Origin of the sequence: Nannocystis pusilla, from assembly GCF_026626665.1 — a bacterium.
GTDB lineage: Bacteria > Myxococcota_A > Polyangia > Nannocystales > Nannocystaceae > Nannocystis > Nannocystis pusilla.
The window spans coordinates 2,050,132-2,165,474 of record NZ_JAPNKE010000002.1 but is presented as its reverse complement, the minus strand read 5'-3'; the positions used below and the strand labels follow the sequence as shown (position 1 = coordinate 2,165,474).

The window sequence follows — 115,343 nt, the reverse complement described above, 5'->3', positions numbered from 1 at the left end:
CGCCTCCGCCCTCGCCTGCGGCCCCGGCGACGACGGCAGCACCGCCTCGGCGACGGAGAACGCGACCACGGCCGGCACCGACACCGGAGCCACCGGCACCTCCGCTCCGACCTCGACCTCCACCTCCGGACCTGCCCCCTCGGGGCCCGAGTGCCAGGAGGACGCCGACTGCGGGCTCGTCAACAATTGTTGCGAGTGCGATCCCAAGCCGGTCACCGCCGAGGTCGCCGCGTGCGAGGGCAACTGCCTGCAGCCGACCTGCGACGCGCTGAGCCTGTGGGGCGCCCAGGCGGCCTGCCGCTCGGGCATCTGCGAGTTCGCCGACATGACCTGCAGCGACGGCCCCGTCACCTGCGACCAGGCGATGCCCCAGTGCCCCGCGGGCACCGTCAACACCATCCAGGACGACTGCTGGGCCGGGTGCATGCACCCGCGCTACTGCGAGGGCCTCGGCTGCACCCCCGGCTCGTGCGGCGACGGCTGGACCTGCGTCAGCCATCAGTCCGGCGCCAGCACCTGCGCCCTGCTCCCGGCCGCCTGCGCCGGCGAGCCCACCTGCGCCTGCCTGCAGCCCTATTTCGCCGAGTTCTGCCCCGGCTCCTGCGGCGACGTCGAGGGCGGCGTCCAGTGCCAGGACGGCGGTTGATGCATGGCCTTCAGGACATGCTTGAAAAACATGTCCTCAAGAACATTCATAATTGCATCACCCCGGAGGCCGCCCGCTCGGCGGGCCTCGAACACGAAGGACGCATGTGTTCCGAAGCCCGCCCCGCGTCAAGGCGACGACCCGCGGAATGGCATCACAGGCCGTCTCGGCCGCGAAGCGCCCGGCCGCGGCCCCCTGTCATGAATCCGTCATGCGTCGCTCGGCCGACGCGGCGAACCCCCTGTGATTCGGCGGGCTCGACCGGTTCCGTCGCGTCCGCTCGCGCAGCGCCTCAGCGCTGCTTCCACGCCTCGCCGGCAGGTTGCGGCGCCGTCGCCGTCGCCTGCCACGGCGTCGTCTCCTCGTGGCGTGACGCGAACACCCCGATCGCCGCCTGCAGCGCCTGCGCCGCCGCCTCGAACCGCCGCACCGAGCCCGCCAGCGTCACCTCGAGCCAGGCCGTCCGCGCCGCCGGGGGCAGCCGCTCGAACGTGTCGCGCGTCATCGCGTGGACCCATCCTGCGGTGGTCGCCACGATCGACGCCGTGCGGGCGGCGCCGGCGAACGCATCGACCCCGACCAGCGCGCCGGGCTCGAGGCGGCCCAGCAGCATCGATCCGCCGCGGGCGTCGATCGTCCGCAGCACGTCGGCCTGGCCGGCCGCCAGCACCAGCACGCGCGCGTCGGCGTCGCCCTGGCGCAGCAGCACCTGACCGGCGCGGAACGCCTGCGGCGTGAACGCCTCGGCGATCGCCGCGCGCACTGGCGGGCTCGCGCGGCCCAGCAGCGGATGGTGCGCCAGGAACCCCGTCAGCGGCGGGCATTCCGCCGGATTCGGCGTGGTGCGGGCCACCCGGCGCCACAATCGGCGGAAGATCCCCGACGACGCCGACGCTGGCGCCGCGAACTTGCCCACCTGCAATTGCGCGAGCACGCGGTCGAACACCTGGCTGCGATGCGTCGTCCCGGCGATCGCGCGCCGCAGCAGCGCGTCGTGGACCGGGCTGCCCAGCGCGCGCATGGGCGATGCTCGCCACGGACAGCACCAGCGCGTGCGTCCGTACGCTCGCGCGCACGCTGGCGAATCGCCGGGCCTCCCCGGTGTACAGCGCCGACTCGCCGATCGTGTCGCCGGCCTCGACCCGCCCGATCACCGTCCCGTCGACCAGGACGTCGAGCGCGCCCGCGAGGACCAGCGCGAACGCGTCCGCGGGCCGTCCCTGCCGCCACAGCATCGACTGTTCGCGCACCTGCACCACGCTCCACAGCGGCAGCGTCGCCCGCAGCGCGGCCTCGGGCACCTCCGCCAGCACCCCCGACAATGCGAACAGCAGCGGCTCCATCTCCCGTTCGTGGCCCGACCTCCCGCGCTGCGCCACGCGACGTGATCACGCCGCGACGGCGACCGCTCCCGCACCTCCGCGTGTCATGAATCGCGCTACCCGGCGACGACTCGGTCGGCGCGGGCGCCTGGCGACAACGCGGCGCCCGGCAGCGCCGCGAGCGCCGAATCCACCGGGTCGATCGGACATGTCCCCCGGACCATCCAGGGCCGGGTCCGCCGCCTCGCCCGCGACGGCCTCTCGCCGACGAACGGGAGTTAAAGGCGAACGGCGGAGGCATTGCTGCGAACCTGTCGCAGCGCCCCGCCGACACCATTTCGATTACCATGTCGCATCATTCGCGTCAAATCGCGTTTCCGATCGCGCGCGCCGGCGCTCGCCAGGGCCGGCAGCCCCCGCATCGCCGCCCGCGCGTGCCTCGTCGAATCGGGTTCAATGGCCCGATATCGCCGCTCGTCGCCTCAATCGCGCCTCCTCGCGCCGCGGGCCGGGGACATCGCCGGCGCCCGAACAATGTCCACTCCGCGCCACGTTCACGGCATCCTTGCCCGGCCGCGCACGCCGATCGCCGCCGCCGACGTCCTCTCCGCCGCGCTGCGCCGCCCGCCGCGGTCGGCGAGCTGACGCCGTCTGCCCCCGGCTGTGCGACGCGGCGCCGGGCGACGCCCTCGCCCCGGGCGTCGCTCTCCTGGACGTCTCGATGCGGATCGTCCCCCACCCGCGCGAGCCGATCCCGGCGGTCGGGCCATTCGCAGTTCGCCGAGCTCGTCGCGCCTCGACGGCCGACTGCCGTGACGGCGCCTGCGTCGCCGCCCCGATGTCTCACCGAGGCATACGCGGCACGACCTCGCTTCACCGCCTCGACGATCGCGATGAAGCAGGCGATCGCCTCCGCCTCCCAAGCGCTCGCCAATCCATAAAACCCCCTGGCGCCGACGGGCCACCCATTCGCGTCGCCGAAGCCGGTCACCCGATCAGGTCCGAACCAACCACCTCGCCGACCTCGCGTGGACCCATCGAAGTCGAGGCCGCTGCACGCTCGAGCCTCTCCGTTCGGCCTGCCCCGGGACCGGCCTCAGGGGTCCCGCCTCGCTTGCAGGTACAATTCCGAGTCGGCGCCTCGCGGTGGAACCGACTCGTGCGCGCTTGCGGCCCGTGCTACTCGTCTCTCCCGCCATGCGGATCGGCATCACCTACGACCTCAAACCGGCGGACGCACCGGCCGCGTCGGAGCCCAGCGACCTCTACGAGGAGCTCGAGGCGATCGACACCATCGTCGCCATCGAGCAGGTCTTGCGGCGCCGCGGGCACGACGTCGTCCGCCTCGGCGGCGGCCGGGCGCTCCTCGACGGCCTGATCCGCGGCGGTCTGGCCGAGCGCCTCGACGGCGTCTTCAACCTCGCCGAGGGCTTCGGCGGGCGCGGCCGCGAATCGCAGGTCCCCGCGATCCTCGAGCTCCTCGCAATCCCCTTCACCGGCAGCGACGCCCCCGCGCTCACCCTCACCCTCGACAAGCGGGTCGCCAAGCTCGTCGCCCTCGATCACGGCCTGCCGACCCCGCCGTTCCGCCTCGTCCCCGTCGGCGAGACCTGCGACGACCGCGGCCTGCGCTATCCGCTGTTCCTCAAGCCCGTGGGCGAGGGCTCCTCGATCGGGATCCGCAGCCGTTCGCGCTGCACCGGGCCCGCCCAGCTGCACGACCTCGTCCGCTCGCTGCACGCCGCCTACCACCAGCCCGTCCTGGTCGAGGAGTTCCTGCCGGGCGAGGAGTACACCGTCGGCGTCCTCGGCAACGGCGACGACGCCCGCGCCCTCGGCGTCATGCAGATCGTCCCCAGCGGCCCGCTCGACGAGTTCGTCTATTCGCTCGAGTACAAGCGCGATTACTGCGTCGAGGTCCGCTATCACATGACCGACGAGCTGCTGCGCCGCGGCGCCGTCTCGCCCGCGCGCCTGCGCCAGATCCACGAGCTCGCGCTGGCCGCCCACCGCGTGTTCGAGTGCCGCGACATCTCGCGCGTCGACCTGCGCTGCGATCGCTACGGCCAGGTCCAGTTCATCGAGATCAACCCCCTGCCCGGCCTGCGCCCCGGCTTCAGCGACCTCGCCAACCTCGCCGCCGGTCACGGCTGGAGCTACGACGCCCTCGTCGGCGGGATCCTCGACGCCGCCCGCGGGCGCTGGCAGGCCGCCGCTCCCGTCGCGCGGCCGAGCGCCCTCGCCGCGCTCACGGCCGCCGCCATGCCGGCGCTGACCGGCGATTCGTCCGACGTCCTCGGTTGATTCGCCGTCGCGTCGCGCGGCGACTGCCCTCATTGCGCCTGAGCCTCCGGGGCCGCGCGATGAAGCCGATTGCGCGCGGGCGGACGCGCGCCTGCGGGCCGGCTCGCCCGTGCTCGGTCGATCCCGCGAATTCGCTCGTTCGTCGCCGCTGTGCGGCCTTCTCGTGACCTCGCAATCGCCGCACCACGCTTCGCCGGTTCGATCCGCAAGCGACGACTTGTCATCTTCGGGGTCCACGTGGTCCCATCCTCGCGATGCGTCGCGCGATTTTGGCCCCCAACCTCCTCGTAGCCCTGGTCGCCGCGTGCGGCGACAGCGGTCGCCCGGCCGACAGCGCGACCCCGACGACCCCCGGGACCACCCTCCCCGGCACCGACGGCCTCACCGGCACCACCACCGACGGCACCACCGACGTCGTCCCGACCGAGGGCAGCGGCGGCCTCACCGACGCCTCCAGCGGCACCACCGGCGCCGCCTGCAGCCTCGAGAGCTGTCCCGACGGCGCCTGCGTCGGCGACGTCTGCTGCGCCGCCGACCTCGCGTGCGGCGAGGTCTGCTGCCAGTCCGACCAGGTGTGCTCCTTCCAGCAGTGCGTCGTCCCCGGCGCCGAATGCGTCGACGCCGCCGAATGTCCCGAGGGCAACTATTGTGAATACACCCTCGGCGAGCCGGGCAGCATGGGCGGCGATCAGTGCGGCGGCGGCTTCATGCCGGCGACCGGCAAGTGCCTGCCGGAGCCGCCCGAGTGCGACCCCGGCGTCGTGCCCGAGGGCGACGACATCGACTGCCTGCCCCGCTGTGAATACAAGCCGCAGACCAGCTTCGATCCGGTGCTGAAGTACGCGTGGACCGACGCCAGCGTGATGATGCCGCCGATCGTCATCCAGCTCGACGACGACGACTGCAACGGCGAGGTCGACGAGCGCGACATCCCCGAGATCGTGTTCATGTCGTTCGACGAGGGCAACTACAGCTCCAACGGCACCCTGCACGCGATCTCGATCGTGAACGGCGCGCTCGTCACCAAGTGGACGCAGAAGCCGGCCGTCGACACCCTGTTCGGCGGCCGCTCGCTGGCCGGCGGCAACATCGACGGCGTGCCCGGCAACGAGGTCGTCGCCTGCACCGCCGAGGGCAAGGTGCGGGCCTACACCGCCGCCGGCGCCGAGCTGTGGATCAGCGCCGAGGTCGTCGGCTGCGACCACATCTCGCTGGCCGACTTCGACGGCGACGGCAACGTCGAGGTCCTCACCGAGTCGAGCGTCCTCGACGGCAAGACCGGCGCGGTCGAGCTGACGATCGACGGCCTCACCAGCAGCTGGTGGAACAAGAAGGCCATCGCCGCCGACGCCGACGGCGACGGCCAGCTCGAGATCGTCACCCCGACCCGGATCCTCGAGGCCGACGGCACCGTCCTCGTCGACACCGGCCTCGGCGGCACCTTCCCCGCCGTCGCCGACTTCGACCTCGACGGCGTGCCCGAGGTCGTCGGCATCGACAACGTCCACGGCACCGGCACCCACGACCTCAACATCTGGCGCTACGACCCCAACGCCCCCGGCAAGTTCGTCATCGTCCGCCAGGACATCGACATCAACGGCCCGCTGTCGCCCGACCTGTGCCCGGCCGACAGCGCCGGCAACATCGGCGGCGGCGGCCCGCCGACCATCGCCGACTTCAACGGCGACGGCACCCCCGACATCGGCGTCGCCGGCGGCATCGGCTACGCGGTGTTCGACGGCAAGAAGCTGATCGACCCGAACGTCGCCGCGGCCGACACCTTCCTGTGGATCAAGCAGACGCAGGACTGCTCGTCGGCGTTCACCGGCAGCTCGGTGTTCGACTTCGACGGCTCCGGCTCGGCCGAGGTCGTCTACGCCGACGAGCAGTACATGCGGATCTACGACGGCGCCACCGGCGACGTCCTGCTCGAGGTCTGCAACACCTCCGGCACCCTTCACGAGTACCCGCTGGTCGCCGACGTCGACAACGACGGCCAGGCCGACATCGTCGTCTCCTCCAACGACTACTCCAGCCTCACCTGCCCCAAAGAGCAGATGAAGACCCGCGGCGTGCGGGTCTTCGGCGACGCCAACAACCAGTGGGTGCGCACGCGCCGGATCTGGAACCAGCACGCCTACCACGTCACCAACGTCGCCGAGGACGGCACCATCCCGACCGCCGAGGTCTCCAACTGGACCACCCCGGGCCTCAACAACTTCCGCCAGAACGTCCAGCCCGAGGGCGAGTTCGCCGCGCCCGACCTCGTCGTCGCCGGCCACACCCAGTGCTTCGACGGCTTCAAGGCGTTCGCCCGCGTGCGCAACCTCGGCCAGGCCGCCGTGCCCGCCGGCGTGCCCGTCGGCTTCTACGAGGGCGACCCCAATCAGGGCGGCACCTTGCTCGGCACCCTCAGCACCACCAAGGTCCTGTACCCCGCCGAGGCCCAGGAGCTGGTGCTCGAGCTGCAAGACCTGCCGCCGAGCTTCATCGACGGCAGCAAGCCGCTGGTGCTGATCGTCGACGACGGCATGCCCGAGCACCCGTGGCACGAGTGCCGCACCGACAACAACACCGCGACCCTCGACCCCGCCTGCAAGGTCATCGGCTGAGGCGCGCCGGCCCAGCACCGCGAGCGCCGGCGCGGCCGCCACCGCCACCGCACGGGCCGGGCCCGTCGTGCTTCACTCTTCGCCGGGCACGACCCGCAGCACGAACCAGTCCTCCATCGTCGCCACCGCCACGTGCAAGCCGTCCGGGGCGAACGCGAGCGCCTCGACCGCGCGCCGGCGCGTCGGCAGGCGCTCGACCCGAGTGTCCGTCGCCATATCCCACAGCTCGAGCCCGCGGCCCTCTCGCGTCACGCGGTCGGCCACCAGCCAGCGGCCGTCGGGCGATCGCGCCGCGCGGGGCCAGTCGTGCGCCGGGCCCAGCGGACGGCCCACCCCGCGCCTCGGGTCCCACACCACCAGCCGATACGCGTCGCGGCCGGACCCCTGCTCTCCCGTCGCCGGATCGATCACCCGCATGTACAGGATCGGCCCCGCGGCGTGCCACGCGACCACCGTCACGGCCCCGAGCTCGTAGGCCGGCGCCCGCCAGCACGCCATGAGCTCGCCGTCCCAGCGCCACTGCGACCACGTGTCGACCGTGGTCACCACCAGCGAGTCGCCGAGGTCCCACAGCCCGGTGACGTGCATGCGTACCTCGCCGAGGGCCTGCCGCACCAGCTTCAGCGACCACGGTCGCGGCGGGCCGAGCGACTCCGCCGCGAACCACGACAGCCTCCCGCGCCCGTGCCGCATCACGATCCGCCGGCCGTCGGTGATCAGGTCGACATCCGTAGGGTCTTCCGGCCATGTCCATTCCGACATGTCCTTCTCGCCACGCTTCATCACCAGCCGTGCCCCCGCGCCGCACTCGTGGACGATCACCAGCGCGTCGCCGGAGCGCGGCGCTCCCATGCCCATCAGCCGCGGTCCCCCGCTCGATGCGCGCAACCTCGAGGTCCCGCCCGCCGCCTCGCGCACCAGCTCGGCCGAGTCGTAGCTCGCGCGCACCAGGCAGGACGGCGCGTCGGCCCACCACGACCGCCGCGCCTGCCCCCACAGCGTGCCGATCGACCGCACGAACACCAGCCGCCGGCCGGCTCGAAACGGCTTCGTCCGCTGCGACGTCACCGGCCCAGCGTACCCGTCCGCCGCCGCGCGGTCGACCGCGGGCCGCGCGGCCCCGGACCCGCCGCCGCGCAGCCGACGAACACGGTTCGGTTCGCCGCGCGATGCCCATCGAGCCAGCGGTCGCCTCGCGGGGCTTTTCTTCGCCGCGCCCGCGTGGTCTGCTCGGGGTCTATGGTCTCACCCGAACGCCTCCGCGCCTATGCGGAATCTCTGTTGCCGCGGACCGAGCTCGAGTCCAGCGGCGCAATCGACGGTATCATCGAAGGCGCCGCCCGATGGTTCGGCCTCGACGCGCGGCAGACCGAGCAGGTGCGCACCACCGCGATCCGGTGGGTCCAGCGCGCCCCCTCGATCCCGCCGACCTGGATTGCCTCGAGGCGATCATATTGCCCAAGGAGCGGCCGGTCGCCGACCTCGCCGACGGCCGAATCGTCGCACTGCCGCCCGGCGAGTTCTTCGACCTCCATGACGACAGCGTCCTGCGCGCGCGGATCGAGGCCTGCCTGCCCGCGATCGGCCGCATCGAGCTGCCCGCCAACCTCTCCGTCCCGTACGGCGGCACCGGCTTCGTGGTCGGCGACGGCCTCGTCATGACCAATCGCCACGTCGCCCAGCTGTTCGCCAGCGGCGTCGGGCGCCGGCGCCTGCGCTTCCTCCCCGGCCAGACGGCCGGCTTCGCCCGCGGCGCGAGCAGCCCGACGAGCCGGACGGCCCGACCTACACCGTGTCCGGGATCGTCCTGATCCACCCGTACTGGGACGTGGCCCTGCTGCGCGTCGACGGCCTGCGGGTCGCCCCGCTGCGGCTCGCGGTCGACGAGCCCGGGGCCCAGCGGCGCGTCGCGGTCGTCGGCTATCCCGGCTTCGACGCGCGCAACGACTTCGAGGTCCAGCACCGCGTCTTCCGCGGCCGCTACAACCTCAAGCGCCTCGCCCCCGGCTACTTCGGCGGGCGCCGCTCCGTCGTCAGCTTCGGCCGCACCGTCTCGGCCGCGCTGCACGACTCCTCGACCCTCGGCGGCTGCTCGGGCGCCGCCATCCTCGACGTCGCCACCGGCCACGTCCTCGGCCTCCACTTCGGCGGCGTCTACCTCGACCGCAACTTCGCGGTCCCGGCCGCCGAGCTCGCGTGGGATCCGCGGGTCGTCGACGCCGGGGTCGCGCTCGCCGGCGCGGCGCCGCGACGCGACCTGCCGTCCGAGTGGAACGCCGCGTGGAACGACGTCGAGGAGCTCCTGCCGCCTGCGCCCGCCCCCGACCCCCAGATCGCCGCAGTCGACCTCCCGGCCCAGACCTTGCGCCTCACCGTGCCGATCGAGATCACCGTGCGGCTCGGCCAACCACTCGCCCCGGGTGCCACCATTTCGGCGACCCCGGCGACCGAGTCGACGCCTGTCATTCCTCCCGAGCTGCGCCAGCTCGTCGCCGCCGCTCGAGGTCGCCGCTATTACGACGCCGGCCAGGACGCCGTCGACCGCGACAAGTATTACGCCGACGTCGTCCACGACGTCTGCTACGAGACGCTGTCCGCCCTGGTCGCGGCCACCCACCTCGAGACTCCGTCCTACGATCCCAGCCATCACGTCTATCCGTGGGTCGACCTGCGGCCCGACCTCCGCCTGGCCTCGATCTACTCCGACGCCACCTTCGCGCCCGAGCAGCTGATCGCCGCCGACGCCCACATCGACGCGAAGCGCCGGGCCCGCCGGGCCGAGGCGCTGGCAAGTCGGAAGTTCGCTTCTTTCACCGACATCGAGGCCGCGATCGAGGCCGAGCTGCCGTACAACTGCGAGCACGTCGTCCCGCAGAGCTGGTTCCGCAAGCGCGAGCCGATGCGCGGCGACCTGCACCACCTGTTCGCCTGCGACGTGGATTGCAACACCATGCGCGCCGACCGCTCCTACTACGATTTCGCCGACGACGGGCCTCTGCCTCCCTGCGGGATCGGCGACGGCCCGCACTTCGAGCCGAACCGCGGCCACGGCCCGGTCGCGCGCGCCACCCTCTATTTCCTGGTCCGCTACCCCGGCGAGATCGACGCCCCGCACGAGCTCAGCCCCCAGCAGATCGAGCTGCTCAAGCAATGGTCCAAGGCGGATCCGCCCGGGCAGTACGAGCGCCACCGCAATCAGGCCATCTTCGCCGTGCAGGGCAACCGCAACCCGTTCATCGATCACCCGCAGTGGGTCGACCTCGTCGACTTCGCGCTCGGACTGGGGGCCCCGTGAACGCGCCCAGGAGCCCCGGCGTCGTCGTCGAGCTCACCGCCGTCAGCGCGGCCGAGGCCACCGCCGCGGTCGAGCGCGCAGTCGCTGCGATCGGCCTCGACGCCCGCGGCTGGCGCGTCACCGGCCCCGTCGACGCCGGCGAGCCGCGGCGCCTCGTCGAGGTCCTCGCGCCCGCCGACACCGACATGCGACGCGGCTGGAACGCCGCCCACGCCCTCACCGCCGAGCTGGCCGCGCGGCCCGAGTTCGCCGCGGTCGCCGAGGCCGAGCTCGACCACGAGCTGACCGAGATCGACGCCCGCAACGCCGGCGAATGGCACGAGGGCGCCGGCACCGATCTGTTCGTCGACCTCCCGCCGCGCTGGCACCTCGACGAGCTCCACGCCGACCTCGCCTGGCAGCACAGCAGCGGCGCGGGCGTGCGGATCGGCCACCCCGACAGCGGCACCACCGCGCACCCCAGCCTCGCCGGCGCCGCGGTCCTGCAGGCGCAGGGCCTCAACCTGATGGAGCCCGGCAGCCCGCCGATCGATCCCCTGAATCCGTTCGGTCAGCCCGGCCACGGCACCGCGACCAGCAGCCTCATGGTCGGGCGCGAGCGTGCGCCGCACCGCGTCGTCGGCCTCGCCCCCGCGGTCGAGGTCGTGCCCATTCGCGTCACCGACTCGGTGGTCGTCTCGACCTGGCACGCGCGTCTGGCCCGGGCGATCGATCACGCGGTCCTGCGCGGCTGTCACGTCATTTCGCTCAGCCTCGGCGGCCTGCCCGGCGCCCGCCTGCGCCGCGCGATCGAGCGGGCCCACGCGCGCGGCGTCATCGTCGTCGCGGCGGCCGGCAACTTCGTGCAATTCGTGGTGTGGCCGGCCGCCTATCCCGAGGCGCTGGCGATTGCTGCCACCGGTCCCGAAGGACAGGCGTGGTCCGGCTCGTCGAAGGGCAAGAGCGTCGCGCTGTCGGCCCCGGGACACCGGGTCGTCGTCGCCGACTGGCAGGACGGCGATCCGGTGACCGGCCCGAGCAGCGGCACCTCCTACGCCACCGCCCTGGTCGCCTCCGCCGCCGCGCTGTGGCTGGCCCTGCACGGACCGGCCGCGCTGCGCCAGCGCTACCCCGGCGCCGCCCTGCCGCGAGCGTTCCGCCGCGTGCTCACCGGCGTGGCCCGCCCCGCCGTCGATCCCGGCCCGTTCCCCGGCGCGTGGTTCGGCGCCGGCCTGCTCGACTGCGCGGCCCTGCTGCAGGCCCCGCTGCCCGTCGGCGACGAAGCCACCCTCCTCGATGCGCCGCCCGCCAGCCCCGAATCGATGCTCGTCGACGCGGTCCTGCCCCTCGCCTACGCGCGCGAGCTTCGGTCCGGACCTCTGGAGACCGCCGCGCCCGCGGAGCGGGCCCGCGGCGTCGAACAGCGGGTCCGCGCCGGCGTGTCCGCGCTGTTCGGCGCCCGCGAAGATCGGGCCTCGCCGCGCCCGGCCTCGGCGTCGAGGTGTTGCAGCAGTTCGTGGTCGACCACGCCTATCGGGCCGCCCTGGTCGACGCGCTGCTCGGGCGCTCGCAGCTCCCGGCGGTCCCGCGCAGCGCCTCGATGGCCCTGCGCCGGCAGATCGCCGACGCGACCCCGGCCCCTCCGCGCCCGCGCCGACGCGTGCGAGTCGTCGCCGCCCCCGAACCTGCGCCGGCCGTCGACGGCGAGGCCCTGCGAATCGTCGTACCGATCACCATCGAGGTCCGGCTCGGCGCGCCCGCCCGCTCGCCCGATTCGGAGTGATCCACCGGCCGTCGAGCCCGGGCCGGCGGCGGCCGATCCGGGCGCCGTCCGAGATCGCCCCGAAACGGCGTAGCCGCCCCCACGCCCGCGCCGCGCGTTGCTATACTCGCCGGACTTTCTTCGCGGAGTATCCATGCGACGCCAACGGTTGGAGCGACTATTGCTCAGTATGTTCAGCGCCGACGAGCTGCGGCGATTCTTTCGCTATCGATATGACGACGCCGTCACGGAGTCCTTGCCGGGCCCGACCAGCTCGCTCGCGCACGTGGTGGAAATCGCCTGCGCCGTGCTCGAGAAGCACGACCTCGTCGATGGCACCTTCTTCGCCGCGCTGCGCGAGGAGCGGCCGCGCCGCGGCGGCGAGATCGACGCGGTCGAGGCGCTGTGGGCCGCGCCGCAGGAGACCGTCAAGCCGTTCGCGTGGAGCTCGCCCGAGCAGCTGGCGAAGATCCAGCTCGAGGCCCTGCCGACCTACCGCGATCACACCGTCTCCGCCCGCTTCCTCGTCCGCGGCGCGGAGGCGGCCAAATCGGTGGCCAAGGTGCTCGTCCACCGCCACTTCGGCGCCAAGCCGCGTTACCGCAGCGACGAGAGCCCCGAGCACTCGACGGGCACCGGCTGGCTCATCGCGCCGAACCTGTGCATCACCAACCACCACGTGATCGCCGCCCGCCACGGCGAGCCCGACGTCACGCCCGAAGACTTCGACCGCCAGGCCCGCAGCACCACCCTGCAGTTCGACTACCTCGCGCCCGACGCCAAGTTCGAGTCGGTGCCGGTGATCGAGTCGGTCGCCGCCGACGCCGAACTCGACTTCGCGCTGCTGCGCCTGCCCGCCGTGGCCCGCCCGCCGCTGCGCCTCCGCAAGCAGCTGCTCGAGCGCACCCGCGAGACCCCGCTGCAGGAGTGCGTCAACGTGCTGCAGCACCCCGGCGGCGCGCCGATGCGGATCGGCCTGCGCAACAACTTCGTCGTCCACGGCGACGGCAACTGGCTCAGCTATCTCACCGACACCCGCGAGGGCGCCTCCGGCTCGCCGGTGTGCGACGACGACTGGGGCGTCGTCGCCCTGCACCGCGGCTGCCGCGAGCTCAAGGGTCAGGCGATCAAGCTCGACAGCGTCCTCGTGCGCACCGAGAACTACGGCGTGCAGCTGCTCGCGGTGCTCGAGTGGCTGCGCCGGCACGCGCCGGCGCTCCACCAGGAGATCGAGGCGGCCCAGGCGGCGCTGCCGCGCTGAGCCGCCGGTTCGGTCGCAGCGCCGCTCAGCCCGCGGAGAACAGCCCCGCGAGCGCGCGGGGCATCGCCGCCATCACCCCGCGCACCAGCGCGGCCGGTCCGAGCGCCTTGGCCCGGTGGCGCTGCAGCTCGGGCTCCGGGTAGCGGCGCGAGATGTGGTGCCAGTCGAGGATCCCTGCCATCCAGTCCTTCAGGCCCTCGATGTAGGCGTCGAGCGCCTTGCGGGCCTCGGCGTCGAGGTCGAGGTCGGCGATCATCGGCGGCACGTCGTGCGCGAGCACGTGCTCGAACTGCTGCATGCGCGACGTCATCAGCTTGTTCGCCGCCTCGACCGCCTCCTCGCGCGACAGGTCGAGGAACGTCTGCAGCACCAGCACGATGTTGTGCAGCTCGCCCTCGTACTCGATCTCCTTCTGGTACGAGAAGATGTCGTTGGTGAAGCAGGCGTAGTCCTGGGCCGAGACCTCGAGCCAGTGCAGCGGGCGCGAGTGCAGCGCCTCGGGCGGGATCCCTTCGCCCTTGGTGATGCGCGCCAGGTTCATCGTCATGTCGGAGCCGAAGGTCGCGCGCCGCATCTCGACGTAGTCGACGGGGTCGGGGATCCGGTGCTGCGTCTGGTTCATCAGCTCCCACAACCAGCTCTCGGTCATGTCCTCGACGCTCTTGCGGAAGCTGGCGCGCTGGGTCGGCCCCAGCGGGCCGGCGGTGCGCAGCCAGAGGTCGGCGAGGCCGGCCTCGAGCGGGTTCAGCGGCGGCGGCGTCGGCTCGCCATCGAGCGGCATGAACAGCGACAGGCGATCGTTCTGCAGCTTGGCCGCCGCGAAGTTGCGCTGGTTGCCGAACACCAGCGGGAAGTAGTCGTCGCCGTAGGTGCCCCACGTCAGCCACGCCGACGACACGTCGAGCTCGTCGCCGGTCGCGTCGGGGTGGATGCGCGCCGCGCACTCGGCGAAGTCGTAGCCCGCCAGGCGATCCTCGTCCCACACGCACGCGCCCGGCACCCCGGGCACCTCCGCGAGCATCCCGGTCGCCCGCGCGTAGTCGATGCAGTGCTGCTTGGCCCGCGCCAGGTTGCCGTTCACCCGCGCCTTGTAGGGCATGTAGAACTCGGGCAGCTTCGTCGGCCCGACCGGCTGGAACAGCAGGTGCGAGTGATTCTTGGCCCGCTTGAGCCCGAGCGCCGACGGCGACAGCGTCAGCCGCACGCCCGAGGTGCCGAGGCCAGTCGGCCCGCGGAGCACCCGCTCGATCAGCGTCGCCGCGCGGCTGGCCGCGTCGTCGCGCTCGCCGCGGGCGAGGCGGCGCTCGGTGCCGACGCGGAAGTGGGTCTGCAGCGCCGCAGGCACGGACAGCTCGACCGCCGGCGAGGACGCCCCGCCCTCGCCGCCGCCGTTCATGTAGCGGCTCGAGCGCATGTGCCACTCGTGGCCGCCCGACTGCCAGTCCTGCAGGCCCTTGACGTAGAGGAACACCGCCTGGCGCTCGAGCGGGTCGAGCCCGTACTCCTCGAACAGCGGCGGCAGCTCGACGAACGTGGTGTTCTCGAACTGCTGCAGCCGCGACGTCAGCAGGTCGTTGGTGATCTCGGCCGCGCGCTGGGTCGGCACCTCGAAGAAGCGCTCGACGACCAGCACGCAGTTGGCGTTCTCGCCCTCGCGCTCGACCTCGCGCTGGTACGAGAACAGGTCGTTGCGCAGGTGGACGGCGTCGCTGAACGTGTCCTTGAGGACCCGCAGCGGCCGCGTCTCGGCCACGCGCGCCGGGATCTCGGCCCCGACGGCGTGCTCGACCAGGCCGGCCGACCACGGCGCGCCGCCGACCTTGCGCCGCATCTCGATGTACTCGATCGGGTTCGAGACCCGCGCCTGGCGGATGTTGCCGAGCTCCCACAGCGACTCCTCGAGCAGGTGCTGGGTCGCCACGTGGAAGCGCCGCCGCCAGTCGGCCGACGTCGTCGGCGTGGTGCGGCGCCACAGGTCGAGCAGCCCCGCCTCGACCGGGTTCGTCGGCTCGGGGATCGGCGTCGTCAGGTCGACCGGCATGAACGCCGGCAGCCGCGCCAGGTACTCCTTCGCGCCGGCCATGTCGCGGGTCTTCTTGTAGACCTCGAGGAAGTGGTCGTCGAAGAAGAACACCCACACGTACCAGTCCGTGATGAGGTCGAGCTCCTGGCCCGAGCAGTCCGGATGGGTGTAGGCGCACAGCAGCGCGTAGTCGTGGTTGTCGAGGTCCTCCTCGGTCCACACGCCGGTGTCGATCATCTCCATCGCATAGGCCCACTCCTTGGTGTGCCGGCGCGCGCCCTCGAGGTGGGGATTGATCCGCGCCGGATGCGGCATGTAGAAGTCCGGCAACTGGAACGGCTGCTTCTGCGTCATGGCTACTCCTGGCGACCGATCGCCACGTCCTCGAGCATCCCGAGCGCGTCGGGCACCAGCACCGCCGCCGAGAAGTAGGCGGTGACCAGGTACTCGTGGATCGCTCGGTCGTCGACGCCGATCGAGCGCACCGACAGGCTCGGCTCGACCTCGTCGGGGATCCCCGTCTGGTGCAGCCCGATCACGCCCTGCGAGTCGGCGCCGACGCGCATCGCCAGGATCGAGCTGGTGCCCTCGGGGGTGATCGGGATCTTGTCGCTCGGCACGATCGGCACCCCGCGCCACGCGATCATCGAGTGGCCCTCGAGGCTCACCGTCTGCGGGTAGAGGCCGCGGCTCGTGCACTCGCGGCCGATCGCCGCGATCGTGCGCGGGTGGGCCAGGAAGAACCGCGTCGAGCGGCGACGGCACAGCAGCTCGTCGAGGTCCTCGGGCGTCGGCGGCCCGCTGCGGGTCGGGATCCGCTGCTTGAGGTCGACGTTGTGCAGCAGCCCGAACTCGCGGTTGTTGAGGAGCTCGTGCTCCTGCTGCTCGCGCACCGCCGCGATCGTCAGGCGCAGCTGCTCGCGCGTCTGATCCATCGGCTCATTGTAGATGTCGGCGACGCGCGTGTACGCGCAAGATCGTCTGGACCAGCGAGAGCTCGTACTCGCGCGGCCTCAGCTCGTAATCGACGAAGCTGATCGGCAGCGTCACTTCGCCCGCGTGGCCGGCGGACATGGCGATCGCCTGCTGGCCGCTCTTGTCCTGCGGCTGCTTGCGCAGGCGCGCGAACGTCTCGACGTGCGCCTGCAACGCCGGCGAGTCCTCGATCGCCTGCGTCAGCGCCTGCTCCGACAGCGTCAGCACGATGCAGCGCGTGACCGCCTTGACCGTGAACGGCCAGGCGTCGCCGCGCGCGACCAGGCCCTCGTCGCCGAAGTGGTCGCCGTCGACCAGCACGCCGAGGATCAGCGGGTCGTCGTACTTGCCGACGCCGAGCTTGTGGGCCTTGCCGTGCGCGAGCAGCACCACCTGATCGGCGGGCGCGCCGGCCGCGACGATGACCTCGCCGGCCGCGACCTCGCGCTGGACGAAGCGGTCGGCCAGCGCGGAGAGCACCGCGTCGTCCGCGAATCCGCGCAGCAGCGGCAGCTCGGTCAGCTCGCGCGGGATCACCTGCACGCGCGGGCCGACGCTGGTAAAGCCGACCCGGCCGTCGCCGACCGCGTAGGTCAGGCGACGATTGACGCGGTAGGTCCCGCCGGGCACGTCGACCCACGGGAGCAGGCGCAGCAGCCAGCGCGGGCTGATGCCCGCCATCTGCGGCGCCGACTTGGTGGTCGTCGCCAGGTTGCGAGCCGCCGCGGTGGCGAGGCTCGTCTGCGCGTGGTCTCTCGGGGTCGATGCGTCCGTCATGATCCAGGCTCCTGTGCTGCGCTAGCGCCGACTCAGCGGCCGATCTCCGCGTCCTCGAGCACCGCCAGCGCGTCGGGCACCAGCACGGCGGCCGAGTAGTAGGCGCTGACGAGGTACGAGATGATCGCCTTCTCGTTGATGCCCATGAAGCGGACCGACAGGCTCGGCTCGACCTCGTCGGGGATGCCCGGCTGGTGCAGGCCGATGACGCCCTGGTTCTTCTCGCCGGCGCGCAGCAGGATGATCGAGCTGGTGCGGGTGTCGGTCACCGGGATCTTGTTGCACGGCAGGATCGGCACGCCGCGCCAGGCCGGGATGTGGTGGCCGGCGAACTCGACGGGGTGCGGGTAGATGCCGCGCTTGCTGCACTCCTGACCGAAGGCCGCGATGGTGCGCGGGTGAGCCAGGAACGCGGTCGGCTCCTTCCACACCAGCGCCAGCAGCTCGTCGAGGTCGTCCGGGGTCGGCGGGCCCGAGCGGGTGTGGATGCGCTGCTTGAGGTCGGCGTTGTGGAGCAGGCCGAACTCGGGGCTGTTGATCATCTCGTGCTCTTGCCGCTCGCGCAGCGCCTCGATGGTCAGGCGCAGCTGCTGCTGCGTCTGGTTCATCGGCTCGTTGTACAGGTCGGCCACGCGGCTGTGGACCTGCAGCACCGTCTGGGCCACGCTGAGCTCGTACTCTCGCGGCGACAGCTCGTAGTCGACGAACGTGCCGGGCAGCACGACCTCGCCGCGGTGGCCGGACGACAGCGCGATCTCGGCCTCGCCCTGGTTGCTCTGCGGCTTGTTGCGGGCGGCCTTGAACTTCTCGACCTGGGCGCGCAGGGCCGGCGACTGCTCGACCGCGGCGGCCAGCGCCTTCTCGGGCAGGGTCAGCGCGATCACGCGGGTGACGGCCTTGACCGTGTAGCCCCACGTGTCGTTCTCCTCGACCAGGTTCTGGTCGCCGAAGTGGGCGCCGTCGGCCAGCACGCCGAGCACGGTCTCGTCGCCGTACTTGCCGGTGCCGAGCTTGTTGACCTTGCCGTGGGCGATGAGGAACACCTGGTCGGCCGGCTTGCCCGCCTCGACCAGCACCTCGCCGGCCTTGTACTCGCGCTGCACGAACTTGCCGGCCAGGGCGGACAGCGCCTCGACGTCGTCGAACCCGCGCAGCAGCGGCAGCTCGGTCAGCTCCTGCGGCACCACCGACACCTTGGCGCCGACGTTGGTGAAGCTGAGGCGGCCGTCGCCGACCGCGTAGCTGAGCCGGCGGTTGACGCGGTAGACGCCGCCCGCGGCGCGCACCCACGGCAGCAGCTTGAGCAGCCACCGCGAGCTGATTCCTTGCATCTGCGGCTCCGACTTGGTCGTCGTCGCCAATCCGCGCCGCTGCGGTCGCTAGGCTGGTCTGGTGCGCGCTATCACCGGGATTCTGTGCATTCGTCATGACGTACCTCGAGGTTGCTGGAAAACTGCGATGATTGACCCGAACCGCCGAATCGGCGCGCGCTCCCCGGAGGTCGTCCGCCAGGGCGCGCGCCATTCGACGGCTACAAGAACCGTACGGGATCGTGACATTTCCGCGGCGTCCGTATTCGCGCGCGGAGTAGCGTGATTGAACTGGTCGGTGCGAGCTACTACCGAGTCAACATTACGATGTCAACGACAAACGCCCGGCGCGGATGCGAGCCCCGCGGACGGACGAATATTCTGACGCAACGGGGACGTGTGTGGCGAAATTGGCTGCCGGGCGCCCACAGGCGCCCGTTGGGCGCCCACCGGGCGCCCAACGGCAATGCCCGGCCCACGGGCAACAATGCGCGTTGTACATGTCGGTCCTTTCATGTTCTGCATGGATTGCCCGTAAGCAATCGGTGTACATGATGGGTCTCGACGGCGTCTCGGCCGCCGATCAAGACTGACGGACCGATGTCCGCCACCATGCTGCTGAACAACGCGCTGATCTTCGGCGCGGCCCTCCTCCTCGTCATCGTCGCGTCGCTGATCGTCTCGCGACAGTCGGGGCGCCTGCTGCGGGTGGCGCTGCGCTTCGTCCGCGCGCCCGACCACGAGGCGCTGGCGGCGAACCTCGCTAGCCGGGTCTCGCGGGCCATCGTCGTCGTCGCCACCGTCGCCGCGATCGCCCTGATCTGCGCCGGCGTGTCGGTGACGATGTACGAGATCGACTGCGGGCCGCAGTTGTGGTACTGGGCCGAGGCCTCGCTCCTGCGCGATCCGATGGCGGTGGTGTGGCTGGTCCTGAAGCTGCTCGGGGTCGTCGCCGGGGCCTTCGTCGTCTACCGCTTCCTCCGCCTCGTCGCCCACTACTTGATCGCCGGCCTGCGCCGCAACGCCGCGTTCGTCCACCACGACGCCCAGCTCGCCACCCTGCTGGCGCGCCTGCTCGTCACCCTGCGCTGGGGCATCGCGCTCGCGGCCGCCAACGTGTGCTTCGCCCTCGCGCCGCCGCCGGAGCCGGTGGTGCGGGCGCTCGAGACTGTCACGATCGTCGCGCTCGGCGTGCTCATCGCGCGGACCATGATCGTCATCGCCCACCTCGCGGTCGACGTCGTGTTTCAGTTCGCCCGCGGGCGCGAGGGCCACCGCACCCTGCGCTACGTCGGCCGCCTCGAGCACCTCGCCGGCATCACCAAGCGCACGCTCGACTACTTCTTCTTCGTCGGCGCGGCCACCTGGATCTTCGACCAGATCAACCCCGGCGGGCGGCTGTCCGAGTTCGGCCTGATCGGCATCCGCATCATCGCCCTGGTGTACGCCGGCCGGGTGCTGATCGAGGTGTTCGAGCTGTTCGTGCGCGAGCTGCTGCTGGCCGACCCGGAGAAGCGCAGCGAGGCCGAGAACCAGCAGCGCCTCACCCTCGTCCCGGTCGCCAGCAGCATCCTCCGCTACGCCATCTACTTCTGCATGACCGTCATGGCCCTGCAGGAGCTCGGCGTCGACACCTCGCCGATCCTCGCCGGCGCCGGCCTGCTCGGCCTGGCCGTCGGCCTCGGCGCGCAGGCGTTCGTCGGCGACGTCGTGTCCGGCTTCTTCATCCTGTTCGAGGGCCTGTTCCTGGTCGGCGACCGCGTCACCGTCGGCGACGTCGTCGGCAACGTCGAGGAGATCGGGGTCCGCGTGCTCAAGATCCGCGACGAGGCCGGGGTGCTCCACTGCATCCCCAACGGCGAGGTGCGCAGCATCGCCAACCACGCGCGCCTCTACGTCAACGCCCTGGTCGAGTTCCGCCTGCCCTACGCCGTCGACGTGAACGGCGTGATCGCCGGCCTCAAGGCCCACCTGACCGAGTTCCGGCCGCGCTGCCCCGACATCCTCGACGACCCCGAATTCGTCGTCCAGGACCTGCAGGACACCGGCGTGCTCGTCCGCTGCGTCGCCCGCGTCAAGCCCGGCCGCGACGACGCCACCTGCGAGCTGCTGCGCGCCGAGCTGCTCACCGCCCTGGTCGCCGCCGGCGTCGCGCCGCAGGCCAGCCACGTGGTCGTCCTGCACAACGGCCCGGCCCCGCGCTGACGCCGAGCGCCGCGCGCGTCGGGACGGCGACACCGGTGAGGGCCGTCCCCCCGCGTCGCCGGTTCGGCCCGTGCGCGGCGCGAGCGAGCCGGCGCCGCTCGGTCGCGCGAGGGATGCTGAGCGAGCGCGGGTCCGCCGATTGCTCGCGCACCGGCGACACCTGCTACGAATGGTGCATGGTCGAGCGCCACCGCCGCCCGGCGCCGGGTGTCCCTCACGACAGGTACCGAGAGACACCCGGCGCATTCACGCCCCGGGCGGCCCCCGGGACACCTGTCCCGAGGGCCATCCGGCTCCTTCGCTCACTGGCACGGGCAGATCGAGCGCCGGCCGTTGGCGTTGCAGGCGATCCCGATCTGGTCCATGTTGTTGAGGTGCTCGTTCGGGCACCCGGCGTAGGTCGAGCAGTACATCGACCCGACCAGCGGCGTGTTGGTGTGATCGCCGGCGTCGTCCTCGAGGCAGGCGTAGGTCCAGCTGTTCATGGCGATGGTGGCGAGGCCGAACGCCGAGGCCAGCGCCTGGCACTCCGGCTGCGTATCCTGGGCCGCGAACCACACGTTCGGGTCGGGCACCGGCGTCAGCCCGAAGTGCGCGCACACGGCGTTGCACGGCTGGCCGCATGCGGTCGGGTTGTAGCACCAGTTGAGCCCGTTGACGCTCCGGCAGGTGGTCCCGCAGCCGGGGTTGCAGCCGTCGTTGGGGATGTTGTTGCCGTCGTCGCAGGTCTCGCCGATGCCCGGCTGGACGAACCCGTCGCCGCACTTGGCCGGCGCGCAGGCGTTGGTGCAGCCGTCGGTGTTGCTGGCGTTGCCGTCGTCGCACTGCTCGCCCGGCTGCAAGAATCCGTCGCCGCAGGCCGCGTTCTTGCACGTGTTGGTGCAGGCGTCGTCGTTGTTCTGGTTGGCGTCGTCGCACTGCTCGGTCGGGGCCACGAAGCCGTCGCCGCACACCGCGTTCTGGCACGCCAGAGTGCACAGGCCCTGGTTGCTGTTGAGCAGGCCGAGGTCGCACTGCTCGCCGGCCTGCACGAAGCCGTCGCCGCAGGAGGCGGGCTTGCAGACGTTGGTGCACATGTCGGCGTTGCTCTGGTTGCCGTCGTCGCAGCCCTCGCCGGGGCCGACGAAGCCGTCGCCGCACACGTTCAGGCTGCAGTCGGCCTTGCACGCGTTGCCGTTGGCGTTGTTCGGCCCGTCGTCGCACTGCTCGACGTTGGCCTGGACCAGGCCGTCGCCGCACTCGGCGTCCTTGCAGCCGGCGGTGCAGACCCCCGAGTCGCTGTTGCCGGCCCCGAGGTCGCACTCCTCGCCGACGCTCGGCGACTCGAAGCCGTCGCCGCAGGCCGGCAGCTTGCACACGTCGGTGCAGCCGTCGTCGTTGTCGCCGTCCTTGCCGTCGTCGCAGTCCTCGTTCGGGTCGACGATCGCGTTGCCGCAGCCCTCGAGCTTGCACGTCGGCGAGCAGCCGTCGCCGGACGTCATGTTGCCGTCGTCGCACTCCTCGTCCGGGCCCTTGTCGACGTCGCCGCACACGTTGAGCAGGCACATCGCGTTGCACACCGCGCCGGGCCCGTTGTTGGCGCCCTCGTCGCACTCCTCGATGCCGGCCTGGGCGAAGCCGTCGCCGCACACGTTCTCCTTGCACTCGAGGGTGCAGGCGCCTGTGTTGCTGTTGTCGGGCCCGGCGTCGCAGCCCTCGTCCGGCCCGACGAAGCCGTCGCCGCAGGCGGCCAGGGTGCAATTGTTGGTACACGCGTCCGTGTTGTCCTGGTTGCCGTCGTCGCACGCCTCGGTCGGCGCGACGATGCCGTCGCCGCAGTTGGCCAGCGCGCAGCTGTTGGTACAGTCGTCGTCGTCGACCTGATTGCCGTCGTCGCAGCCCTCGCCCGGCCCGACCACGCCGTCGCCGCAGCTCGCCTGCGTGCAATCCGACTTGCAGCTGTTCATGTCGCCGTTCATCGCCCCGTTGTCGCACGCCTCGTCGGGGCCCGGATCGCCGTCGCCGCAGACATTGAGGGCACACTGGGCGTTGCAGCTCTTGCCCGGGCCATTGTCGGCACCGTCGTCGCACGCCTCGCCGTCGTCGATCGTGCCGTCACCACATTCCGGCTCGACGTCCCCCGTCGTGGTCGACGTCCCCGTCGGCACCATCATCGTCGTCGTCGGCGTCCCGGTCGTCGTCGTCCCGGTCGTCGGATCGGGCGCCGTCGTGCCCGTCTCCGTCCCCGTCGACGTCGCCGATCCGTTCGACGTCTCGGTCGTCGTCGCGTCCGTTTCCCCGCACCCCACCACCATGAGGACGAACGCCCCCACTGTCCCAAGCCAGCTCCGCTTCATTCTCGAAATCCTCCGCGGGCCACTCTAGAGGTCACAGTTCAGCCGGAGACGCTCCACGGATGGAGGCTCGAGGTCCGCGCTCGAGGACGGGACACCCGCGCGCATCCGCCCCGACCGACCGGGGAGCGCACGCGCGCAAAGCGACGTTCGCGGACGCATGACCGCCGCCCCGCCCGGTCATGTCCTCACTCGAGAGTGCACGCGTTCGCAGCGGGGTCTGCGGTGCCATGATTGTCTACATCGCAAGCCCGGCGCCGGAGATCCCGCGACGGGCTCAGCCCCCGCGGCGCGACCGCCGAGCGCGATCGATTACGGCACGTCGAAGTCTCTCACGTGATTCCAGGTGAACGGCTTCTGCGTGCTGTTGTACCAATCCCACCACACCGCCGCGCCGTCGGGCGGCGCGATCGCGGCGTGCAGCGCCGTCAATTGCGCGGCGGTCTTGCCGAACGTCGGGTACGCCGGGATCACGCGCGAGAAGCCGAGCTCGCGGTAGGCGGCGATCGATCGCTGCGGATAGCCGGACCCCTGATTGTTGTCGATGTCGTAGATCTGCGGCGCCGCGAAGTCGACCCCGGTGAACGCCGCCCACGGGAACCGCGGGAAGTTCCACGGCGCGCCGTACGACGTGAGCCCCACCGCCAGCCCGGCGCCGCGCGCGGCCGGCAGCAGCGCCGCCATCAATCGCGGCGCCGCCTCCGGCGCGTCCAGATACGGCGCCTCGGCGTCGACGAGCACCCCGCTGGCCCCGCAGCTCGTCGCCGACGCCACCAGCACCTCGACGAATTCCGCCTCGCGGCCCGGCCACGGGAATCCCCACACCCAGCAGGCGTGCCCCGCCGCGCGCAGCGCCTTCGCGTGCCCGGTGAACCCGGTCCACCGGCTGCTCTTCTTGTCCGCGTATTGCCAGATGCCCTGGAACGCCAGCCAGCGCAGCCCCGTCTGCGCCACCCGGGCCAGCATCGCCTCGATCGAGCCGACGTGCTTGACCGAGCGGACGAACATCCCCTTGCCGCGCGGCAGCCCGACCGGCTCGCGCAGCAGCGCGTCCAGGGCCGCGCGCGTCCGCGGACCGACGATTCCGTCGATCGCCAGTCCATGGTCGGCCTGGACCGCCCGGACCCCGCGATCGAGCAGGAACAGCACCTCACGCAGCGACAAATCGAGGCTCTCGGCCCGCACCGTCACCATCGCCCGCTCACCCTTCTTTCGCCTATTTCGCCAGAGTACGCGCCCGGGCGCCCGCGTTCAACTCGGCCCCGCGGCCCGCGGCGAAGCCCGCCGATCGGCGCCCTTTTGCGGGGACCCGCAATGCGCGCACCACGGTCTCACGATAGACCCGCTGCTGCGCACCGGCGGAGCCCCGAGGCGCCCGCGCCCGTCGCGGTTCCGATCGCAGTCCGGACCTGTAGGCCGCGCCGCCGCCAGGCTCTCGCCCATGACGCGGACGAACTCGTCATTCCTGCGCCTCGCCCCGCTCGGCCTCGCCCTCGCGTGCGAGGCCGCCCGAGCAGATCGACCTCGGCGCCTGCGGCCTCGTCCCATGATCTTCAGGACATGTCCAAGCGGACATGACCTGAAGACCACGAGCACTCGCCCGGCTCACGCGCTGGCTTCGCGGTCGAGCAGCTTGCGCTTGCGCTCGACGCCCCAGCGGTAGCCCGACAGGCCGCCGTCGCGCTGGACCACGCGGTGGCACGGGATCGCCACCGCCAGCGCGTTCGCGGCGCAGGCCTGGGCGACGGCCCGCACCGAGCGCGGCGCCCCGATCCGCTCGGCGATGTCGGCGTAGCAGACCGTCGCCCCCGCCGGGATGGCGCGCAGCGCCTGCCACACGCGCTGCTGGAACGCGGTGCCGCGGACGTCGAGCGGCAGGTCGAGGCCGAGCCCCGGCGCCTCGACGAACGCGACCACCGACGCCACCTGGCGCTCGAACTCGGGGTCGCCGCCGATCAGCTCGGCGCGCGGGAATCGGTCCTGCAGGTCGCGCACCAGCTTGTCCGGATCGTCGCCCAGCAGGATCGCACACACCCCGCGCTCGCTGGCGGCGACGAGGATCGATCCGAGCGAGCACTCGCCGACGGCGAAGCGGATCGCGGTGGCCGCCCCGCCGGCGCGGTAGGCCGAGGGCGTCATCCCGAGCACCTGCTCCGCGCGCGTAGAAGCGCCCGCCCGAGCCGTAGCCCGCGCCGTAGATGGCCTCCGTGACCGTGCAGCCGCGCCCCTGCTCGCGCAGCCGCGCGTCGCGCCGGGCCGCCGCGTAGGCGCGCGGCGTCAGGCCGGTGATGGCCTTGAAGATCCGGTGGACGTGATACGCGCTGAGGCCCGCGTGGGCCGCCAGGGCCGTCAGCCGCGGCGCCCGCTCGGCGTCCTCGATGTAGCGGCACAGCGCGGCCACCATCTCCGCGTGCAGCTCGGCCTGCGACAGCCCGCCCGGCTTGCAGCGCTTGCACGCGCGGAACCCGGCCGCCTCGGCCTCGGCGACCGTGGCGTGGAAGGCCACGTTCTCCGGCCGCGGCGTCCGCGAGGCGCACGACGGGCGGCAGTACACGCCCGTCGTCACGACCGAGTAGAAGAACCTGTCGTCGGCGGCCGGATCGGCCGCCACCACGGCCGCCCAGCGAGGATCGCTGACGACGGCTGCCGCGCGCGTTGCGGACTTGGTGGACATGGCGCTCGTGCTCCTGTGTTCCGGCGGACCCGCCCGCCGCTTCCGTCACGCTAGCCGCTCCACCGGCCCGGGGCACTCCGGGTCTTGCTGTCGCATTCGCCTGCGCGCGGACGACGCCGCAGCCGCCACGTTCGCCGACCTCGCCGCGCGGTCACCTGTCGCAACGGACATGTCGCCCGCCTCGCGCGCGGCGCCCGCCCGCCCGTGGTTGCGCCGACCTTGGCCATCGCGCATCCTGCAGACGAGGCCCGCCGTTCGGCGGGCTTCATTTTTTTTCCGAGGCCATCCCCATGCAACCCGTCCCACCGATCACGATCTCTCGCCTCGACCTCGGCCGCCTCAAGCGCCTGCTCGCCAACCCGATGGTGCGCGGCTCCGACGCGGCCGACGCCCTCGACGACGAGCTCGAGCGCGCCGCAGTCGTCGACCCGACCGCGCTCCCGCCCACCGTGGTGTCGATGAACTCGCGCGTGCGCCTGCGAGAGCGCCGCACCGCTCGGGAGCTCGAGCTGACCCTCGTCTACCCCGACGACGTCGGCCCCGACCGCGTCTCCGTGCTCGCCCCGGTCGGCAGCGCCCTGCTCGGCCTCGCCGTCGGCCAGGACATCGAGTGGCCGCTCCCCGGCGGCCGGGTCGCCGAGCTCACCGTGCTCGAGATCCTCTACCAGCCCGAGGCGATGGGCGACCTCGAGCTGTGAGGCTCTCGGGACATGCCCATAGGAGCATGTCCTCAGCGACATGCCCGTATGAGCATGCTGCTTCGGACATGTCCCATATTCACGCCATCCCTTCGAGCGCCTCGCGCTCGCTGGCGTACACCTCGAACACCCCGATGAGCTGCGTGACCTGCAGGATCTCCAGCACCTTCGGCGGCAGGCGGCACAGCGCCAGCCGGCCGCCGCAGTCGGCCGTCGCCGAGTAGGCGCTGACCAGCGCGCCGATGCCCGACGAGTCGACCGTCGTCACGCGCGCCATGTCGAGCACCAGCTTGCGTGCCCCGGCCTCCAGCGCCGTCAGCACCCCCTCGCGCAGGCGGACCGCGCCGGCGCCGATCGTGATCTTGCCGGCCGCGTCGAACACGTGGATGTCGTCGCGTCGACGCGCCGCGAGGGTCATGCCGGCCTCCCGGGGCTCCGGCTCGTACGTCCCGCGCGGCGGGCGGGTCGGGTCCGGCAGGCGCGTCGACATCGTCACCGTCGTCCCGCCGCCGGCGCGGCGGTCGTGGACCACCTCGTCCATGAAGTGGCGCATCAGGAACACGCCGCGTCCGCGCGGCTCGAGCCGGCGCGTCGAGTCGCGCGGGTCGGCCAGGCGCTTGCCGTCCCAGCCGGGGCCCTCGTCGTGGACGCGCACGACCAGGCGGCCGCCGCCGAGCTCGACGGCCACGCCGACCTGTTTGCGCGGGTCTTCGCCGTTGCCGTGGACGATCGCGTTGGCGACCGCCTCGCGCACGGCGACTTCGGTGCGCCAGCAGGCCTCGTCGTCGACCCCGATCCGGCGCAGGAAACCCTTCACGGCCTGTGACGCGGACTCGACCTCCATGCGTCGGCTGGCGATTGCGAGGCAGAGGTGTGCTGACGCATTCACAGCGATCCGTGTAGCACCGTGTCGCAAGCGTGCAGACGCTGGCCCACCGCCGTCCTCCCCGCGCGTGGGCGAGCGACGGTCGGGCGGCCCGGCGCCATCGCACGTCTGCGGCGCCTTCGTTCGGCCGCTGCGCCGCGGCCACCGGCGCCGGAACGCCGGCCAATGACCACAGCCCCGCCCGACCTGCGCGGGCCGCGACCGCGAGGCGAGCGAATGCAACGAGTTTCTGGGCCCCGCCGGCGGCCCCCGTCGCGGGTGACATGACCGTTCGGACATGCGCGGCCGGCCGGCTGACGGGCTTGCGATGGCCGGAGCCTGCGCGATCCATCACCGTCGCCGCCGGTCTGCGCGTGATGTCCCGCCCCGGCCCCAGGTGCCGCCGCTGCCGCGACCCCGCTAGCCTGGAGAGGATGTCGGCCGCCTCCTCGTCGCTCTCGTGTCTCCGCGTCGCGCTCCTCCACGCCCTCGGCCTCACCGCCGCTTGCACTCGGCCGCCGCTCGGCGACGACCCCGGCACCGCCAGCGGCACCGGCACCACCACCAGCGCGACCACCACCGCTCCCGCGACCACCAGCGGCCCCGCCGACCCGACCACCGGCGCGGCGACGACCACCACCAGCGGTCCTGGCACCACGTTCGCCACCACCGTCGACAGCACCGGTCCGGTCGCCACCACCGCCGTCGACAGCACCGGCCCCGTGGAACCCGCGACGACCTCCACGACGACCACCTCCACCACGACGACCACGACGACCACCACGTCCGGCACCACCGACGACACCGCGAGCACCACCGGCCCCGCCTGCGTCAACCTCATGGATCTCGGCGACGAGTTGATGCCCGCCGACCTGCTCGAGATCCCCGGGTGCGAGGATTACAACCCCTCCGACTGCTATGATTACATGCGGATCTGCGTCCCCTTGCCGGACGGCCTGCAGAGCTGCGACCAGTGCGCCCCCGACTGCCTCGGCCCGCTGCCGGAGCTATGCCCCGACTTCGGCTTCCAGCTCGCCTGCGGCCCGCTGGCCGTCGAGGGCGAGTGCTGCCACGTCGTCGAGTACAGCTGGAACTGCACCGACGGCCGGCCCTTCCTGGTCGAAGGGACAGCTCGCACCGCCGCCCCGGCGCGCCGCCGCGACTGGCTGGCCGACCCCTCCGGCCCCGCGCCCGCCTTCGTCGCCGCGCTCGCGCCGGCCGCCCGCGCCGAGCTCGCGGCGCTGTGGACGGCGGACGCCCTCGCGGAGCACGCCTCGGTCGCCTCGTTCGCGCGCTTCACCCTGCAGCTGCTCGCCCACGGCGCCCCGCCCGGGCTGGTCCAGGAGGCCTGCGCCGCCCAGCTCGACGAGGTCCTGCACGCCCGCCTGACCTTCGCCCTCGCCGCCGACTACGCCGGCGCCCCGATCGGCCCCGGGCCGCTGGCCACGGACGACGCCCTCGACGGCCCCGGCGACCTGGCCGCGGTCATCGCCGCGGTCGTCCGCGAGGGCTGCGTCGGCGAGACCCTGGCCGCGGCCGAGCTCGACCTGGCCGCGAGGACATGTGAAGACCCGGCCCTCGCCGCGACCCTGCGGCGGATCGCCGACGACGAGCAGCGCCACGCCGCGCTGGCCTGGCGCACCGTCCAGTGGGCCCTCGGCCGCGGCGGCCCGGCCCTGCGCCGCGTCGTCGCCGAGGCCCTCGCGGTGCGGATCGCCGCGCCCCCGCCCGACCATCTCGACCCGGCCCTGATGCGCCGCCACGGCCGCTTGCCCGCCGGCGAGCGCGTCGCCCTGGCCGCCCAGTGCATGCGCTCGGTCGTCCTCCCGTGCGCCCGCGCCCTGCTCGACGACCTCGCCGTCGCGCGCCCGGCCGACCTCCCGGTCTGAGGCCCAGGGCCACCTCTGCCGACCACGTCGAGGCCCCATCTCGGTCGCGCGAGCGACCCAGGCGACCGGCCGCGGCCGCCGTCGCGGCGCGTCCCGGCGGCACGGCCACGATTCCCCGAGGCGACCCGACCGCGGCCGCAGTCGCGGCGCGTTCCGTCGGCGCGGCTCACCATTCTCCGGGCGACCCGACCGCGGCCCCGCTCGCCCGCCGTCGCGGCGCGTCTTTCGGCGCGGCCGCCGTCTCGCTCTTCGGCGGCGCGCCGGTGATACCATCGCCGCGTGCGCGCCGCCGTCGCCTCGTCGCATTCGCCTGACCTCGCCTGTCGCCGCCGCAGGTCCCTCGCGCGCGTCCTCGCCCTGTGCCTCCTGTCCGCAGGGACAGGCGGCTGCAACCGCCCCGCGGCCGACGAGCCTCCGCCCGCGAGCGCCCCGGTCGCGCCCCCCGCCACCGATCCGGCCTTGCCGGCCCCGGCCCCGCCCGCGCGCGTCCGCGGGCGCAAGATCCTCGCCGAGGTCACCTCCCCCTATTCGAAGATCCGCGTGCAGCAGACCGGCACCAAGCGCAGCCTCGGCTTCATCCGCAAGCGCGGCGACGAGTTCGTGCAGACGATCGTCGACCTCGCCGACCCCGACGCCCCCGCGCATTCCTACGTCGAGTCCATGTCCGCGCCGTTCATGGTCCTCGAAGACCCGCGGCGGCTGCTCGTCGTCGGCCTCGGCGGCGGCACCATGATCCGCTACCTCCATTCGCGCGTGCCGGCCGCGCAGATCGACGCCGTCGAGATCGATCCGGAGGTCGTGCGCCTGGCGGGCGAGTGGTTCGGCGTGGTCCCGGGGCCGCGCCTGCGGATCTTCACCGACGACGCCGTCCGCTTCATCGCCGGCGAGGGCGAATCGTACGACGTCATCTGGCTCGACGCCTTCCTCGACCCCGGCGCCCCCGGCACCGACAACTCCGGCGTGCCCGAGGAATTGCGCGGCCTCGGCTTCCTCCGCCGCGTCAAGGCCCGCCTCAATCCCGGCGGCGTCGCGGCCTTCAACATTCACCACTTGACCGGCTACGACGCCCACGTGAATGCCATCGCCGAGGTGTTCCCGCACGTCCTGGTGGTCCGCCGCCCCGGCAGCAGCAATTGGATCGTCCTCGCATTGACCGCCGACGCGGCGCCGACCGCCGAGGCCCTGCGCAGCCGCGCCGCCGCCCTCGACGCGCTCGGCACCTGGAAGATCTCGTTCAGCGAGCTCGCCGAGGTCACCTTGCCGTGGGAGCGGCGGCCCTCGCCGTAATCGGGGCTTGGTGGCTCCGCGCTCCGCGATCGCGGGCGCTCCGATTCGCGTCTCACCGCTCGCGCGTAAGCGCACGAGTCCGTCACGAGGTCGTCACGCCTCCGTGTCAGCGCACGCCGGCCGCGTGAGGGCGCTGCGGCGAGCTGTGATAAGACGGACCGAGGGAGACTTTAGCGTGATCCGGACAAGCCCGCTCGCCGCCACCTTCACCGTCTTGACGCTCACCGCCCTCGTCGGGGCCTGCGGCGACTCTGCCACCGAATCCGCCTCCGACGGCACCTCCACCGGGTCGGCCGCCACCACCGACGAGCCGCCGACCGGCACCGGCACCACCGCCCCGACCACCACCACGGGGGGCACCGACGACACCAGCACCACCGGCCCCGTGGTGCCCGAGCCCGATCCGAACGTCGACTGGCCGACCCTCGAGTGCGACCCGCTCGATCCCAATTACTGCCTGTTCCCGTTCCCCAACAATGTCTATACCAGCGCCGACGCGACCACCCCGACCGGTCGCCGCGTCGCCCTCCCGCGCAATTCGCTGCCGATGTCGACCGGCGGCGTCTTGCCGGAGACCGACGTGTTCGCCGAGCTCGACGGCTTCTCGGGCGGCCTGCCGGGGATGGTGCACATGCCGGGTGCCACCATTACCGGCCTGCCCGGCCCGTGGAGCCTCGAGCTCTCGGTCACCCCCGACAGCCCCACCATCGTCCTCGACGTCGACACCGGCGAGCTCGTGCCGCACTTCACCGAGCTCGACATGTCGCACGGGGACGACGCCCGGCGCACCCTGCTGATCCGCCCGGTCACCCGCCCGCGCGACGGCGCCCGCCTGATCTACGCCGTGCGCAACGTCGTCGACGCCGGCGGCGAGCCGCTCGCGGCTTCGCCGGCGTTCGCCGCCCTGCGCGACCTGACCCCGTTCCCCGACGACCCCTCGATCGACGCCCGCCGCCCGCTCTACGCCGACATCTTCCAGCGCCTCGAGGCCGCCGGGGTCGTCCGCGACGAGCTGCAGCTGGCCTGGGACTACACCGTCAGCAGCACCGAGAACACCACCGGGCGGCTGCTTCACATCCGCGACCACGCGCTGGCGCAGGTGGGCGCGGCCGGGCCCGCCTACGAGATCAAGTCGATCACCGAGGATTGCGACGAGTTCATCGCCCTGTGCGTCGAGGGCGAGATGACCGTCCCGCTCTACCTCGACAAGCCCGAGTCGGGCGGGCGCATGATCCTCGACGACGCCGGCCTGCCGACCCAAAACGGCACCGCCAGCTATCCGTTCACCGTCCTCATCCCGTACAGCGCCTTCACGGCGCCCTCGGCCCCGGTCGCCTACGGCCACGGCCTGCTCGGCAACCGCTCGCAGGTCAAGGCCAGCCACTTCCGCCAGTTCGCCGAGGACTACAACTACATCCTGTTCGCGGTCGACTGGGTCGGCATGGCCGAGGACGACATCGTCACGATCGTCGGCGCCCTGGGCGGCAACCTCCACCAATCCGCGGCGGTCCCCGACCGCGGCCAGCAGGGCATCCTCAACTTCATCCTCGCCACGCGGATGATGCTCGGCGACTTCGCCAGCGACCCCTCGCTGACCTGGCAGGGCGACCCGGCGATGTTCGACACGTCGGCCGCCTATTACTTCGGCAACAGCCAGGGCGGCATCTTCGGCGCCTCGCTGATGGCCGTGCAGGTCGACGTCACCCGCGGCATGCTCGGCGTCCCCGGCCAGCCCTACAACATCCTGCTCAACCGCAGCGTCGACTTCGACAACTTCTTCGCGGTGGTCAAGGGCGCCTACCCCGACCCGATCGACATCCAGGTGGTGCTCGGCCTGGTGCAGATGCTGTGGGACCGCTCCGAGCCCAACGGCTACAGCCACCACATCCGCGAGCCGCTGCCGAACACGCCGGCCCACGACGTGCTGCTCAACGTCGCCATCGGCGACCACCAGGTCACGACGCTCGGCGCCCACATCATGGCCCGCGCGATCGGCGGGGTCGCCAACATGGGCCCGGTCAATCGCTCGATCTGGGGCCTCGAAGAGGTGGAAGGCAGCCACTCCGGCTCGGCGATGGTCGAGTTCGACTTCGGCCTGCCCGCCGAGCCGACGGTCAACGTGCCGATGAAGGAAGGCGAGGACCCCCACGGCGGACCGCGCAAGACGGCGGCCGCGAACGCGTCGATGGACAAGTTCTTCCGCGAGGGCGTGGTCGAGACGTTCTGCGACGGGGCCTGCGATCCGGAGTGATTCGATCGAATGGTATGACATGTCCTTCGGGGCATGTCATGCCATCGAGTGAGCGCGTGGGTGCTTCGCGTATTGCCGACTGCGCCTCGCCGGGGTCCGGGGATGGGCCGGCCGCGAGACGCGAAGGGCGGGGCCTTGGTGCTTCGCGTATTGCCGACTGCGCCTCGCGGGGGTCCGGGGCTGGGCCGGCCGCGAGTTAACCGGCAGGATCGGCGCTCGTGCCTCGCACCCATCCCGCCTCTAATCCGCGGCCGGCCCAGCCCCGGACCCCAGGCACGGCTGCAGCCGTGAGAAGCCGACGCGCCGTCGCCGGCTCCGACGGGAGGTGTCCTTCGATACAGGTCATGAGCGCCTGTGCGACGGCCAGGGCTGGCCGCCGCACAGGCGCCATCTCGCATTCGTGACGGCGCGTCCCGGTCCCCCGCGCGTTTGACGGCTTGAAGCTCGCGGATAGTGCATCCACGCGCGTTGCGAGGTGCGCTCCGTCGTGGCTCGCAGGCGCCGTCTCGCTCGGGGTTGTCACCAATGGTCGGAGGCCGCCCGGCGGCGGGGTCGTGGCCGCCCGCCGCCAGGGTCGTGGCCGACGGCGCGGGCGCCCACGTACATGATCTTAAGGACATGTTACAGAAGACATCCGAGACTGCGCGAGCGAGCGCGGGTCGTGTGCACGCGCGAGCGTCCTCCGTGCTTGACCGCCGGCGGGCGACCGGGGCATATACCGCGCATGTTCTGCGACCCCAGCCGTCTCGTCCTCGTCGTGTCGTGTGTCCTGTGTGCCAGCGTGATCGCGTGCGGCGACCCGACGCCCACCGACTCCGCGACCGCAGCCTCGACCGGCAGCGACTCCGACGCCCCCGCGGCCACCGAGACCGCCGCGTCGGCGGCGACGGTGACTGATGGCGGCTCGAACAGCGAGACCGCCGCGAGCACCACCGAAGGTGAGGTCACGGTGACGGCAGGCGACCCGACCACCGAGAACCTCCCGACCACGGGCCCCGACCCGACCACCGTCGGCGACACCACCACGACCACCACCGGTGACACCACCACCACCGGTGACACCACCACCACCGGTGACACCACCGGTGACACCACCGGTGACACCACCACCGAAGGCGTCGCCACGACCGAGGGCGACACGACGACGACGACCGGCGGCGACGACCCCTGGGACTGCGAGGGCGGCGAGCCGATCACCGTCAACGAGCAGGGCAAGTATTCGACGCTGGCCGCCGCCGTGGCCGCGGCCCCGCCGCAGGCGATCATCACCGTGTGCCCCGGGACCTACCAGGAGGCGGTGGTGATCGACCGTCCGTTGACGCTGCTCGGCGCCGGGCAGGACAAGACGTTCCTCGACGGCAGCGGCACTTCGACGCCGATCTTCATCGACCGCGTGAGCGTGACGATCGAGGGCTTCACCTTCCAACACGGCGAGGCCGAGCACGACCCGCTGGGCAACTCGCTGTGCGGCGGGGCTCTGGCGATCGACGACGCGGCCCAGCCGATGATGGTCACGGTCAAGGACTGCACCTTCACCGACAACCACGGGCAGTTCGGCGGCGCGATCTGCTACGACGGCAACGGCAACAACGACATCGCGGAGCTCGTGCTCGAGGGCGTGACCATCACCGGCAATAGCGCCGACGTCAACGGGGGCGGCCTGTTCTCGTACGCGCCGACGAAGATGACCGACACCACGATCGTCGAGAACACCGCCGGCAACCAGGGCGGCGGGCTCTACTTCAGCTACTGCAACAGCGTCATCGAGGGCGGCGCCGTCAAGCAGAACACCGCCGGCGAGGGCGGCGGCATGTTCCTGCAGTCACCGGTCACCGTCGACGTGACCGCCAGCGACTGGGGCTTCGGGCAGGCGCAAGAGAACGTGCCCAACGACGTCCAGCACTACGTCAACGAGTACGGGTTCTTCGGCGACGACGTCTCGTTCCACTGCGAGTACCCCGTGTGGAACATGGGGATGTGCGCGCTGAAGTAACGAGCTCGCGCCGCGCCGGTCGCTCGCGCCATGCGTATTTCTGAGCGCTCCCTGTACCCCTCGCTGGCCCCGCTGGACGACCTCGCCATCTCCGGGGCGAAGCGGACGCGTGCCGACCCGCGCTCGCCGCGATGTACGCGTGCATCGGCGAGCTGTCGTGCTCGGACTACGCGGCGTTCGTCGCCGGCGAGCCGAGCCCCTGCTCGCTCGCCGAACAGCACCTGGCAACGTGCGAGGCGCGAGGCCCGTCGCCGGGGTTGGACCCGTCGTTTTGAAGGTCGCTCGGCGCGTGCGTCACGACGCAGCGCTCACTCGCGCAGGAAAGCGGACAGCGCCGGGTCTCCCCACGGGTCCTCGGCGCGTCGAGCAGGACGACCTGGTTGTCGTACACGTACGGCCCGTTCGGACCGGTGCTCGACGTGCTCGTGCCGTCGCCGGACGTCTCGGAGCCTGCGAGCGGGCCCGTCGTCGAACCGCTCGTCGTGGTCGTATCGGCGGCGCTCGCGGTGCTGTTCGCCTGTTGCGGCCCGCAGGCCAGCAGCGCCCCTGCGAGTGCGACGGAGTTCGTCCGCGCTCGCCGTTGCACCTGGGCGCTCCCGCGGCTGCTCCACGCGCGCTGCCTGGGCGCGCCGCGGCGTGCCGCCCTCGCCGCGCTCGCGCAGCGATTTGACCCCGCCCGCCGGGCGCGGCATCCTGGGTGGCCCGTGTCCGAACCCTCGCCTTCAGACGAGGTGCTCCTCGCCGCCTGGCTCGCGGGCGACCGCAAGGCCGGCTTTGCGCTGTTCGAGCGCCACTACGACGCCGTCGCGCGATTCTTCCAGAGCAAGGTCGGCGACCAGGGCGGCGACCTGATCCAGCGCACCTTCCTCGCCTGCGTCGAGTCGCTGCCGAGCTTTCAGGGGCGCGCCAGCTTCCGCTCGTACCTGTTCGCCATCGCCTACCGCCAGCTGTGCCGCTTCTTCCGCGACCGCGCGCGCGAGCAGCAGCGCCTCGACTTCACCAGCGTCTCGGCCGAGGACCTCCAGCCGTCGGCCACCGCCGCCATCGGCCAGCGCGAGGAGGTCCGGCTGCTGCTCGCCGCGTTGCGCCGGATCCCCGTCGAGCTGCAGGTGCTCGTCGAGCTTCATTACTGGGAGGGCCTCACCACCGGCGAGATCGCCCAGGTGCTCGAGATCCCGCCCGGCACCGTGCGCACGCGGCTGATGCGGGCGCGCGAGCAGCTCGACGCGGTGATGCAGCGGATCGCCGAGTCGCCGTCGCTCGCCCACAGCACCCAGACCGGATTCGAGCGCTGGGCGGCCGAGCTGCGCGCGCCGCTGCGGGACCGGCGCGATCCGGAGCCGGGGTGAGCGACGCGCCCGCGAAAAATTCGACCGACCCGGCGAGCAGGACGGCGGCGACGGGAACCACTCCGGTGGAGCCCATCCGATGCCCCTTCCGCCGTTCGACCGCACCGTTCATTTCACCGACGTCGACCCCACCGACCCCGACGACGGCCCCGGCCTGCCGCGGCCCGAGCTGCGCCGCACCCCCGAGCTCGAGGTCGTGCGCGCCCAGCTCGCCGACGCCCTGTTCGGCGTCTCCGTGGCCGCCCCGCGGATCGGTCGCTTCCGCGTGCTCGGGGTGCTCGGCCGCGGCGGCATGGGCGAGGTCTACGCCGCCCACGACGACGAGCTCGATCGCCAGGTCGCGGTCAAGCTGCTGCACACCTCGCGCGAGGCCGGCCCGCGGGCGCGCGCGCGGCAGATCCGCGAGGCGCTGCTGCTGGCCCGGCTGTCGCACCCCAACGTCGTCCAGATCCACGAGGTCGGCGAGCACGACGGGCAGGTCTACGTGGCCATGGAGTACGTCGAGGGCCACGACCTGGCCGACTGGCTGCGCGCCCTGCCGCCCGGCCCGCGCCGGTGGGAGGCCGTCCTCGCGGTGTTCGTCGCCGCCGGCCGCGGGCTGCAGGCCGCGCACGCCGCCGGCATCGTCCACCGCGACTTCAAGCCTGCCAACGTGCTCGTCAGCGCCGAAGGCCGCGCGCGTGTGCTCGACTTCGGCCTGGCGCGCTTCTGGGGCGACGTCGAGGATGTCCCGGAGAACATGTCCGAGCCGACAGGTGATTTCGCCGACCTCACCGCCACCGGCGCGCTGCTCGGCACCCCGGTCTACATGGCGCCGGAGCTGTTCGCCGGCGGCGCCGCCAGCCCCGCGAGCGACCAGTACGCCTTCTGCGTCGCCCTCTGGCAGGGCCTCTACGGCCGCTGGCCGCACGAGGGCGAGCGCCTCGCCGACCTCGTGGCCGCCAAGAGCTCCGGCGCCATTGTCACGCCCACCGACCGCCGCGGCGTGCCCGGGTGGTTGCACGCGGCCGTCGTGCGCGGCCTGCAGGTCGCCCCGGCCTCGCGCTGGCCGTCGATGGCCGCGCTGCTGCGGGAGCTCGCGCGCGACCGTCGGGCCGCGGCTCGCCGCACCGTCCTGCGTGCCGCCGGCGCGGCGCTGGTCGGCGTCGCGGGCTTCGCCGGCGCGCAGGCGTGGCAGGCCGCGCAGGAGGCCGAGCGGGCCGACCGCGCCGAGCTGCTGGCCGAGCTGCGGGCCGCCGACAGCGAGCGCGCGCAGTTCGAAAAGGCCACCATCGCCGCCGCCGAACAGGCCGCCGAGGTGCTGCGCCTGTCCTCCACGCCAGGTCGCGAGCGCGACGCCCTGGTGCGCGGGGTCCAGCTCGCGGCGCCGCACGGGCCCGACTTCGCCGGCGCCTCGGCGATGGTGTTCGACGGCCTCGCCGCCGCCTCGCCCGCGCTGATCCCCTACGCCACGCTCGACGGCCACCACGGGGCCGTCGGCGTCGCCTTCTCGCCCGACGGCGCCCGCGTCGCCTCGCTCCACGTCGACGGCTCGCTGCGCCTGTGGAACGCCGACACCGGCGCCGCGCTGTGGGCCACCCCGAGCCTCGAGGGCCTCGCCCACGCCCACCTGTTCAGCCCCCTCGCCTTCGACCGCAGCGGCACCCGTCTGGTGACCACCGGCGTCGCCCCGCGCGACCGCCCGAGCTGCACCGTGTGGGACGCCGCCACCGGCACCCTCGCGCGCGAGCTGCCCGACTGCAACTTTCCCCACTTCGCCGCCGACGACACCCGCATCCTCGGCCGCGTCCGCGTCGGCGACGACGACTGGCGCTACGCCGCCTGGGACCTGGCCACCGGCGCGCTCGCCTGGCAGCTGGACGGCGACGGCCTCGACAGCGCAGTGGTCGCGCCCGACGGCCAGACGCTGCTCGTCGCCCGCGACGACAACGCGGTCGACCTTTACGACACCGGCGACGGTCGCCGGATCGGCCGCCTACCGCCTGTCCCCGGGGTCAAGCCGTCGCGCTACCACACGCTCGCGCTGTCGACCCGCGGCGACCGTCTCGCAGTGCTCGAAGGCGAGGGCGAGCTGCGCCTGTGGGACCTCGAGAGCCGCCGGATCGTGCGCTCGCTCGGACCGGCCCAGGGCGAGCCGCGGTTCTTCCGCGACGACACTCGCCTCCTCGTCGGCAACCGCCTCTTCGACCTCGAGGACGGCGAGCTCCTCGCCCTGTGGCCCAAGCACGGCATCACCACCGCCGAGCTCGACGGCGGCGTCCTCGTCTCCTACGAGATCGACGATCTGATCCTGCGCAGCAACGACACCGGCTCCGTCATCACGCGCACCCGCGGCCACGACGGCGCGATCCGCCGCGCAGTCGCCTCGCCCGACCGCCGGCGCTTCGCCACCGCCGGCGACGACGGCATGGTGCGCCTGTGGCAGGGCGGCGACCCGCGCGCCCTGCGTCGCCGTCAAGCGCCGCCCGGCGAGAAGGTCCTCGTCTTCGAGGACGAATTCTTCGCCACCGTCGACACCGCCGGCGTCACCCGGATCCGCACCGACAGCGACGAACCGCTGGCGACCGTCCCGGCGTTCCCGAACATCTTCGGCGTCCCGCAGGTCGCCCGGGTCCCCGCCGGCTACCTCGTCTGGGCGTGGGCGGTCGACGCTCCGTCCGAGTGGTCGGTCCGCCTGCTCGACCCGCAGACCGGCGTCGAGCGGTTCCGCCACGTCGTCCACCGCACCAGCGACGACATGCTGGCGATCGAGCCGACCTTCTCCCGCGCCGCCGACCGCCTCGCGGTGCCGCAGCTCGACGGCTCGCTCGTGGTGCTCGACACCCGCAGCGGCGAGCGCGTCTGCACCCTCGCCGGCGACGACCAGCCGCTGTACGCCAGCGCCGTGCGCGACGACGGCCGCTTCGCCGCCACCCTCGACCGCCACGGCACGGCAGTCGGCTGGGACCTGACGACCTGCCAGAAGATCTTCAGCGTCGCGACCACCGGCTCCGAAGAACATGCCCGAGAGTTCAGGTTCGTGGGGACAGGTTCGCTCCTGGTCCAGCGCGGCGGCCGGACCGTCGTGCACGACGCCGGCAGCGGCGAGGTCAAGCTCAGCGTCGAGGAGCCCTGCGCCGCCGATTATCACGGCGACTCCGACCTCTCGCCCGACGAGACCCGCCTCGTCACCTGGTGCTACGGCCCGGGGCGCGGGTGGATCCGCGACGTCCCGAGCGGCGAGCTCGTCACCACCCTCGAGCGCATCGACGCCTACGGCGACGCCCACGATCGCTTCTCGCCCACCGGCGATCGCCTGACCGTGGCCGCCGACGACGGTGACACTCTGGTGTTCGACGCCCGCAGCGGCGCGCTGCAGGTCCGGATCCGCGACCTCGACCCCAGCGACTGGCACTCGCCCCGGCTCGCCGACGACGGCGCCGCGGTGCACCTGCACCAGCGCAGCGGCGCCGTCCTCACCCTCCCCGCCACCCGCGCCGGCGCGTTCGCGGCCGCCTGCCGGGCCCTCGCCGCCACCGACGCGTACCCCGAGGTCCGCGACCCCTGCGAGGGCGCCTCGAAGTGAATCACGGGACATGCCCACCAGGACATGTCCCAATCGACACATCGATCGCCGCGCCGCTCACCGGCGCTACGCCTTCCCGGGCGGGTCGTCCCAGGCGAACACCGCCATCGTCGGCGGCCCGAGCGGATCCTCGTCGGGGTCGTGGCCCGACAGCTCGAGCACCTGCGCCTTGAACCACACCTCGAAGGGCTCGGTCGACGCCGCGTACGCCTCGGCGGCCGCGGCCGGCGCCTCGATCTGCGTCACCACCAGCACCACCAGCCCGTCCGCGGTGTCCTGCAAGTGCCACGATTCGTGGCGCACCCCGTAGCGGCGGAAGAACGCGGTCGTCTCGGCGCGCCGCGGACCGCGGAGCGCGGCGACGAACTTCAGCAATTCGCCGATCGGTCTGCGCAATGGGGTCATGCGGACGACGAGGGGCATGGGGCGGCCTCCGGTGAATGCGCCGAGCATTCACCATAGCACCGCCCGCCTGCCCGCCCGGCGCTCCTCGCAATGCCGCGCCTCGCCGCGCCGAGGGCCCCGGCGAGCCCCGCGATCGCCCCTGCGCCGCCGCGCCCGCCGGCGGGCCCCCGGGCGGCGGCCGCGCGGCCGCTGCCGCGAGCGCGTGGTGCCATCAATACGGGCTCGCGGTCGGCCGCACGATCATCTCGCTGACGTCGACCTCGGGCGGCTGCTCGATGGCGAACTGGATCGCGCGGGCGATGGCCGCCGCCGGGATGGCGATCTTGCGGAACTCCTTCATCCCGTCGCGCGCGCCCGGGTCGGAGATGGTCTCGGCCAGCTCCGATTCGGTCACGCCCGGCGAGATCACGGTGACGCGTATGTCGCCGCCGACCTCCTGCCGCAGCCCGTCCGAGATCGCCCGCACCGCGAACTTGGTGGCGCAGTAGACCGCCGCGGTCGGCACCACGTAGTGCCCGCCGATCGACGACAGGTTGACGAAGTGCCCGCGCTTCTGCTGCTGCATCACCGGCAGCCCGGCCGCGATCCCGTGCAGCACCCCGCGGATGTTGACGTCGATCATGCGATCCCACTCCTCGACCTTGAGCGCCTCGAGGTTCGACAGCGGCATCACCCCCGCGTTGTTGACGATCACGTCGACGCGGCCGAACGTCGCCTGCGCGAACGCCACGAACGCCGCCACGTCTTCGCGCTGCGTCACGTCGAGCCGGCGGTAGCGGACCGAGCCGCCGTCCCCCGCGATCTCGTCCGCCAGCGTCGCCAGCCGCTCGGTGCGGCGGGCCCCGAGCACCACGTGGGCCCCGTGCTTGGCCAGCAGGCGGGCGGTCGCCTCGCCGATGCCGCTGCTCGCGCCAGTGATCAATACGACCTTGTTCTCGATTCCGGACATGGTGATTCTCCTGTCTGCGTCGGGCGCCTGCAGCAGCGCCCCGCCACGCAGTCACAGTAAAAGCGGCCGCACCGGCGCGTTAGCCTGTTCCTCGCCGCCTCTTGCCCGATCCTCCGCCGCGCGCGCGGGGCCTGCAGCCTTGCCGCCCCGGTGGCCCGCGCGTAAGCTCGGCCGATGGCGACCACCGCGCCAGGGACCGCCGAGCTGGCCGCTCAATTGCTGCGGCACACCCCCGGCGACGGCGTGCACGCGACCGCCATCCCGCGCCTGTCGCTGATCCGCGCCGCGCGGCCCGGCGAGCCGCTCGTCCTGCTGCATCAGCCCGCCCTGTGCGTGGTGGCCCAGGGCAAGAAGCGCGTCCACCTGGCCGACGAGGTTTACGTCTACGACGCCTCGCGCTTCCTCGTCATCACGATCGACCTGCCCGTCACCGGTCAGGTCGTCGAGGCCAGCCCCGCGGCGCCGTACCTGTGCCTGCGCCTCGACCTCGACGCCGGCGAGCTGGCGCAGATGCTGCTGGAATTCGGCCCGCCGCCGCCCGCCCCGCAGGCGCCCGCCCGCGGCCTCTACCTCAGCGCAGCGACGCCCGCCATGCTCGACGCGGTGCTCCGGCTGACGCGCCTGCTCGACGCCCCCGAGGACATCGCCGCCCTCGCCCCGCTGGCCGTGCGCGAGCTGACCTACCGCCTGCTCAAGAGCGACGAGGGCTGGCGGCTGCGCCAGATCGCCGCCGGCGACGGCCAGGCGCGCCGGATCGCCCGCGCCATCGACTGGCTCAAGCAGCACTACGCCGAGCCGCTGCGGATCGACGAGTTCGCCCGCGAGCTGCACATGAGCCCGTCCTCGCTGCACCAGCACTTCAAGGCGGTCACCGCCCTGAGCCCCCTGCAGTACCAGAAGCAGCTCCGGCTGCAGGAGGCCCGCCGGCTGATGTTCAGCGAGGCGCTCGACGCCACCAGCGCGGCCTTCCGCGTCGGCTACGAGAGCGCCTCGCAGTTCAGCCGCGAGTACAGCCGGCTGTTCGGCGAGCCGCCGGCGCGCGACCTGCGGCGCCTCCGCGAGACCGGCGGCCTGGTCCGGCCGGCGTGAAGCGCCGGGGATCGCCTGCCCCTCCGGACATGCTCGGAAAGGCATCGGCGTGGCGCAGCTCGCCTGTCCCTCCGGACATGTCGCCAGGCCCGGCGGCCTGGCCCGTCGCGCGGCCTCCGGGGATCGCCTGTCGATTCGAGCATGTCCCGAGAGTCCGGCCCCCTGCGCCGCCGCGGGAATATCCTGTCCCTTCAAACATGTCCCGAGAGCCCGGCCACCTGCGTCGCCGCTCGCGCCGCCGCGGAATCGCCTGTCCAGGGGGACGTGTCACCCGCCGGAAGAGCGACCGCTCCCCGACGGGCAGCACCCCGGGAGCGGGCCGGTGAAGCGGGCCAGCCGGCCGGCTGTGCCAGGCGTCCGGCCCGGGAATAGCCTGTCCCTCCGGACATGCTCCGGAGGCCACTCGCACATGTCCCTCGGGACACCCCCTGGAGCGCGGGCGACCCTGGCCCGGCCGGGTCCGCCGCGCTAGCCTGATCGGGTGCGCGACCTGTACGTCGTCCTCGGTATCGAACGCAACGCCGACTCCCGCGCGATCAAGCGGGCCTACCGCGAGCTGACGCGGCGCTTCCACCCCGACGTACACCGCGGCCACGCCGGCGACGAGGTCTACCGCGAGATCGTCGACGCCTACGCGATCCTCGGCGACGACCGCACCCGGGCCCTGTACGACGAGTTCGGCGAGCTCTCTTTGACCCGCGGCTTCGACCCCGCGCGGGCCCGGGCCGCGCGCGAGCGGGCGGGCGACCCGACCTGGCAAGGTTCGCCGTGGGGGGCCGCGCGCCCCGGCGCCGCCGCGGACGACGAGCCGGACGACCTGCCCGACGACGCCGGCGACCTCGACTTCGACGACCTCAAGCACGCGCGGCGCACCGTGTTCGACGACCTCCTCGGCAGCTTTTGGCGCGGCCGCGAGGTCCGGCTCGACGACGACGCCGATGACGTCGACACCGACGACGACGACGACGACGCGAGCGGCGGCATGGGTCGCGACGCCCGCGCCGAGGCGTCGGTCCCGCTGGCGCGGGCGGTGGTCGGCTGCCACGTGCAGGTCCGCGTCGGCGGCCGGATCGTCGACGTCGCCGTGCCCGCGGGCGCCCGCGACGGCGACGTGGTCCACCTGCCGGGCCACGGCGAGGCCGGCAGCCCGCCCGGCGATCTGCACGTCACGCTCCGCGTCCTCCCCGATCCGGCCCTCACCCGTCGCGGCCTCGATCTGACGCTCGCGGTGCCCGTCACCCTGCTCGAGCTCTACCGCGGCGACCCCGTCGAGGTCGCCACGCCGCGCGGCGCCGTGCGGGTCCAGATCCCGGCAGGCTGCGCGCCCGAGCACAAGCTGCGGCTGCGTCGCCAGGGCGTCCACGGCCCCGGCGGCGAGGTCGGCGACCTGTACCTCGCCTTCCGCGTCCAACTGCCGCCGGCCGGCGACGCCGAGCTGTTGCGCGCGCTCGAGCGCCTGCAAGCCGCCGCGCGACCGCGGGGCTGAGCCGCGAATGTGACAGTGAGCCCGCCGCGAACGGCGACACCGAACAGTGTTCATGACGAACGGCGCACCCCGGCCGCCCGGGGGCTCCGGGGGCTCCGGGGCCCCCTGCGCGCCCGCGCGCCCGCAGCCGGCGCGATCGAGGGATCATCGTTCGCGGCTCTCGCTGCGCGACGGAGCAGCGTTCGCCCGCGCCGTGGTACGCTGGCCGCAGTGGCGATCAAGACCGCGAGCCAGCCCCTGCAACTGACGCGCGAGGCGGACATCGTTCACCTCGTGTTCCGCGGGCCCTTCGTGCTCGAGCACGCGCGGACGGTCCACGAGTTCCTGGCGCAGGTCATGGCCGAGACCGGGCGCTGCTACTTGCTCGCCGATATGTCGCAGATGGACGGGATCCCGACCGACACGCGGCGCTACGTCGGCGAGTGGCACAAGCAGCACACGGTCTCCGGCGTCGCCGTGTACGGGGCCAGCTTCGCCACCCGCGCCCTGGCGACGCTGATGTTCCAGGCCGTCCGGATCGTCGGCAACCAGCACATCGAGATGGAGTTCTTCCGCGACGAGGCCGACGCGCGCCGCTGGATCGCCGACCACGCCGCCGAGCGCTTCGGCGCCGCCGGAGGTCCCCATGTCGTCCGGTGAGGTCGAAGGCCTGCTGACGGCCGCGCCCGAGCGCTTCCACCGGCTCATGGCCGTCGTCGGCCTCGCCTCGGTCGGCGAGTTCGCGGCGGCCCTCGCCCACTTCGCCGCCGACGCGCAGGAGGACAACTTCGGCCTGCTCGAGGAGGGCCTGCGGGTCTTCATCACCGAGCTCAAGGCCAGCCACGAGGAGCGCGAGCGGGCCCACGCGGCGCTGCTGCAGGCCAACCAGGACATCGAGCAGAAGCTGGCGCTCATCGAGAGTCAGCGCCACGAGATCCATCAATTGTCGGCCCCGATCCTCGACGTGTGGGACGGCGTGCTCGCGGTCCCGCTGGTCGGCACCCTCGATCACTTGCGCGCCCTCGCCGTCACCGACGCGCTGCTGCAGCGGGTCGTCGCCACGCGCTCGCGCGCCGCCCTCGTCGACCTCACCGGCGTCGACGGCGTCGACGCCGAGACCGCCGACCACCTCATCCAGCTCGTGCGCGCCGTCAAGCTCGTCGGCTGCCGCGCCGTCATCACCGGCGTGAGCCCCGGCGTCGCCCGGACCCTCGCGGACCTCGAGCACTCACCGCGCGACCTGCAGTGCCTGCCGAACCTGCGTGAGGGCCTGCGCCACTGCCTGCTCGCGCGCAGCGCTGCATCCTCCGCGGCCCCGCCGAACCGGCCGTGAACCCCCTACCGCTCCGCGCGACGGCGTCGTCTTTCTCCGGCACGTCGTGACCCGAGACGGCGCCGAGCCGCTCGGCGGGCGCATCGTGGTCTCGCGCTCATCGGTGATGCGAGGCCGACGACCGCGAGCGCGGCCTCCCGTGCGCGCCGCGTCGTGACGGCGACCGACCTGCGCAGCACCTGGGTGACGACGCCTCACGGCTGGCACAGCCGCAGCCGCAGCCGCGGCGGTGCGAACGACTCACGCGTCCGTACGAGCAAGCCCGGGGCCGGCACCAGTTCCTCGAACGCCTGGCCCATGAACTTCGACGCGTCCGGGGCGATGACCAGCCCGCCGGCGATCGCCGGCACCCAGTCGCTCGCCGCCCCGAGCGGCGCGAGGTCGATCGGCTGCAGCCCCGGGTCTTCGCCCTTCAAGCCCTCGACGAGCCCGAGCGGCGGCGACATCCCCGGCGGCTCCGGCCACTCGGTCGCGCACGCGGCGTCCACCTCGGCGCCGCACGCCAGGCAGGCGAACGACGCCAGATCGTCGACGCACCCCGTCGCCCCGTCACCCTGGCCTTCCAGCCAGGTCGCGTCGGCGTCGAGCCCGTGCACGGCGAATCGCAGCCCGGCGAACAGCGTCCAGTCGACCTCGGCCGACAGCTCGAGGTGCGCGGCCTGAATCACCTCGTGCGGGATCGGCTCGCCGTCGAGCAGCAGCGCCCCGTCCGCGCTCGGGAACCGCAGCACCATCACGCTCTGCCCCACCCACGGCGCCGAGACGCTCCCGTCGTCTCGGATGAGTCGCAGCTCCGGAGCCGCGCCGAAGCTGAAGTGTCGGCACTTCAGATCGGCGAAATCGGGCGGCGGAAAGTCCAGCAGCGGGCAGCCCTCCAGGCTCACCCCGTCGACCACATCGGCGAAGAAGGTGTCGGCCTCGACCTCGAGGTCGACGTCGCAGCAGCCCTCCATGTCGACCTCGCAGAGGAACGGATCGCCGGTGGTCGTCGTCGACGTGCTCGTCGGCGCCTCGGTGGTCCCCGGCCCGGTCGTCGACGTGTTCGTGCTCGTGCTCGTCGGCGCCGCCGTCGTCGCATCGGACTCCGACTCGGTCGCGCTCGAAGTCGTCGTCATGCCCGTGGACGTCGTCGTCTCCGTCGTGCCGCCCGAATCGGTCGAGCCGCTGCTGTCGCCCGGATCGCCTCCACAAGCGGACGACCCCATCAGCACCAGAGTAGCAACGACGAAGCGGCGTGAAGACATGGCGCGAGCCTATCAGCCCGAGCGGCGCGAGTCGGCGCATTCACGCCGGCAATTGCAGTCGAGGCAACCGGCCTCGGGGCCGCCGTCACGGCCCGCGGCTCGCCGAGATCGGTAAACCCGCTCGTCGTCGCCCACGCGCGTGTCCGCGGCCGCGAGCGCCGATCCGCGCCTCCGCGCCCGCTGCAGCGCCGGCGTGACTTCGTGTAGCGTGCCTCGAGATGCGCCCCGCGCCGTCCCGCTGTCCCGGCGAATTCAGGCACCACGTCCGGAGCGCGCTGGTCTGCGCCGCCGCGCTGCTCGCCGGCTGCAGCGACGATCCGGGCCGCCCCACCGACGGCCCCGTCACCACCTCCGGCGAGCCCACGAGCGGCACGACGGCCGCCACCACCGGCGCATCGCCCACGACCACCACGGACGATCCGACGACCCCGCCGACCGGCACCAGCGCGACCACCCAGCTCACCGGCGACACCGGCGAGCCCGTCGACGCCTGCGGCGGCTGCGAGGCCGGCAGCGTCTGCGATCCTGCCGACGGCTGCCTCGCCTGCGACGGCCCCGGCGGCTGCCCCGACGCCGTCCTCTACGCCGCGCCCGACGCCGCCGGCAGCGAATGCACGTACACCGATCCGTGCTCGCTGACCGACGCCCAGGCGGTGGTCCGTATCTTCAACAAGGTCATGACCGGCGAGATCCGCGTCTACCTGCGCGGCGGCACCTACTCGCTGACCACCCCGTGGGTCCACGCCGCGGCCGACTCCGGCAGCGGCGGCCACGACGTCGTCTGGCGGGCCTTCCCGGGCGAGACCCCGATCTTGAGCGGCGGCGTGGCCGTCGGCCCGTGGCGGCTCGTCGACGCGAACAACGGCATCCACCGCGCACCTGTCCCCGGGGACAGCCGCCAGTTATGGGTCGACGGCGCGCGGGCGGTCCGCGCCCGCGGCCCCGAAGCGCCCGCCGGCTTCGTCGAGACCGCCAGCGGCTACACCGCCCCCGACGCGAGCATGGCCGCGTGGGCCGACATCACGGCCGTCGAGGTCGTCGGCCACCGGTTCTGGAAGAGCTTCCGCTGCCCGCTCGCCGCGGTCGCCGGCGCCGAGGTCACCGTGCAGAGCCCGTGCTGGACCGACGCCCAGCTGCATCAGGACATGAACGGCGACTTCAGCATGGCCCTGCCGCAGTGGTTCGAGAACGCCCGCGAGCTGCTCGACGAGCCCGGCGAGTTCTACCTCGATCGCGACGCCAAGACCGTCGACCACATCCCGCGCGCCGGCGTCGACCTGCAGGCCGCGCCCGCGGTGCTGCCTGTCCTCGAGACCCTGCTCCATGGGGCAGGTACCCTCGACGCCCCGCTGCGCCACGTCCGCTTCGAGGGCCTGACCTTCGCTCACTCGACCTGGCGGGCTCCGAGCGGCGCGCAGGGCTACGTCGAGCTGCAGGCCGGCATCCGCCTGGTCGGCGGCGGCACCTGGGCCAGCGAGAAGACCCCTGCCGCGGTCCGCTTCGAGGCCGCCGACCACGTCACGATCAGCGGCTGCACCTTCACCCACCTCGGCGCCGGCGCCCTGTCCTTCGAGCTCGGGGCCCACGACAACCTCGTCGTCGGCAACCGCTTCGACGACATCTCGGCCGGCGCGATCCAGCTCGGCGACGTCACCCAGCCGTGGCACCACCACCCCGAGGACCCGGCCACGATCGTCGCCGACAACACGCTCCGCGACAACTTCATCACCCGCACCGGCGTCGAGTACCCGAGCACCGTGGCGATCTGGGCCGGCTACACCGAGGGCACGCGGATCGAGCACAACGACCTGTTCGACCTGCCGTACACCGGGATCTCGGTCGGCTGGGGCTGGGGCGCGGTCGACGTCGACTACCCCACGCCGGCGTCTTCGCTCGACAATCACATCGAGGGCAACCGCGTCGCCTACCACCTGCGGGTGCTCGAGGACGGCGGCGGCATCTACACTCTGGGCGCGCAGATGGGCTCGACCACCCAGGGCAATTACGTCCACAACCAGGGCCACCCGTACGGCGCGCTCTACCTCGACAACGGCACCCAGCATTACGCGGTGACCGGCAACGTGGTCGAGAAAGTCGACTACTGGCTCTTGTGCACCACCTACGCGACCGACGCGACGAACAACGTCATCACCGGCAATTACAGCGAGCTCGACAATCCGTTCGTCCAGCCCGACCCGCCGCACCCGTCGAACACGATCGCCGACAACGTGGTGTTCGGCGCGAGCATGCCGCCCGAGGCGCAGGCGATCGTCGCGGCCGCCGGCCTGTCGCCCGAGCACCGGCCGATGCACCCCGACGACCTCGCCCGCGGCCTGCCCGCGACCGCCTCGTCGATCTTCGACCCCGGCCACCCCGAGGCCCACGGCAACGACGGCGACGGCCGCACCGGCTGGTCGCCCAAGGGCGGCGAGGAGGACCCGTCCCCGTGGTGGCAGGTCGACCTGCAGCAGCCGCGCGCGCTGGCCGGCGCGGAGGTGGTGACGCGCTGGGAGCTCGACCAGCCCAGCACCCGCGCCGAGCTCGAGATCGTCGGCGCCAACCAACCCGACGCGAGCGACGCGGTGGTGCTCGCCCGCCTCGGCGCCACGCCGCTGCCCCACCGCGCGATCTGGCAGGCCCGCTGGGACGACCGCACGCCCTACCGCTACGTGCGCGTGCGCAAGGCCGGCTACATGTACCTCGGCGAGGTCCGCGTCCTCGCCGCCGGCGAATGACAGGGCATGCGGTCATCGCATTTATACATGTCCTTCGGGACATATCGATGATTCTGATGTTACATCCATGTCCTTCGGGACACATCGCATGATACGATGATTCGCGCATTCAGGCGATCCGCGCGTACAGCTGGACCTCGAGATCGGCCTCGATACAGCCGGCGCGGGTGCTCATGCGCTGCCACGCCGGAGCGCGCGCGTGGGCGTCGATGTTCGAGCGGGCCACGAGGAGGCCCTCGGGCCTGCCGGCGCAGCGCACCGCGAGTCCTCCGCCTCGATTGACATGCTCTTTAAGACATGTCCTTTCGAGCCTTTCGCGGTCGCGCCGACCTCGACGTTCACGCCGCCCGGGGCTTCGCCTGCGCCGCGACCCACCGGGCCAGGCGCAGCACCGCCTGCTCCTTGGCCTTGGCCTCGACGTCCACGGTGATCTTGCGGCCCAGCCACGCCCGCGGCACGTCGGCCGGGCGGATGTAGTCGTCGTGGACGTGCGGCTGCTTGCTGGCCCAGCCGCCCTTCGGGCTCGAGATGTGGGCCCACGGCTCGCGCGCCCCCCACGTCGCGGCCGCCAGCTCGATCGCCTCCTCGACGGGGATCTCGCCGGGCAGGCAGCGGTGGTGATGGACGTCGTGGACGAGCGGCAGGCCGGCGCGGGCGCACACCGGCAGGAGGTCGTCGACGGTGAACACGCGGTCGTCGTTCTCGAGGACGATCCGCTCGCGCCCCCGCGGCGACAGGCGATCGAGCCCGCGCTCGAGCCGCGCGAGCGCGGTCGCCTTGTCGGGCTGCGCGCCGCCGCCGTGCAGCGTGACCTGTTCGGCGCCGACGAGCTCGGCCATCCGCCCGTGGTGCTCGAGCTCGGCCAGCGAGCTCTCCACCACCGCCGGCGAGGCCGAGCCGGGGACCACGAACTGATCGGGGTGAAAGCTGAGCCGCACGTCTCTGGTTCGCGCCAGCTCGCGCACGGCCGCCAGCCGCCGCTCCACGCCGCTCCAGGTCGGCAATTCTTCGAGGGCGTAACCGACCTCCGGGTGGGTGGCGAGCGGGAACAACTGCGAGGAGACCCGGAACGCGCCGATCCCCCGCTCCGCGCACCACGTCACCGCCGCGGCCAGCGCGTCGGCGTTGGCGAGCGCGATCTCGCCGAGGTACAGCCGCTGAGCCGCCCGCGGCTTGGCCCCGACGACCCGCGCGGTGGCGTGGCGGAACTTGATCGGCTCCTCGAGGAAGGTGCAGCAGAGGCCCAGGCGCACGGCCTCAGCATGATCGAAACTGCCCACATTCACAAACCCATTCGTGAGCCCGTGATTCCTCGCAGCGGCCGCCGCGACGCACGCACGAATGCCCGCACCCGCCAGGCCGGCGAATGCTGGCAGTCCGGTGCGCGGGTCTTCGCTCAGGCCGTCGCGTTGGTCTCGAGGCCGAGCTCGCTCTCCTCGCGCTTCCACGCGCGGGCCAGCATCGTCCGGCTCTGGCGCTCGAGGTCGGCGACCGGCAGGTTGTCCTCGCGCAGCTCCTGGGCCACCAGGCTCGGCAAGATCCGGTCGATGTGCATCACCAGGCGGGCCGCGTCGCGGTAGCCCTGCTCGGCCAGCATCGCGGTGTCGCGGTCGCCGAGGCCGTTCGCGGTGGTGAACAGCATCAAGTAGCTGACCGCCACGAGCGACAGGAAGGTGTAGTCGTCGCGGATCGCCTTGCACGCGCTCAGCGGGCGGAAGCGGTTGGTGATGCCGGCGAGGAAGCCGGTGACCGTGGTGACCGCGTCCTTGAACGGCTGCGTGACCTTGCCGCCGAGCGCCTCGGTGCGCGCGTCGAGCAGCTTGAGGTGGCCCTCGAGCGTGCGCTGGAACTCCTGCACCGCGCCGAGCGCCTGCAGGTGGCTCGTGCCGGTCAGCATGCGCGCCTGGCGGTCGATCGCCCGCAGGCCGTGATTCACCAGCGCGTGCATGTCAGTCAGGTAGGTCGTCAAGGTCGCGGTCGTCTTCTCGGTCATGGTGGTCGTCTCTCGCGTCGTTCGGTTCGCGGCCAGGCATGCGTCATCGCGTCGCCGCGGCAACCGGGCTGTGCCGGGCACTCGCCCGATTTCACGGCGACCGGGACACGAGGAGGCCGCGAGCGGGCCGGTCCGCGCGGCCGCACAGCCTGTGCGCGCAAGCACCGCCCGGCGAGCGAGCGACGCGAGCGCCTCGATCGCGCGAGGCGCTGCTGCCCTCGTAAAAACCCGCGCAGCTCGGCGGCGCGGGCATCGATCGAGCGAGAGCCCGCGTGACGACCCCTGAACCTGCCGAGGCTCGGGCCGGCGACGCGACGGCATCAATCGAGCGAGAAGCTGCTGCCCTCGTAACAAGCCGCGAACGTGGTGAGGCTCAGGCCGGTCGCCGCCTCGGCGCCGGCGACCAGCCCCGGGGTGTTGCAGCCGCCGTCGTCCTCCGGCCATTCATAGGCGCAGGCGGCGTAGAAGTTGAACTGGCCGGACACGTCGGTCACCGTCGCCGCGCCCTGGCCCTGCACGGTGTGTGTGTTGTAGCCGTTCAGGATCACGTGCTCGAGCAGCACCCCGGGCGCCAGGTTCAGCGTGAACGCGACCGGCTCGTAGGACGACAGCACCAGGGTCAGCGGCACGTCGGTGCGGGCGACGTCGACCGTGAGGGCGTTACCGGTCGCCTGGTACACGCCGATGATGTGCAGCTCCTCGGCCTGCGCCATCGGCTCGACGAAGCTCGTCAGCACGCCCATCGTACACAGGCCCGCGGGCACCGGCGGCCCGACGACCTCGCCCGTGTCGCCGGTGGTGTCGGTCGTCTCGCCCGTGGTCGTCGTCGTCGTCGTCTCGCCCGTGGTCGTCGTCGTCGTCGTCTCCTCGGCGGTCGTGCCGGTCGTCGTCGTCGTCGAGCTCGACGAGCTCGTGTCGACGCCCTGCGTGGTCGTCTCGCTGGTGGAGGTCGTCGTCGTGCCGGTGGTCGTGGTATCGCCCGCGCTGCTGCTCGCGTCCGAATCGCTGCCCGTCGACGTCGTCGTGGTCGTCGTCGTGGTGTCGCCGGTCGTCGGCGTCGGCCCGGTCGTCGTGGTGGTCGAGCTGTTGCCGCTGCTGCCGGAGCCGTCATCGGTGGTGGCGATGGAGTCGTCGCCGCAGGCAGCGAGCAGCAATGTGAAGAGGAGGACCTCGCGGAGCATGCGGTCGATCCTAGGACGTTTCGGCGCCGCGGGAAAATTGCGCGCCGCGGCGCCGCCCGAACCGGCCGCCCTCCGGCCCCGAGGCCGGCTCGCGCGACGCCGGGTCTTCCGGCCGCCGACTCCGGGGTCACCCGCTCGCGCGAGGATGGGCGATGCGGAAAACGCCGGCGGAACAGCGATTACGCGGCCGTTTCAGCGAGACAGCGGCAGAGCCCGGCGCGGCGCCCGAGCTCTTCAGCTCTTGGGTCATGTCCGATCCGACATGCCCCATCAGTCATATCACCCCCGATCGGCCGCCGCTCCGGGCGGTTTTCGCGGCGGTCGCGCGATGGCGCGCGAGTTCGAGGCGCCGCCGCGAGCGACTTGGGACGACGCACGTCGGGCGGTCCTGGCATCTCACAGGCAGTCACCTCGTCCGACCTCGCGAGGCCCGCCAGCGCCTGCTCGACGGCGAATCCGCCGGAGATCCGGCCAGCGCGGGGCGCTCACGGGCCGGCGGCGGAGCTCGCCGTGCGGCCGGCGAGCCACTTTACCGACGGCGGCGCCGGGGCTAGCCTCGCGTCGTGAAGTTCATCGAGGAGGAGCTCGGCGAGGCGGAGCACGCCGAGGCGCACGTGACCTCGACGATGCACCCGCCGCCCAAGTCCGACACACGCGTCGGCATCCTCCTCGAGGGCCGCTACCGGATCATGGAGCGGCTGGGCAAGGGCGGCATGGCGGCGGTGTACCGCGCGGTCGACCGCGCGTCGGGCATGGAGTACGCGGTCAAGTTCCTCGACCGACGCTTCACCGCCGACCCCGACATGGGCCGACGCTGTCAACGCGAGGCGCGGACGATGGCGGAGATCGAGAGTCGCCACGTGCCGCGGGCGTTCCTGGTCGGCACCACGCCGGAGAACGAGATCTACTTCGTGATGGAGTTCCTGCGCGGCCGCGACCTCGACCAGGTGCTCACGCGCGAGGGCCCGCTGCCGTGGCGGCGCGCGGCGTCGATCGGCCTCCAGCTGTGCGAGGCGCTGGCGGCCGCGCACACCCGCAACATCATCCACCGCGACGTCAAGCCGTCGAACTGCTTCCTCGTCGAGGGCGGCGACGGCGGCGACGACTTCGTCAAGCTGATCGACTTCGGCATCGCCAAGGACCTCGACGCCAGCGGCGAGCAGACCGGCCTCGGCCTGGTGCTCGGCACGCCCGGCTACGTCGCGCCCGAGCTGCTCGCCGGCGAGTCGCGGGCCTCGCCGGCGACCGACGTGTACGGCCTCGGCGTGACGATCTACAAGCTCATGACCGGGCGCCTGCCGTGGCTGCCGGGCAGCGCCGGCGACATGACCTACGCGCAGATGCACGAGCCGCCGCGGCCGCTGCACGACCACGTGCGCGGCCAGGTGCCGGTGACCATCGAGGCCGCGGTGATGCAGGCGTTCGAGCGCGACCCGTCGCGGCGGTTCCGCTCGGTCGAGGAGGTCACCGCGGCGCTGCGGCTGGCGCTGGAGGAGCCGCGCGCGGTGCCGCCGAGCGGCTCGGCGGCGCGCGAGGCGACCGTGGTGCAGGCGTCGACGACCGGCGCGAGCTGGCGGCGCGAGGCCGCGATCGCGGCGGCCACCGCCGCGGCGCTGTTCGGCGGCGCGTGGTCGCTGGCGCCCGAGGGCAAGCCCGGGCGCGGCGGCTCGGGGCGGGTGCCGCTCGTCGACGTGCGGCCGACGCCGACGCACCAGCTGCTCGTGCGCGAGGCGACGGCCCACGCCGAGCCGGCCCGCATGGCTGCAGCTTCGGCCCCCAAGGCCTCCACCGCGCCCGTCGAGCCCGCGCCCGCGCCGGTCGAGGTGGCGCGCGTCGAGGCGCCGGTCGACGCCGCGACGCCGCCCGTCACCGCGCCCGCCTCCGCGCCCGAGGCCGCGCCCGTCGCCACGCCCCCGCCGCCCACCTCGCAGTCCGCGCGACCGTTCTCGGCCAGCAAGGTCGAGGCCGAGCTCGAGCGCCGGCTGACCGACCTGCGCGTGTGCGCCAAGCCCGGCGCCGACCGCCTGCGCTTCACCTTGCTCGTGGCCCCCGAGGGCGCCGTCGCCGACGTGCAGGCGACCCCGGCCTCGTTCCGCGAGTGCATCGCCGCGCAGCTCGACGGCGCGAAGTTCCCGGCCAGCGACGGCGGCGGCGAGCTGACGTACTCGTTCCGCGCCAAGGACGCCCCCAAGCCCGCGGGCAAGAGCACCACCAAGAAGACGCAGCCCGCCGCCGACGCGGCCGACGACCTGCTGCCCGTGGGAGGCAAGTGACCGCGCCGACGATCGCCACCCCGTCCCAGCCCCCGTCGCGGATCCGCGTCGGCGCGTGGTTGACGCTCGCGTCCGGGCTGGTCGGCCTGCTCGTCAGCGCCTGGCTGGTGCGCCTCAAGTTCGGCGCCGACCACCTGTGCGACGCCAGCGGCTGCCCCGGCGGCGACGACGGCCCGGCCTGCGCCGAGGCGCTGGCCAGCGGCTGGTCGCAGCTGCTCGGGCTCCCGCTCGGCGTATGGTCGATCGGACATGTCGTGACGACCATGTTCCTGGCGGCCGCGGTGCTGCGCCGGCGCGGGCCGCTGGCCGAGGTCGCCGCGCCCGCGCTGCTCGCCCTCGGCGCGCTCGGGGTCGCGGTGTCGCTCGCGCTCGGCCTGTACGCCTTCACCCAGTTCGCGCACATGTGCCCGTTCTGCGTCGCGCTGTACGGCACCTTGACCGTCGCGTTCATCGGCGCCCTGCTGGTCCGCGGCGCCGCGCCCACCTGCCCTGAAGGACAGGCGAGAGTCGGCGCCGCGCGGGCCGTCCTGATCTGGGCGCTCGCCACCGGCGGGACCGCCCTCGCCTACCAGCTCGCCGCGCGCTCGGTGACCTGCCCGCCGCCGCCGCCCGATCCGCCGCCCGTCACCATCGCGGCCACCGTCGACGCTCCGCGCGCCGCGGTGATGCTCTTCGTCGACCCGACCTGCCCGCTGTGCCGCCGCGAGCTCCACCTCCTGCAGCAGTCGCTGCCGCGCCTGCGCGCCCACGGGGCCGAGCTGTGGGTCTACCTGTTCCCGCGGGCCAACTGCGACGAGCGCTACTTGCCCTCGCACGAGTTCGTCGACGGCGACGGCAAGCCGCAGACCCACGGCGAGGCGCGCAGCAACAACGCCTGCCTCGGCGCGCTGGCGGCCCTGTGCGCCGAGCGGCTGGCCCCCGGCCGCGGCCTCGACGGTCTGGCCGCGCTGTTCGACCTGCAGGACACCGAGGCGCCGCGGTTCACCACCGACAAGGTCGAGAAGGCGCTCGCCGAGGTCGCCGAGGCGCTCGGCCCCGGCGGCAAGCTGCGCACCTGCATCGACGGCGAGGAGGCCTCGGCCGCGCTGGCGGCCCAGCAGCGCTACCTCTTGTCGTGGGTGAAGGCCCGCGGCGGCCGGGTCGGCGTGCCGCAGGCCTTCGTGGTGCCGATCGTCGACGGAGCGCTGCACCTCGACCAGGCCATGCCGGCCACCAGCGCCGGCAAGATCCTCAAGCTCGTCGAGGCCCCCGGCGCGAAGTGACGACGACGATGGCGATCGATCGGATCACCGTGACCTCGATCTCCCCGACGGCCGCCGTCTGGGCCAGTACCCTTGGCGCGGAGCGATGACTTCGATGGCGATCGACCGGATCACCGTGACCCTGATCGCCCTGATGGCCGGCGTCTGGGCCAGTACCCTTGGCGCGGAGCGATGACTTCGATGGCGATCGACCGGATCACCGTGACCTTGATCGCCCTGACGGCCGGCGTCTGGGCGATGGTGTTGTTCGTGGCCTGGGCCGTGGTCTCGCTGCCGACCGCCGCCGTCGACGCGAGCGACGTCCAGCAATGCGATCCGCGCCGCCCCGACGAAGAGCAGTGCCCCGACGGCCAGTGGTGCGTCCACGGCGAGTGCACGCCGCAGGAGGAGCCCCAGGTCGCGCAGCGCGGCGAGCAGTGCCGCGACTGCCCGTGCGACGTCGGCCTGCGCTGCGGCGCCGACCTCCGCTGCCGCCCGCCCGAGGAGCCCGAGGTCCCGGCGCCGACCTGCGGCGATCCGGTGGTCGAGAAGGCCGTCTCGCAGCTGACGCAGGCCTGCCTGAAGCGGCGCACCAGCGTGCAAGACCGCGTCGAGGGCGGCGAGGGCTGCAGCGCCGACGAGTGGCGGGCCCTGCTCGCCGACGACGACCAGATGAACGCGCTGCTCGGCGCCTTCCCCGACCGGCTCGTCGTCTACTTCCCCACGGGCGAGCCGCAGGCGCGCCAGCCCTGGCCCGCTCCGGCCGCGCGCCCCTACATCGTCGGCGAGCTCGCGCGCCACGCCAAGGCCCTGCGCGAGGCCAAGATGCTGTTCGTCATCGGCCGCTCGAGCCCCGACGGCAAGCCTGCCGACGATCACGCGCTGGCCCTGCGGCGGATCAACGCGGTCGAGCGGCTCATCGACCAGGCGCTCGGCCGCGACAAGCCGAGCGAGCGCGGCCAGGGCCCGATGCTGATCGGCTGGGGCGCCCCGAGCGACCGACCCGTCGAGCTCGAGTCCTTCGTGAACAATACGCCGGCACCCAGACCCCGATCGCCGTCAGCCGCACCGACAGCGAGCGCCTCGCCGCCGCGTTCGCGGCCGTCCGCGCCGGCCAGGAGCCCAAGAATAAAAGCACGCTCCAGCGCGACGTCAACCGCGTGGTCCTGGTCATCCCCGTCCCCTGCACCGGCGCCCAGGAGACGCGGTGAAGCCCACCACCGCCCGCCGCCTGCTGCTCGCCGGCACCCTCGCCGCGACCGTGGCGGTGGCCGCGGCGGCCGCCGGCATCTGGCACTTCCTACAGGTGCGAAGGGACATGTCCCAAGCGCAAGCCGCCTGCGCCTGCTGCGAGGAGCCGGCCCCGTGAGCATGGAGCCCCGTGATCACCTGGCCCTTCGCACATGTTCCAGCGGCCAGGCCTACTGAGTCAGAGCGCAGCTCCCGGCGCCCCCCTCACCCCAGCCCGGCCGCCAGCCCTTCTGCCAGCCGGGCCACGAACGCCTGCTCGTCGTGCGCCCCGATCTCCTCCGCCACCTCGTTCATCAGCGTATAGACGTTCGCCATCACGAACATCATGTCGATCGGATCCGGCATCTCGTCGATGGCCAGGCGGGTGAGCGCGCGGGCGATGAGCGAGTGGCGCTGCTGCAGCACGATGCCGTCGTCGAAGCGGGCGATGCCCCGCTCGCTACCAGTCCCGATGGCCAGGCGATCGAGGCGGAGCTGCTCGAGCGCGGACCCGTGACGCGCGCGCGCCCACTCGAGCTCCGCGCGGACCAGCGCCAGTAGTTGCTGCTCGGGCGTCGGCTTCGGCACCGGCGTCTGCCTCACCTCTCCCGCAGCCCCCGGCGCCTGCCCTGCGCCCCCGAGCGCCTGAGCCTCCTGCGCCCGCGCCTGCTCGCGCGCTTGCGCCTCCTGCTCGCGTGCCTCGTGCACTCGCCTCGCAGCTTCCAGCTGCGCATGCCCGGCCGCTTCTGCCTCTGCCTGTCGGCGCGTCTCCGCCTCTGCCGCCTTCGCCCGCGCCTTGCGCAGCGCCGGCGGCACCAGCTCTGCCAGCGCCGTCTTGAGCTCCGTCAGCGCCTTCCCCAGGTCTGTCGGCATTCCCCCCGCATCGCTCGCCAGCAGCTCGTCGACGTGCGCCAGCCAGCTCGCCGCCTTGTCACGCTCGCTCGCGTTCATGCGGCCGCCGGACGTCACCTGTTTTGCCAGCGTCTCGTACAGCCGGCACACCTGCTTGCCCAGGCTGCCGAGCTGGCGCGCGTCCAGCACCGCTGCCCCGGATCCCCCATTCAGACCCCATCCCGTCACGATCCCTGCGCACGGCAGCCCTGGGATCGCCTGGACGCGCCCCACCTCTCGCCCTGCGCGCGCCAGCGCCACCGAGTCCTCGTTCGTCGGCGAGCGTGGGATCCACAGATGCGCCTCGAGTCCGCCCGCGAGCGTCGCCTTGCGATCGACCCATGCCACTTCCCGCAAATCGGGCAGCGTGCACTCCGGCGCCGCCGCCAGCGCCCGGAGCGTCCCCAGCACCTCGTCCCACAGCGAGTCCAGCAGCTTCACCTCGCCGATCGCCTCGAGCACGCGGCGCGCCGGCGGGTCCACCACCAAAATCCTGCGCTCCCTCTGCGCCGTCACGGGCGGTTCCTCGACCGGCCGCGTCACCGCCTCGAACACCTTCTGCTCGCCCCTCATGACCTCGGTCAGCGAGCACTGCTTGCCCCACACATCGGTCAGCAGCGGCAACGCCTTCACCGCCTCGACCGCGCGGCCCGGCTCCGAGCCCTCCTTCGCCGGGCGCTCGATCCGTCGCGCCGCGTACTCGAGCAGCAGCACCCGCGCCGGCGCGCGCTCGGTCGCCGGCAGCGACGCGTAGCTCTCGCAAAGTTGCACGATCAGCTCCGTCGCCGCCCGTCGGCACCGGCGCAGCAGATTGCCGTAGCGCTTCGCGCGAGTGTCGACCTCCCCCGCGCTCGTCAATGGCAGCTCCAGATCGCTGACGATCGCCACCAGCGGCGCCGGCGCGTCCTCCTGGACGAACTCGCCGATCTTGCGCCCGTCCAAACACACCTCGATGCGCAGCGTCGCCTCTCCATCACCGCGGCGCAGCCCCACCTCCCCCTCGACCTTGCCCTTGTCGTCCGCCAGCGACGTCTTCGACCACACGCTCGCCGGCGCCAGCGTCAACGACGTGATCGTCGGCAGGTCTGCCAGGCGTCGCGCCAGTCGTTGCGCCCGCACTCGCTCGCCGCCGTCGACCAGCCGCGCCTCGCCGACCCATCGCCGCAGCGCCGCGATCGCCGGTGGGTCTTCGCGCACGATCGGCGGCGCCGGCAGCGACGTCCCCGGCGTCGTCATCGGCACCCACGCGATCCGGCCCTCCGCTGCCACCACCGCCTCGATCTCCGCGAGGCTCAGCACCCCGGCGCCGACCGTCGCGAACAGCGGCACCTGCAGCAGCGCCGGTGCCTCTGCCAGCACCTCCGAGCGCGTCGACTCGGCCACGCGGCGCAGCAATTGCTCGCGCAGCCACGTCCACGTCGCGTCCTCGATCCCCGTCCCGCGGGCCCACCGCTCGAGCACCCCCGCCACCAGTCGCCACGCCGCCCGCCGCAGCGCAGTCGTCAGCGTCGCCACGGCCGCCTCGTCCGCCACCTCGTCCCAGTTCGCGTTCGGTCGCAGCCCCTTCGCGGTCGCCGTCCCCGTGATCGGCCCGAAGCCCAGGTCGAGCGTGCGCCTCGTCAGCGGACGGCCCTCGAAGCGCAGCTCCACGATCGCCTGCGGAGCCGTCTTCGAGGGACTGCTCGCCAGCTCCGGCGGGTGCAACGTCAGCACCGCCTCCACCTCTTCATCGCGCCACGCGTGGCACCACAGCGACGGATCGAGCCCTGCCGCGCGACTCTCCTCCTGCGTCACGCGGGTCAGCGCCTCGAACGAGCGCGCCTCCTGGGCCCAGAACTTGCGCTCGCGGCGGCGCACCGCCAGCGTCGGCGCCCACGACTGCAGCGCCGCCTCGCCGCCGAGCAGCCCGCCCAGAGTCTCGCGATCACCCCGCCCCAGCCACGCGATCTCGCGGCCCAGCGCCGGCTCGGGCGCCATCGACCGATCCACCTCCTCGAGCCGGCCCACCCGCGCCTGTCGTCGCGCCAGCTCGTCGAGCGACCGCCGCGTCCCGTCGAAGTCCTCGAACAGCAGCAGGTGCATCAGCGTCGCCAGCGGCCCCTGGCCCGCGCGCAGCTGCGCCGGCGACGGCAGCCAGGCCGCCACCGCCGCCGCGTCGGGCTGCAGCGCCTCCGGCACCCCGAGCCGCTGCCACAGCCCTGAGCGCGTCTCGGCGTCGAGCGCCAGCAGCAGCCACGCCTTGACCAGCCCGCGCACCCCCGCATCGATCGCCGTCCCACCTGACCTTCCGGCCAGGTCACCCAGCGGCCCCGGCAGGCATCCCAGCGCGCGCAGCAGCACCTCGGCCACCACTCCGTCGCGGACCGCGTCGTCGAACCGCTCGCTCGGCGTGAACGGGGCCTCCACCGCCAGCTCGAGCCCTGCGATCCCGCACTCGACCTCGACCACCCGCAGCAGGCAGCCCTGCGCGATCAGCCAGATCCGCCCCGTCGCCGCCCCGCCCTCGACCGCCTCGGCCGCGATCCCCAGCTCCCCGCGGATCGTCTCCGTCGCCGGCAACGGCGCCCGCAACAGGTAGCGCTTGTTGACCCCGAGAGACGGCACCATCGCCCGCTGTTGCCACGCCAGCCGCGCCTTCTCGCGCTCCTGCGCCGCCGCCAGCGCCTCGTCGACCGCCACCATGTTGCACGCCAGCAGCCGCGCCAGCTGCCCCGCCTCCGCGCGAGGCACCCGCGGGATCGGCGGCCCCTCCGGCCGCAGCGTCGCGTAGCTCTGCGTCGCGTAGCGCAGCTCGCGGGCCCCGCTGTCGCCGTCCGTCGTCACCGCCTCGGCCAGCGCCGCCAGGCTGACCGTCGGGACATGTCCTTCCGCACATGTCCTCGCCTCCGCCCACGTGATCGCCGCCAGCAGCGGCGCCACCTCGGCCCGCTTGCGGACGTCGCGGAGCTTCAGGAACTGCAGCACCTCCTCGCGGAGCCGCGGCATCACCGACTCCGGCCGCAGCTCCCCCGCCGCCACCGCCGCCTGCGCCCGCGCCAGCAGGGCCCAGCGGGCCGAGCGGACCAGCCCCACCACCTGTTCGAAGCCCGCGTCGGCGACGATCTTCGCCATCGACACGTCCTTGCGCAGCGCCGCCGCCTCGACGATCGCCACGATCCCCGGTCCCACGCCTGCGAGCGGGTGCGAGTCGATCCACACCCCGTCCTTCACCAGGTGGACCTCGGCCGGCGCCGGGTCCGGCAGCAGCGCCAGCAACCCCTGCATCTCCGGTTCGGCCAGCGCGAGCGCCAGCATCGCGTGCTCGATCCGCGGCCCGAACGCGATCGGCTTGCCGTCGAGCGTGATCGACACCCGCGCGTGGCGGCAGCGCTCGCGCAGGTACACCTCCTCGGCCAGGCTGCCGCGCAGGTCGCGGAAGAACTCCACCACCATCTCGAGCTGCAGCCGCTTCTCGACCTCGATCGTCGTCTCCGCGGCCGGCTGCGCCAGCTCCGAGAACGCGTCCTCTCCCCGGGCACCATGCGCAATTGCGCAGTCCCGCTGCGCACCACGACCTGCCGCGGCTCGAGTCCGAGCGCCGCGTTGAGGCCGAGCGCCAGCTGCCGGAGCCCGCGCAGGTCCTCGCCCTCGCCGTCGGCGAACAGCGACCCCCACAGCTCGTCGAGCTCCGCCCGCGTGAACGGGCGGCCGTCGAAGCGCATGTGCATGTCGTCGGTGTCGATCGAGAACGCGATCTTCGACGCCCCGCGCAGCACCGCCGCCTGCACCAGCTCGAGCACGTAGCGGCGCGCGTCGGCCAGCTGAAACTTCTGCATCTTCGCCCGCGCCTGCGCGCGGTCGAGCGTGAACCGGCCCTGCGAGTCGACCTCGCCGCCCGCCCGCAGCGCCTCGACCAGGTCGCTCAACCCTCCATGCGTCGCCATCGCGCCTCCGCGGCCGCGCTCGCCAGCTCGGCATCCATCGTCGAGCTCAGCTCGCCGTGCAAGAAGAACGACTTGATCGCCAGGTACGCCGCCAGCTCCGGCTCGCGCCGCGCCACCGCGCGCAGGTGCAGCAGCGTCGGGTGCAGCGCCGACAGCACCAGCACGCGCCCGCTCGCCAGCCACCCACTCGCCATCAGGCCGATGTCCTCGACCTTCGTGACCTCGCCGAAGCGGCCCTGCGTGATCGCCACGCGCTCCGCGATCGCCGACTCCGGGTAATCGAAGCGCCCCACCGTCACCTCGCGGACCTTCCACCCGCGCGCCTTGAGCAGCGCCGCCGTCGCCGCGCACAGCGGCGCCCACGACCTCGCCTCCTCCGGCGCCAGCGGCAGCGCCGTGCACCACTGCGAGATCGCGGTCGCCCACGCCGACGTCGCCGTGTACACCAGCGTGTCGATCGCGTCCCTCGCCGCGCACGCGATCACGAAGTGCTTGTCGGCCCGCATCGCCTCGACCAGCGGCGACATCGCGGTCGCGCGCAGCACCGGGCGCGCCGTCGCCTGGTCGCGCAACGTCTTCATCGCCACCGGCGGCCCGCCGATCGTCGGCAGCACCTTCATCGTCAGCCAGCGCGGTTGTGCATATCGATAGTTGAACGGCGCCTCCGCGCAGCGGTACAGCAATTCGCGCTCCTCGGCCGGCGCCGCCTCGCCTGCCGCGATCTGCTCGAGCCTGGCGAACACCTGGTCCAGCAGCCGGCCGCGCGCCGCGGTCTGCACGATCGTCATCGCCTTGGCGTAGTTCGCGTCGCGGATCACGTTGTCGCGGGTCAGGGTGTGCTCGAGGAAGCGCGAGTCGATCTTGTAGGCGATGTACGGCAGCGACGCGTCGCGCTCCTCGTGCAGCGTCAGGCCGCCGTGGTAGTAGCCGCGCAGCGCCTCGGCCTGCGGCACGATCGCCATCACCAGCGTCGTGCCCTCCTCCTCGTGCCGCAGCTTGCACAGCCCCTCGAGGTCGAGCGGCCCGTTCACGCGCTCGCCGTCGAGGTGCAGCTCGATCGTCACGTGCTTGCACCAATACGCCAGCGTCTCGCGCGCCCGCTCGCGCGCCGTCTCGACCTCCGTCGCCGACGCCGCCTTGTACAGCCGCACCGTCGTGCCCTCCACCGGGTCGTGCAGGCGGATGCGTTCGAATGAGCGGTCGCGGCGGAACACCACCCGCCACCACTCGCCGGCCCGGCCGGTGTCGACGCAGACCACGTCCGGGTCGATCGCGAACACCGACACGAAGCCGATGCCGAACCGGCCGATCTTCGTGTAGTCGCCCTCCTTCGCCGACGAGAACAGGCGAGTGAGGCGCGTGTCGATGATCTCGCGGCTCATCCCCTCGCCCGCGTCCGCCACCTCCACCATCATCGTCCCGCGGGTCGGATCGTGGTCGATGCGCACGTCGATCTGCGGGCTGCCGGCGTCGATCGAGTTCTGCACCAGCTCGCGGAGGAACGCCCACGGATCGGCGAACTGGTGGACGAGGCCCGCGAGCGCGTCGCCGATGTTCGTGATCTCCGGGGTCGCGGCCGCCATCGACGCCGAGCACGGTACCTCCCGGCGCGACCGGCCGGCAAGCACGCGCGGCCCGGCGCGCCCGCGAGCCTCTCGCCCGGCGCGACCGGGCGGAAGCGCACCGTTTTCATCGGCGCCGCTCAGCCGCAGCCGTCGCCGTCGGGGCAGCCGTTGTCCGGGTCGCGCGGCAGCGTCTGATCGCAGCCTGCGATGTCCTCGAACGTGTTGCTGGCCGAGAAGTCAGGTCCGCCGCCGAGCCAACCGCGGGCGATCCCGTGGTTAGCGCTGTGGGCGATCGTCGTGTTCTGGATGAACGAGCCCGCCGGCACGCCCTCGATGAACAGGATGCTCGCCTCGTCGGCGTCGGTGCACGTGAAGCCGACGCAGCCGCACTCGCCGCCCGCGTACTCGACGCGCGCGTGCTCGAGCCGGTTGTGGGCCGCCGGCACGCTCCCGTACCACAGCCCCACCCAGTCGCCGGGCGCCGGGGTCTCCGCCGCCGACGTGAACACGATCGGCGCCTCTGCCGTGCCCACCGCCACCAGCGCCCCCGTCGCCGGATCCGTCTCGCTCGTCCAGTGCTCGATCTCCAGCGCCGTCCCCGGCAGGAACTCGATCTGCACCCCCGGCTCGATCGTCAGCGTCGTCAGCGGCTGCGCCGGGCCGCCGATGCTGAAGCGCGAGCCCTCGAACTCGCCGAAGTGGTACGGCACCCCGCGGTCGTGCATCGTCCCGTCCTCTTGCAGACCGCCGCTGCTGTTCGCGCCCTCTGCATCGAGGTGAATCTTGTCGATCCGGTTGCCCGTGTACTCGCCGTCGGGCAGCGAATCGAGGGTGTGCTCGCCGAGGCGCACCGGGTACGGGTTCTCCTCGTCGCCGCTGCCGGTCACCACCAGCTGCGTCGACTCCGGCAGAAAGCCCGACACCCACTGCGCCAGCACCCCCGTGCCGAGCGAGTCCTTCACGGTCACGTGATCGACGCGGGCCAGCTTCTTGGTCGGCGTCTCGCTGTTGCCGCGCAGCACCAGCGACGCGTTGTACAAGAACCTGTCGGAGCCGCCGCCCTCGAGCGTCGTGTGGGCCAGCAGCAGCTGCGCCGGGTGGTAGGCGACCAGCGCGCTCCACGGCTCGGAGCCGTCGCGCACGAAGCGAATCGGCCGCTCGGGCTCGCCCTCGGCCTTGAGCGTCGTCACCTCCGTCGAGCTCGTGTGGCCGAACACCAGCGCCGCCTCGGCCTGCATCCGCACCTCCGCGCACGGCTCGATCGTCAGCGTCGCCCCGTCCGGGATCGACACGAAGCGCGTCACGATGTGCGGGCTCCCGTCGGCCGTCCATGTCTCGTTCATCCCGAGCGCGCCGTCGTGCATCGTCGGCCCCGCGGTCGGCGCCGGACAGGCTGCCGGCGTGCCGGTGGTCGGCGCCTCGGTGTCGGTGGCGGGCGCGGCCGTCGTGGTGTCGGTGTCGGGCGAATCGGTCGTCGCCTCCTCCGCGGGGCACGCGCTTAATGTGCAGAGGGCCAGCGCCGCCGAGGTCGTCCAAAGTAGATCCTTCAAGTCGTTCTCCTTCACAAGCTACGGGCCTGGTAGCCGACCGGGTCCCGCTCACGGATCACCGGCGTCGTCCACCGCCCTTGCGACAAGCTCACGTATGTGCGCAGCGGGCGGCGAAACCTGCGAGACGCTCGCGTCGGGCGCTGCGAAGGGCGCACCCCGAGGAGACTCCACGTGCGCGCGATCGCGACGCCCACGCCCGCGATCGCCGCGGTGACACTTCCGGCCGCGCGCGGTGTTGAGGCCCGCCATGCAGCCCCGAACCGCCTTCTATGCGCTCTCCCTGCTCTTGCCGGCCTGCGACCAGGACGATCCGCCGCAGGAGGAGCCGACCATCGCCGAGCTGGCCGCCTGCGACGAGTCCGACATGCAGTTCGTGCCCTTCATGGGCCCGGCCTTCGACGAGAACGGCGAGCTCGTCGCGCCCCTGCCGCTGCCGCACCTCGTCGCCACCACCGTCGGCTGGCACGCGCCGGAGCAGCGCGAGGCGCTCGAGGCCGAGACCGCCGCGCCGACGATGGACGTCTTCACCCACGACGGCCTGCTCGGCGCCAGCTTCGGGTGGTCCGACAAATGCGGCAGCGCCCGCACGATCACCCTGTGGCGCGACGACGCCGCGCGCATGAAGTTCGTGTTCGGCACCGTCCACAGCAAGGCGGTCAAGAACGGCCTCAAGCACACCAAGGGGTGGGAGACCACCCATTGGAGCGAGACCGCCGCCGACAAGCCGCCGGCCTGGGACGACGTGCGGCGGCGCCTGAACGACGTCCGCCAGTGACGACAATGACCTCGAGGACATGCCCTATGCGGCATGCTCTCGAGGACATCGCGCTTCAGTCATGTCCCTCGCGCCAGGTCGCTACGGCAGCGCCAGCGCCAGCATGGCGATGTCGGGGGCGCCGAGCCCGGTCGGATAGTCCCAGCCGGGCCCGGCGTGATAGTGCTCGGTCTGGCCGTACTCGATGTCGCGGAAGGTCGAGCGGGTCGGCTTGTGGCCGTAGAGGATCGGGTTCAGGAAGCCCACGCGCGGCAGGCCGAGGCTGCGGCGGTAGCCGTTCACCACCGCCAGCATCCCGGCGAACGCCGGCGCGGCGAACGACGTGCCGCCGAAGTACTCCCACTTCGACCACCGGCGCATCCACATCGGCTGCTCGGTCGACGAGTTCAGCGCCAGGTCGGCCATCGCCCGCCGGTCGGCCGTGACGTCGCCGTCCTGCCAGTACGGGCGGGCGAACGTCTTGGCCAGCCCCGAGCCCGACATCACCCACGCCCACTCCTTCTCGATCACCCCCTCCGTCGAGGCCACGAGGTGCGTCCCGCCGACGCACGTCACGTACGGGCTCGAGCACGGCGTGTCGGGCATGCCCGAGTCGCCGCTCGCCGAGACCAGCGTCATCCCGATCGCCGCGCCCATCAGCGCCGACTCGTCGTACTGGTGGCGCAGCGGCTGGGCTCGGAGTCCTCGCGGTGGGCGAACGAGAACGTCAGCACGTCGACCTCGTTGGCCGTGATCGCCTGGTTCCAGGTGAACAGCAGCGACGTGTTGCGCGCGTCGGGGCCCTCGTAGACCACCGCCTTGGCGCCCGGCGCCATCGCGGTCGCCCACTGCACGTCGAGCGCCGTCTCGGTCACCCGTTCGAACACCGGCTCCATCACCTCGACGCGCTTCGGCAGCGCGCGCTCGACCCCGAACGACTTCCAGAAGATCTGCAGGTCGACCGCGTGGTACGTGCCGGCCGCGACCACCCCGATCGACGAGCCGCCGCCGTCGAACCCGGCGTCGAACAGCGGGTGCAGGTGATACGCCCCGTAGAACACCCGCGGCCCGTACGCCTCCGGCCCCGGCGGATCGGCCACGATCTCGCCCACCTCCGGCGTCAGCTCGCCCTTCTCGGTCGGCAGGTCCGCGCTCGCCAGCCCGTTCGTCCGCTCGGCCACGAACTTCGGCAGCGTGAACCGGTCGAGCGTGCAATAGACCGGGAACGGCGGGTCCTCCCACAGCGGGTTTTTGCGCATGCAAATATGCAGCTCGGTCTGGAACGTCGCGTTGAAGTCGGCCACCGTGCCGGAGAACTGGACCAGCAGGCGGTTCTTGGCCTCGAAGTCGATCGTGAACCCGCGCGAGCGCAGCCAGTTCTCGATCAGCGCGACCTCGGTCGCGTCCGGCGCGTGCTCGGCCATCCACGCGTCCACCGTCATGTAGCGGCGGAACAGCGGGCTGCCGGGCGCGTACATCAGCGCCACGCGCTTCTCGAGCAGCTCGCGCTGGCGGGTCGGGAAGCCGATCAGCGCGCGAAATCCGGCGTCGGGCGGGGCCGGCCCCTGATCGTCGTAGACCCCCGGCAACGGGCTCGGCAGCCCGTCGGGCTTGTCGGTCGGCACCGTCTCGCTCGGGGGCAGGCACGACGGATCGTCGCCGCACGGGCCGACCGGGTCGTCGGGGCCCGTCGTCACCCAGCCGGAAGAGCCTGACCAGCCGACCATCGTCTCGAGCCCGTCGTCGACCGAGCCGGTGCCGCTGCCGAACGACACCGTCGCGGTGCCGACGGCCTCCGGTTCGCCGCAGCCGGCGAGCAGCGCCAGCGCGACCGACGGCGACGCGACATGGACGAGACGGACCACCGCATGACCCGCGCGAATCATCATACATCGCCCCCTGTGCCGGGAGTCGCGTCCGGTGAAATCCGGGCGTGGCGGCACGGCTTGACCGTGTTCCAGCTTCACCGGCCCGCAAGCAGTCTCATGCGATTTGCCGCGAGCGCTCGCGCGGGGCCGCGAATCATCACACCACGCGCGGGCGAGCGGCCGGCGACGGACCGCCCCCGCGGTCGCCGCTCACGAGCGGCCGGCCATGTACGCCGCGAGCTGGCGCCGCGCCTGGCGTTGCAGCGAGCGTTCGAAGAAGCCGGTCCACCCGAGCACGAGCCCCGGCAGGCCCACCGCCTGCCGCGCCCACGCCCACAGCGGGAAGTCGTCGTCGTGGCGCACGATCTTGCCGTCGCGGAATTCGAACCGCGCCTCGACCACGTTGTGGACCTTCCGCCCGGTGCTGAACGTGTACCACGCCTCCCAGTGGGCCGAGCCGCGCCGGTCGTCGGCCGTGACGTCGCGGAACTCGATCTTCAGGTCCTTGCCGCGCTCGCACAGCATCCGCCACATCTCGCCGGCCTCGCGCCCGCGCAGGCCCGGGAACGCGTGGTCGCTGAACTCCACGTCGTCGGCGTAGCAGGCCGCCATCCCGGCCGCGTCACGGGCGGCGAAGCAGGTGTAAAAGCGCTGGATGGTCTCGGCGTTGGGATGCATGTGCGCGGCGAGTCTACCGCAGCGCCGTCGACCGCAACGCCCGGGAGAGTCCTCGTCCGCGCGCCCGGGCAATTTCGCCCCCCGGCAGCGTACGCGCGAACGTCGGGCTTGATCGCCGCATTCGCCCGGGCCTACCTTCCTCGGACGTGAGCGAGGAGAACCCCTTCGTCGCGGCCGGCGACGACGACGCGCTGCGGCTGCCCGACAGCGCCGACCTGCTCAAGCACCTGCGCTTCTCGCCGCGCGACGGCCGGATCACCCTCGGCGACGAGCGCATGGTCCTGGTCCACGTCAGCGCCCTCGCGGCGCTGCGGCGCGAGCTCATCGCGGCGCTCGGCGTCGCCCGGGCGCGGGCCGTGTTCACGCGCATGGGCTACGTGTCCGGCCAACGCGACGGCGAGCACGCCCGCCGGGTCCGCGGCACCGCCAGCTACTACGACCTGTTCGCCGCCGGCCCGCAGCTGCACGCCCTCGAGGGCATGGTCGCGGTGCGCCCGCTCGAGGTGCAATTCGACATCGAGCGCGGCCACTACCGCGGCGAGTTCGCCTGGCGCAGCTCCGCCGAGGTCGAGGCCCACCTCGGCAGCGAGGGCCGCGCGGCCGAGCCGGTGTGCTGGACCCTGCTCGGCTACGCCAGCGGCTTCACCACCGTCTTCATGGGTCGGCCGATCGTCTACCGCGAGGTCGCCTGTCGCGCCTGCGGGGCGCGTCACTGCCGGATCGTCGGCCGCCCGCTCGGCGACGGCCCGCCCCCGCCCGGGTTCGAGTTTTTGGCCACGGGGCCGCTCACGACCCCGAGCGCGAGCGGAGCCGCCGCCCCGGCCGCGCGCGCCGAGGGCCCCGTCATCGGCTGCGCCACCGGGCTGCGCGCCGCCTGGGCCCTGGTCGAGCGGGTCGCCGGCGCCGAGCTCCCGGTCCTCCTCGAGGGCGAGCCCGGCGTCGGCAAGCGCCACCTCGCCCGCGCCGTGCACGACCGCAGCCGCCGCGCCGCCGGCCCCTTCGTGGTCGTCCGCGCCGGCGCCCTCGACCGCCCGGCCCTCGCCGACGCGCTCGCGCGGGCCCGCGGCGGCAGCCTCCTCGTCGCCGACCTCGACCGCCTCGCACCTGACCTTCAGGACAGCCTGCTCCACGCCCTCGACACCGGCGATCACGACCTGCGCTGGCTGGCGAGCACGCGGGTCGACCTGCGGCGCGGCGGCCTCGTGCGCGACGAGTTGGTCCAGCGCCTCGGCGCCTTCCCGATCTGGCTGCCGCCGCTGCGCGAGCGGCGGGAGGACATCCCGCTGCTCCTCGGCCGCTTCCTCGACCAGCAGGCGCACGCGCTCGGGCGGCGCCTGGGCGGCGTCACCGAGGCGGCCAACAACGCCCTCCTCGACCACGACTACCCCGGCAACGTGCGCGAGCTGTGGGGTCGGGTCGCCCGCGCCGCGGTGCTCGTCGGCGACGACGAGCCGATCGATCGCGGCCACCTCTTCGGCGGCGACGAGGCTCCGGCGGCGCGCCTCGAGCTCGCGCCCGCCGGCGTCCTGCAGCCGATCCGCCCCGCCCTCGATCCCGCCGCTCCGGGCGTCGACGATCTCATCGACGCCCTGCTCGATCGGCGCGCCGGCATCGAGGCGCTCGAGCAGGCCCTGATCCGCGGCGCGGTCGAGCGCGCCGGGGGCAACCTCGCCGCGGCCGCGCGCCTCCTCGGCCTCACCCGGCCGCAGCTCGCCTATCGCTTCCGCAAGACCGACGGCTGAGCCGCGCCTCACACGATCTGGCTGTAGCGCACGATCTGCGGCGGCACCGCCAGCAGCGGCGCCAGCTTGCCCAGGACCGCCCCGACGTGCGGGCTCGTCATGTGCGCGTCGACCGACGCCAGCCCGTCCCAGTGCTCGATGGTGATGAGCTGGTGCGGGTTCGACGATTGCTGGTGGACATCGAAGCGGAGGTTGCCGGGCTGCGCGCGGCTGGTGCGCGCCAGCTCGCCGAGCAGCGCCGCCAGCTCGGCGACGTGGTCGGGGTGGGCCTGGAGGGTGGCGACGACGTGGACGTGATCGTTGGCAGTGCTCATGGCGCGAGGCTGGCTGCGCGCGGGCCCGCTGTCACTTGCGCATATCGTCGATCGCCGCGGCCGCCCCGGCCTCTCGATCTCACCGAATCATGCACCCCGCGCACTCGCGCGCCGCCCGTCCGTCGCGCGTCGCCGCGTTCGGGAATCGGGCGCCGCCGGCCGCGCGCGAGGTTTGGCGCGCCCCTCAATGCAGCAGCTTGATCTCCGTCACGATTCCGCCCTCGACCGCGACCTCGAATTCGTTGAACGTCCCGTCGCAGGTGCTCGTGGCCTGCACGTAGCGGCCGGTCTTCGGCCCGCTCGTGCAGCGGATGAAGGTGTGGAACGCCACCTCGCGCTCGCCGGCGGTCCGGCGCTGCGTGTCCGCGGGCGGGCCCCACGCCATGAACGCCGCGAACTCCTGCGAGCCGGCCTTGAGCTCGCCGCGTTTGGCCGCCGCGCGCTCGGCCTCGGGGAGCGCCTGCCACCTGTCCCAAAGACCCTTCTTTTGGAGGAAGGCCTGGCGCTGCGCCTTCGGCACCTTCAGGTACTCGGCGCGGTCCTTCTCGCCGTCGAGGTTCTGGTAGAAGCGCCGGTCGAGGCCGCGGAGGCGCTCGGGCGACGAGGCGCAAGCCAGGGCGCCGCACACGAGCGTGCCCATGAGTGTACGAAAGATCGGGTGTGACATCGGTACCTGCGGTTGGCGACGACCGGCGTCCGCGCGCGGTTCGTCGAGCGTGACGCGTCGACGGACCGGGCCCGGCCTCGCTTCTCGCCCGCGCGTCAACCGACGGTAAACGGCGAGCCTCTTCCCGTTCACGAAGCACCGACGTCGCGGCCCGCGTTCGTCGCGCCTCGGTTGCGGCCCGAGGACCGTCGTCGCTCGCGGACAAGCGCAGAAACAGCCCGGGGGTCCGCCGGTTGATCGGCCCAGGGTCCTGTGATGATCTTCGCCGGCGATGCAGCGAACGAGGTTGGGTCGGAGTACGGGTTTATTGATGTGGTTCGTCGGCGCGGTCGGCTGCGGCGACAGCGGCGGCACGGTCACTGCCAGCGAGGGCAGCACCGCCTCGACCACCGGCGTCACCACCGAAGGCACCGCCACCACGGACCCGACCACCACCGGCGTGCCGACCACCGGTCCGACCTCGGGCGGCATGACCGCGGGCGAGACCATGACGGGCACCACCGCCGTCACCACCGACGCCACCAGCAGCACCACCGACGCCATCACCGGCACCAGCACCACCGGCGACGACCTGTGCGAGGGCGGCACCCTGTGCGGTCAGCCGGCCACCTGCTGCCCCGCCGGCAACGAGTGCCTCCTCGACAACTGCCTGCCGACATGTGACAGCGGCGTCTACTGCGGCCCCAGCCTCGACTGCTGCGCCGCCGGCCAGGTCTGCTCGGGCGCCGAGTGCGTCACTCCGGGCGCCCCGTGCCAGGACTCCTACGACTGCCAGCCTGGCGAGTACTGCGAGCAGACCCTGGGCCAGTGCCTGCCGCAGCCCGATCCGCTGACCTGCGAGATCGTGCCCGAGTTCGACACCCTGAGCGCCGTTCCCGAGTGGTCGTGGACCGAAGAAGAGGTGTTCTCGAGCCCCGCGGTCGCCGACCTCGACGGCGACGGCGTGCCCGAGGTCGTCATCAACACCACCCGCTACAAGGACTCCGACGACTACCAGGTCGGCGTGATCATCGTCCTCGACGGCGCCACCGGCCTCGAGAAGTTCCGCATCGACCACGACCCGAACAACAACAAGTTCGGCTCGCAGGGCCGCACCACCGTCGCCGTCGGCGACGTCAGCGGCGACGGCCTGCCCGACATCGTCTATCCCGGCCGCGTCAGCGGCGGCAAGAGCCGATCCACGCCGTCGACGGCATGGGCAACTGGCTGTGGACCTCGCACGCCACCAACCCGAACCAGATCTCGCCGACCACCCGCTTCGACAACGGCGGCATCACCCTCGCCAACTTCGACGAGGACGACCAGGCCGAGATCGTCGTCGGCGCCATGCTGATCGACCACGACGGCCTCGTCGTGTGGAACCTGAACAACAACGGCGGCATCGTCGGCTCGCCGGCCGGCTACCTCGGCGGTATCTCGGCCGTCGCCGACCTGACCGGCGACGGTTACCCCGAGATCGTCAGCGGCAAGCAGGCCTGGTCGGTGAACTGGACCGCCGGTGACCCGCCGACCGTCGCCGTCACCGAGCTGTGGAACAACAACAACGGCACCGACGGCTGGCCGGCGATCGCCGACCTCGACCAGAACGGCACCCCCGAGGTCGTCCTGGCCGCCAGCGGCAACGTGCGCGTGCTCGACGGCCTCACCGGCGAGCTGTGGTGCGGCATCGATCCGACCGGCGTCGCCTGTGAGGGCAACGACGGCATGCGCACCCAGCCGGCGGCGGTCCCCGGCGGCGGCCTCGGCGGCCCGCCCACGGTCGCCGACTTCGACGGCGACGGCCGGCCCGAGCTCGCGGTCGCCGGCGCCTCACGCTACACCGTGTACGACCTCAACCGCGACGGCGAGGAGATCGTCAAGCCCAACGGCGACCCGATGCCGGCCGCCGGCGCCATCTACCGTCGCTGGTCGGCCACCACCCAGGATCAGTCGTCGAACGCCACCGGCTCGTCCGTGTTCGACTTCCAGGGCGACGGCGCGGCCGAGGTCACCTACAACGACGAGTGCTACGCCCGCGTCTACTCCGGCAAGGACGGCTCGGTCCTGCTGCAGATCGAGAACTCGAGCGCCACCGTCCACGAGTACCCGCTGGTGGTCGACGCCGACGCCGACGGCAACTCGGAGATCCTCATGGTCGCCACCAACGGCGGCGGCTGCAACGCCCCGGGCTACCAGCAGCGCCGCGGCGTCTACCTCTACGGCGACGCCGGCGACGGCTGGGTGCCGACCCGGCGCGTGTGGACGCAGCACACCTACCACGTCACCGGCACCACCTCGGCCGGCAACGTCCCGGCCAAGGAGGCCGACAACTGGACCACGCCGGGCCTCAACAACTACCGGCAGAACGTCCAGGGCGAGGGCGTGTTCAACGCCCCCGACCTCACCGTCGAGCTCTCGATCGGCCTCGGCTTCTGCGCCGATCAGCTCGAGCTCATCGCCACCGTCCGCAACGAGGGTGCCCTCGGCGTGCCGGCCGGCGTCGCGGTCGACTTCTACCAGGGCCAGGACGCCACCGGCACCCTGCTGCTGAGCACCGTCACCGCCACCGCCCTCCTCCCCGGCGGCTCGGAGAAGGTCAAGCTGCTGATCCAGGCCCCGCCCGTCGACATGCCCGCCGACTACTTCGTCGAGGTCGACCACGCCAGCCAGGGCAACGGCGACGTCGCCGAGTGCAACGAGGCCAACAACACCGACCTCACCACCTCGGCCGCCTGCCCCGCGCCGGGCTGACCGGTCCCCCGGGGCATGTCCTCGAAGACATGCCCCATCGCGCATGCCTCTAAGGACATGGCCCCGCGGCCATGTCCCGAAGCACCGCTCAGACCGCCGACGCCGGCCGGCCCGCGCCCGCCCCCTCGGCACGCGGCAGCGCGGCCCCGCCGGAGCGGCGGCTCACTTGCGCGGCGGGTACGGCGTCCCGTCGCGGTGCACGTACCCGTCCGGCGTCGCGCGCAGGTCGACGTCCGGGTACTCCGCCACGTCCTGCTTGTCGTCGGTCCCGACCTCGAGCACCACCGCCACCTCCGTCCCGCGGTTCTGCAGCTGGTGCCCGTCGGCCACACCATGGGGGAAGCCCGCGCAGTCGCCCGCGCGCAGCACCGTCTCGCCCGCGTTCGTCACCAGCACCACCTCGCCGGCCAGCACGTAGACGAACTCGTCCTCGCGCGAGTGCCAGTGGCGCTGGCTCGACCACGTGCCCGGCTGCAGGTGCAGCAGGTTGACGCCGAACTGCGACAGCCCCGCCGCCGCGCCCAGCCGGACCCGCTTGCGGTCCAGGCACGGCGCGTCGAACGGCGCCGGATAGCCGCTGCCGACCCACGTCGGCGCCTTGTCGATGTCGATCTTCATGCCCGCTTCTAGCACGCCCGCGCCGCCGCGCCTGGCCCTTCGCCGCCGACCGCCCCTACACTGGGCGGGTCATGGCTCCCGGCGAGGCCTTCGGCCACGAACTCGACGCTCTCCTCGCCGCTTGCGACCGCGAGGCCGCGCGCACCGACGACGGCGCCCGCCTCGGCGCCGGCACCCTCGACCTCGAGGTCCGGCTCCGCGGCGCCCGCCTCACCGTCGACCTGTCCGGCTGGACATACTCTGCCGATCTGACCGACGACGACGACGGCTGCGACCACGCCGCCCTCGCCCTCGACCTGATCGGCGCCGCCCTGTTCGGCGACCTGAGGATCGTCGCGGAGCGCTGGCCCGGTCGCGCCGGCCGCTTCACCCTCGAGCTCCGCCTCGGCGAGCGCTGGCAGCCCGGCCCCGTCCAGGGCCTCCGCCCGTGGAACCCGTTCGCCCGCGCCGCCGTCAGCGTCCATCACTGCGCCCTCCCGCGGCCCGCCGCCTACCGCCCGAGCGCCGCGCCGCCCTTGCCGTGGGCCCCGTGGGCCGGCCGCGCCGGCTTCTTCGGCGCCCTCCCCGACGAGGGCGGCGCCGCCGGCTCCCGGTCGACGGCGAGCTCGACCTCCACAACTTCAGCCCCAGGGACGTAAAGCGCCTGGTCCTCGAGTACCTCGACGTCTGCCTCGCGCGCGGCATCCTCGAGGTCCGGATCGTCCACGGCAAGGGCATCGGCGCCCTGCGGCGGACCGTGCACGCCATCCTCGATCGTCACCCGCGCGTCGTCGGCTACCGCCTCGGCGGCCACCGCGGCGGCGGATGGGGCGCCACCGTCGTCGACCTGTCCCCCGGGCCAGCTTCGCCCCGCGACCGCGACGACTGACGTGGACCGCCTCGCCGGCCCGCGTTAGCTTCGGGGCGCGCCGATGCTGCACCACGAACTCCTGCTCGTCCTCTCGCTGCTGTTCGCCATCGGCGTGCTGCACGTGCTCAGCGGCCGGCTCGGCATCAGCTACCCGATCCTGCTGGTCCTCGGCGGCCTCGCGCTCAGCCTCGTGCCCGGCGCCCCCCACGTCAGCCTCGACCCCGACCTCGTGTTCCTGGTGTTCTTGCCGCCGCTGCTCTACGAGGCCGCGTGGTTCACCCCGTGGAAGGAGTTCGTGCGGCTGCGCGGACCTATCGCCCTGCAGGCGTTCGGCCTCGTCCTGTGCACCGCCGGCGCCGTCGCCCTGTTCGCCCACGCCCTCATCCCCCAGTTCTCGCTCGCTCTCGGCTTCATGCTCGGCGGCATCATCTCGCCGCCCGACGCCGTCGCCGCCACCAGCGTCCTCCACGGCATGCGGGTCCCGCGGGTCGCCGTCGGGATCCTCGAGGGCGAGAGCCTCGTCAACGACGCCGCCTCGCTGATCGTGTTCCGCTTCGCCCTGGCCGCCGTCGTCACCGGCAGCTTCGTCCCCGTCGACGTCGTCGGCGAGTTCTTCCGCGTCAGCCTCGGCGGCGTTGGCGTCGGCCTCGGCGTCGCCCTGCTCGTCTACGGCCTCCACCGCCTGCTGCCGAGCGCCCCGAGCGTCGACGCCAGCCTCACCGTCATGACCCCGTACCTCATGTACCTCGCCGCCGAGGGCCTGGGGTGCTCCGGCGTCCTCGCGGTGGTCGCCGGCGGCCTGTTCCTGTCGGCGCGCGCGCACGACTTCCTCTCCGCCACCTCGCGGGTCCAGGCCAACTTCGTGTGGAGCACCCTCGTCTTCCTCCTCAACGGCTTCGTCTTCATCCTCATCGGCCTGCAGCTGCCGCGGATCACCGAGGGCCTCGGCGCCGAGGCCCTCGCCGACGCCACCGGCTACGCCCTCGCCATCAGCCTGCTCACCATCGTCGTCCGCTTCGCCTGGGTGTTCGCCGCCGCCGCCGCCCTGCGGCTGCGGCGCTCACGGCCTGTAGACGCCCCCGATCCCGACTGGAAGGCCCTCGTCGTCATCGCCTGGGCCGGCATGCGCGGCGTCGTCTCGCTCGCCTCGGCGCTGGCCGTCCCCTTGACCCTCGCCGACGGCGTCACCGCCTTTCCGCACCGTCACCTCATCCTCTTCATCACCTTCGTCGTCATCCTCGTCACCCTCGTGCTGCAGGGCATCAGCCTCCCGCTCGTCGTCCGCCTGCTCCGCTTCGGCCCTGGCGACGAAGTGAGGCGCGCCCGCGACGAACAGGCGCTGTCGGCCCACCTCGCCGCCGCCGCGCTCGCCCACCTCGATCGGCATTACCCCGACGAGCACCGCCAGCACGACGCGATCCAGCGCGTGCGGGCCCACCACGCCGCCGTCCTCCATGCCGCGCAGACGGGCCTCCCCGTCGAGGCCGACCTGCGGGCCGAGCACCACAAGCTGATGCTCGACCTGGTCCGCGCGCAGAAGCGGGCGCTGCTGCTGGCCCGCCGCGACGGCACCTACGATCACGAAGTCCTGCGCGCCGCCGAGGAGCAGCTCGACATGGAAGAGGTCCGACTGCACCGCGCCCTCCATTGACCGCCGCCTGGCTTCCGCCCGCGCGAGGCGATAGAGTCACCTCGTGAGGCCTCGCGTCGCGCACCTGTCCGTCCTCGTCCTGTGGGGATGCCTGCGCCCGAACCCCGGCTTCGACGGCGCCGACGTCAGCGACGGCGCGAGCGCCTCGACCACCGCCGCCACCACCGGCACCGGCACCAGCACCACCACCACCGGCGTCCCGACCACCGGCCCCGCCTCCACCGCCGAGACCGTCGATCCGACCGCCGTCGCCCCCTCGACCACCAGCACCACCAGCACCACCGTCGACACGACCACCGGCCTGCCGGGCCCCGTCACCTTGCGCCCGTACGAGCTGGCCAACTGCGTCGACGGTCCTTTCTGCATGAGCGGCGGCGATCCGGTCTCGGCCAAGGTCGAGGCCGTCGAGTGCTTCACCGCCCCGGCCGCGCCGCCCTGCAGCTCACCCGGCTCGGCTTCCAGATCCGCTTCGCCGAGGGCGAGCCGACGGCCAAGCTCGACGTCCTCCCCTACGATCCCGGCAACCACGCCCCCGTGCTCGCCGTGCTCGACACCCGCGACCTCGGCCCGATCCCGGCCGACACGACCTACCGCAGCTTCGACCTCGACCCGCCTGTCCTTTTGGACATCCAGGACTTCTGCCTGCGGATCACCGGCGGCGGCGCGACCTCGACCCTCGTCCTCAACACCGATCACGAGGGCATGGCCCCGGGCGACGGCCTCGTCGCCATCGACGATCCCGGCGACTTCTGCGACACCCCGCTGACCAACCTGCGCGAGTGGTACGACTCTCCGTTCGCCCACTTCTGCCTCGACGTCGACCTCGACTCGGTGTGAGCGGCACCTGCCCCGAAGGCCAGCCGAGCCCGGACGCGCCGCCGGCGCCCCGCCATGGACCGCTCCGAGCGCTCGCGCGGCCGCGAACGCGCCGAAGCGCCCGGCCCTCGTTCGCGCCCGTCCCGCGACGTTGACCGCCTCCACGCACGCAGACCCCACATTGGCTGCGTCGAGACCCGCCCGTACACTCTCTCGCGGATGCGCCCCGCCGACGCTACCCCCGAGGCCACGGTCGAGCGCGCTCTCTGCCTGGCCGGCGTCGGCGAGCTCGAGCGGCTGCTCGACCTCGGCGTCCGTCTCTCCTCCGGTCTCGATCCGGACCCGATCCTCGTCGCCACCCTCGCCGAGGCCGCCGCGCTCGTCGGCGCAGACATGGGCCTCTTGCGCCTCGTCGACGACGCGTGCCGTCCGGACCTCGGCACCAGCCTCGGCCTCGCCCTCGACGCGCTCGCGCCCCTCGGCAGCGTCAGCCTCCTGTGTTGCCGGCGGGGCGCCCCCGTCGTCATCGCCGACACCGACCTCGACCCGCTCGCGGTCGAGGCCCAGGAGGTCGCGCCGGGCCGCGTTCGAGCCCTCCACGCCGTCCCCCTGCTCACTCGTGACGGTCGGGTCCTCGGCGTCCTCACCCTCTACTTCCCGCGGCCCGGGTCGCTCTCCCAGCGCGCCGTCGAGCTCCTCGGCCGCTGCGTCCAGGTCGCCGCCGGGCCGCTGGAGAACGCCCTGCAGCACCGCCGCCTCGCCCGGGAGCTGGCCGACAGCCGCGCCGCCGAGGCCGCGCGCGCAGCCGAGGCCGGGCGCCTCTCGCTGGGCCTGCATGCCGCCGGCGTGTGCGCCTGGGAGTGGAACACCGAGACCGGCGAGGTCCTGTGGTCCGAGGCGATCTTCGACATCTTGGGCCTGAAGCCCGGCGACCCGACCCCGAACGCCGAAGAGTGGTTTTCACTCATGCACCCCGAGGACGTCGAGGGCGCCCGCAGCAACACCGAGCGCTCCGTCCGCGCCCGCACCTCGGCCTACGCCGAATTCCGGGTGCGCCGCACCGACGGCACCTACCGGTGGCTCGCCGCCAAGGGCGACCTGATGCCCACGCCGGAAGGTGGTCCGGTCCGCTACGTCGGCGCCAACTACGACATCACCGCCCGCCGCGAGGCCGTGGCCGCCCTGCGCGACAACGAGGAGCGCCAGCGCAAGCTCGCCGACAACCTCCCGTCCGGCTTCATCTATCAGGTCCTCGAGCACCCCGACGGCACGCGCCGCTTCAGCTACGTCAGCCGCGGCGTCGAGGCCATCTCCGGCGTCGGGCCCGACGAGATCCTCGCCCACCCGCTCGGCCTCTACGCCTGGATCGCCCCCGAGGACGTCGCGCTCGTCACCCGCGAAGAGGCCGCCGCGTTCCGCTCGCGCGAGCACTTCGACTGTCTGTTCCGGATCTGCGGCCGCCGCGGCGTCCGCTGGTTGAACTGCCGCTCGGCCCCGCGGCGCCAGGCCGACGGCACCACCGCGTGGGACGGCATCGCCCTCGACGTCACCGAGCGCGTGCAGGCCGAGGAGGCCCTGCGGGCCAGCGAGGCCCGCTATCGCAGCCTCTTCAGCTCGATCGACGAGGGCTTCTGCGTCATCGAGGTCCTGTTCGCCGGCGACCGCCCCGTCGACTACCGCTTCCTCGAGGTCAACCCCGCCTTCGAGAAGCACACCGGCCTGCGCGACGCCGCCGGCAAGACCATGCGCGAGCTGGCCCCCGACCACGACGCCCACTGGTTCGAGGTCTACGGCGAGGTCGCGCGCACCGGCCGGCCGACGCGGTTCGTCAACGAGGCCAAGGCGCTCGGCGACCGCTGGTTCGACGTCTACGCCTTCAGGCTCGGCGACGGCGACCGCGTCGCCATCCTCTTCACCGACATCAGCGCCCGCCGCCACGCCGAGGCCGAGCGCGAGCGCCTGGTCGAGCAGCTCCGCGACGCCGACCGCAAGAAGGACGACTTCATCGCCCTCCTCGCCCACGAGCTGCGCAACCCGCTGGCGCCGATCCGCACCGGCCTGCAGGTCACCCGCCTCGCGCGCGGCAACCCCGACGTGATCGCGCGCGCGCAGGAGATGATGGATCGCCAGCTGTCGCACATGATCCGGCTGATCGACGACCTCATGGACGTCAGCCGGATCAGCCGCAACAAGCTCGAGCTGCGGCGCGGGCGGATCCTGCTCGCCGACGTGATCGGCAGCGCAGTCGAGACCGCGCGGCCGCAGATCGAGGCCGCGGGCCACGACCTGCAGCTCGCCCTGCCGCCCGGGCCGATCTGGCTCGACGCCGACCTCACCCGGCTGGCCCAGGTGTTCAGCAACCTGCTGACCAACAGCGCCAAGTACACCCCGGCCGGCGGGCGGATCCGCCTCGCCGCCGAGCGCCGCGGCGACGACGTCGTCGTCACCGTGACCGACAACGGCACCGGCATCCCGGCCGACTCGCTGACCTCGATCTTCGACATGTTCAGCCAGGTCGATCGCACCCTCGAGCGCAGCGCCGGCGGGCTCGGCGTCGGCCTCGCCCTCGTCAAGGGCCTGGTCGAGATGCACGGCGGCAGCGTCGCCGCCGCCAGCGACGGCGAGGGCCGCGGCAGCACCTTCACCGTGCGGCTCCCGGCGCTCGCCGACGTCGCCCGGCGCGCCCCCGAGGACGTCCCGCACCCCGCCCACGGCCCCGCCTGCCGCGTCCTCGTCGTCGACGACAACCACGACGGCGCCGGCGCCATGGCGATGATGCTGGAGATGCTCGGCCACGTCGTCCGCACCGCCCACGACGGCGTCGAGGCCGTCGAGGTCGCCGGCGCCTTCCGCCCGCAGGTCATCCTCATGGACGTCGGCATGCCGCGCCTCAACGGCCTCGACGCCACCCGCCAGATCCGCGAGCGCCCGTGGGGCAAGGACATCGCCATCATCGCCCTGACCGGCTGGGGCCAGGACGCCGACCGCGCCCGCTCGAAGGCCGCCGGCTGCGACTGTCACCTCGTCAAGCCGGTCAACCTCGGCGACCTCGAGCGCGCGCTCGACCAGTACGCCGTCCGCCGCGCCTGACGATCCGCCGGTCCCGGGGGACATGCTCGATGCAGCATGTCCCTTAAAACATGCATGTTGGAGCATGCCCTTTCAGACACGTACCGCCACGGTTCGTGCACGAGCGTGAGCAGGACGCCAGCGGGTCGACGTCCGCGTCGCACAGGACCCCGTCGGGGGCCTCGGTCTCCGAGCGCTTCGCCGTCGGGGACGTTCGCTCGCCCACGCTCGGATCAGCGCGTCGGTGATGCGCGCTGGCAGCAGGGCGAACCAACATCGCCTCGACAGCCTCGACGCCCGCGGGCACTCTCCGAGGCATGCACGAGGACGACGGCCTGCTTGCGATCGCCGACGGTCACGGCCCGTACCCCGTCCGCGGCGGCAATCGAGTGATCCCCTGGATCGACGGCGTCCCCTTCTACGATCGCCTCGCCGCCGCCGTCGCTGCCGCCCGCGCGCGCGTGTGGGCGGTCGTCTCCTTCATCGAGCCGGCCTTCTGCTTCCCGGACGGCCTCGCCTGGTGGGACCTGCTCGATCGCTGCCGCGCGCGCGGCCTCGACGTGCGGGTCCTGTTCTGGCGCAACCCGCGGTTCTCGAGCACTCGCCACGTCTTCCTCGGCGGCCCGGCCGAGCGCCAGCTCGCCGCCCGCCGGGCCACGTGGGCTGCCCGTTGGGACAGCTCCATCGAGCCCGCCCACTGTCACCACCAGAAGGCCTTCCTCGTCGACGCCGGCGAGCCCGACGCGCTCGCCTTCGTCGGCGGCATGGTCCTCAGCAACTCCACCCTCGCCCACCCCGGCCATCTCCGCGGCTCGCACAAGCACGACGCCTTCCTCGAGCTGCGCGGCCCCGTCGTCGCCGACGCCGAGCACAACTTCGTCCAGCGGTGGAACCTCGCCCGCATCGATCCCGCCGCCCCGCCGTGGCCCGACGAGCTGCGCGCCGGTCCGCTCCCGTGGCCCGAGCGCCTCCCGCCGGAGTGCGGCGACGTGCAGGTCCAGCTCGCCCGCAGCCTCGCGCCGGGCCTCTACCGCGGCCTCACGCCGGTCGTCGACGCCCGCCCCTTCGACAGCGAGGCCGGCGAGGCCGGCATCCTCGCCCACTACCTCGCTGCCATCGCCGCCGCCCGCCGCACGATCTACATCGAGAACCAGCACCCCGGCCAGCACGCCGTCCTGCAGGCCCTGGGCGCCGCCCTGAGCCGCGGCGTCCGCGTCGTCATGGTCGTCCCTGCCGACCCCATGCCGGCCATCTGGCACGCCGCCGCCGAGGTCGCCGAGCTCGCCCGTCACGGCCGCGAGCACGAGCACCGCTACGGCCCCACCTTCACGCAGCTGGCCGCCCTCGCCCGCCATCCCGGCTTCACCCTCGCCGCGCTCGCCCGCAGCGACGACGACGGCCACCGCGAGATCTACACCCACGCCAAGCTGTGCATCGTCGACGGCGCCTGGGCCACCCTCGGCTCGGCCAACCTCGTCGACCTCAGCCTCGAGCGCGACCACACCGAGCTCAACGCCGCCTGGTGGGGCCGCGCGAGCTGCCTCCCGCTCCTCCTCCAGCTCGTCGCCGAGCACACCGACGTCGCCGCCGACGACGACCTCGACGCCCTCGAGCGCTTCGCCGCCAGCGCCCGCGCCAGCCGCGACAGCCTGCTCCGCGGCGGCCCCGTGCTCGCCGGCTGCTACGCCCTCGACCCCGCGACCTACGCCCGCCGCCCGCCGCTCACCCAGGGCCCGTGACGCGCGCGCCGCTCGCTCCACCGAAACCATTCCTCGACTTCTCCGACCGGCCGCGAGCACCTCACGCCTGAGGACGCAAGCGGCGCTGCTTGCCGCGGTCTGTGTCAGAGCGGCTGCTAGACTCTTTCACACGTCTCCGCAGAGAGGGACGGCAAACGGAGCGGCTAGGTGGCGCCTGAGCCGCGGGCAGAGGCGACGACTGCTTCGTCGTCAAGGAAGCGCTTTCACCGCCAACGCGGCGTGTCATTCGACCCTCGACCGCAGCACTGCCGACCAGACGACCTGGACGCCCCTCGCGCGAGGTCCCGGCGCAAGTGAGGCCCCGTTCGCGGATGCGTCGCCTGCGCAGAAGGCGCTTCTCGTGACCGAAGAGATCGAGTAACCTTCGCCGCGCGGAGACGAGACATGCACACAAACCCCGGACCCACGGAGTTACCGCTCTTCTTGCGCACTGCGGAGGCCTTCTCGATCCACCTGCAAGAGAAGTTCTCTGACCATACAAATTTGGAGAAGGGGGACGGCTTCGTCGCCTTCGCATGCAAAATCCTCCCCCTTTGCGATTTTTGGGGCGATATGCCTCCCCCAGAGCCGAGCCCGAAGAAGACTCATGACCGGGGCATTGACTTGGTATCTGCCCATCCGACTGCGAAGGCGAAGATTTTTGGGCAGACGAAGTTCCGTATGCGAGAAGTGCAGGACTTCGACGGCGTAATCAGTAAGTTTGCGGCCTACGACAAGGAGCTTGCGTGCGAGTCCGAAGCCGAGCTCTCTCTGTTTCCCGAGCGAGTCGACGACGGCTCGACCTACGTCCTCGTAACATCCAGTAACCTCGGAGAAATCCGCCGACGCTACGAGGATTCTCGATTGCCGTCCTTGAATTCTATCGCCGCTTGCAGGCGAGCGGCAGACTCCAGGTTCTGGACGGTCCTCGCCTGCTCGGGACCTTGCAAACGCTCTATCGTCAAAGCTTCTTTATCGCGTCAGAGATCGATCTCCGGCTGAGCGCCGAGATTGTCCATGTAGACCCGGTATATCTCTCCGTCGTGTCTGGGGAAGCGCTGCGTGAGCTGTTCGAATCGAACGGCAGCAGCCTTTTCTTTGAGAACATTCGTGAATTTCTCGGGGTCAACGTCAAGGGCGACGTTCGAGGGAGTGTTAATGAGGCGATCACGGAAACACTGACTCAGTCTCCTGCGAAGATGCTTGGCCGCAATAATGGGATTACCTTCCGCGCCGACTCGGTTGAACGCATTGATAGCCGAACACTACGACTTCGTGGGGGGAGCATTGTGAATGGCTGCCAGACAACCATGTGCATTGTCCAGGCGGGCGAAGCTGCCGGCGCAGCAATGGTCGTTGTGAAGGTCGTTGTCGGCGAGGACTCATGGGAAGTGGCGAAGTCGGCGAATTACCAGAATCAAGTCTCGAGGATCGATCTCGAGCTCGCCCGCTTTCTACGTCCTCAGATTGTTCGAAAATCGCCATCAGCCTGGGATACGGAATGCCAGCGACGGGCAAGGAGAACATCTCCAACGTCCTCGACGAAATCCATCACACGAAGGTCTCGTACGACGCCCTCAGGCTATTGTACATCGGCCTCTTCAGTCGTTACCCTAGTAACATTTTCGAGGGACATTACTCAGAAGTTCGGCTCGAGGTGCTTGACGCCGCCAATAGCCGAGCCCGGCAGGAGTACGTCATGCGCGTCTGCTTTCAACTCCTCATGCAGATCAAGGATGCATCCGAGGAGTTCAAAGGACGACACAAAGACGAGAAGGTTCTCGATCTCTTCAAGCGGTTTTTTCGAGAGGAGCAGCCGCGGTACAACTGCCTTCTCGGCCTTTTGACGGCATGCGGATGCGTAGACGATGACCTGTCCCACCGCGATGAGGAGGTCGACGGAATGGCACGCTGGGACCGGCTCGAACGATTTATGGGGCGGCTGGAAGTCGTCTTGACGAGACACAGAGATTTTTTCAACCGTGTCTTTCGGCATGCTGTCGTCGCGCTTGCAACCCCAGTGATCACGGTAGGAGCCGATCGCGACGACATTCTGCAGCGCATGTCGCGTGAGATTGAAGGCCAATCCGGACAAAAGTTCCCCAGCCTGGTGATGACGTTACGGATGTTCATGATGAACGACGACACGATCGCCGATCAGCCGATTGACTTCGGAGAGGCTTTGCGGATCAAGCTTCCTACCGTAGCCCCGGCCCCACGGAGCGGACGGCGACGCTGAGAGTGCTCGAATACTCCATGATTCCAGCAACAAGGCGACTGTGAGACCGGTCAGGAGCGGCGTGACCTTATGACTCGCGTTGCCTAAAAGAACGCCCTCGCCCGAAGCGGTTCAAGTCCCGCGCGAGAGCTCCCCTCAGGGAGCGGCCGCCTCGCGCCCCCTCGCTCAGCGCTGCGATGCCGCCACCAGCGACGTCAGGGCCGTGCGCGTCTTCGCCTCCGGCGCCTCGCGGACCGCGATCCCGAGCTCCGCGAGGAACCCTGAGAACCCCGCCGACGCCGCCGCCGCCGCCGCCGGGTCGGCCTTGATCGACAGCTCGAGCAGCGACCCGCCGTCGGGCATGCGCCACGCCTCCGCGCACACGCGGTGCGGCAGCCCGGCGTGGCGCACCTGCCAGCGGCGCACGTGGACCGGCCCGAGCGGCAGCAGCTCCGCCAGCTCGACCGGCGTCGGCGCCAGCGCGCGCAGGAACGCCTCTTGCGCCTGCGAGAACAGCTTGGCGATCGAGCGCTCCCCGCGGGCCACCGCGTCGATCTCCGCGCCCCCTTGCCGGCTCGTGAACGACGCCGAGCGGATCACCGTCGTCCCGACGATGTCGGCCTCGAGCTTGAAGCCCGGCACCCCGCGCCAGCGCTCGACGCGGATCGGGTCGACCGGGCGGATCTTCACCGTCGAGTCGTCCGGTTCGCCCGCCGTCGAGCGCGCCCGCAGCACCACCCCGCCGGCGTGCAGGTCGAGCGCGGGCGTGTCGTAGAAGAACAGGCGCCGCCACAGCGCCTCCTGCGGCTGCAGCCCCAGCACCGCCAGCGCGCGCGCGTGGGCGTGCGCCGCCACCGTCTGCTTGACCTCGACCGCCTCGATCCCCGCGGTCGCCCGCGCCATCGTCCCTGGAGCTGCGTCCATTCGCATCTCCAGACCGTGGCCCGGCGGCGCTGCCGCGAATGCGACCCCGATCACCCCCGCCGCTCGCTCGCCGCCCGCGCCGTCGTGAATGGCACCACATGACCCTTCAGACAGGTCAAAACCCACTCGCGGCCCCACCTGCGCACGCACCGCGCCGGCTCGCGCATCGCCGCGCGCGGACTCGAAGCGATGCTTCGTGCGGGGCCGCGAGGCCGCAGCATCCTCGCAGCGACCCGGGCCAATCAGCCGGCCGCGAAATCGCCGCCGCGAGCCGCGCGCGCGGCCGGTGCGGTCGCGCGCGCGGCAGCCGGTCTCACCGCTGCATGCCCGGCTTCACCGCCCCCGGCTTCACGCTCGGCGCCGCCTGGCTCGGGTTCAGCTTGGCCGCGTTGACCGTCTGGATCAGGTCCTTGCCGAAGTTCGTCTTGGCGAACGCGTCGCCGTTCGTGATCTCGATGACGTGCTCCGACCCCGGCTTGCGGACGACCCCGCATTGCGGGCACTTCGCCGGGTCGAGCATATCCTTCAGCTCCTTGAGCTTGTTCGGCGCTGCCCCCTTTCCGCCGCCGCCCCCGCCGCACTTGCCGGCGCCGCCGAAGATCACCTGCCCGTTGCCGCCCTCGACCGGCTCCGGGCTGAGGCCCGCGTCGAACACCAGGCTCTTGCCGGCCGCGGTGATTTCGAAGAAGCGCTCCTTCGCCGCCACGTGGCGCTCCGCCACCGCGCCGCCGGTCTCGAGCTCGACCACCGCCGCGTTCGGCAGCCCGCCGATCTCGAACTTGCACGCGTACCAGTCCGCCTCCGCCACCAGGTTGCCCTTCCACGTCAGCGACCCCGACGACTTCCACGACGGCAAGCTCTGCGCCGTCGCCCCCAGCACCGTGCGGGGGTTCGCGCCGAGGTACACCTGCCGGCCGATGCCATCGGCGCCGAGCACCGCAGAGCACGCCTGCCCGACCTTCGCCTGCAGGTCCTGGTTCGCGTCCACCAGCCCGAGCGGGAGCGTCGCGCCCTTCAGCGGCCCGCCGCTGACCTTCGCGTACTCGCACACCTTCTTGGGCATGCGCACCGACCCGTAGATCTTCCCGCCCGCCGGCGCGCCGCTCATGCGCACCAACGCCGACGCCGCGAACCCGCCGTCGGGCGCCACGGTGTGCAGCTCGAGCGAAGCCCCGAGCTGCCCGAGCAATTGCCCGACGGTCTTGTTCACGCCCTTGATCGGCTTGTTCAGCAGCGCGTCCTTGATGTCGTTGACCTGCTTCACGTACGGCTCGATGTAATCGTTGACCATGTCCTCGAGCCCGCGCGTCGCCTCGGCGAACAGCTTCTCGGTGCGGTCGTAGAAGATCTGGCTGACCTTCTGCTCCGCGTAGTCGGCCGCCTCGTCGCCGAGGATCGCCAGGAGCGGCCCGAGGATCGGCCCGCCGACCAAAGCCCCACCGGCGACAGGCCGATGATCGTGCCCCACTTCATGCCCAGGCCCACCGCCTTGCCGTTGAGCTCGAGATCGATGTTCTTGTCGTCGATCGTGAACTCGAGCGAGACCGGCTTCGGATCGATCTTCGGCCACAGCCCGACCTCGACCGACGCCTTGACGCCGAGGACCACGAACACGTCGACCGGCACGTCGACGCTGTCGAACCACGTCTCCGCGTGGACGTCGGCGTGGACCGACACCTTGGCCTGCGAGCTCAGCTCGACCTTGACCCGCGCGTCGCCCGACGGCCCGATCTTCGTCACCACCGGCTGGTTCTTCTTCGTGAACTTGAAGGTCGGCTTGATCCGGATGCTGTACGTCACGTCGGGGCACGGGTCCGTGCACACGATCGTGTCGCCGATCTTGTTCGGCACCAGCTCGTCGAGCTTCTCGTGAATGAGCTTCTCGAGCTGGTCGTAGGGGATCGCGAAGTCCTGGTAGAACAGCGCGTGGCCGTACTGCTCGATCCCTTCGAGGCGCGTCGCCATCGGGTTGTGGAAGTCGACCGGGGCCTGCACGTGGACCCGGACCGTTTTGCCCGCCGCGTCCGCGTCGGCGGGCGCGAGGGCGAACAGGCCGGACACCGCGAGCGCAGCGGCGCACGGCAGGGAGATCGATGGACGGGTCGGATTGCGCATACGATGTTCCTCTGGAAATCGGCCGCGAATCCACCCTGGCGCACGTGATCGCGCGCCGTGGCTCGCTCCGATTAAAACACCAGTGATCGGCGACCCTCGCTCAATTGCGAAGAAATCCGTACGTTGGCGCACGGCGTTCGCCCGGGGGCCGCGAGCACCGCGGGCATTCCCGCCCGCGCCCCGAAAGCCGCGAATCAACGCGACACATTGCCCACACATGTCCAAAGACAACACGCGACAATCACCGCGATATCGCCACACCGACCCATTCCGTAGAGTCGCTCCCGACGAACACCCCCCGGGCCGACACCTGCGAGCTCGGCGCGGCCTCGACGAGACCGACGGCAAGCGAAGCCGACGACATCCGCGCCGAGCGCCTCATCGAGCCGCTGCGCCATCCCGGGCCGCCGGCGCCGTGCGTCGCGCGGGCGCACGCCGGGGTCCGTCCGCGCGTCGAGTCCTCGCCCGCGCCGCGCTCGACGCCGTCCACGCGCTCGCCGGGCGAGGCACGCGGGGCGCGGCCCGGCGTCGTCCACGACGCGACGCGCCGAGAGGCCGGGTCTCCGCGATCCTCGCGGGCTCGCCCAGCGGAACTCTGCCTTGGTGGACCCTCGCGTCCGGCCTCGCGTGTGCAGGTACATGGACGGGCTCGGCTCGCCGCATTTGCACCGGTGCCAGCGTGAGCGCGCCACGCCCCGTTCTGTCGTCGCGGACAGGATCGTCGTTCGTCCCGGCTCGCAGAATTATCGCCGCGGCGGCCCTCCGCTGTTGTGATAGAACGCGCCGCGACCGTGCCGTCCCCGACGTTGAAGCAGAGGCTGCGCTATCGATTCGACAACGCCATGGCGCGCGGGGTCGGCTCGCAGATCGCCATGCTGGCGATCGTCACCCTCGTCCTGATCCTCGTCACCTCGACCCTGCTCACCCTCACCGGTCTGAGCCCGCAGGGCGGCGACGGCGAGCCGGTCTCGTTCGGGCGGCTCGTCTGGCTCGGGCTGATGCACGCCATCGATCCCGGGGCCGTCGGCAGCGACGCCGGCTCGTGGAGCTTCCTCTTCATCATGCTCGCCGTCTCGTTCGGCGGCATCTTCGTGTTCTCGGCCCTCATCGGCGTCCTGACCGGCGGCTTCGGCGAGATCCTCGAGCGCCTGCGCAAGGGTCGGAGCGTCGTCATCGAGCGCGACCACACCGTCATCCTCGGCTGGACCGGCAAGATCCACGCCCTCCTCGCCGAGCTCGCCGAGGCCAACGCCAACCGCCCGGGCGCCTCCGTCGTCATCCTCGCCGAGCACGACAAGGTCGCCATGGACGACGAGCTGCGCAGCGTCCTCGGCGACGTGCCGATGCGGGTCGTCACGCGCACCGGCAGCCCGCTCGTGCGGCGCGACCTCGACCTCGTCAACCTCGGCGAGGCGCGCTCCGTCATCGTCATGTCGCCTGACGGGCCCGAGGCCGACACCGTCGTCCTCAAGACCTTGCTCGCCGTCGCCAAGGCCGGCGACAAGGCCGGCAAGCAGCCGCACGTGGTCGCCGAGATCAAGAGCGACAAGACCCTCTCGGTCGCGCGCATGGTCGTCGGCGACGCCGCCGGCCTCATCCTCACCCCGCCGCTCGTCAGCCGCGTGCTCGTGCAGACCGGGCGGCAATCGGGGCTCTCGGTCGTCTACACCGAGTTGCTGTCCTTCAGCGGCGACGAGCTCTACATCCAGGCCCAGCCGCAGCTGCACGGCAAGACCTTCCGCGAGGCCCTGTTCGCCTACGAGGACAGCGCGTTGGTCGGCGTCTACACGGCCGCGGGCGAGCGGCTCATGCCCCCGCCGTTCGAGCGCCGGTTCGAGCCCGGCGACCAGGTCATCGCCGTCAGCCGCGACGACGACACCGTGCTCGTCAACGGTCGCCCGACCGCCGTCGCCGACGCCGCCCTCGCGCCGCTGCACCCGCACGCCGCCCCGAAGCCGGAGCGTACCCTCGTGCTCGGCGAGAGCCAGCTCCTGCCGCTGGTCCTGCGCGAGCTCGACGCCTACGTCGCCCCCGGCTCGACCATCCTCGTCGTCGGCGAGGCGCGGCACCTCGCCGCCCGCCTCGGCGGCGACGAGCTCAAGCACACCGCGGTGCAGGTGCGCGTCGGCGACGTCACCGACCGCGCCGTCCTCGACGGCCTCGACGTCGCCGCCTTCGACAACATCCTCGTGCTCGCCGAGACCGAGGGCCGCACGCAGGAGATGACCGACTCGCGGACCATGATCACCCTCCTGCACCTGCGCGACATTTTGCGCCGCCAGGGCAAGTCGGTCCCGATCACCAGCGAGATGCTCGACGGCCAGAACCGCGACCTCGCCGCGGTCACCGAGGCCGACGACTTCATCATCAGCAACACCCTCGTCTCGCTGGTCGTCTCGCAGGTCAGCGAGAACCGGCGGATCGCCGCGGTCCTCGACGACCTGCTGTCGCCCGACGGCCACGAGATCTACCTCAAGCCGGCCCGCGACTACGTCCAGCCCGGCAGCGACATCGACTTCTACACCGTCGTCGAGGCCGCGGCCCGGCGCGGCGAGATCGCCCTCGGCTACCGCCTCGCCGCCCGCGCCCACGACGCCGAGAAGGCCTACGGCGTCGTCCTCAACCCGCGCAAGTCGGAGCGGATCCGCCTCGCCGCCGGCGACCGCGTGATCGTCCTCGCCGAGCACTGAGCCGGCGCCTCCTCGCACATATCCGAAGGGGCATGTCGCTGAAGACATGCCCATTTGTTCATGTCCTGTTCGACATGCTCGTAAAGACAGGCCGGCAGCGCCCTCCGGCGCGAGCGAGTCCGCCTCGCGGCGGGTGGGAGCAGGCGCGCCCGAGCCTCGACCCGGCGCCCCCGTCGGCGAGGACGCCCGCCCGCCCGCTCATGGCGCAAGCCCCGACCCGGCTGCGGCCGCTCGCTGTTCCGCGGCCGTCCCGGGCCTCCTGGCGGCCCCTCTTGCTGCCCCCTGGACCCCGGGCTAGCATCGAGGCTCCTTTCCTTTTCCTTGCCTTGACCTGACTGGAACTTGGAGCTGCTCATGAAGCCTCTGCGATCTGCGTGGACGCTGGCCCTGTGTCTCGCCCCCTGCCTGGCCGCCTGCGCCTCTTACGAGCTCGCCGGCGGGGACTACGGCGACAGCGCCACCGACAGCGGCTCGGACACCGGCGACAGCAACGGCATCGGCACCACCGACGGCACCTCTGCCGGCGAACCGCCCCCGCCCGAGACCGAGGACGACGGTGATTTTCGCGTCCCGCGGGCCAGCGGCAAGTACGTCTACAGCGCCAGCGAGTCGACCGACTCGGTCGCGGTCATCGACACCGCGAACCTCGTCATCGACGTCGTCGAGGTCGGCCAGGGCCCGACCGTCGTCGAGCCGATCCCCGGGCAAGCGGGCGACGCCGGCAGCGTCGTCGTCCTCGATCAGGGCAGCAACGACGTCGCCGTCCTGCGCACCAGCGAGGCCGGCGCCACCACCGTCGAGATCCACAAGGTCACCCCCGGCGCCAACAACCTCGCCGTCAGCCCCGGCGGCAAGTACGTGTTCGTCTACCACGACGTCGACGGCCCCGAGCAGCAGGGCCCCGGCAGCGACCAGGAGCTGTCCGTCCTCGACCTCGCCGCCGGCGTCACCCACCGCATGACCGTCGGCGCCCACCCGCGCGACGTCGTGTTCGCCCCCGACGAGAGCGCCGCGTGGGTCGTCACCGCCGCCGGCGTCAACGTCATCGCGTTCGCCGCGCTCGGCGACGTCGGCAAGCCGCCGCTCCTCCCCGTCGTCAAGGATCCCGGCGTCGATCCGGCGCGGGTCGAGGTCCAGATCGTCGCCGCCGAGCGCCTCGCCCTCGCGCGCGTCGACGGCGAGCCGTGGCTGGCCATCACCCAGCTTCCCGGGCGGCGAGCTCACCGTCCTCGACCTCCCCGGCGTCCCCACCGACCTCGACGTCGCCCCCGCCGGCGACTTCGCCGTCCTCACCCTCCCGGGTCCCGGCGGCAGCGCCGTCCTCGAGGTCCCGCTCCCGCTCGGCCCCGGCATGTACGCGCAGCACGACGTCCCGGGCGAGTACGTCGGCCTCGCCAGCGTCGCCGCCGACGGCGACACCATGCTGCTCTACACCACCGTCGACCCGTTCGACGACGACGACGGGCAGCCCGACCCGCGCCAGCGGATCACCCTCGCGCGGCGCGACGGCGACGCCTGGGACCTCGTCACCCTGTTCGTCGAGGTCCCGCTGGTCAGCGTCGGCCTCGCGCCCGACAGCCGCAGCGCGATCCTCGTCCACGACCTCGATCCGGCCGCCTCCGCCGCCGCCTGGTCGTACAGCCTGTTCGACCTCACCCCTGCCTTCCCGCTGCTCAAGCGCCAGAGCACCCTCGCCCCGCCGGGCCCGATCCTCTTCACCCCCGAGGGCGACCGCGCCGTCGTCCTGCTGCGCGACGACCTCGCCGACGTGCGCAAGGTCGACCTCGTCAACCTCGACAACTTCATCGTCAAGCCGCTGCTGCTCGGCTCTCCGCCCGAGGGCGCCGGCTACGTCGACCCGACGCAGAAGGTGTTCGTCTCGCAGGCCCACCCGACCGGCCGGATCACCTTCATCGGCCCCGACGGCGACGTCCAGACCGTCACCGGCTACGTCCTCAACGACTCGGTCAAGGACTGACGGGGCGCCCGCGCCCGCTGGCTCGCCGACGGGCGCGCCGGCGCGTGCGCGCGAGATTTTCGCCCCCCGCAATTTTTCTGCGGCCCCCGGTTACTCCTTCACGCGAGCGCGCGAGCCCGTGAACCCGCGCAGCCTCGAACCTTATCTGGAGATTCGCCCGATGCCCCGGCACCCCGTCTCGATGTGGCCCGTCTGTCTCAGCCTCCTCGTCGCCTGCGGCAATGACGGCGCCTACGGTAGCGGCTACTACACCGACAGCTACGGCAGCGGCCTCACCGGCAACAGCGGCACCGACGGCACCGGCGGCACCGACGGCGCCCCGACCACCGGCGCCCCGCCGCCCGAGACCGAGGACGAGGGCGACTTCCGCGTCCCCAAGGCCAGCGGCAAGTACGTCTACAGCGCCAGCCAGACCACCGACTCCGTCGCCGTCATCGACACCTCCGACCTCGTCATCGACGTCGTCGAAGTCGGCCAGGGTCCGACCGTCGTCGAGCCGATCCCCGGCCAAGCGGGCGACGCCGGCAGCGTCGTCGTCCTCGATCAGGGCAGCAACGACGTCGCCGTCCTGCGCACCAGCGAGGCCGGCGCCACCACCGTCGAGATCCACAAGGTCACCCCCGGCGCCAACAACCTCGCCGTCTCGCCGGGCGGCAACTTCGTGTTCGTCTACCACGACGTCGACGGCACCGAGCAGCTCGGCGCCGGCAGCGATCAAGAGCTCTCCGTCCTCGACGTCGCCGCCGGCACCGCCTACGAGATGACCGTCGGCGCCCACCCGCGCGAGATCGTGTTCGCGCCCGACGACAGCACCGCCTACGTCATCACCGCCGCCGGCGTCAACGTCATCCCGTTCGCCACGCTCGGCGCCGTCGGCAAGCCGCCGCTTCTGCCCGTCGTCCAGGATCCCGGCATCGACCCGGCCACCCTCGAGGTCCAGATCGTCGCCGGCCTCGGCATCGCCCTCGCGCGCGTCGACGGCGAGCCGTGGCTCGCGGTCACCCAGCTCCCGGGCGGCGAGCTCACCGTCCTCGACCTCCCCGGCGTCCCCACCGACCTCGACGTCGCCAGCTCCGGCGAGTTCGCCGTCCTCACCCTCCCGGGCCCCGGCGGCAGCCGCTTCCTCGAGGTCCCGCTCCCGCTCGGCCCTGGCGAGTTCGCGGTCCACGACGTCCCCGGCGAGTACGTCGGCCTCGCCAGCGTCGCCCCCGACGGCGACACCATGCTGCTCTACACCACCGTCAACCCGTTCGCGCTCACCCAGGCGCCGGCCTCCGACCTCCCGCTGTACGACGACCACGGCGTCTACCTCTCCTCGTCCTCCTCCTCCTCCTCGACCACCGGCGACGACTCGACCACCAGCGGCACCGGCACCGACACGACCACCGGCACCAGCAGCACCACCGCCAGCACCACCGGCGACGACGGTCCGCCGCAGGCCGACCCGCGCCAGCGGATCACCCTCGCGCGGCGTGACGGCGACGGCTGGGACCTCGTCACCCTCTTCGTCGAGGTCCCGATCATCAGCGTCGGCATCGCCCCCGACAGCCGCAACGCCATCCTCGTCCACGACGGTCACCCGGTGCGGACCGACGACCGCTGGTCCTACAGCCTGTTCGACCTCACCCCGGCCTTCCCGCTGCTCAAGCGGCAGAACACCGAGGCGCAGCCCGGCCCGATCCTCTTCACCCCCGACGGCGGGCGCGCGGCCGTGCTGCTGCGCGACGACGGCCTCGGCGTGCGCAAGGTCGACCTCGTCGACCTCGGCAACTTCATCGTCGAGCCGCTGCTCCTCGGTTCGCCGCCCGAGGGCGCCGGTTACGTCGACCCCACCGAGAAGATCTTCGTCTCGCAGCAGCACCCCACCGGACGGATCACGTTCGTCGACCCGAAGGGCGCCGTCCAGACCGTCACCGGCTACGTCCTCAATGATTCGGTGAAAGATTGATCATGCAACCACCGCTTCGCTTACGCTCCTGTCTCACCCTCGCGCTGCTCGCCGGCGCCTGCGCGCCGCCCGATCCATACGAGGGCAGCTTCGACCTGCTCCCGCCGGTCACCACCCGTGACGGCCTGGTATGGGTCGACCCGGCGCGCGACGAGGTCGTGTTCGTCCTGCCCAAGGGCGAGAGCGTCACCACCCGGCGCGCCGCCGTCGGCGACGAGCACACCGTCGTCGCCTGGAGCGCCGCCACCCGCGATCGGAACTCCGTCCTCGCCCTGACGATCCCCGCCAGCGCCAAGGAGGAGGACATCGACGAGCAGCTCTACCGCTTCCCCGCCGACGGCAAGGGCGACCCGGTCGTCTACGACGTGCGGGCCCCGTTCACCGCCGCCGCCCTGAGCCCCGATCACCGGCGCGCCATCCTCTACTTCGGCGGCGACGGCAGCAGCGAGCAGCTCCACAACGCCAACCAGATCGCCATCGTCGACCTCAAAGGCAAGGGCGTCGAGAACGTCACCCTCAACGGCTTCGGCGGCACCTTGAAGTCCGTCGAGTTCCCCGGCCAGATCGTCGAGGGTGAGGAGACCCCGATCCTCATCGGCGGCGTCGCCCACGACATCGCCGCCTTCCTCGCCGACAGCGAGGTCGTGCTGATGGACCTCGACGATCCCGCGCTCGACCAGGTCGCCGTCCCGCTCGGCAGCGACATCGGCTTCTCGCCGCGCACCACCCTCTTGCGGCCCGGCAACGGCCTGTTCGCCGACCCGGCCCTGTTCGTCCTGTCGGCCCAGGGCAGCGAGGTCGGCATGCTCACCCTCATCGACGAGGGCGACGGCAGCGGTTTCACCGCCCAGATCAGCCTGATCCCCGTCGGCCAGACCAGCAGCGACTTCCTCTTCTACGACAGCGCCAGCGTCCCGTACCTCATCACCGTCGACGCCGCCGCCGGCGCCCTCGTGTTCACCGACATCCGCACCCAGGGCGGCTTCGTCGTCCCGCTCGGCAGCGCCGCCCAGCGGCTGTTCCTGCGCGACACAGGCGGCGGCAAGCAAGTCGTCGCCTGGGCTCGCAACGGCACCCAGATCGCTACCCTCGACCTCGGCGGCATCGAGGACAGCCTCGGCCGCAAGCCCAAGCACCTCAAGATCGAGACCGGCATCGACGAGCTCGTCGTCCTCGACAACGACCGCGTCCTGATCGGCAGCGGCAACAAGCTCTACGTCGTCGACTTCCCCGAGGAGCAGGTCACCCCCCTGTCCTCGCAGGTCCCCTACGACCCGCGGGGCAGCGCCCTCGTCGGCGATCGCCTGCTGCTCGGCACCGCCGGCCAGTCGTGGGTCAGCACCGTCGACCTCCAGACCTTGAACCCCGAGTCGATGCTGCTCGACGACCTCATCGGCGCCTTCCATTACTTGCCCGGCCCCGACCGGATCGTCGTCACCCACGACGATCCCGCCGGCCACCTCACCATCGTCGATCCGGCCGACCCCTCGCGATCCACCAGCCACGTGCACTGGGGCTTCCTGCTGCAGGGCGTGCTCGATCAGGAGTGAGACATGCCGTCCTCCATGCTTATCCTCGCCCTCGTATTCGCCGCCCCTGCTGCCGCCGATCGCAGCGCCGTCGCGGCCGAAGCGCCCACCGCCGTCGAGGCGTGGAGCCCGGCCGCCGCCGACCCGCCGCCCGCGAGCGCCACGCCCACGCCCGCGCCGATGCCCATGCCGGTGCCCGTCGCTCCGCCCGCGCAGGACGCCCCGTCGGCCGCCACCCAGCCGCCGCCGCCGCCCAGCGCCGGCCCGCCGACCCCGCCGCCGAGCCGCGAGCCGACCCGGCCCGATCGACCGATCCGCTGGCGCGTCGACCTCGGCGGCGACATCGGCACCACCGTCAACTTCGACCCCGCCTGGCGCGCCTTCGACTACAACCGCTCGGCCTTCCACGCCGGGGGCACCATCCGCGGCGACTTCCGCCTCGCCGACGGCCGCATCTTCCTCGGCGGCGGCGCCAGCTTCCGCCGCTTCGGCGCCTACAACTACCTCTACGGCAGCTTCGACGCCGAGCTCACCGTCCGCGAGCCGCTGGTGTTCTTCCGCCTCGCCGCGGTCGTGCGCGAGGGCTTCGACGTGTTCGCCCACGTCGGCGGCGGCCCCAGCTTCACCGCGCTGTCGCTGTCGTCGTACAGCACCTCCTACAACGCTGGCTACCAGCAGGCAGTCACCGCCATGGCCGACGCCCAGGCCGGCGTCTCGCTGTACTTGCCGAAGAAGTGGTTGCCGCGACGCGGCGCGGCGCGGGCCACCGCCGGCTTCGAACTCGCCGCCGGCTACACCTTCCGCAGCAAGATCAAGGTCCGCCCCGAGCTCGCCGTCTCCGACGACCCGCTCCCGACGCACACCAGCGACCTCGGCGACCTCGCCATCCGCGGCTTCGTCTGGCGCTTCGGCGTGTTCGTCCGCTTCCAGTGAGGCGCCGAGCGCCCATGACCTCCCGTCGCGCATCGGCCCGCTCGCAAGCTCGTTCGCGCCGGGCCGTCGCGGCGCTGCTCGGCGCAACGGTCAACCTCGCCTCGGGCTGCGGCGACGACTGCGTCGGCTGGACCGAGACCGCCGTCGATCCACGCCTCCGCCGCTTCGAGGTCGGCGTCCAGATCGGCACCGACGCCGCGATCTTCGTCGACTTCGAGGAGGTCGCGCGCGCCGACTCGCGGCTGCGAGCGATCGCAGCGTCGCCCGTCACCGCCGATGACTTCATCGTCGTCGGGGATGCCGGCACGATCCGCAGCTCCCGCGACCGCGCCGCGTCGTGGACGGCCCCTGTGTCGCCGCCGGCGGAGGAAGATCTGTTCGGAGTGCGCCACGCCTGCGACGCCGAAGCGCCCTACGTCATCGCCGTCGGCGCTGCGGGCCGGATCCTCCGCAGCACCACCGAGGGCGAGTCGTGGAGCCCCGCCGAATCATCAACTTCCGCGACCCTGCGCGACGTGGGCGTCGTCCACCCCGACACCGCGATCGCCGTCGGCGACGGCGGCACGATCGTGCGCTCCACCGATCGCGGCCTCACCTGGCGCTCGGTCGCCAGCGGCACCGAGGAGGACCTGCGCTCGCTCGCTCTCGAGGGCTGCGACGCGCAACTCGCCGGGAACCACCCCGTTCGCGGCCTCGCCGTCGGCGACGGCGGGACCGTCCTCCTCACCCATGACGGCGGCGCCTCGTGGAGCCCGGTGCCGACCGAGATCGAGGGCGACCTGCTGCAGGTGCAGTTCGGCACCAGCAGCTCCGAGTACTGGCAGCTTCACGCCGCCCTGCTCGACGCAGGCCACCTGTGGCGCTGGCGCGAGAGCAGCGGCGAGTTCACCCTGGAGCGTGCATTCGACGCGCCCGTGCACTGGTTCGACGGCGTGAGCGGCGGCGGCTGGAACGTCCTCGGCGAGGGCGTGCTGCACACCTATCGCGCGGCCAAGCAGTGCGCCCCCGATTGATCGCCGCCCCGGCACGACGCGGCGACCGGCATCGGCTGTCCCCGAGGACATCTCAAGAAGAGACGCATCGATGCTGTCCCCGAGGACAGCTCCGAGCGACGCCGGCCGCGTCCGCCTCTCCTGTCCCCGAGGACATCTCACCACGCCGACTGCGTCGGCCGATCCTGTCCTCAAGGACATCTCGATCTCACGACGCGGGATGACCTGGCGGCGGCGCCACCGATCCGGCCGCAGTGGCCTCGTCGCTCTCGAGCGTGCGGACCAGCGAGTTCGTCTGGCGCAGCACCTCGTCGAGCCGCTCGCGGCTGTCGACCGCCCGGCTTTGCACGGACGCCAGCGCCTCGTGCATCGCCACTCGCAGCGCCCCCACCGTCGGGTCGTATTGGCGAGGCAGGCGCTCCTGCGCCTGGTCGAGCAGGTCGGTCGCCTCCACCAGCGCGCGCAACGCCTCCTCGTACTCTTGCCCGTCCGCCAGCACCTCGGCGCGGCGCGCCTTGTACTTCGCGCGCAGCAGCGCCACGCGGCCCTCGATCGTCCGCACCCGCTGCGACAGCGCCCGCTCGGCCTGTTCGGCGCTGCCGATCGTCGAGTCGCGGATCTTCCGCGCCTCCAGCTCGACCGAAGCGACCAGCCGGTTCACGTCGCCCTCCGCCCGGTCGAGCTGGTGCTTCAGCTCTGCCTCCGCGCGGTCCTTCTCGATCCGCAGCAGCTCGCGCACCCGCGTCAGGCGATCGCGGCTGTTCTGGAACGCCGCGTCGAGCGACCCGCGCGTGTGCTCCACCAGCTCCGTCTGCTTCTCGCGCAGCGAATCGACCGTCGCGCGGATCTCCGCGTGCGCCGTCTCGGCGTCCTGCTTGCCGCCCGCGCGCCAGTACGCGAAAAGGGCCAGCGCGATGCTGAACGCCGACACTGCCAGCGCCCCGCCGGCCATCCGCCGGTTCGTCTCCGGCGTCACCGGAGCCCTCCGGCCGCGCACGCGCGCTCGATCGGCCCCCCGCCTTGCACGTGCAAGATCTCCTTGATCCCGTCCGGTCGGACCAGCTCGAACGTCGCCAGCACGTCCTCGCGGTCGCCCTCGAGCACCCAGACCTCCGCCGGTCGGAACACCAGGTGGTCTTCGCCTTCGAGCTGCACCTCGAGCGTCTTCCCGTGCGGGTCGTAGCTGATGCCGAGCAGGCGTGCGTTCTCGGCGAGCACCTGGTCGCCGATCCGCTGCGACACCGCCTGGATCGTCACGATCCCGGCCGCATCCGGTCGCAGGTGCTTGCGCGTGAACCCGTCGAAGTACGTCTTCCACTCGTGCATCGGGAGCTGCTTGGTCGTCTTCATGAGGCCTCCTCTGCTCGCCTGCTCGCGCGTAGTCCTCGCGCGCAACCTGGTCGGATAGCACTGGCGCGGGGGCGAGCAAGCGGTCCGGAGGGCGCATCCGCCCGGTCGGAGGCGATCGCCGGCCCCGCACACCCGCGCCGGCGATTCCGCGATCGCGACGAGTTCGCGACGGTGCGCTCGCGCCGCGGCTCGCCGTGTCGCTATTCGTGACGTCGCGGCGCCTGCGTCCGCCGGGGCCGCGTGCGCCGCGTGGCCGCGGGGACGATCGGCTCAACGATTGGGGCGAGCACGACCCCCATGCTGCAGCACAACGTAGCGACTGTCCGTCGATGGTTCTTCGCTGGCGCCGCGCTGCTCGGCTGCGCGGGCAACCTCGAGCCGGCGCCCGAGTCGAGGCGGGTCCCGGGAATCGCCTCCTCGGCCGTCGACGAGCAGGCGGGCATCGAGCTCGTCGCCGTCAGCGAAGCCTGGCGCGGTCACCCGCCCGAGCTCGACGAGCTCGTCACCCCTGTCCTCGTCACCCTCACCAACCGCAGCCGGCGGTCGCTCGAGCTGCGCTACGAGCACTTCGCCCTCGTCACGCCCGCGGGCGTGCGGTTCGCCGCCTTGCCGCCCGTCATCGTCACCGGCGTCGCCTACGGCCCCGTCGACCTCGTCTATCCGCCGATGGGCTTCGGCCTCGCCCCCTATCTCTCGCCGTGGTACCCCGCCCTGTCCGTGTGGGGCGGCAGCTTCCCGTTCCGCGCCGACTACTACGGCAATTGTTACACCTCCTGTCAGCACTTCCCCTTGCCCGACGGCGAGCTGCTGCAGCGGGCCCTGCCCGAGGGCGTCCTGAGCCCCGGCGGGCGGATCACCGGCTTCCTCTACTTCGAGGACCTCGAGGACGTCCGCCACATCAATTGATGTTCGAGCTCCTCGACCCCGACACCGGCGAGCGCTTCGGCGGCCTCGACATTCCGTTCATCTACGACGATTGAGCGGCGCGCTCGACGATGCGAGCGTCGCTCGTCGTGCGGCCCCGACTCCCATGATTGCCGCCCGGCGCTTCAAACATCATCGAGCGCCCCGGCGACTGTCGTCATTCCGCCCTGACTCCGGCGAAGCGACCGGCACGCGCCGGACGGCTCACCCGTTCCCGGGCTGCAGCCACGGCTTGCTGCGGTAGCGATCCCAGCTGTCGGGCAGCACCGTCACCACCGGCCCTTCGAGCCCCCCGCGGGCCGCCACGCGCAGCGCCGCCGCCACGTTCGTCCCCGCCGACCCGCCGACCAGCAGCCCCTCCTCCGCGATCAGCCGCCGCGCCATTTCAAAGCTCTCCGCGTCGGACACCCGCTCGGCCGCGTCGATCACCGAGCGATCGAGGTTGCCCGGCGGCTCGCTCGCGCCGATCCCCTCGACCGCGTACGCCCCGTCGGGCCCGAGCGTCCCCGTCTCCACCCACTGCGCCAGCCCCGAGCCGACCGGATCGGCCAGCACCACCTGCACCTTCGGACATGCCCTTTTGAGCACCCGGCCCACCCCCGTGATCGTCCCGCCCGTGCCCGCCCCGGCCACGAACGCCCCGACCACCCCGCCCGTCTGGGTCAGGATCTCCGCCGCCGTGGTGCGCACGTGGGCCTCGACGTTGGCCGGATTGTTGAACTGATCGGCGAGGAACCACCCGCGCTCGCGTGCCAGGCGTTCGGCCACCCGGCGGAAGTTGTCCGGGTGCGACGGCGCCGCGTTCGGCGTCACGATCACCTCCGCCCCGAGCGTCGCCAGGGCCGCCCGCTTGTCGGCCGACATCTTCTCCGGCAGCACGCACACCAGCCGGTAGCCCCGGGCCGCCGCCACCAGCGCCAGCCCCACCCCCGTGTTGCCGGCGGTCGCCTCGACGATCGTCATCCCCGGCCGCAGCAGCCCGCGCGCCTCCGCGTCGTCCGCGATCGCCACCGCGATGCGGTCCTTCACGCTCCCGCCCGGGTTCAGGTGCTCGCACTTCACCAGCACCGGAGCGGCCAGCCCCGCGGCCAGCCGCCGCAGCGGCACCAGCGGCGTGCCCCCGACGTGTCCCAGGATCCCGCCCCCCGCGCACCGTGTACCTGGCGTTTCGTGCATGTCCGAAGGGCCAGCCGAAGGGCGGCCTCGCCCCACACCTACCGCGCCGCTCGCCCGCCTGCAAGCGCGGGCCGCGGGCTCCGCGCGATCACGCGCCGGGCCGGCGCTTGCCGCGACCGCGCCCCCGTGGCAGCGTTGTCCAATGAGGGCCCACCTGGCGTCCGCGCTGACGCTGCTCGTCGCCTGCTCCGATCGTCCGCTCGGCGAGACCGACGGCGACAGCGACGGCGACGGCAGCGCCGGGACCGAGGGCTTCACCAGCGCCGGCCCGGGCGGCGACCCCGGCCCCGGCCCCGGCAGCGACGGCACCGGCGGCCTCACCAGCCTCGACCCCACCGGCGATCCGACCGAAGATCCGACCGAAGGCCTCGGCGGCGACGCCCTCAGCCCCGCGATCGAGCCCTACTCGCTCGAGGTCGCCGACTTCGACGGTGACGGCCACGACGACCTCCTCGTCATGGGCCTCGACGACGCCGAGCTGATCGCCGGCTGGGTCGCGCGGGGCCACGGCGACGGCACCTTCACCGCCGACCTCGCGCCCACCCTCAAGGGCGCCAGCGCCTACCCGGCGATCGGCCAGCTCGACGGCGACGCCGGCGTCGACGTCATGGTCGCACAGTCCGCCGACGCCGCCCGGATCTTCCGCTGGCACGTCGCCGAGTTCGCCGCCTACAAGACCCTCCAGAGCCCGCCCACCCCGCGCAACCACGTCGTCGCCGACCTCGACCGCGACGGCCGCAACGACGTCGTCGCCCTCTGCCACGGCGCCCACAAGTTCGGCCTCACCGTCCACCGGGGCAGCGACGCCGCCGCCTGGACCACCACCACCACCGTCCTCGGCGCCGTCGCCGACTTCGCCCCCGCCGGCCTGCTCGTCGGCCAGTTCGACGGCGACGGCGTCCCCGACGCCCTCCTGTTCGAGTCCGACGCCCCGCGCGGCTTCCTCCGCGTGTTCGGCCGGCCCAGCGGCGAGTTCGTCGAGCCCGAGGTCCAGGTCGGCCACCTGCGCCCCTGGAGCGCCGCGCTCGGCGACCTCGACGAGGACGGCGCGCTCGACATCCTCGCCGCCGAGCACTTCCCCACCCGCCTGTCCCTTGCGACAGGTGACGGCGCCGGCGGCTTCACCCACGTCGGCGAGATCGACATCGACCCGCCCTTCAAGCCGCACGCCCTCGACATCGACGACCTCGACGGCGACGGTCACCTCGACGTCGTCGCCGTCGACGCCCTCAGCCCGATCCTGCTCTACTGGACCGGCCACGGCGACGGCGCCTTCGAGCCCCCCCGGGCCCTCCAGCGCCCTCCGGCGCCGTGCGGGTCCACGCCGCCCGGCTCGACCCGGGCCCCGCGCTCGACCTCGCCGTCGCCACCTTCGACGCCGGCGCCGTCACCGTCCTCCTCGACCCCGTCGCCCCCTGAGCCTGCTCCTCAGGCCATGTTCCTCCGGACATGCGCGAAAGCGCATGTCCCCGAGGACACACGCCCGAACCCGCGCCGCTCTCCGCCGCGCCCCGCGGCCCGACTCACGCCGACGCACCGGCGCCGTCCCGAGGCCGCTCTCACCGGCTCCCCGTTCCACCGCCCGTGTCCACGCGTCCCTTCATCCTCGGCCTCGCGCTCCTCGGCGCCTGCGATCGGCGCGACGCCGCCGACCTCGCGCACGCCACCGACACTCCGCCGCCGATCGCCGTCCCGGGCCCACCCCCGCCGAGCCCCGCCGACCCCGCCGACGCGCCGGAGGCCGCGAACGCGAACTCCCCCGCGCTCGAGCCGAACCGCGCGACCGTTCCCGGGTCGACCGCCACGACCGCAGTCACGCTCGCGCCCGGACCGACCGGCCCGGGCGCGCCCGCGAGCCCGACCTCGTTCCCCGCCGCTCCGCCGACCCTCGCCACCATCCCGCCCGATCGCCGCTGCGGCGAGGTCGGCGAGCAGCCCACCGAGCTGCCGCCGAACCTCGGCCGCGGCCGCGCCCCGATCGGCACGGGCACCCTGCGCCCGGGCGACAAGCGGAAGATCGGCAAGGCCGCGCTCCACTACGATCCGGAGGCCTGGATCGGCACGCGCAAGGCCGGCCACCGCGGCGCCGCGCTGAGCATCGAGATCGATCGCGCCGAGGTCGGCCCGCACGACCCCTGGGGCGCGCACGAGGATCTGTACCCGGACCAGGAGCACCACACCTTCGTCGGCCCGTACCGCTTCGACCTCCGCACGGGCGCCGGCGATCCGCCCGCCAGCGTCGCGGTCACGGTCAGCCGCGAGGTCTGCCCGGCGGCGGCAGTCATGCCCGCCGCCGCCGCCTCGCGCTCCTTCTGGCTCAGCACCGAGGCCATCCGCACCTACACCTACGACCTCGCCGGCGAGCTCCTGCATTCAACCTCGAAGGTCGCGGCGACACCCCGCGCCTCGACATCACCGACCTCGGCTATCGCCACTGGCTCGCCCCGCGGCCGGGCGGCGAGCACCGCTTCCGCGTCGGCTCCCACTTCATCACCTTCGATCGCGTCACCCCGGCCCCGGCACGCGCCACGACGGCGCCTGGCAGGCCGACGGCGACGCGCGCCTCCACGTGCGCGCGCGCATCGATCCGGCCGTCGACGCCCCGAAGCCCGCCCCGGTCGCTGCCGGCGATCCCTGCCTCGAGTCCTCCGCGCGCACCGTCGTCCCTGCCGCGCTCACCAAGCTCCCCGCGGTCCAGCCCCCGCGCACCCTCGACGTCGGCGAGGAGCTCGCGCTCGGCCCGCTCACTTTCAAATACATCACCCTCGAGATCCCCGCCCGCGGCCGCGGTCCGTACCGCGAGGAGGCCGAGCAGGTCCCGCTGCTGCAGGTCTTCGGCGGCGCTCTCGGCGGCCATTCCGTCTCCGACCCGCGCATGTCGCCGCGGATCGTCCGGCTCGGCCGCGAGCTCGTGCGCGTCGAGACCGACGGCCAGGGCGACCGCGTCCGCCTCCGTCGCACCACGGCCACCTGTCCCCACGAGCACAAGCTGCCCGCCCCGCAGGCACCCACCTACGTCTGGCTCAGCGCCCTCGGCCGCACCATCGTCACCTTCCCCGGCCGCGGCACCGTCCCGACGACGCTCCAGCTCTACACCGAACTCTCGGGCCCCGGCCTGTCGGTGAACAGTGAGAACGCCATCCTCTCGCGCCAGCTCCGCCCGGACAGCGCCGGCGCCTTCACCATCGACGACTACCTCGTCGAGATCGTCGACGTGGTCCCCGGCCCCGACACCACCCACGACGGCCAGCGCTGGCAGTCGAACGGCCTGCTCCCGATCGTCAACGTCCAGCTCGAGGTCACCCCCCAGCCCGGCGGACCATGACCCTTGTGACATGTCCCGATCCACATGTTGAAAGGGGCACTACTGATCCCGAAGCAGCTCTCTCCGACCTGCGTCCAGCCCAGCCGAACTCGTCGATCACCTGTCCTTTCCACCAGCTTCGAGGCCGACCTGTCTCTCCGACCAGCGTCCAGGCGACATCCTCGAGTAACTTGTCCTTTCAGCCAGCTTCGCAGTCCGACCGATCGACCGACCGCCGTCGCGGCCCCTGTCCCTTCGGCCAGCCTCGGCGAGCGCCGTCCGCCTCGCCCTGCGTCACGGCGCGCCTGGCCCTCCGACCAGCCTCTATCCAACCGTGCGCGCCAGCGTTCTGACCGCCGACGCTCGCTACGCCCCTGCCGTCCGACGCCGCCCCTGTCGCTTCGATCGACCTCCGGACCCTGTGTGCCGCGCCCTGCCGGCCCGCGCCGCGTACTCGGGCGCCACCCGGCCGCTCGCTCAGCCGGCCGACGCCTGCGGCGCGCCTGTCTCTTCGGCCAGCTCCTCGTCGTCCTCCGCGCCCGGGCTGAGCGCGCGGAACGGCTGGCGGCGGCTCGATCCGGCCAGCGCGTCGCGGTAGTGGGCCAGGTTCTTGACCAGCGAGCGCCAGCGGCGGAGGTCCTCGCGCAGGGCGGTGTCGCGTTCGACCAGGGCCAGCGCGCGCACCCAGCCGAGCACCGCCTGGCGCTCGCCGAACCATGACCCCACGTTCGCCCCGATCGCCAGGCCGACCACCATGATCACCGCCACCAGCAGCCCGCCGAGGAAGAACATCATGTCGACCGTGAAGCCTGGCGGGTGCGTCAGCAGCTCGACGCAAAGCGCCAGCAGGGCCGACGCTCCGACCAGCGAACCGGCCAGGCGCAGGCGGTCGGTCGCGCGGGCGGCTCGCAGCTCGACCGCCGCCAGCCGCTGCGAGCCCGCATAGCCGCGCAGCCACAGTCGAGACCGCCGCGGCCCCGTCGTCGCCGCCACCTCGACCTCGCCGCAGAAGTCGCCGCGACGGACCTGCAGGCGCATCCCGGGCTGGTGCGCGCGTCCGCGCGAGGGCGACGGCTCGGGCACCGACACCACCTCCGAGCGCGTCACCGCGTACCCTGCCGCCGCCGGGAAGAACGACGCCCAGAGCCCCTCCACGTGGCGTGCAGCCGCGTCCTCGGCCGTCGCCGGACACGCCACCGCCCACCCGAAGCCCTGACCGAGTCGCGCATCCATCATTCATCAGGCTACCTGCCCGATCCGGCCCCGTCCAGCGGCGGCCACGGCGCGAATTCGCCGGAGCCTGCAGGCATCCGTTTCACGCCGCGTCGCCCACGAGCGGCCGCAGATCGATCTCCGCCCCCCGCATCGCCTCGCGCCGCATCCGCACAAGCGGTCTTCCCCTCTCACCAGCGGCTCACCGCCTCGCACCGACCGCCGCATCCGCCCCCTCGGTCCGGCGCGTCGTACTGACAGCTCACCACCTCACCGCGGTCGGCCATGCATACGCATCGGTCTCCGATTCCTCGCGCACGACGGCAGCTCGATCACCGTTGCTGGGCTCGCCCCCGCCCGCGCGCGCCTGCGAGGCAACCGCTCGACCTGCCCTCAGTTCCCCCCGCCGGCGCGTTCTCGCAGCAAGTTCGTCGCCCGCGAGCGCAGCTCCGCCTCCGCCTCTGCGATCGCCGTCACGATCGCCGGGGGCGCTGCAGCCACCGTCGCGCGCCCGCGTCGCGTCGCCGTCGCCCACACCAGCGCCTCCGCCAGGTCCGCCAGCTCGAGCCCGGCCAGCCCCTCGCGCGGCGCCGACACCAGCGCCCGTCGCCACACCGCCGCGTGCTCCGCGAACACCTGTCTCGAAGACCATGTCGCCTCGTCCGCAGCCGTCACCACCACCGCCTCCCCGGAGTGGACCAGCAGCCGATACGTCAACGCCGCGAACACCATGTGCTCGAGCAGCCGGGCGTCCAGGCGCGACTCGCCGAGGGCCAGCCCCGACTGCAGACGCACCAGCATCCCGGCCCCGATTCGTCGGTGATGTGGAACACCGCCAGCTCTGGCGCCGAGGCCAGCAGCGAGCGCACCGCCAGGCGCAGCAACGCCGCACGCCGCTCCGCTGCCACCTCCGCCCACGGCGACCCGACCGGCGGCGCCACCAGCTCGATCGCCGTCAGCCGCGGCGACCCTTCCGCGCCGAGCCCCGCCGCCGCCGCCCGCCACGCCTGTCGGTCCGTCTGCAGCACCGCCGGCGAAGTCGTCGTCAGCACCGCCACGCGCACGAACTCCGGCTGTCCCTCGCCGCCCTCGGCCGCGCCTCCGAGCCCGCGCGACAGATACAGCCCGAGCCGCTCCGGCTCGCTCAACGCGGCTCGCAACACCTCGGGATCGAGACTCTGGGGCGCCCGGCTGTCGTGCATCCTCCGCCCCTACCACTGCCGCGCGCGAAAATACACATTCCTGCGAGAACCGCCGCGGCAGCGCCGAGAGCCGGCACCCGCCCCCAGCTTCGGCCCCTCCGCCCCCTCACCTCCCTGTCCCTTCGGACATGAACCCCTTCGGACCGCCTGTCCCTTCGGGCAGCCAGCCCACGGGCCACATGTCCCTTCGGACATGAACCCCTTCGGACCGCCTGTCCCTTCGAGCAGCCAGCCCGCGCGTCCCCTGTCCCTTCACACATGAACCCCTTGGACCGACTGTCCCTTCGGACAGCCAGCTCACGGACCGCCTGTCCCTTCGGACATGAACGACTCTCGGATCGCCTGTTCCTTCAGACAGCCAGCCCGCGGGCGCCCTGTCCCTTCGGACATGAAACCCGCCAGCGCTCGCCTGCCCCTTCGGACAGCAGCCGCGAGAAAGGCCCCTGTCCCTCCGGACAGGGGACCCTCGGCCTCACCCCGCCACTTCGGCCAGCGCCCGCGGCGGCAGCGGTCCTTCGCGCAGCCGCTGGATCGCCCGCGCCCCCGCGGCCAGCCCCGCGATCGTCGTGTAGCACGGGATCTTGCGCCCCGTCGCCGCCGCCCGCAGCCCCGCCGCGCCTGTCCCCGAGGCCAGGGCGAGCGTCACCCCCTCGAGCTCGGCGTCCAGCCGCCCGATCGGGTAGCCCAACCCTGCCAGCGCCTCGGCCGTCGCCGCGCCGGCCAGCACCTCGAACCCGAGCAGCCGCAGGTGATCCGCCACCGCCACCAGCCCCGGCGCGTCCTCGTCGGCCACCTCGAGCGCCACGCGCCCCTGCAGCGGCAGCCGCACGCCTGCCCCGAGCTGGGCCTTCGCGTAGGCCTCGGCGAAGCTCTCGCCGCTGCCCATCACCTCGCCGGTCGACTTCATCTCCGGCCCCAGCATCGGGTCCGCGCCCGGGAAGCGGCGGAACGGCAGCACCGCCTCTTTCACGCTCGCCATCGTCGGCAGCTTCTCCTCCGTCACCCCGAGCTCGCGCAGCGTCGCCCCGGCCATCACTCGCGCCGCCAGCTTCGCCAGCGGTCGGCCCGTCGCCTTCGCCACGAACGGCACCGTCCGGGCCGCGCGCGGGTTCACCTCGAGCACGTACACCTCGCCGCCGGCCACCGCGAACTGCACGTTCATCAGCCCGACCACCCCGAGCGCGCGCGCCAGCGCCACCGTCTGGCGCCGGATCTCCGCCTGGATCGCCGGCGGCAGCGAGTACGGCGGCAGCGAGCACGCCGAGTCGCCCGAGTGCACCCCCGCCTGCTCGATGTGCTCCATCACCCCGCCGATCACCACCTCTGTCCGATCGGACAGCGCGTCGACGTCGACCTCGATCGCGTCCCTGAGGTAGCGATCGATCAGCACCGGCTGCTCCTCCGCCGCCGCGAACGCCTCCGCCAGGTAGCCCTCCAGCTCCGTCTGCGAGCGCGCGATCGCCATCGCCCGCCCGCCGAGCACGTACGACGGCCGCACCACCAGCGGGAACCCCAGGCCCTCCGCCTTCGCCAGCGCCTCCGGCATCGTCGTCGCCGTCGCGTTGTCGGGCTGCTTCAGCCCGAGCTCGTGCAGCAGCGCCTGGAAGCGGGCGCGATCCTCCGCCACGTCGATCGCGTCGGGCGACGTGCCGAGGATCGGCACTCCGGCCGCCTCGAGCCCCCGGGCCAGCTTCAGCGGCGTCTGTCCGCCGAGCTGCACGATCACCCCGCGCGGCTGCTCGACCGCGATCACCTCGAGCACGTCCTCGAGCGTCAGCGGCTCGAAGTACAGCCGGTCCGCGGTGTCGTAGTCGGTCGACACCGTCTCCGGGTTGCAGTTGACCATGATCGTCTCGATCCCCGCCTCGCGCAGCGCCAGCGCCGCGTGCACGCAGCAGTAGTCGAACTCGATGCCTTGCCCGATCCGGTTCGGCCCTGCGCCGAGGATCATCACCTTCTCGCGCCGCGTCGGACGCGCCTCGCACTGCTCCTCGTAGCTCGAGTACAGGTAAGGCGTCTCCGACGCGAACTCGGCCGCGCACGTGTCGACGCGCAGGAACACCGGCCGGACCCCGAGCGCGTGCCGGTGCTCGCGCACCGCCGTCTCCTTCACTTGCAGCAGCTGCGCCAGCCGCCGGTCCGCGAACCCCATCCGCTTGAGCGCGCGCATCCTCCCCGCGTCGAGCTCCGCCAGCGAGCGGCCCGCGAGCGCCTGCTCGACCTCGACCAGCTCCGCCAGTTGGTCGATAAACCACGCGTCGATCCCCGTCAGGCTCTCGACCTGTCCCTTGGGCCAGCCGCGCCGCAGCGCCTCCGCCACCGCGAACAGCCGCTCCGGCCCCGGCTCCGCCAATGCTGCCGTCAGCCCCGGCTCGTCCATCCCGGCCCGCGCCGCTCCAGCCCCGCGGCCCCGATCTCGAGCCCGCGCAGCGCCTTCTGCAGCGCCTCCTGGAACGTGCGGCCGATCGCCATCACCTCGCCGACCGACTTCATCTGCGTGCCGAGGCGGGTCTGCGCGCCCTTGAACTTCTCGAACGCGAAGCGCGGGCACTTCACCACCACGTAGTCGATCGCCGGCTCGAACGACGCCGGCGTCACCCGCGTGATCTCGTTGCCGAGCTCGTCGAGCGTGTAGCCGACGGCCAGGCGCGCCGCGACCTTGGCGATCGGGAACCCGGTCGCCTTGCTGGCCAGCGCCGAGCTGCGAGACACCCGCGGGTTCATCTCGATCACCACCATCCGCCCGGTCCGCGGATCGATCGCAAACTGCACGTTCGAGCCGCCGGTCTCGACGCCGATCTCGCGGATCACCGCGAACGACGCCTCGCGCATGCGCTGGTACTCCTTGTCGGTCAGCGTCAGCGCCGGCGCCACCGTGATCGAGTCGCCGGTGTGGACGCCCATCGGATCGAGGTTCTCGATCGCGCACACGATCACGCAGTTGTCTGCGCGGTCGCGGACCACCTCCATCTCGAACTCCTTCCAGCCGAGCACCGACTGCTCGACCAGGATCTGGCCGATCGGGCTGGCCTCGATCCCGCGGGCGGCGATCGCCGCCAGCTCGTCCGCGTCGTGGCCGATCCCGCCGCCCGTCCCGCCGAGCGTGAACGACGGGCGCACGATCGCCGGGAAGCCGACCGTCTCGGCCGCCGCCAGCGCCTCGGGCACCGAGCGGCAGAACACCGCCTGCGGCATCTCGAGCCCGATCGAGCGCATCGCCTTGCTGAACAGCTCGCGGTCCTCGGCCTTCTCGATCGCCTCGACCTTCGCCCCGATCAGCTCGACCCCCAGCCGCTGCAGCACCCCGTGGCGGAACAGGTCGAGCGCGCAGTTCAGCGCCGTCTGCCCGCCCATCGTCGGCAGCAGCGCGTCGGGTCGCTCGCGCTCGAGGATCCGCGTCACCGTCTCCCACTCGACCGGCTCGATGTAGACCGCGTCCGCCGTCTCCGGGTCGGTCATGATCGTCGCCGGGTTCGAGTTGACCAGCACCACCCGGTAGCCCTCGGCGCGCAGCGCCTTGCAGGCCTGCACCCCCGAGTAGTCGAACTCGCACGCCTGCCCGATCACGATCGGCCCCGCGCCGAGGATCAGGATCGACTTCAGATCTGTCCTTTTGGGCATCTCACTTCCCCCTCGCGGCCCGGCCCGCGACCACCTCGCGGGCGAACCTGTCGAAAAGACCAGCCAGCTCGCGCGGCCCCGGAGACGCCTCCGGGTGGCCCTGGAACGAGAACACCGGCCGGCCGGCCAGCTCCACCCCTTGCAGCGACCCGTCGAACAGCGACACGTGCGTGACCCGCAGCTCGGCCGGCAGCGTCGCCGGGTCGGCCGCGAACCCGTGGTTCTGGCTCGTGATCAGCACCCTCCCCGTCGCCAGCTCGCGCACCGGGTGGTTGGCCCCGTGGTGGCCGAACTTCATCTTGAACGTGCGGGCCCCGAGCGCCAGGCACAGCAGCTGGTGCCCGAGGCAGATCCCGAACACCGGCAGCCCCGACCCCACCAGCTCGCGGATCGCCGCCTGCTGGGCCTGCAGCGGCTCCGGGTCGCCGGGCCCGTTCGACAGGAAGATCCCGTCGGGCCGCAGCGCCAGCGCCTGGGCCGCCGTCGTCGCCGCCGGCACCACCGTCACCCGCAGCCCGCGGTCGACCAGCAGCCGCAGGATGTTGCGCTTGACCCCGAAGTCGAACGCGACCACGTGCCCGGCTGCCCCCGGGGACATGTCCCCGCGAACCTGCCCTTCAAGACCTGTCTTCTCCGACCTGCCCTCGAGGACATGCCCATCCAGCCAGCGGACCGAGCCCGCCGCCCAGCCGGCCGGCTCGGGCACGCTGACCGCCTCGGCCAGCGCCGCCCCCTGCAGCCCCGGGAACGCCCGCGCCGCCGCCACGCAGGCCGCCTCGTCGCGGGCCGCCTCGCCGGCCGCGATGCAGCCCGCCATCGCCCCGCGCTCGCGCAGCAGGTGCGTCAGCCGGCGCGTGTCGATGTCCGCCACCGCCACCACGCCCGCGCGGCGCAGGTACGCCCCGAGGTCTTCGCGGCCGCGCCACGACGCGAACATCCGCGGCGCGTCGCGGACCACCAGCCCGGCCACCTGCGGCCCGCGGCCTTCCTCGTCGTCCGGGTTGACCCCGACCACCCCGACGTGCGCCGCCGTCAGCGTCACGATCTGCTGGTGATAGCTCGGGTCGGTGACGACCTCCTGGTATCCGGTCATCGCAGTGTTGAACACCACCTCGCCGCACGTCCGCCCCTCGGCCGCGAGCGCACGGCCGCGAAACAGGGTCCCGTCCGCCAGCGCCAACAGGCCCGGGGTGCTCGGTGGGTCGATCCTCGACAAAGCTGCAGCCATGGGCCTCCGCGTCGGGGACGCTAGCTAGCGCGTTCCCGCCCGGAGGGAAGCGCCCGCGAACTCCGCTACGTCTCGCCGGGGCGGCCGCTCCGCCGCCGCAACACCTGTCCCGAGGGACAGCACCTCGCCCCGCCCCCGAGGGTCGCGCCGCCGCTGACCCGTCGCCTCGCGGGTCGCCTCGCACGCCGCCGGGGGACACCGACCCCGCGACTCGAGAAGAAAAGGCCGCGAGCACGGCGAGCCAGGGCGTGAATCGAAGGAGGAGCGCCGCCGCGCGCTTGCGCGCATCGACCGGCGGGTGATAGCGTCGGCCATCGTGCCCGCCCGCACCCGGTCCTCGCGCAAGGCCGGCGCCACCCGGACCGTCGCCGTCGCCGGCGAGCCGCGCCGGGCCGCCGCGGGGCCTGCAGCGGCCACCGCGCCAGCCCGCCGGCGAAAGGCGTCCGCCTCCACTGCGATGCGGCGAGCCTCGCCCGCCCCGGCCGTCCAGCCGCGCCCGCCTCGCAACGATCCCGCCGCCCGCCTCGCCGCCCTCCGCGCCATCGCCCGCCAGCACGGCGGCAAGTGCCTCGCCGCGGCCTATCCCGGCTACCAGGGCCGCGCCGACTACGAATGCAAGCGAGGCCACCGCTGGAACACCACCTCCGCCATCATCCTCGGCGGCCACTGGTGCCCAGCTGCCGCTATCGCGGCCCCGACAAGCTGGAGAAGATCCGGGCCATCGCCCGCGACAGGGCGGCCGCTGCCTCTCCGGCGAATATCCCCCGCTCGGCCAGAAGATGCGCTTCCGCTGCGAGCGCGGCCACGAATGGGACGCCGAGGCGAGGAAGATCCGCGAGGGCCACTGGTGCGGCCGTTGCCGGCGCACGCTGGCCGACATGGACGCCCTCGTCGCCGGCTGGGGCGGTCGCTGCATCTCCCCCAAGACCGTCGCATTCGACGGCCCTCTGCGCTGGGAGTGCGCCCGCGGCCACCGCTTCAGCTCGCGCGCTCGCAACATTCGCCTCGGCCGGTGGTGCAAGGAGTGTCGCCGCGAGGACGGCTGGATCGCCGCCGTCCGCGAGATCGCCGCCCGCCGAGGCGGCGCCCTGCTCAGCGAGCGCAACCTGCAATCGCACAAGAAGCTGCGCTGGCGCTGCGCCGCCGGCCACGAGTGGCTCAGCACCAGCGGCAACATCCTCAACGATCGCTGGTGCCCGCAATGCGCCGACACCCGCCTCGGCATCGCCGAGATGCAGCGCATGGCCGCCGCCAACGGCGGCAAGTGCATCTCCAAGAAATACGTCGACCGCAACACCCATTTGCAGTGGGAGTGCGACAAGGGCCACCGCTGGTGGGCCCGCCCGAGCGCCGTCCGCTATCAACACACCTGGTGCCCCGATTGCGCCCACGAGGCCCGGCGCGCCAACCTCAAGGCCATGGCCAAGGACCGCCGCTGAAGCGGCCGGCGATCCCCTGTCAGCCCAAAGACCTCGAGCGACTTCAAGCGCCGCCGTCCAGAACTCGACCGCGCGCGCCACGTCGGTGACCCCCAGACGACGGAACCGATCTTCAGCATGTCCCGGGCATGGCGCACCTCCACGCCCCCGGCGACCCAGTACCAGGTGAGCCAGCTCTCGCCTCAGAATCGATACCGCAACAGCCGGCTGATCCGCCCCAGCGCCGGGATCAACGCGAACAGCTTCACTGCCACCCGCGCCGCCCACGACAATCGTGCCACCTGCCGCGGATCGTACCCCCGCGGATCGTACGCATGATAATCCGTCACCAATCGCAGCTGCGGAAACTCGCGCTCGAGCGAATGCGGGTCCTCGATCGTCCAGTGCATCGACGCCCCCGTCGCCTTGACCGCCTGATGGCGCAGGATCATCCGCGCCCCGCGCTTGCTGAACCCGTCGAACGCCAGCTTCGCCCACTTCTCTAAATCGCCCCAGGAGTCGCCCGATGAGCTGCGGCGCCGCTTCCACCCCCACGTACATCATCAAACCTTCCGCCAGGATCAGCGTCGGCCGGTCCGCCGGCAGCGCCTCGATCCACCCCGGCGCCGTCACCGACGACGAGATCATCGTATACCCCTCTCGCGGGGGAAACAGCCGCTCTCGCAGCGCGATCACCTCCGGATAATCGACATCGAACCAGCGCACCGCCGGCCCCGGGTCGACGCGGAACACCCGTGAATCGAGCCCGCACCCCATGTGAATCACCGTCGCCTGCGGGTGCCGTCGCAAGAACTCGCGCGTCCACCCGTCGAAGATGTGCGCGCGCATCGACACCCCGATCATCAGGTTGCGGTCGACCTTCAATTTGAAAAGTCGTAGTCGATGCGCTCCACCGCCCTGGCCGCATCATCATCGTGCAGCAGCGAATCCGGCAGCCGGCTCTCGCCCGCCTTCGCCAGCAGCGTGATGAGCAGCGTCTCCTTCTCCGCCGTCAGTGTCACTTTCTCCGCGCTCATGTCGTCTTCCCCTCCGGAATACCGCCGCCACCGTGTCCGGCTCGATAAAGCAGATGCTCCCCGCCGGCAGCCCCAGGATCCGCTCGACCGCCAGCCCGTGGAACCGCAGCCGGGCCTCGAGCGCCGCCATCGCCCCCGCCGCGTCCTCCGTCCCCACCGCAGCCAGCGCCCGGCCCATCGCCGCCTGAATCGTGGTACCGAGCTGCAGTACGATCTCCGCCGCCGCCAGCGGATCCGGCACGTCGAAGACCCCTTCTTGTCGCCCCTGCTCGAGGATCCGCGCCAGCACCGGCGCGATCACCGGATTGACCGCCGCGTGGATCCGCAGATACAAGAGCGTGTTCTCCGGGCGGAACAGCGAATCGTAGGTCGCCCGCAGGGCCGGCGCCTCCGCCACCTTGATCGCGCGGGCCCGGGCGAAGAACGCGTTGAGCCGCTCGAGCGCCCCCAGCCCCGGCGCCGCCAGCACGTCGTCGAATCGGGCCACCGTCGCCTGCGCAGTGCGAGCCGCCAATGCCTCGAGCAGCGCCTCCTTCGATCTCGAAGTGATGATAGAGCCCGCCCTTCGACACTCCGGCCCGCGCGACGATGTCGTTCATCGTCGTGCGCTCGTAGCCGCGCTCGAAGAACAGCGCCTGCGCGCAATCGAGCAGCTCCCCCCGCCGCACCTCCGTCGCTTTGATGATGCGCGCCATGAATTCCGACCGACCGTCGGTCGGTAGCATGACCGACCGCGGGTCGGTCGGCCAGATCTCCCCGAAGGCAGACCCAAGAGCGCTCGAAAACGCCCTTCGGGATCCGCGGCACGACCCGCAGCGAGTCCTCTTCCTTCTTGTGGCCCGCGAGCTCGCACGATCCGCCGCCCCGACCGCTCGCCTGTCCTTTCAAACATGTCCCGCCGACCCTGTCCCGAACCACCATCGCCCTCCGCCGCCCCGGCGTGGCGGCCAGCGAGCGCCCCGCCGGACCGGCGAGCGCCACGCCGCGGCCGGTCCACCAGCGCGAGAGGAAGTTCACAATCGCTCGTCCCCCTGCGCCTCGCGTCGGCCCCCGCGCCTATTTGGCCCACCGCCCCCCTGTGCTAGAGGAGCGCGCGTGCGCCACTTCCTCTCGACCCTCGACTACAGCCGCGCCGAGATCGAAGCCCTCCTCGCCGCCGCGCGCGCCTTCAAGGCCGGGCCGCACGCGCAGACCTTGGCCGGCAAGTCGATCGCCCTGGTCTTCTTCAACCCCTCGCTGCGCACGCGCACCAGCTTCGAGCTCGGGATGCACCAGCTCGGCGGCAAGGCCATCGTGCTCGAGCCCGGCAAGGGCGCCTGGCCGATCGAGTTCGACGACGGCGTCATCATGGACGGCGAGCCCGAGGAGCACGTCCGCGAGGTCGCGCGGGTGCTCTCGCGCTACGTCGACGCCATCGCCGTGCGCGCCTTCCCCAAGTTCCAGCGCTGGGAGGTCGACCGCGAGGACCGCGTCATCCAGTCGTTCGCGCGCCACGCCACCGTGCCCGTGATCAACATGGAGACGATCACCCACCCGTGTCAGGAGCTGGCGCTCGCGCTCACGCTGCAGGAGAAGCTCGGCGACCTCGCGGGCAAGAAGATGTGCC

80 protein-coding genes and 8 pseudogenes (2 of these 88 only partly in view) are annotated in these 115,343 nt (G+C 72.4%); 45 read left to right on the top strand and 43 right to left on the bottom strand.

Annotated features, from left to right (window positions below; all coding sequences use genetic code 11):
- Positions 1-646, top strand: the 3' portion of a protein-coding gene (locus OV079_RS09470; RefSeq protein WP_267767617.1) for a hypothetical protein. 35 nt of this gene lie to the left of the window's left edge; only the last 646 of its 681 coding nucleotides appear in the window; its start codon lies off the left edge, out of view; the stop codon is at positions 644-646.
- Between the two features lie 292 nt (positions 647-938).
- Here OV079_RS09470 and OV079_RS09465 read toward each other — a convergent pair whose 3' ends face one another.
- Both OV079_RS09465 and OV079_RS57515 read right to left on the bottom strand, forming a co-directional pair.
- A complete protein-coding gene (locus tag OV079_RS09465; protein WP_267767615.1) occupies positions 939-1,667 on the bottom strand; it encodes a cyclic nucleotide-binding domain-containing protein in 729 nt (242 codons plus the stop codon).
- Positions 1,668-1,683: 16 nt separating this feature from the next.
- A pseudogene (locus tag OV079_RS57515) lies at positions 1,684-1,989 on the bottom strand (cyclic nucleotide-binding domain-containing protein); the annotation flags it as partial.
- Positions 1,990-3,144: 1,155 nt separating this feature from the next.
- Here OV079_RS57515 and OV079_RS09460 point away from each other — a divergent pair.
- Complete coding sequence (locus tag OV079_RS09460; RefSeq protein ID WP_267767614.1) at positions 3,145-4,272, top strand: D-alanine--D-alanine ligase family protein; 1,128 nt, start codon at positions 3,145-3,147, stop codon at positions 4,270-4,272.
- Between the two features lie 254 nt (positions 4,273-4,526).
- Positions 4,527-6,884 carry an FG-GAP-like repeat-containing protein gene (locus OV079_RS09455; protein ID WP_267767612.1) on the top strand — a complete coding sequence of 786 codons (2,358 nt, stop codon included), beginning with the start codon at positions 4,527-4,529 and terminating at the stop codon, positions 6,882-6,884.
- Between the two features lie 72 nt (positions 6,885-6,956).
- Here OV079_RS09455 and OV079_RS09450 read toward each other — a convergent pair whose 3' ends face one another.
- The gene (locus tag OV079_RS09450) at positions 6,957-7,952 is read right to left on the bottom strand and encodes a WD40 repeat domain-containing protein (RefSeq protein ID WP_267767610.1); all 996 of its coding nucleotides are present in this window, start codon (positions 7,950-7,952) and stop codon (positions 6,957-6,959) included.
- A 329-nt stretch (positions 7,953-8,281) separates the two neighbouring features.
- Here OV079_RS09450 and OV079_RS09445 point away from each other — a divergent pair, with 329 nt between their 5' ends.
- The 4 genes from OV079_RS09445 (at position 8,282) to OV079_RS09430 (ending at position 13,181) form a co-directional block, all read left to right on the top strand.
- A complete protein-coding gene (locus tag OV079_RS09445; protein WP_267767608.1) occupies positions 8,282-8,695 on the top strand; it encodes a trypsin-like serine peptidase in 414 nt (137 codons plus the stop codon).
- A complete protein-coding gene (locus OV079_RS09440) occupies positions 8,677-10,179 on the top strand; it encodes an endonuclease (RefSeq protein WP_267767606.1) in 1,503 nt (500 codons plus the stop codon). The genes OV079_RS09445 and OV079_RS09440 overlap by 19 nt, the downstream gene beginning before the upstream one ends.
- Positions 10,176-12,014, top strand: a complete 1,839-nt coding sequence (locus tag OV079_RS09435; RefSeq protein WP_267767604.1) for a S8 family peptidase — start codon at positions 10,176-10,178, stop codon at positions 12,012-12,014. The genes OV079_RS09440 and OV079_RS09435 overlap by 4 nt, the downstream gene beginning before the upstream one ends.
- A 96-nt stretch (positions 12,015-12,110) precedes the next feature.
- The gene (locus OV079_RS09430; RefSeq protein WP_267767602.1) at positions 12,111-13,181 is read left to right on the top strand and encodes a trypsin-like serine peptidase; all 1,071 of its coding nucleotides are present in this window, start codon (positions 12,111-12,113) and stop codon (positions 13,179-13,181) included.
- 25 nt (positions 13,182-13,206) lie between these two features.
- On the opposite strand, the gene OV079_RS09425 is transcribed toward OV079_RS09430, so the two are convergent.
- From OV079_RS09425 to OV079_RS09415, 3 genes and pseudogenes are all read right to left on the bottom strand, one after another.
- A complete protein-coding gene (locus OV079_RS09425; RefSeq protein WP_267767600.1) occupies positions 13,207-15,558 on the bottom strand; it encodes a terpene synthase family protein in 2,352 nt (783 codons plus the stop codon).
- Between the two features lie 2 nt (positions 15,559-15,560).
- Positions 15,561-16,956: pseudogene (locus OV079_RS09420) on the bottom strand (family 2B encapsulin nanocompartment shell protein).
- Between the two features lie 32 nt (positions 16,957-16,988).
- Positions 16,989-18,384 (bottom strand): annotated as a pseudogene (locus OV079_RS09415) (family 2B encapsulin nanocompartment shell protein).
- 482 nt (positions 18,385-18,866) lie between these two features.
- Here OV079_RS09415 and OV079_RS09410 point away from each other — a divergent pair.
- Positions 18,867-20,471, top strand: coding sequence for a mechanosensitive ion channel family protein (locus tag OV079_RS09410; RefSeq protein WP_267767597.1), 1,605 nt, complete (start codon positions 18,867-18,869; stop codon positions 20,469-20,471).
- Positions 20,472-20,773: 302 nt separating this feature from the next.
- Here the strand turns inward: OV079_RS09410 and OV079_RS09405 are convergent, their stop codons facing one another.
- The 3 genes and pseudogenes from OV079_RS09405 to ada form a co-directional block, all read right to left on the bottom strand.
- Positions 20,774-22,807, bottom strand: coding sequence for a DUF4215 domain-containing protein (locus OV079_RS09405; RefSeq protein ID WP_267767594.1), 2,034 nt, complete (start codon positions 22,805-22,807; stop codon positions 20,774-20,776).
- A gap of 309 nt (positions 22,808-23,116) precedes the next feature.
- Positions 23,117-23,998 carry a peptidoglycan-binding protein gene (locus tag OV079_RS09400; protein WP_267767592.1) on the bottom strand — a complete coding sequence of 294 codons (882 nt, stop codon included), beginning with the start codon at positions 23,996-23,998 and terminating at the stop codon, positions 23,117-23,119.
- Between the two features lie 411 nt (positions 23,999-24,409).
- Positions 24,410-25,478, bottom strand: a pseudogene (gene ada / locus OV079_RS57510) (bifunctional DNA-binding transcriptional regulator/O6-methylguanine-DNA methyltransferase Ada).
- Positions 25,479-25,768: 290 nt separating this feature from the next.
- Here ada and rnk point away from each other — a divergent pair.
- Entirely contained in the window at positions 25,769-26,176 is a 408-nt protein-coding gene (gene rnk, locus OV079_RS09385; RefSeq protein ID WP_267767588.1) for a nucleoside diphosphate kinase regulator, read from the top strand.
- A 79-nt stretch (positions 26,177-26,255) separates the two neighbouring features.
- Here rnk and OV079_RS09380 read toward each other — a convergent pair whose 3' ends face one another.
- Positions 26,256-27,020 carry an ATP-binding protein gene (locus OV079_RS09380; RefSeq protein ID WP_267767587.1) on the bottom strand — a complete coding sequence of 255 codons (765 nt, stop codon included), beginning with the start codon at positions 27,018-27,020 and terminating at the stop codon, positions 26,256-26,258.
- A gap of 455 nt (positions 27,021-27,475) precedes the next feature.
- Here OV079_RS09380 and OV079_RS09375 point away from each other — a divergent pair, with 455 nt between their 5' ends.
- The 6 genes from OV079_RS09375 (at position 27,476) to OV079_RS09350 (ending at position 39,375) form a co-directional block, all read left to right on the top strand.
- A complete protein-coding gene (locus OV079_RS09375) occupies positions 27,476-28,930 on the top strand; it encodes a ferritin-like domain-containing protein (RefSeq protein ID WP_267767586.1) in 1,455 nt (484 codons plus the stop codon).
- Positions 28,931-29,209: 279 nt separating this feature from the next.
- On the top strand, positions 29,210-30,217 hold the full coding sequence (locus OV079_RS09370; RefSeq protein WP_267767584.1) for a spermidine synthase: 1,008 nt from the start codon (positions 29,210-29,212) through the stop codon (positions 30,215-30,217).
- A gap of 175 nt (positions 30,218-30,392) precedes the next feature.
- Positions 30,393-32,468, top strand: a complete 2,076-nt coding sequence (locus OV079_RS09365; RefSeq protein ID WP_267767582.1) for a hypothetical protein — start codon at positions 30,393-30,395, stop codon at positions 32,466-32,468.
- 781 nt (positions 32,469-33,249) lie between these two features.
- Positions 33,250-34,461 (top strand): right-handed parallel beta-helix repeat-containing protein, encoded by a 1,212-nt coding sequence (locus OV079_RS09360; RefSeq protein ID WP_267767580.1) that lies wholly within the window; start codon positions 33,250-33,252, stop codon positions 34,459-34,461.
- Positions 34,462-34,841: 380 nt separating this feature from the next.
- Positions 34,842-35,810: an RNA polymerase sigma factor gene (locus tag OV079_RS09355; protein WP_267767579.1), complete on the top strand. Its 969-nt coding sequence runs from the start codon at positions 34,842-34,844 to the stop codon at positions 35,808-35,810.
- Positions 35,811-35,889: 79 nt separating this feature from the next.
- Positions 35,890-39,375 (top strand): WD40 repeat domain-containing serine/threonine protein kinase, encoded by a 3,486-nt coding sequence (locus OV079_RS09350; RefSeq protein ID WP_267767578.1) that lies wholly within the window; start codon positions 35,890-35,892, stop codon positions 39,373-39,375.
- Positions 39,376-39,441: 66 nt separating this feature from the next.
- Here OV079_RS09350 and OV079_RS09345 read toward each other — a convergent pair whose 3' ends face one another.
- A complete protein-coding gene (locus OV079_RS09345; RefSeq protein WP_267767577.1) occupies positions 39,442-39,798 on the bottom strand; it encodes a hypothetical protein in 357 nt (118 codons plus the stop codon).
- 193 nt (positions 39,799-39,991) lie between these two features.
- Positions 39,992-40,729, bottom strand: coding sequence for an SDR family oxidoreductase (locus OV079_RS09340; protein ID WP_267767575.1), 738 nt, complete (start codon positions 40,727-40,729; stop codon positions 39,992-39,994).
- A gap of 174 nt (positions 40,730-40,903) precedes the next feature.
- Between OV079_RS09340 and OV079_RS09335 the strand changes: the two genes are divergently transcribed.
- From OV079_RS09335 to OV079_RS09320, 4 genes are all read left to right on the top strand, one after another.
- Positions 40,904-41,818: an AraC family transcriptional regulator gene (locus tag OV079_RS09335; RefSeq protein WP_267767574.1), complete on the top strand. Its 915-nt coding sequence runs from the start codon at positions 40,904-40,906 to the stop codon at positions 41,816-41,818.
- Between the two features lie 481 nt (positions 41,819-42,299).
- A complete protein-coding gene (locus OV079_RS09330; protein WP_267767572.1) occupies positions 42,300-43,304 on the top strand; it encodes a DnaJ C-terminal domain-containing protein in 1,005 nt (334 codons plus the stop codon).
- 210 nt (positions 43,305-43,514) lie between these two features.
- Entirely contained in the window at positions 43,515-43,943 is a 429-nt protein-coding gene (locus OV079_RS09325) for a SpoIIAA family protein (protein WP_267767570.1), read from the top strand.
- Positions 43,930-44,616 (top strand): STAS domain-containing protein, encoded by a 687-nt coding sequence (locus tag OV079_RS09320; protein WP_267767568.1) that lies wholly within the window; start codon positions 43,930-43,932, stop codon positions 44,614-44,616. The genes OV079_RS09325 and OV079_RS09320 overlap by 14 nt, the downstream gene beginning before the upstream one ends.
- A 194-nt stretch (positions 44,617-44,810) precedes the next feature.
- On the opposite strand, the gene OV079_RS09315 is transcribed toward OV079_RS09320, so the two are convergent.
- Positions 44,811-45,860 (bottom strand): hypothetical protein, encoded by a 1,050-nt coding sequence (locus tag OV079_RS09315; protein WP_267767567.1) that lies wholly within the window; start codon positions 45,858-45,860, stop codon positions 44,811-44,813.
- Positions 45,861-46,078: 218 nt separating this feature from the next.
- On the opposite strand from OV079_RS09315, the gene OV079_RS09310 reads away from it, so the two are divergent.
- Positions 46,079-48,595, top strand: coding sequence for a discoidin domain-containing protein (locus tag OV079_RS09310; RefSeq protein WP_267767565.1), 2,517 nt, complete (start codon positions 46,079-46,081; stop codon positions 48,593-48,595).
- Positions 48,596-48,704: 109 nt separating this feature from the next.
- Here the strand turns inward: OV079_RS09310 and OV079_RS09305 are convergent, their stop codons facing one another.
- The 4 genes from OV079_RS09305 to OV079_RS09290 form a co-directional block, all read right to left on the bottom strand.
- Positions 48,705-48,854, bottom strand: coding sequence for a hypothetical protein (locus OV079_RS09305; RefSeq protein ID WP_267767563.1), 150 nt, complete (start codon positions 48,852-48,854; stop codon positions 48,705-48,707).
- A gap of 79 nt (positions 48,855-48,933) precedes the next feature.
- Positions 48,934-49,848 (bottom strand): UV DNA damage repair endonuclease UvsE, encoded by a 915-nt coding sequence (gene uvsE, locus OV079_RS09300; protein ID WP_267767561.1) that lies wholly within the window; start codon positions 49,846-49,848, stop codon positions 48,934-48,936.
- A 143-nt stretch (positions 49,849-49,991) separates the two neighbouring features.
- On the bottom strand, positions 49,992-50,588 hold the full coding sequence (locus OV079_RS09295; RefSeq protein WP_267767559.1) for a hypothetical protein: 597 nt from the start codon (positions 50,586-50,588) through the stop codon (positions 49,992-49,994).
- Between the two features lie 320 nt (positions 50,589-50,908).
- Entirely contained in the window at positions 50,909-51,769 is an 861-nt protein-coding gene (locus OV079_RS09290) for a hypothetical protein (protein ID WP_267767557.1), read from the bottom strand.
- Positions 51,770-52,332: 563 nt separating this feature from the next.
- Between OV079_RS09290 and OV079_RS09285 the strand changes: the two genes are divergently transcribed.
- From OV079_RS09285 to OV079_RS09275, 3 genes are all read left to right on the top strand, one after another.
- Positions 52,333-54,042, top strand: a complete 1,710-nt coding sequence (locus OV079_RS09285) for a serine/threonine-protein kinase (RefSeq protein WP_267767555.1) — start codon at positions 52,333-52,335, stop codon at positions 54,040-54,042.
- Complete coding sequence (locus OV079_RS09280; protein WP_267767554.1) at positions 54,039-55,304, top strand: vitamin K epoxide reductase family protein; 1,266 nt, start codon at positions 54,039-54,041, stop codon at positions 55,302-55,304. The genes OV079_RS09285 and OV079_RS09280 overlap by 4 nt, the downstream gene beginning before the upstream one ends.
- Before the next feature lie 201 nt (positions 55,305-55,505).
- Positions 55,506-56,711, top strand: a complete 1,206-nt coding sequence (locus OV079_RS09275) for a hypothetical protein (RefSeq protein ID WP_267767552.1) — start codon at positions 55,506-55,508, stop codon at positions 56,709-56,711.
- 27 nt (positions 56,712-56,738) lie between these two features.
- Here the strand turns inward: OV079_RS09275 and OV079_RS09270 are convergent, their stop codons facing one another.
- The 3 genes from OV079_RS09270 to OV079_RS09260 all read right to left on the bottom strand — a co-directional run bounded on the left by OV079_RS09270 (position 56,739) and on the right by OV079_RS09260 (position 64,457).
- Entirely contained in the window at positions 56,739-60,830 is a 4,092-nt protein-coding gene (locus OV079_RS09270) for a hypothetical protein (protein WP_267767550.1), read from the bottom strand.
- Between the two features lie 475 nt (positions 60,831-61,305).
- Positions 61,306-62,910, bottom strand: coding sequence for an ATP-binding protein (locus OV079_RS09265; protein WP_267767549.1), 1,605 nt, complete (start codon positions 62,908-62,910; stop codon positions 61,306-61,308).
- Between the two features lie 119 nt (positions 62,911-63,029).
- The gene (locus OV079_RS09260; RefSeq protein WP_267767548.1) at positions 63,030-64,457 is read right to left on the bottom strand and encodes a hypothetical protein; all 1,428 of its coding nucleotides are present in this window, start codon (positions 64,455-64,457) and stop codon (positions 63,030-63,032) included.
- A 232-nt stretch (positions 64,458-64,689) separates the two neighbouring features.
- Here OV079_RS09260 and OV079_RS09255 point away from each other — a divergent pair, with 232 nt between their 5' ends.
- On the top strand, positions 64,690-65,217 hold the full coding sequence (locus OV079_RS09255; protein WP_267767546.1) for a hypothetical protein: 528 nt from the start codon (positions 64,690-64,692) through the stop codon (positions 65,215-65,217).
- Positions 65,218-65,298: 81 nt separating this feature from the next.
- Here OV079_RS09255 and OV079_RS09250 read toward each other — a convergent pair whose 3' ends face one another.
- The 3 genes from OV079_RS09250 to OV079_RS09240 all read right to left on the bottom strand — a co-directional run bounded on the left by OV079_RS09250 (position 65,299) and on the right by OV079_RS09240 (position 67,742).
- Complete coding sequence (locus OV079_RS09250; RefSeq protein ID WP_267767545.1) at positions 65,299-65,853, bottom strand: S8/S53 family peptidase; 555 nt, start codon at positions 65,851-65,853, stop codon at positions 65,299-65,301.
- Entirely contained in the window at positions 65,853-67,061 is a 1,209-nt protein-coding gene (locus tag OV079_RS09245; RefSeq protein WP_267767544.1) for a protease pro-enzyme activation domain-containing protein, read from the bottom strand. Before OV079_RS09245 ends, OV079_RS09250 begins: the two co-directional genes overlap by 1 nt.
- Before the next feature lie 213 nt (positions 67,062-67,274).
- Positions 67,275-67,742 (bottom strand): nuclear transport factor 2 family protein, encoded by a 468-nt coding sequence (locus OV079_RS09240; protein WP_267767543.1) that lies wholly within the window; start codon positions 67,740-67,742, stop codon positions 67,275-67,277.
- 146 nt (positions 67,743-67,888) lie between these two features.
- Between OV079_RS09240 and OV079_RS09235 the strand changes: the two genes are divergently transcribed.
- Positions 67,889-69,484, top strand: a complete 1,596-nt coding sequence (locus OV079_RS09235) for a XylR N-terminal domain-containing protein (RefSeq protein WP_267767542.1) — start codon at positions 67,889-67,891, stop codon at positions 69,482-69,484.
- An 8-nt stretch (positions 69,485-69,492) separates the two neighbouring features.
- On the opposite strand, the gene OV079_RS09230 is transcribed toward OV079_RS09235, so the two are convergent.
- Together OV079_RS09230 and OV079_RS09225 are read right to left on the bottom strand one after the other, a co-directional pair.
- Positions 69,493-69,798: a putative quinol monooxygenase gene (locus tag OV079_RS09230; protein WP_267767541.1), complete on the bottom strand. Its 306-nt coding sequence runs from the start codon at positions 69,796-69,798 to the stop codon at positions 69,493-69,495.
- A 184-nt stretch (positions 69,799-69,982) separates the two neighbouring features.
- A complete protein-coding gene (locus tag OV079_RS09225) occupies positions 69,983-70,438 on the bottom strand; it encodes a hypothetical protein (protein WP_267767539.1) in 456 nt (151 codons plus the stop codon).
- Between the two features lie 337 nt (positions 70,439-70,775).
- On the opposite strand from OV079_RS09225, the gene OV079_RS09220 reads away from it, so the two are divergent.
- Positions 70,776-71,798, top strand: coding sequence for an FG-GAP repeat domain-containing protein (locus tag OV079_RS09220; RefSeq protein WP_267767537.1), 1,023 nt, complete (start codon positions 70,776-70,778; stop codon positions 71,796-71,798).
- 1,559 nt (positions 71,799-73,357) lie between these two features.
- Here the strand turns inward: OV079_RS09220 and OV079_RS09210 are convergent.
- Positions 73,358-73,813, bottom strand: a complete 456-nt coding sequence (locus OV079_RS09210) for a cupin domain-containing protein (RefSeq protein ID WP_267767535.1) — start codon at positions 73,811-73,813, stop codon at positions 73,358-73,360.
- Between the two features lie 71 nt (positions 73,814-73,884).
- On the opposite strand from OV079_RS09210, the gene OV079_RS09205 reads away from it, so the two are divergent.
- The 3 genes from OV079_RS09205 to OV079_RS09195 are packed head-to-tail and all read left to right on the top strand — an operon-like array spanning position 73,885 to position 76,314.
- Complete coding sequence (locus OV079_RS09205; protein WP_267767533.1) at positions 73,885-74,451, top strand: hypothetical protein; 567 nt, start codon at positions 73,885-73,887, stop codon at positions 74,449-74,451.
- Positions 74,334-74,681 carry a Smr/MutS family protein gene (locus OV079_RS55680; RefSeq protein WP_338088883.1) on the top strand — a complete coding sequence of 116 codons (348 nt, stop codon included), beginning with the start codon at positions 74,334-74,336 and terminating at the stop codon, positions 74,679-74,681. Before OV079_RS09205 ends, OV079_RS55680 begins: the two co-directional genes overlap by 118 nt.
- A 43-nt stretch (positions 74,682-74,724) precedes the next feature.
- On the top strand, positions 74,725-76,314 hold the full coding sequence (locus tag OV079_RS09195; RefSeq protein ID WP_267767529.1) for a Na+/H+ antiporter: 1,590 nt from the start codon (positions 74,725-74,727) through the stop codon (positions 76,312-76,314).
- Positions 76,315-76,350: 36 nt separating this feature from the next.
- Here OV079_RS09195 and OV079_RS09190 read toward each other — a convergent pair whose 3' ends face one another.
- Positions 76,351-76,680: a hypothetical protein gene (locus tag OV079_RS09190; RefSeq protein WP_267767526.1), complete on the bottom strand. Its 330-nt coding sequence runs from the start codon at positions 76,678-76,680 to the stop codon at positions 76,351-76,353.
- A 42-nt stretch (positions 76,681-76,722) separates the two neighbouring features.
- On the opposite strand from OV079_RS09190, the gene OV079_RS09185 reads away from it, so the two are divergent.
- The 5 genes and pseudogenes from OV079_RS09185 to OV079_RS57505 all read left to right on the top strand — a co-directional run.
- The gene (locus tag OV079_RS09185; protein ID WP_267767525.1) at positions 76,723-77,151 is read left to right on the top strand and encodes a hypothetical protein; all 429 of its coding nucleotides are present in this window, start codon (positions 76,723-76,725) and stop codon (positions 77,149-77,151) included.
- Positions 77,152-77,349: 198 nt separating this feature from the next.
- The gene (locus tag OV079_RS09180; protein WP_267767524.1) at positions 77,350-80,220 is read left to right on the top strand and encodes a PAS domain-containing protein; all 2,871 of its coding nucleotides are present in this window, start codon (positions 77,350-77,352) and stop codon (positions 80,218-80,220) included.
- A gap of 296 nt (positions 80,221-80,516) precedes the next feature.
- Complete coding sequence (locus OV079_RS09175) at positions 80,517-81,938, top strand: phospholipase D-like domain-containing protein (RefSeq protein ID WP_267767523.1); 1,422 nt, start codon at positions 80,517-80,519, stop codon at positions 81,936-81,938.
- A gap of 444 nt (positions 81,939-82,382) precedes the next feature.
- Positions 82,383-82,940, top strand: a complete 558-nt coding sequence (locus OV079_RS09170) for a hypothetical protein (protein WP_267767522.1) — start codon at positions 82,383-82,385, stop codon at positions 82,938-82,940.
- 41 nt (positions 82,941-82,981) lie between these two features.
- Positions 82,982-83,398 (top strand): annotated as a pseudogene (locus OV079_RS57505) (AIPR family protein); the annotation flags it as partial.
- 179 nt (positions 83,399-83,577) lie between these two features.
- On the opposite strand, the gene OV079_RS09165 reads toward OV079_RS57505, so the two are convergent.
- The 3 genes from OV079_RS09165 to OV079_RS09155 all read right to left on the bottom strand — a co-directional run bounded on the left by OV079_RS09165 (position 83,578) and on the right by OV079_RS09155 (position 86,512).
- On the bottom strand, positions 83,578-84,024 hold the full coding sequence (locus tag OV079_RS09165; protein WP_267767520.1) for a hypothetical protein: 447 nt from the start codon (positions 84,022-84,024) through the stop codon (positions 83,578-83,580).
- A 318-nt stretch (positions 84,025-84,342) separates the two neighbouring features.
- The gene (locus OV079_RS09160) at positions 84,343-85,080 is read right to left on the bottom strand and encodes a hypothetical protein (protein WP_267767519.1); all 738 of its coding nucleotides are present in this window, start codon (positions 85,078-85,080) and stop codon (positions 84,343-84,345) included.
- A 313-nt stretch (positions 85,081-85,393) separates the two neighbouring features.
- Entirely contained in the window at positions 85,394-86,512 is a 1,119-nt protein-coding gene (locus OV079_RS09155) for a hypothetical protein (RefSeq protein WP_267767518.1), read from the bottom strand.
- Positions 86,513-88,037: 1,525 nt separating this feature from the next.
- Here OV079_RS09155 and OV079_RS09150 point away from each other — a divergent pair.
- Complete coding sequence (locus OV079_RS09150) at positions 88,038-89,885, top strand: CASTOR/POLLUX-related putative ion channel (protein WP_267767516.1); 1,848 nt, start codon at positions 88,038-88,040, stop codon at positions 89,883-89,885.
- Positions 89,886-90,179: 294 nt separating this feature from the next.
- Here OV079_RS09150 and OV079_RS09145 read toward each other — a convergent pair whose 3' ends face one another.
- Positions 90,180-91,109 (bottom strand): hypothetical protein, encoded by a 930-nt coding sequence (locus tag OV079_RS09145; protein WP_267767513.1) that lies wholly within the window; start codon positions 91,107-91,109, stop codon positions 90,180-90,182.
- 127 nt (positions 91,110-91,236) lie between these two features.
- Here OV079_RS09145 and OV079_RS09140 point away from each other — a divergent pair, with 127 nt between their 5' ends.
- The 5 genes from OV079_RS09140 to OV079_RS09120 all read left to right on the top strand — a co-directional run bounded on the left by OV079_RS09140 (position 91,237) and on the right by OV079_RS09120 (position 97,286).
- On the top strand, positions 91,237-91,863 hold the full coding sequence (locus tag OV079_RS09140; protein ID WP_267767511.1) for a hypothetical protein: 627 nt from the start codon (positions 91,237-91,239) through the stop codon (positions 91,861-91,863).
- A gap of 160 nt (positions 91,864-92,023) precedes the next feature.
- Entirely contained in the window at positions 92,024-93,811 is a 1,788-nt protein-coding gene (locus OV079_RS09135) for a YncE family protein (protein ID WP_267767510.1), read from the top strand.
- Between the two features lie 2 nt (positions 93,812-93,813).
- The gene (locus OV079_RS09130) at positions 93,814-95,361 is read left to right on the top strand and encodes a hypothetical protein (protein ID WP_267767509.1); all 1,548 of its coding nucleotides are present in this window, start codon (positions 93,814-93,816) and stop codon (positions 95,359-95,361) included.
- A gap of 3 nt (positions 95,362-95,364) precedes the next feature.
- A complete protein-coding gene (locus tag OV079_RS09125; RefSeq protein ID WP_267767507.1) occupies positions 95,365-96,273 on the top strand; it encodes a hypothetical protein in 909 nt (302 codons plus the stop codon).
- A gap of 14 nt (positions 96,274-96,287) precedes the next feature.
- Complete coding sequence (locus OV079_RS09120; protein ID WP_267767505.1) at positions 96,288-97,286, top strand: WD40/YVTN/BNR-like repeat-containing protein; 999 nt, start codon at positions 96,288-96,290, stop codon at positions 97,284-97,286.
- A 187-nt stretch (positions 97,287-97,473) separates the two neighbouring features.
- Here OV079_RS09120 and OV079_RS09115 read toward each other — a convergent pair whose 3' ends face one another.
- Positions 97,474-98,241, bottom strand: a complete 768-nt coding sequence (locus OV079_RS09115; protein ID WP_267767503.1) for an AAA family ATPase — start codon at positions 98,239-98,241, stop codon at positions 97,474-97,476.
- Positions 98,238-98,615, bottom strand: coding sequence for a DUF5335 family protein (locus tag OV079_RS09110; RefSeq protein WP_267767501.1), 378 nt, complete (start codon positions 98,613-98,615; stop codon positions 98,238-98,240). The genes OV079_RS09115 and OV079_RS09110 overlap by 4 nt, the downstream gene beginning before the upstream one ends.
- 297 nt (positions 98,616-98,912) lie before the next feature.
- Here OV079_RS09110 and OV079_RS09105 point away from each other — a divergent pair, with 297 nt between their 5' ends.
- Positions 98,913-99,521 carry a hypothetical protein gene (locus tag OV079_RS09105; protein WP_267767500.1) on the top strand — a complete coding sequence of 203 codons (609 nt, stop codon included), beginning with the start codon at positions 98,913-98,915 and terminating at the stop codon, positions 99,519-99,521.
- A gap of 222 nt (positions 99,522-99,743) precedes the next feature.
- On the opposite strand, the gene OV079_RS09100 is transcribed toward OV079_RS09105, so the two are convergent.
- Positions 99,744-100,715 (bottom strand): PLP-dependent cysteine synthase family protein, encoded by a 972-nt coding sequence (locus OV079_RS09100; RefSeq protein WP_267767499.1) that lies wholly within the window; start codon positions 100,713-100,715, stop codon positions 99,744-99,746.
- Positions 100,716-100,857: 142 nt separating this feature from the next.
- On the opposite strand from OV079_RS09100, the gene OV079_RS09095 reads away from it, so the two are divergent.
- Positions 100,858-102,810, top strand: a complete 1,953-nt coding sequence (locus OV079_RS09095) for an FG-GAP repeat domain-containing protein (RefSeq protein ID WP_267767497.1) — start codon at positions 100,858-100,860, stop codon at positions 102,808-102,810.
- Positions 102,811-103,284: 474 nt separating this feature from the next.
- Positions 103,285-104,040 (top strand): hypothetical protein, encoded by a 756-nt coding sequence (locus OV079_RS09090; protein ID WP_267767495.1) that lies wholly within the window; start codon positions 103,285-103,287, stop codon positions 104,038-104,040.
- Between the two features lie 456 nt (positions 104,041-104,496).
- Here OV079_RS09090 and OV079_RS09085 read toward each other — a convergent pair whose 3' ends face one another.
- From OV079_RS09085 to carA, 5 genes and pseudogenes are all read right to left on the bottom strand, one after another.
- Positions 104,497-105,255, bottom strand: coding sequence for a hypothetical protein (locus OV079_RS09085; RefSeq protein ID WP_267767493.1), 759 nt, complete (start codon positions 105,253-105,255; stop codon positions 104,497-104,499).
- Positions 105,256-105,624: 369 nt separating this feature from the next.
- Positions 105,625-105,963 (bottom strand): hypothetical protein, encoded by a 339-nt coding sequence (locus OV079_RS09080; protein ID WP_267767492.1) that lies wholly within the window; start codon positions 105,961-105,963, stop codon positions 105,625-105,627.
- Positions 105,945-106,433, bottom strand: coding sequence for a hypothetical protein (locus tag OV079_RS09075; protein WP_267767491.1), 489 nt, complete (start codon positions 106,431-106,433; stop codon positions 105,945-105,947). Before OV079_RS09075 ends, OV079_RS09080 begins: the two co-directional genes overlap by 19 nt.
- A gap of 472 nt (positions 106,434-106,905) precedes the next feature.
- Positions 106,906-110,054 (bottom strand): annotated as a pseudogene (gene carB, locus OV079_RS57500) (carbamoyl-phosphate synthase large subunit).
- 1 nt (position 110,055) lies between these two features.
- Positions 110,056-111,282: a glutamine-hydrolyzing carbamoyl-phosphate synthase small subunit gene (gene carA / locus OV079_RS09065; RefSeq protein ID WP_267767489.1), complete on the bottom strand. Its 1,227-nt coding sequence runs from the start codon at positions 111,280-111,282 to the stop codon at positions 110,056-110,058.
- Positions 111,283-112,061: 779 nt separating this feature from the next.
- On the opposite strand from carA, the gene OV079_RS09060 reads away from it, so the two are divergent.
- A complete protein-coding gene (locus tag OV079_RS09060) occupies positions 112,062-112,721 on the top strand; it encodes a zinc-ribbon domain-containing protein (protein WP_267767487.1) in 660 nt (219 codons plus the stop codon).
- Between the two features lie 182 nt (positions 112,722-112,903).
- Here OV079_RS09060 and OV079_RS09055 read toward each other — a convergent pair whose 3' ends face one another.
- From OV079_RS09055 to OV079_RS57490, 4 genes and pseudogenes are all read right to left on the bottom strand, one after another.
- Complete coding sequence (locus OV079_RS09055) at positions 112,904-113,152, bottom strand: hypothetical protein (RefSeq protein WP_267767485.1); 249 nt, start codon at positions 113,150-113,152, stop codon at positions 112,904-112,906.
- Between the two features lie 127 nt (positions 113,153-113,279).
- Positions 113,280-113,549 (bottom strand): annotated as a pseudogene (locus tag OV079_RS57495) (class I SAM-dependent methyltransferase); the annotation flags it as partial.
- Positions 113,550-113,630: 81 nt separating this feature from the next.
- Positions 113,631-114,206 (bottom strand): hypothetical protein, encoded by a 576-nt coding sequence (locus tag OV079_RS09050; protein ID WP_267767484.1) that lies wholly within the window; start codon positions 114,204-114,206, stop codon positions 113,631-113,633.
- Between the two features lie 124 nt (positions 114,207-114,330).
- Positions 114,331-114,432: pseudogene (locus OV079_RS57490) on the bottom strand (TetR/AcrR family transcriptional regulator); the annotation flags it as partial.
- A gap of 400 nt (positions 114,433-114,832) precedes the next feature.
- Here OV079_RS57490 and OV079_RS09045 point away from each other — a divergent pair.
- Positions 114,833-115,343, top strand: the 5' portion of a protein-coding gene (locus OV079_RS09045) for an N-acetylornithine carbamoyltransferase (protein ID WP_267767482.1). It continues 494 nt past the right edge of the window; the window shows 511 of its 1,005 coding nt (coding positions 1-511); the start codon lies at positions 114,833-114,835; its stop codon lies beyond the right edge, outside the window.

Bases quoted from the DNA above. Each gene is read 5' to 3' on its own strand.
- OV079_RS09465 (WP_267767615.1), bottom strand. From the start codon at position 1,667: ATGCGCGCGCTGGGCAGCCCGGTCCACGACGCGCTGCTGCGGCGCGCG.
- OV079_RS09320 (WP_267767568.1), top strand. From the start codon at position 43,930: ATGTCGTCCGGTGAGGTCGAAGGCCTGCTGACGGCCGCGCCCGAGCGC.
- carA (WP_267767489.1), bottom strand. From the start codon at position 111,282: ATGGCTGCAGCTTTGTCGAGGATCGACCCACCGAGCACCCCGGGCCTG.
- OV079_RS09210 (WP_267767535.1), bottom strand. From the start codon at position 73,813: ATGAAGATCGACATCGACAAGGCGCCGACGTGGGTCGGCAGCGGCTAT.
- OV079_RS09100 (WP_267767499.1), bottom strand. From the start codon at position 100,715: ATGCACGAAACGCCAGGTACACGGTGCGCGGGGGGCGGGATCCTGGGA.
- OV079_RS09310 (WP_267767565.1), top strand. From the start codon at position 46,079: ATGCGCCCCGCGCCGTCCCGCTGTCCCGGCGAATTCAGGCACCACGTC.
- OV079_RS09205 (WP_267767533.1), top strand. From the start codon at position 73,885: ATGGCTCCCGGCGAGGCCTTCGGCCACGAACTCGACGCTCTCCTCGCC.
- OV079_RS09195 (WP_267767529.1), top strand. From the start codon at position 74,725: ATGCTGCACCACGAACTCCTGCTCGTCCTCTCGCTGCTGTTCGCCATC.
- OV079_RS09350 (WP_267767578.1), top strand. From the start codon at position 35,890: ATGCCCCTTCCGCCGTTCGACCGCACCGTTCATTTCACCGACGTCGAC.
- OV079_RS09220 (WP_267767537.1), top strand. From the start codon at position 70,776: ATGTGGTTCGTCGGCGCGGTCGGCTGCGGCGACAGCGGCGGCACGGTC.
- OV079_RS09190 (WP_267767526.1), bottom strand. From the start codon at position 76,680: ATGCAGAAAGGACCGTCGACGCAGTTGGCCAGCTCGTACGGGCGCAAG.
- OV079_RS09140 (WP_267767511.1), top strand. From the start codon at position 91,237: ATGTACGCGCAGCACGACGTCCCGGGCGAGTACGTCGGCCTCGCCAGC.
- OV079_RS09175 (WP_267767523.1), top strand. From the start codon at position 80,517: ATGCACGAGGACGACGGCCTGCTTGCGATCGCCGACGGTCACGGCCCG.
- OV079_RS09125 (WP_267767507.1), top strand. From the start codon at position 95,365: ATGCCGTCCTCCATGCTTATCCTCGCCCTCGTATTCGCCGCCCCTGCT.
- OV079_RS09150 (WP_267767516.1), top strand. From the start codon at position 88,038: ATGGCGCGCGGGGTCGGCTCGCAGATCGCCATGCTGGCGATCGTCACC.
- OV079_RS09225 (WP_267767539.1), bottom strand. From the start codon at position 70,438: ATGGGCACGCTCGTGTGCGGCGCCCTGGCTTGCGCCTCGTCGCCCGAG.
- OV079_RS09345 (WP_267767577.1), bottom strand. From the start codon at position 39,798: ATGCCCCTCGTCGTCCGCATGACCCCATTGCGCAGACCGATCGGCGAA.
- OV079_RS09410 (WP_267767597.1), top strand. From the start codon at position 18,867: ATGTCCGCCACCATGCTGCTGAACAACGCGCTGATCTTCGGCGCGGCC.
- OV079_RS09425 (WP_267767600.1), bottom strand. From the start codon at position 15,558: ATGACGCAGAAGCAGCCGTTCCAGTTGCCGGACTTCTACATGCCGCAT.
- OV079_RS09295 (WP_267767559.1), bottom strand. From the start codon at position 50,588: ATGACCGAGAAGACGACCGCGACCTTGACGACCTACCTGACTGACATG.
- OV079_RS09105 (WP_267767500.1), top strand. From the start codon at position 98,913: ATGCTGCAGCACAACGTAGCGACTGTCCGTCGATGGTTCTTCGCTGGC.
- OV079_RS09400 (WP_267767592.1), bottom strand. From the start codon at position 23,998: ATGGTGACGGTGCGGGCCGAGAGCCTCGATTTGTCGCTGCGTGAGGTG.
- OV079_RS09160 (WP_267767519.1), bottom strand. From the start codon at position 85,080: ATGGACGCAGCTCCAGGGACGATGGCGCGGGCGACCGCGGGGATCGAG.
- OV079_RS09265 (WP_267767549.1), bottom strand. From the start codon at position 62,910: ATGGCGGCCGCGACCCCGGAGATCACGAACATCGGCGACGCGCTCGCG.
- OV079_RS09110 (WP_267767501.1), bottom strand. From the start codon at position 98,615: ATGAAGACGACCAAGCAGCTCCCGATGCACGAGTGGAAGACGTACTTC.
- OV079_RS09135 (WP_267767510.1), top strand. From the start codon at position 92,024: ATGCCCCGGCACCCCGTCTCGATGTGGCCCGTCTGTCTCAGCCTCCTC.
- OV079_RS09080 (WP_267767492.1), bottom strand. From the start codon at position 105,963: ATGGTGTTCGCGGCGTTGACGTATCGGCTGCTGGTCCACTCCGGGGAG.
- rnk (WP_267767588.1), top strand. From the start codon at position 25,769: ATGCAACCCGTCCCACCGATCACGATCTCTCGCCTCGACCTCGGCCGC.
- OV079_RS09430 (WP_267767602.1), top strand. From the start codon at position 12,111: ATGTTCAGCGCCGACGAGCTGCGGCGATTCTTTCGCTATCGATATGAC.
- OV079_RS09255 (WP_267767546.1), top strand. From the start codon at position 64,690: ATGCAGCCCCGAACCGCCTTCTATGCGCTCTCCCTGCTCTTGCCGGCC.
- OV079_RS09455 (WP_267767612.1), top strand. From the start codon at position 4,527: ATGCGTCGCGCGATTTTGGCCCCCAACCTCCTCGTAGCCCTGGTCGCC.
- OV079_RS09130 (WP_267767509.1), top strand. From the start codon at position 93,814: ATGCAACCACCGCTTCGCTTACGCTCCTGTCTCACCCTCGCGCTGCTC.
- OV079_RS09085 (WP_267767493.1), bottom strand. From the start codon at position 105,255: ATGATGGATGCGCGACTCGGTCAGGGCTTCGGGTGGGCGGTGGCGTGT.
- OV079_RS09315 (WP_267767567.1), bottom strand. From the start codon at position 45,860: ATGTCTTCACGCCGCTTCGTCGTTGCTACTCTGGTGCTGATGGGGTCG.
- OV079_RS09060 (WP_267767487.1), top strand. From the start codon at position 112,062: ATGCGCTTCCGCTGCGAGCGCGGCCACGAATGGGACGCCGAGGCGAGG.
- OV079_RS09340 (WP_267767575.1), bottom strand. From the start codon at position 40,729: ATGTCCGGAATCGAGAACAAGGTCGTATTGATCACTGGCGCGAGCAGC.
- OV079_RS09250 (WP_267767545.1), bottom strand. From the start codon at position 65,853: ATGGGCGCGGCGATCGGGATGACGCTGGTCTCGGCGAGCGGCGACTCG.
- OV079_RS09180 (WP_267767524.1), top strand. From the start codon at position 77,350: ATGCGCCCCGCCGACGCTACCCCCGAGGCCACGGTCGAGCGCGCTCTC.
- OV079_RS09335 (WP_267767574.1), top strand. From the start codon at position 40,904: ATGGCGACCACCGCGCCAGGGACCGCCGAGCTGGCCGCTCAATTGCTG.
- OV079_RS09380 (WP_267767587.1), bottom strand. From the start codon at position 27,020: ATGGAGGTCGAGTCCGCGTCACAGGCCGTGAAGGGTTTCCTGCGCCGG.
- OV079_RS09375 (WP_267767586.1), top strand. From the start codon at position 27,476: ATGTCGGCCGCCTCCTCGTCGCTCTCGTGTCTCCGCGTCGCGCTCCTC.
- OV079_RS09230 (WP_267767541.1), bottom strand. From the start codon at position 69,798: ATGAGCACTGCCAACGATCACGTCCACGTCGTCGCCACCCTCCAGGCC.
- OV079_RS09095 (WP_267767497.1), top strand. From the start codon at position 100,858: ATGAGGGCCCACCTGGCGTCCGCGCTGACGCTGCTCGTCGCCTGCTCC.
- OV079_RS09240 (WP_267767543.1), bottom strand. From the start codon at position 67,742: ATGCATCCCAACGCCGAGACCATCCAGCGCTTTTACACCTGCTTCGCC.
- OV079_RS09075 (WP_267767491.1), bottom strand. From the start codon at position 106,433: ATGCACGACAGCCGGGCGCCCCAGAGTCTCGATCCCGAGGTGTTGCGA.
- OV079_RS09290 (WP_267767557.1), bottom strand. From the start codon at position 51,769: ATGCTCCGCGAGGTCCTCCTCTTCACATTGCTGCTCGCTGCCTGCGGC.
- OV079_RS09055 (WP_267767485.1), bottom strand. From the start codon at position 113,152: ATGATCCTGCGCCATCAGGCGGTCAAGGCGACGGGGGCGTCGATGCAC.
- OV079_RS09120 (WP_267767505.1), top strand. From the start codon at position 96,288: ATGACCTCCCGTCGCGCATCGGCCCGCTCGCAAGCTCGTTCGCGCCGG.
- OV079_RS09405 (WP_267767594.1), bottom strand. From the start codon at position 22,807: ATGAAGCGGAGCTGGCTTGGGACAGTGGGGGCGTTCGTCCTCATGGTG.